Here is a 115,343-nt window from a genome sequence, read left to right on the forward strand (position 1 = left end):
CGCCGGGGCTGGGGGAAGGCACCCGTCTCGAGGTACTCCCGGGCCCACCAGCGGCCCTCGGCACTCGCCTTGCGGCGGATGGCGGCGATGGTGCCGTAGAGCCACGCTGGAAACTCGAGCACAGGGGAGTGTTCCGTATTCATGGCCTCGCGCCCTACCACAGCGGTCAGATGCGCCTCAAGCGCCAGGCACCCGCTCAGCGGCAGTCCGCGGGCACATGGCCAACATGCTCCTCCCCCCTCCTCAATCCCTCGGCGCCCCTCCCCTGCGCGAGAGGTCCGTCTGGATCGCCTCGAACTGCTCCAGGGCCGCGCGCAGGTCGTCCACGATCTCCCCGGCAATGACATCCGGTGCTGGCAGGTTCGCGGAGTCCTCCAATGACTCGTCCTTGAGCCAGAAGATGTCCAGGCTCACCTTGTCCCGCTGGAGCAACTCCTCGTACCCGTACGAGCGCCAGCGCCCCTCCGGCGCCTTCTTCTCGGACCACGTCGCCTTGCGCTGGTGCCGGTTCTCCGGCAGGTAGCAGGCAACGAACTCGTCGAGATCCGCCCGCTTCAGCGGGTTCGTCTTCAGCGTGAAGTGCTTGTTCGTGCGCAGGTCGTAGACCCAGAGCTTCTCGGTCCACGGCTTCTCCCGGCCCGGCTTCTTCTCGAAGAACAGCACGTTCGCCTTCACGCCCTGCGCGTAGAAGATGCCCGTCGGCAACCGCAGCAGCGTGTGCACCTCGCACTCGTGGAGCAGCTTGCGGCGAATCGTCTCCCCCGCTCCGCCCTCGAAGAGCACGTTGTCGGGCACCACCACCGCCGCCCGCCCGTTCACCTCCAGCAGGGTCTTGATGTGCTGCACGAAGTTGAGCTGCTTGTTGCTCGTGGAGGCCCAGAAGTCGTCGCGCACGACGGTGAGGGCCTCTTTCTCCTGCTCGCCCTCCTCGTTGATGACGGTGACGGAGGACTTGCGGCCAAAGGGCGGATTGGAGAGCGCGATCTTGAACCGCTTGCCCGGGTCGCCGCGAATGGCGTCATCCACCACGACGATGGGAGTCTCATCCCCGCCAACGCCGTGGAGCAGCAGGTTCATCGTGCACAGGCGGGCGGGCGTATCGGCGATCTCCCACCCCCGCAGCGCCTCCAGCTTGAGGTGTTTCTTCTGGTCCTTGTCGAGCCTGTGGTTCCGGGCAATGTAGTCGTGGGCCGCGAGCAGGAAGCCGCCGGTCCCCACGGCCGGGTCCACGAGGGTCTCCCCCGGCTTGGGCTGCATCACGTCCACGATGGCGCGGATCAACGCTCTCGGGGTGAAGTACTGCCCGGCCCCGGACTGGCTGGCCGTCTTCTCCAGCAGGCCCTCGTAGGCGTCGCCCTTCACGTCGGCGTCGAGGCTCGACCACTGCTCGCGGTCCAGCAGGTCCACGATGAGGCGGCGCAGTTTCGCCGGGTCTTGAATCTTGTTCTGGGCCTTGCGGAAGACGAGGCCCAGCGTCCCCTTCGACTTGCCCAGCGTCTCCAGCAGGTGGCGGTAGTGGGTTTCGAGCGCGTCGCCCTCCTTGCTCATCAGGCTGGGCCAGTCGAAGCCCTTGGGAAGGAGCGATGGACGGTTCCACGGAGCCTGGGTCTGCTCGTGGGCCATCTTGAGGAAGAGCAGGAACGTGAGTTGCTCGATGTAGTCGCCGTAGGAGAGGCCATCGTCCCGGAGGACATCGCAGTAGTTCCAGAGCTTCTGGACGATTTGGGCCGAGTGGTTGCTCATCGCGTTGCCTTCTTCATCTTGGGGACAGCGGTGGCCTGCTTCGCTCGGCCCTGTTTGGGTAGAGGCTTGTTCTCCACAGAGACAGAGATGCGCTCAAGGAGCTTGGAGGCAGGTTCGTCTTTCGGGCTCTGCGGCACTAGCGCGCCCTCGAAGGCAAGACGAAGGATCGCTTGTCTCAGATGCGCGGCACGAACAAGTCCTGCCTGCACAGAAGCTTCGGAGGCATCAATAATCGAGAATTGGTCTTCGACTTCCTCGATGATGCGGAGTTGCTCCTGTTGCGGAGGAAGCGGGATGGCAATGCTTCGGATTTCGCCGAGATTCAGCCGAGGTCTGCCAACACCATGCACCTTGTCGCTCAGAAGAGCGCGAGTTGTCTCGCTGTTGAGCGTGGCAAGCAAGTACCTGCTCTGAGCGAGGGCCGCATCAGGTTTGAAGCGGACGCAGTCCGCCTTGACAATGGCGTCACCGAGCGACTCCGGGATCGAACACGCCCGAGGTGGTCGTTCACTCAGAGCGGCTATCACGAGATCTCCGGGATAAACGCGGTGCTTTTTTAGGCGGTCAAAGTGGTCGCGAGAAATGTGAGCGTGTTCGTCGAGGAATCGCCCCTCACCGATATTCTGAAGGCGAACGACTCGGGGGCCTGCTTCAACGTAGTGTTCAGACTTTAGGTTCGACCCAAACGGACCATCTGTGATCGAGTTCGGCTCGTCTGCGGCGAGTTGCTCAAGGGTCGCCCAAACCCAGCCGCTGGGCAGTGGTGGCAGGGCAGCGGTATCTGGGACGGCGGGCTCGATGTATTTCGCCTTCCACTTGTCGTCCTTGGGTAGCTTGCCGGCCGCCTTCATCTTGGCGAACTGGTCGGCCTCCCAGCGGGCGCGACGCTCCTTGATGATGCGGGCGAGCAGCCTTTCGGCGGGCTCGTAGTCGCGCTTCTCGCGGCGGGCGAGTTCGGCCTCGGTCGGAACCAGACGCCCCTCGCACGCGGCCTTCAGGACCGAGGCCCGGTAGCGCTTGAGCTGGGCCTGTACGCGCTTGAGTGCGGCGACTCCGGCATCGAGACGAGTGAACTGCCGCTCAGCCTCTGAAACGATGCGTTCTTGCTCTGCACGAGGCGGCAATGGAAGAGCAAGTGCGAGCATCTTCTCCAAGGGAAGGTGCGCAATCGTCGTTTGTGACGTTGAAGCTTGTCCTGCACCGTGTTGGAAAAAGAGCTGAAGGAACTTCGTGTTCACCACGTCGCAGCGCGGGCGCACTCGGTGGAGCGCCTTCTGGTACATGTACTGGCCTGACTTCCCACTGAAGACTGCGGCACGACCCGGTTCGCCTCCCTCGCAGACCAGTAGGTCCCCGTCATTGACTTGATAGCGAGCGAGCTCGTCGGACTTGAAACCCATCAGCTTCACGTCGGTAAAGTCGATATGTCCCCAACGAACATTCTCGTTTCGTAGGTAAGGAAGCTGGGCGAGGCCCTTTTCGTAAGCCTTTGGGGAGAGCATCTTTCCGAGACGCACCTCGGCGACGGTCCCAAGAGTTGTCCACGCCCACTGGGGCGGCAGCGGCTGCTGACGATCATTCACGCGACCAACACCTCATTCAGCTCTTCGAGCAGCTCATCGAGCTTGCCCGCGAACACCTGATGGACCCGTCCGAGCCCGCCCTTCTGGTTGAAGGGCACGTCCTCGAAGTCGTCCCTCTCGATCCTGAAGCTCGCGGCGACGTGGTCCTTGATGAGCGCCAACCACTGGCGCTGCTCCTCTGAGAACTTCCGTCCCCGGTTCTCCTGCTGGGCCAGCCAGTTCTGGAACCGCTCCTCCACCTGATCCGTGAAGGGCACCAGCTGCCGGTCCTTGTGGAGCGCGAAGCGCACCAGCGACACGATGTCCGTGAGCAACCGCTGGCCTCCAGCCCCTCGCACCTTCGACTTGTCGAGCGTCTCGTACGCCCGCCAGAGCGCCTCGGGCGTCCACGTCCGGGGCGGGGCCTTGATGTCCTCGGCCAGCGCCTTGATGTCCTTGAACGTGAGCCGCTTCGCGTACGGCTGCGAGTACAGCACCTGGATGGCGGTGAGCTCGTCCTTGTGCTCCTCGATGTACTGCTCGAAGGACTGCACCAGCCCGCGCGCCTTCTCGGTGGCGGCGGCGTCGAAGCCCGCTCCCAGCACCGTGTCCACGCTGACCGTGTCGAGCGTCTGCTCGAAGCTGCGCTTGATGAAGGCGAGCTCGTTGCGCAAGTCCGGGTTCGCCGCCAGCGGAGCCACCGCCGCCCGGATCGCCGCCTCCGCAGCCTTGGAGACCTGCGCCGCCGTGGGCTCTTCTCCAGTAAGTAGCTTGTTGGCCACCCGCGCCGCCTCGACGTGCCTGTCCGGATCCAGCGCCTCCACCAGCCCGCCCACCAGCTCTTCCAGCGACTTGCCGTGGGCCAACCGGGCGAGCCGCTCCTTCTCGGGCTTGCCCAGCCGTTGATTCATCCGGGCCAGACGGCTGGCCAGCGAGGAGATGACCTCGCGGTCCGTGCCGCCGGCGGCCACCACGTGGAGCAGCTTGTCGAAGGCCACGGCGGGCTGCTTCTCCAGCGGGCGGGTATCGACGAAGTCGCTCTCACACATGCCCACGCAGTCCACGAGGATGAAGTGCGTCTTGGCGGGGGCGTCGGGCGTCACCGACTGGAGGTCGCTCGGGCTGATGACGCGGACCCCGCGCCCCTTCATCTGCTCGAAGAAGTTGCGGCTCTTCACCGTGCGCATGAACATCACGATTTCCAGCGGCTTGATGTCGGTGCCGGTGGCGACCATGTCCACCGTCACGGCGATGCGCGGGTTGTAGGAGTTGCGGAACGAGGAGAGCAGATCCTCGGGCTTGATGCCGGTGGCCTTGTAGGTGACCTCCTCGACTTCCTTGCCGCCGGGCCCCTTCTTCTTCGTGACGAGGCGAGCGGTGCCGGTGCGGTAGGTGATCTTCTCGCAGAACGCGTTGCCCTTGCCGAACTCCTCGCGGACGACGCGGACGATGTCGTCGGCGTGGGAGTCGTCCTTGGCGAAGATGAGCGTCTTGGGGACTTCCTTGCGGCCGGGGAAGATCTCGGTGAAGAGCCGGTCCTTGAAGGTGCGGATGACGGTGCGCAGCTGATCCTCCGCCACCACGTCCCGGTCGAGCTGGTTGGCGGAGTAGGTCAGGTCCTCATCGAGCTTCTGCCACCGGACGGCCCGGGACTCGCGGTCGCGCTTGTCCACGAAGAGGCCCGCCTCCACCTTCGAGCCGCCCTCGGTGATGCGGGTGCGGATGCGGTACACGTCGAAGGGCACGTTCACGCTGTCGCCGACGGCGGCCTCGTGGCCGTACTCCATGACGAGGTTCTGGTGGAAGAAGCCGAGGGTCTGCTTGGAAGGCGTCGCGGTGAGGCCGATGAGGAACGAGTCGAAGTACTCCAGCACCTGGCGCCACAGGTTGTAGATGGAGCGGTGGGCCTCGTCGGTCCACAGGAAGTCGAAGAACTCGACGGGGATGCTGGGGTTGTAGGGGACCGGGAGCGGCTGGGTGCTCAAGTCGGTGAGCGTGGTGAAGGCGGAGATTTCCTCGTCGTCTTCCTTCAGCTCCTGGCCCGAGAGCATGGAGTAGACGCGCTGGATGGTGGCGATGCAGACCTTGGCCACCGGGTCGAGCTTGTTCGAGGTGAGGTGCTGGACGTTGTACAGCTCGTGGAACTTCCGGCCGTCGTCTGGAGTGACGTACTGCTGGAACTCCTTGAGCGTCTGGCGGCCGAGGTTGGCGCGGTCCACGAGGAACAGGACCCTCTTGGCTCCCCCGGACTTGATGAGCCGGTAGATGGAGCTGACCGCGGTGAAGGTCTTCCCGGAGCCGGTGGCCATCTGGATGAGGGCGCGCGGCTTGCCGGCGTACAGAGAGGCCTCGAGGTTGCGCACGGCCTTGAGCTGGGCGGGCCAGAGGCCCTTGGGCTCGACGTCCGGCATCTGGCGGAGGCGCAGCCGCAGGGTGGAGGGCAGGAGACTGCGCGGCGCGGGCTTGCCGTTCTCGAGGGGGAGCAGCGGGGGTGGGTTCTGCTCCGGGTCGAGCCACTCGGCCAGTGTCTCGGGCGTGTGGAAGTGGAAGAGGCGGCGGCTGCGGGGTTCCGGATCCAGGCGGTTGGTGAACTGCGTCTCCACGCCCGTGCTCTCGTAGAGGAACGGCAGCGGGACGACATGGGCGGGGATGAGGGGGGGCACGCCACGCGCGTACTTCTCCGACTGCACCTCGATGCCGGTGAGGAGGGTGCCCTCTTTCTTGGCTTCGACGACACCGGCCAGCTTCCCGGCGACGTAGAGGGCGTAGTCGGCCTTGCCGTGGCCGCGTGCCAGGGGGAACTCGCGGACGGCCACCCCCAGCCCAGCGGCGAGGTTGAGCTCGGCGAAGTCCTGGACGTGCCAACCAGCGCTCTGGAGCGCAGCGTCAATGTTCTCGCGGGCAGCAGCTTCGGGCGTCGGCATCAGGGCGCCGATTTTCGCTGAAAGCCCCGCTCACGGCGATCTCAAAGTACGCTTCCGGCTGGGGCCCTCCTTTGCTGGGCGTGAATCGAACCCGTCAGCGGACTCCTGGAGCGCGCTCACTTCTCCAGATGGTCAATCATGGACTGGAGCGGCGGCTCGGGGTTCCGGTCCCACAGCCTGGTGGCCCAGCTGCGCTGATCCAGCAGCCCCGCGTTGATGTTGTTCGTCAGGGTATCGACCTTGGCCGGGGTCTCGAGTCTGGCCGCACTCGGGTTCCTGGCCGCCATCCTCCGCCACGTCTCGGATGGAGGGGCAGGGCCTGCCAGGCGGAGGGCAGCAGGCAGGTGAGCACGGGTTGCGGCACCACGCGCCTGGAGCCAGCTTCCGCCTGAGGAGGCGAGCACATGAAACATCTGGGTCGGACGCTGCCCTTCCAGGGGCCCGAGGGCCAGTTCGTTCCGGACAGCATCGCGGAGGTCAAGTACCTCCGTCTCGGCGGGATCGAGCAGTGGGTGATGATCCGTGGCGAGAGCGTCGCCAATCCCCCGCTGATCCTCCTCTACGGCGGGCCAGGCCTCACCGAGATGGGGTTCTTCCGTCACTTCAATGCGCCGCTCGAGAAGAGCTTCACCGTCGTCTACTGGGACCAGCGCGGCAGCGGCAAATCGTTCGACCGCAAGCTCCCCAGCTCCTCGATGACCGTCGAGCAGTTCCTCTCGGATCTCGAAGAGCTGGTCGATCAGGTCTGCAAACGCCTCGGGAAGAAAGAGGTGGTGCTCTACGGGCACTCCTGGGGCTCCGCGCTCGGCGTCCTCTATACGGCGCGGCACCCGGAGAAGGTCGCGGCCTACGTCGGAAGCGGACAGGTCGGTGATTGGGCGGCGGGCGAGTCGTCATCGTATGACTACGTGCTCGCTGAAGCGCAGCGCCTCAACCACCGCAAGGCCTTGAAGAAGCTGCGCGCCATCGGCCCCCCGCCCCATGATGCCAGGCGCTTGCTGATCGAGCGCACCTGGGCGCAGCGGCTCGGGGGCGAGCTGAGCGCGAGGACCTTCTGGACATGGGGACGAGTTCTTCTCGGCGGGCCGGAAGCATCGGTCTTCGATCTGCCCAACCTGCTGCGTGGCTTCCGGTTCTCTCTCGACACCATGTGGGCCGAGGTTTCGAAGCTGAATCTCCTGAAGGCCGCACCCGTCCTGCAGGTGCCCGTGTTCTTCTTCCTCGGACGCCGCGATCACTGGGTTCCGAACGAAGCCAGTCTGGCCTATTTCGAAGCACTGACCGCGCCGTCGAAGAGACTCGTCTGGTTCGACGAGTCCGGACACGAGCCGTTCGTCGATGAACCGGCCAGGTTCAATACCTTGATGGCCGAGCTGGTGCGGCCGGTCGCGGTCTCTCCTCGGAAGCAGAGAGCGCCCGATTTACTGCCCGTCTGATTCGAACGCCGGTGCTGGAGCGTGGAGCTCACGCGAAGCGAGCCATTGCGAAGCGTGACAGCTCCCAGGGAATGGGGTGGTCCGTGGCCATCCACGCGGCGAGGCGGCCGAGCAGGACGGTGAACTTGAACCCGTGCCCGCTCAAGCCGCCCACCACCGTCACCCGAGGCTCTCCCGGCAGCCGGTCCACCACGAAGTCCTCGTCCGGCGTCATCGTGTACAGACACACCTTCTCCAACACCACGCGCGGCGACAAGCCAGGCAGGTGTTCCGCGCACGCCTGACGCAGCGGCTCTCTATCCGACTCGTGCACCTCCCGGTCCACCCGGTGGGGATCCGTGGGCAGGCCCGACTGATGCAACGCCACCTTCACGCCGGGCTGCTGCCCATCGTACGGAAAGCCATAGGAGTTCGCGCCGAAGTCGATCCACACCGGAAAGCGCTCCGCGCTGAACTCCGCCAGTGGCGCCGAGGGCTCGAAATGACAGTACACCTGCCGCGTCACCGTGAACGGCAGGGACACGTGCCCCGCCAGCAGCCGGGCCGTCCAGGGCCCCGCGCACACCACCACCCGGTCGAACTCGAGCACCTCGCCTCCCGCGAGTACCAGGGCGATGCCTCGCGCCCGCGGCTCGAGTGCCTCCACCCGCGCTCCCGCACGCACCTGGGCACCGTGCGCCGACGCAAGCCGGAGCTGGGCACGCACACACGCGGAGGCCCGGAGGAAACCCGCCTCGGGCTCGAACACCCCCGACTCCCCTGCCCGCAGCCGGAACCCGGGGAACCTCCGGGCGCAGGCGGTGGCATCCAGCTCCTCGAAGGGCACCCGGTGCGCTCCGAGCGCCCGGCGGATGGCCGCCAGCTCCGGATGCTCGCTGGGAGCGAAGAACAGGCCTCCCGTGCGCACGAAGAGCGACTCCCCCGCCTCGCGCTCCAGCGCGTCCCAGAGCGGGTAGGCCTCGCCCATCAGCGACGTGTAGAGCCCATCCGTGTACGTCTTGCGGATGATTCGCGACGAGCCATACGAGCTGCCCTGATCATGGTCAGGCGAGAACTGCTCCACGACGGTGACGGAGTGTCCCTCGTGAGCGAGGAACCGGGCCGTCGCGCTGCCCACTCCTCCCGCTCCCAGAATCGCGATGCGTGCCATTCCGCCATCTAACCGCAGTCCACCGTGCACTTGCAGCTCTTCGGGCAGAGGGCTCAGGGGCGCGGCAGAAGGACCACGGCCGCCAGCGCGGCCGCGAGCCCGATGCACAGCGGCATGTAGAGCCGGTCGTCCATCTGGGCGAAGCGGCGCCGAGCCACGCTCCTGACCTCGGCCTTCCATCCTTCCTATACTCCTCCGGACAGGCGGCGGATATCGGCCCCCGCTCGCGTGCCCGGCCATGGAAACCCTTCCTTCTCCCCCGCCCCCCGCCTCGCGCTCCTGGCTCCTGGAGCGGCTGGACTCCCTGCTCTCGGAGTCCCTGCGTCACGGGTCGCCCACGGACCTCGTCCGCTACCGGCTCGTGGTGGGCACCGCTTGCTTCTTCATCGTCTTCAACCTGCTCTACACGGTGGCGGCCGTCTTGTCGGGCCTGCCCCCCTACCCCAGCCTCGCCGCCTGTCTGATCTACGCCAGCGTCCTGCTGCTCACGCGCCACTCGGCCACCATCGGGCCGCCCACGGCCCTGCTGTTGACGGCCTTGTCGCTCGTGCTCATCGCCGCCGCCTGGGAGGGCCATTCCCCCTTCATCAGCACCCACGCCCTCTGCACCCTGATCCCCGTCATCGCCGTGTACCTGTCCGGCGCTCGCGTGGGGCTGTTCATCACCCTGTTCCTGCTCGTGACCCTCAGTCTGGGCTACCCGCTCTACGTCACCCTCGTCCAACCCGTCATTCCGCCTCCCACGCCGTACCTGATGTGGATCGGGCACATCTTCGCCGGCCTGGCGCTGGTGGGAGCCTGGGGCGTGGGCTCGCTGCACAACGCCGCGCGGGACTCCGCCCAGGGCTCGCTCGAGCGGACGCTGAAGGCGCTCCAGCTCAGTGAGAACAAGCTCAGCACCCTCGTGGAGAGCACGGAGGATCCGGTGCTCTCGCTGGACAAGAAGGGCCGCCTGCTGACCGCCAACTCCGCGGCGAGGCGGCTGCACCTCCAGCGTTTCGGCCATGAGCCCGGGGTGGGCCAGCCCTTCTGGATGGAGCCGGAGCGCCGCCAGCGCTGGGCCCCGCACGTGGCCCGGGTGCACGCCGGCCAGCGCGAGCGGTTCGAGGAAGAGTTCGAGGTCCAGGGCTCCCGCCGCCTCATGGACATCAGCCTCAGCCCCCTGCGGGATGGGGACGGCCAGGTGGTGGGGCTGACGCTCTTCGCGCGGGACATCACCCCCCGCCGGCAGGCCGAGGCCCGGCTGGAAGAGATGCACCGGACGCTGCTGGATGTGTCCCGGCAGGCGGGCATGGCGGAGATCGCCACGGGCGTGCTCCACAACGTGGGCAACACCCTCAACAGCGTGAACGTCTCCACCAGTCTCGTCATGGACCGGCTGCGCCTGTCACGTGTCTCCAGCCTGACCCGTGCCGCCCGGCTCCTGAGCGAGCACACCGTGGAGCTGCCCACCTTCCTCACCCGGGATCCGCGGGGCCAGCAGTTCCCGGCCTTCCTCCTGGCCCTGTCCGAGCAGCTGGAGGAGGAGCGCGACGCCCTGCTCCAGGAGATGCGCTCCCTGAGCGAGGGGGTGGAGCACATCAAGTCCATCGTCAGCATGCAGCAGCGGCATGCGAGCTCCGCGGGCGTGAGGGAGCAGGTGGCCATGCCCGTCCTCATCGACGAGGCGCTGCGCCTGCACGCCGCGTCCTTCGAGCAGCTGGGCATCCGCGTCGAGCGCGACTACGCCCCGGTGCCGCCGCTCTCCGTGGATCGGCACAAGCTGCTGCAGATCCTCGTCAACCTGCTGAGCAACGCGCGGCATGCGTTGATGGACAGCCCGCGGAAGGACAAGCGGCTGAGCATCGGCATCCAGCGGGCGCCTGACGGAGAGCGGGTGCGCATCGAGGTGAAGGACAACGGCGTGGGCATCGCCCCGGAGAACCTGCAGCGCCTGTTCACGCAGGGCTTCACCACCAAGAAGACAGGCCATGGCTTCGGCCTGCACATCAGCGCCCTGTCCGCCAAGGAGTTGCACGGGCGGCTCACCTGCGACAGTCCTGGCCCCGGCCAGGGTGCCACCTTCACCCTGGAGCTGCCATTGGAGGAGGAGCCCGGGCCAGGGCTGGTGAAATGAGCCCCCCGCGCCGGCTCCTGGAGCCGGTGCCCCGGTCTGAGCGGGGACGCCCGCATCAGCGCGCGCGTCCCGCGGGAGTTGCTCGAGAACGACACTATTCGACGGTGACGATTTCCGAGAGGGTCTCCACCCCCGTGATGGGGATGGGGAGGCGGAGGAACACCTGGCGGAGCAGATCGTTGCCCGGGGTGGTGTTCACGTCGAAGGTGAAGACATACGACTTGCCCGATGACAGCAGGCCGGGCGGCAGCCGCAACCGGGTGTCATCCGTCAGCAGGGTGCCCACGAGCCTGCTCACCGTCGCGGAGCCCTGTGCCGAGAGCTCCTGGACGAAGACGATGTAGTGCATGTCCGGCAGGGAGACGGGGGCCGTCCAGCTCAACTCGGGGGTGGTGGTGTTGAGGGTGACGGGTTGCCGGGCGTCCTGGCCGCCGATGCGCGGCTGCAGCACCGGACCATACGGAAACGCAATCGTCTTGGAGAGGAGGCTGGGAAGCGTGTCCGTGATGGAGGCGCCACCAAAGAGAACCACCGGGCTCGTGGTCCCGGGAAGCTGGTAGGGCACCGCATAGCGGACGGCCGCGACGCCCACGGCGTTCCAGCTCGCGGGATAGGGATTGGCATAGGTGAAGGTGGCGTGCATCTGAGCCACGCTGGGCCCCTGGGCGAGCTCGAAGAGCCGGGGGAGGAGGCTCCGGTAGCTGTAGGAGAGCGGCGCGGGCAGCACGTCGAAGACCATGGCCTCCGAGACCACGGTGGCGCGCGGGTGCACGGCGCTGGCCAGGTTCCTGTACGAGGCGAGGTCCCAGTGGATGGAGGCCGTGAGCGCGGGGGGCTCGGTCAGGGTGCCGGAGAGGGTCTGCCTCTCGCCTGGCCGCGCCTGGAACTCCGGTGCCTCGAGGAAGCGGCTGACGGAGCGGTAGGGCAAGGTCTCGCTGGTGCCCTCGGGCGTGGCGGTGCGGCTGGTGAGCTGGGTGAGCAGGCCGCGATCTCCCCGGGCCGGGTCCACGAGCGGCTGGCCGGCGCGCACCGTATAGGTGAAGCTGCCCGAGGTGGCCGCGGTGGCGATGGAGGGCGTGAGCCGGAAGCGCGCCACATTGGCGTTGAGCGAGAAGAGGGTGATGCCGTCCGTGGCCTGATACGGGTGGAGGTTGTCGAGCTCGAAGACGACTTCGGCGGCGCCGGCATCCGCGGGCTGGGTCACGGCATCCGGCCGGCCGAGGAGCTCCGTGGAGAGCTCCAACCGCCGTGAGTCCGTCACCACGAAGAAGTTGGGCTCGGCGCGCAGGTAGTACGTGCCAGCGGGGACGTTGGGGATGGTGAAGGTGCCATCCGCCCTGCCCTCCCCCGGGTAGGTGACGAAGGTATCCCCCTCCAGGACGAGCGCCTGCGGGGGCGCGGCCGAGAGATCCACCGGGATGCGGACCTCTCCGGTGCTCGTCATGGAGAGCACGGCCCGTTGTCCCGAGACGTCGGGCAACACTCCAGCATCCGGAGTGGGGCTGTCAGGCGGCGGGCAGGCGCTCAGGACAAGTGCCAGAGAGGACAGCAGGGAGGCCAGGATTCGATTCGGAAGCATCGTCACTCGCTCGGTGCACGGGTCCCCTGGAGTGGAGACCGGCGCGGCCTTCTAGCAACGCGAGCGGCTTGAGGCGGTGGGAATCATCGCGGCTCGTCGCCGGTGCTGGAGCATGGGGCTCACGCGAATCAGGTGTCCAATTGAAGACAGCAACCCGATCATGCCAGACAGCCTGGCATGGGCTGTATAGGGTAACGAGGAGCCACGGTTCTGGTGGTGAACTCCAAGGCGGCACGTGGCGTGGGCGGCAGGAGTGCACTCGAGGATGATGGGCCGCAGGGGGGCCGGGGCTTCATCCACTCGGAGAATGGCCCATGACACCTCGCCGCTGGCGTTCGCGTATTCCCCTGTTCCTTCTCGCCTGGCTCGCGCTCCCCGCCCAGGCGGCTCCACCGCTCCCCACGCCCACGTTGCTCCGCGACATCCGCCCGGAGGCGGCCGAGGCGCTCGGCCACGTCGGTAGCGAGATGGGCTCCGCGGGGGGCCTCGTGTACTTCGAGCATGCACCCGCCTTCGATACCTCCCACTTCGACATGGTCGACAACGAGGTCTGGAGAAGCGATGGAACCCCCGAGGGCACCTTCCGGCTGGCGGACATCTACCCGGGACGTACCGGCTCGTCCCCCCAACACTTCGTCACCCTCGGCTCCCAGATGCTCTTCCTGGCCCGGGACGACTGGGGCGAGGGACTCTGGAAGTCGGACGGCACTCCGGCGGGCACGGTCCTCGTCCGGCACGGTCCTCCCCGGCAGTTCATCGATCCCTCCGGGAACTTCCCCTCGGCGGAGCTGAGCGGAACCCTCTACTTCAACGCGCGCCTGGACGAGGCAGGCGCGGAGCTCTGGAGAAGTGACGGTACCCCCGAGGGCACCCGTCGCGTGAAGGACCTGACCCCGGGACCCGCCGACACCAGCCTTTTCATGCTGACTCCCGCGGGGAGCACGCTCTTCTTCATCACCGGGGAGCGAGAGGGCCCCCACACGCTGTGGAAGAGCGACGGGACGGAGGCGGGCACCCTCGAGGTGTGGGAGGGCGCGCCAGAGGGTCCACCGGTTGAAATCCGTCAGTTGGTCGCGGCGGGCTCCACCCTTTTCATGGTGACCCGGTCCAATGGGAAGGAGCAACTCTGGCGGAGTGATGGCACGGCCGCGGGGACCCTCCAGCTCCTGGAGTCCTCCTGGATGATGAGCGCTGGCATCGCCTTCGGCGAGCGGTTGATCATCCACGCCGAGGGCGGCCTGTGGCGCAGTGATGGCACGAGCGCGGGCACGGTGCTCATCTCCTCGACGGTGTACGGTGTCCGGGAGATGCGCGCCATGGGGGGCGCGGTGCTCGTCCTCTCGGACTCCGGGCTCCACAGGACCGATGGCACGCCCGAGGGGACCTCGCGGTTGGCGTCCAACACCTGTTTTCCCGATCGCCTGGCGGAGGTGAACGGGCGGCTCTTCTTCACCGGCAGGAACAGCGGCGGCTCGCGCGAGCAGGAGCTGTGGACGAGCGATGGCACGGCTTCGGGCACCGTCCGGCTCGCGGTGCTGGGGGTTCGCTCCTTGCGGGCTCCCGAGCGTTCGCCACTGGTGGGCCTGGGTGGTCAGCTCTTCTTCCTCTACGAGCGCGGCGACGGGGGGCTCGAGTTGTGGGGGAGCGATGGAACGCTCGCGGGAACCCGGCGGGTGTACACGCTGAGCGAGCCCGGCAGCACCCTCCGTCACGGCAGCCTGTTCTCTGTCCGCGACAGGCTCTTCTTCGATGTCCGGCCCTCCGACGCTTCGAGCTCCCGGCCCCAGCTCTGGGTGAGCGATGGCACCGCCGAGGGGACCGCGCCACTCCGGCGCCGTGCGGCGCCGCTCGGCTCCGGCGCCGCGCCGATGGAGCAGGTGGGGAACACCCTGCTGTTCTCCGTGGAGGATGCGCGAGGACTCGAGCTGTGGAGGAGCGAGGGCACCGAGGCCAGCACCACACGTGCCAGGGTCATCCGGTCCACGGCTCCGACCGAGAGTGCTCGAGGGTTCGTCGCCGCGCCCCATGCCCGCCTGGGGGAGCAGGTCTTCTTCTTCGCGGATGACGGGGTGCACGGCCACGAGCTGTGGAAGAGCGACGGCACCGAGGCGGGCACCCAGCTCGTCAAGGACATCCGCTCCGGCCCGGAGTCAGGCTTCCAAGAGTATGTCTGGCTCGCGGAGACGGACAGAGCGCTCTTCTTCGTCGTGGATGACGGGGTGCACGGCTTCGAGCTGTGGAAGAGCGACGGCACCGAGGCGGGCACCCAGCTCGTCAAGGACATCCTCTCCGGCCCGGAGTCGGGCTCGGGTTTCGAGTACCAGGCCGCGACCGTGGGCGGGACGGTCTTCTTCTTCGCGGATGACGGCACTCATGGTCTGGAATTGTGGAAGAGCGATGGAACCGGGTCCGGCACCGTGCTCGTCAAGGACATCCGCGCCGGTGCGCAGCCAGGTATCGGGCTGCCCTTGATCACGGCCGTGGGTGGGGAGGTCTTCTTGTTCGCGGACGATGGCGTTCACGGCGTGGAGTTGTGGAAGAGCGACGGCACCGAGGCGGGCACCGTCCTCGTCGCGGATCTCACGCCCGGAGCGCCAGACTCGAGCGTCGATTACCTGCCCGCCGCGGCCAATGGCGCCTTCTACTTCACGACGCGGGAGGCCACCGGCGGCACCGTGGTGTGGAAGAGCGATGGAACGGGAGCGGGTACCCGCGCCCTGAGGACCCTCCAGGCCGGCGCCTCCGATGCGGAGTCCCTCAACACCTTCTTCACGGCCCTGGGGAGCCAGGTGTTCTTCGTGGGCTATGAGGCCGAGCACGGCTACGAGCTGTGGAAGACGGACGGTACTCCCGAGGGCACGGTGCGCGTCAGGGAGCTACGCCCCGGGCCCGCGAGCGGGGTGCTCGGTCCATTGCTCGCGCTGGAGGACGTGGGCCTGCTGCTCTTCTTCGGGACGGATGGGGTGCACGGTCTCGAGCCGTGGGTCACGGATGGCACGGCCGGTGGCACCTCGCTCCTCGCCGATCTGGCTCCCGGCCCGGACTCCTCCGTGTTCGGCTTCTTGCGGCGCTTCGGGGATCGCGTCGTCCTCCTGGCCGATGACGGGGTGCACGGACTGGAGCCCTGGAGCTTCGTGGTCCCGGATGCCCTCGCGCCCACTCTCACCTGCCCGCAGGATGTCCGTGCGCAGGCCACGGAGGACTCGGGCGTCGAGGTGACGTACCCGCCCGCCCAGGCGAGCGATGACCGGGGAGAGGTCTCGCTCACCTATAGCCAGGCCTCCGGCACCCGCTTCCCCGTGGGCACCACGGCCGTGTCCGTCACCGCCACGGATGCGGCCGGCAACAGCAGGCAGTGCGCTTTCGAGGTGCATGTCCAAGCACCCGCCGTGCAGCCGCCCACAGCGCAAGGGTGCGCCTGCCGGACGGCGGGCTCTTCCGGTACGCTGGCCTCATGGGGCCTGGTGCTGATGCTGGCCCTGCTGAGACCGCGCCGCCGCATCCCGCGCTGAGCGCATGACCGGCGGAAGCCATCGGGTTGCCGCCGCATGGACTTGCGCACCTGGCGCGCGGAGCGGCTTGGGGCGGTGGGAATCCAGGCCCGCTGAACATGCATTGACAGGCATATGCCCCCATCAGCATATAAGGGGCATGCCGAGCGCGTTCGAAGTCGTGGCGGAGCCGAACCGCCGCCGGATCCTGGACCTGCTGCGCGAGGGGCGCCGTCCCGTCGGGGAGCTGGTGGATCGGCTCGGGCTGACGCAGCCCACCGTGTCCAAGCACCTGCGCGTGCTCAAGGACGCTCGACTGGTGGACGTGGAGCAGGACGCGCAACGGCGGCTGTACCGCCTGCGTCCGGAGCCCTTGCTGGAGCTGGACTCGTGGCTCGCGCCGTACCGCGAGCTGTGGTCCCGGCGGCTCGACGCGCTGGAGCGGCACCTGGACACCCTGGCGGACGAACCCCCCGCCCCCACCCGCCGGAGCCCGGCCCCGAGGAGGAAGTCATGAAGCACGGCACCCTGACGACGAAAGGCAACAAGGTCGAGCTCCGGTTCGAGCGGCGGCTCGCCCACCCGCCCGAGAAGGCCTCTGTCACGCGAAGAGCGACGCGGACACCGGCGAGCAGTGGCGGGACTTCGACGAGTACCTCGTGGTGCTGGAAGGCCGCTACGTGCTGCGCATCAATGACCTGGACATGGAGCTCGGCGCCGGACGGGAGTTCGTCATCCCCCGCGGCGCGCGCATCTCGGGACGGTTCACCGCCGGGACGCGGACGATTCACGCCTTCGGGGGCAGGAAGTTCGAGCGGGCGAACGCATCGGGAGCGCGGACCCACGCGTGAGCGGTAGGATGGGCGCATGGGACCCTCGGACAAGTCGGATGGCGCGGCGAAGGCGGAAGCGCTCCTGAAGGCACTCGAGCCGTGGCTGAACAAGCACCGGCGCACCGCCTGGCTGCCCCAGGTGAAGAACGGGCCCGGGCCCGCCCACGGTTCACGCTTCGGCGGACTGCCGTGGCTCGCGAGCGGTGAGAGCCACCCGGCGTGTGGGAACTGCAAGCAGCCGCTCCGGCTCCTGCTCCAGCTCAACCTGCTGTCGCTTCCCGAGGAAGTGCGCCAGCGGCTCGGGGCGGGGCTGCTGCAGGCGTTCTACTGCGAGCGCGAGGACTGCGAGCAGGAGTGCGAGGGATGGTCTCCCTTCAGCGAGGCGCATCGGATCCGCATCATCGAGGTGACCCGGGGGAACATGGCCGCCCCGGCGGGGAAGCCGTTTCCGCCCAAGGAGATTACCGGCTGGAAGCAGGCCGAGGACCTGCCCTCACCCGCCGAGCACGAGGAGCTGGGGCTCGACTTCGACTACGACTTCGAGGCGAACACGGTGCGGATCCGTTGTCCGGAGATCGGGCTCGACGCCCCGCCCATCGGAATGGACGAATTGCAGGCGGAGACCGTGGCCAACGCATCGATGGGGGACAAGCTCCTGGGCTGGCCGCACTGGATCCAGGGCGTGGAGTATCCGGAGTGCCCCCAGTGCAAGACGCGAATGGAGTACGTGTTCCAGATTGATTCCGAGCACAACCTCCCGCTCATGTGGGGCGACATGGGCACGGCCCACATCACGCGCTGCCCCACCCACCCGGACGTCCTCGCGCTCGGGTGGGCGTGCGGCTGATCACAGTCCATGCCGGGCGCACCAAACGAAAGGCCGCCCCCCGGTACGAGGTGGCGGCCTTCGTGCTTCCCGTGCCCGGGGCACGGACTAGCCCTGCAGCTTGATGTTCTTGAGCACCGCCAACCGCGGGTCCACGAACGTCGTGTCACAGCCGCACTGCTTCTCGTTGAGGTTCTGGCCGCACTTCATGCACAGCCCCTTGCACTCCTCGCGGCACACCGTGTTCATCGGCAGCGCCAGCAGCACCTGCTCGCGGACGATCGGCTCCAGGTCGATCACCTTCCCGTCGAACACCTCCTCGTCCGCGTCATCCAACCCGAACGAGCCGCCGCTCTCCCCCGTGCCCTTGTCGTCCTTCTCCTCGTCCTCGTCCACCAGGCCCTCGCCCCGGGCGAGCGACTCGGGAACCAGGTTGATGGTGAAGGACACCGGCAGCTCCAGCTTCGACTCCGTGAGGCAGCGCTTGCACTCGGCCACCACGCGCGAGGTGAACTTGCCCTCGAGCAGCACGCCCCCGCTCAGCTTGCGCAGGCTCGCCGAGACCGCCAGGGGCTCGAGCGGCCGGAAGCCGGACCCCTCGAGCGCGGCTCCGAGCGCTTCCAGGCTCATCTCCTTCTTCACCTGGAGCCCTGTGTCGCGAATTTCTTCAATCTTTACGAGCATCTACCCAAGTTCCTATCAAAAAGGGGCGCGCATCATGGTGAGGGTCCCCCCCGCAGTCAACGCGCCCGAGCCTCCATAGATGTCACAGGCCGTTCACCGTTGCGGGAGTGTCCTCGCGCTAGAGGGCTGTCTGGCCGTTTGCTAGGGTAGGTGCCAATGTCCGTCCGGCGGAATCGCGTGGTAGCCAGCATCGTGGTGGCGAGCCTGCTGTCCCCCGGCGCCTCGCTCGCCCGGCCTCTCTTCCCTGCCCCCCTGCTCTTCCAGGTGGCACCGGCGCGGCCGGAGATCGCCCGGGCCCAGGCGCAGATCAGCGACGGCGACTTCGAGGAGGCCGTGAAGACGTTGGAGGCCGGCCTCGACGCCCCCGACGTCACCGATGATCAACTCGTGGAGCTCTACCGGCTGCTCGGGCTCACCTCGCTGTACCTCGGGGACGAGGCGCGGGCGCGCGAGGCCTACGAGATGCTCCTCCAGGCCCGGCCGGACTACGAGCTGCCCCGCACCGCGCCTCCGAAGATCCGCACGCTCTACGCGCGCATCAAGGAGGACATCAAGAACCGCCGCGTCCGGCCCGTCACCCTCCAGGTGGACCCCATCCCGGATGCCGGGGGCGGCACGCCGGTGACGGCCGAGGCCACCATCCAGGACATGGCGCTCGGGGCGCGGGCGCGGCTCTTCTACCGGCGCGCGGGGGCCCAGGCGTACAGCTCGGTGGACTTCACGCGCGACCGGGCCAACAAGGAGCGCTTCACCGCCACCCTCCCCGCCTACGAGCTGCCGGCCACGGCCTCGGCCTACGAGGTGGAGTACTACTTCGAGGTGGCGGACGCGGCGCAGCGGCGGCTGGCGGGCCGGGGCGATGCCTTCAACCCGCTCGTCTTCCAGGTGGCGCCCGAGCCCGGCACGGTGGCCACGCCCGGCGAGCGCCCCTGGTACAAGAGTCCGTGGCTCTGGGTGGCGGTGGGCGCGGTGGCCGTGGCGGGCACCGCCGGCGCCGTCGTGTACGCAACCTCCGAGGAGCGCGGCCGCGTCCCCATCACCATCCGGGTCAACCCATGAGCCCGCGTCCCTCCCTCCTCCTCCTGCTGGGCACCACCCTCACCGCTGGCTGCGGGGCGCCGCCCGAGTCCGGAAACGGCTTCCCCCTGGAGCTGACCCTCTCGCGCGCCGTCGCCGACGAGCTGGGCGCCTTCCAGGTGGTGGTGCTGCCCGAGGGCAAGTCCCGCCGCTGTGGAGACCTCCAACGCACCTGCCTCAACCAGCAGGTGAAGCAGGATGAGGCGCTCGTCCTCCAGGGGCCGGACGGCAACAAGGCGCGCGCCCTGCGCTTCCCCGCGGGGCTGCAGAGCGGGGCCCAGGAGCTGCTCGTGGACATCCCCGTGGGCCGCGACTACGTCGTCGTCATCGAGGCGCTCTCGCGCTCCAATCCGCCGCGCTTCCTGGGCAGCTCCTGCAACTACCTGGAGTCCGTGAGCGCCGCCCGCAACGAGCCGCTCATCGCCGCCGCCATCACCCCGGCGGCCGTGGAGTGCGATCCCTCCTTCGCTCCCTGAGCGCGGGCGGACGGGCGGACGAGCCCTGTCACAGAGGCGTCACGTGCTCGTCATTCAACCGCCACCCCCAATCTGGTAGGCCACGGGTGTTCAAACCGGGGGGCTGGAGGGACGATGGCGCGCATCCTGATCATCGAAGACGAGCAGGACCTGTCCGGACTGGTGGAGTACAACCTGCGGGCGGCGGGGTTCGAGGCGGAGGTGGCGGGCACGGGAGCGACGGGCCTGGCCCGGGCGCGCGCCAACGTGCCGGACCTGGTGCTGTTGGACCTGATGCTGCCGGACCTGGCGGGCAGCGAGGTGCTGCGCATGCTCAAGAGCGACACCGAGCTGCGCAAGGTGCCCGTCATCATCGTCAGCGCCAAGGGCCAGGAGTCCGACCGCGTGCAGGGCCTGGAGCTGGGCGCGGATGACTACGTGGTGAAGCCCTTCTCGGTGCGCGAGCTGCTGCTGCGCGTGAGGGCGGTGCTGCGGCGCGCGGACGTGGACGAGGGCCCGGCCGCCCAGCTGACCGCCGGGGAGATCCAACTGGACACCTCGCGCCACCAGGTGCGCGTGAAGGGCCAGGAGGTGGTCCTCACCGCGCTGGAGTTCCGCCTGCTGCGCACCCTGCTGGAGCGCGCCGATCGCGTGCAGACGCGCGAGGTGCTCCTCTCCGACGTGTGGGGCATCCAGGCGGAGATCCACACCCGCACGGTGGACACGCACATCAAACGCCTGCGCGAGAAGCTCGGCCCCGCGGGCGACATCATCGAGACGGTGCGCGGCGTGGGCTACAAGCTCAGCCCTCCGCCGCGCGGCTAGAAGCCCATGCCCCTGCGCCTCTTCCTGCTTCCCCTGCTCGCCCCCGCGCTCGCGGCGCTCGTCCTCTTCCTGCTGCTGGGCTGGAGGTTGGACGCGCTCTTCGTGTCGCTCGCCACGCTCACCGGCTCGCTGCTGACGCTGGTGGCGGCCCGGGACGCGCTCAAGCGGCAGCTCCTCTCGCTCGCCCGCCAGGTCCGCATCCGCGCCGAGGGCTCCCCCTCCACCGGCAGCCGCGAGGACGAGCAGGACCGGCTCGAAGAGGTGGCCAACCTCCAGGGCGCCATCGACTCGCTCCACCAGCAACTGTCCGCGCGCAACGCCGGCCTCAACCAGGAGTCGCGCACCCTCACCGCCGTGCTGGACGGCATGGCCGAGGGCATCTGGGTGACGGACGCCGAGGGCACGGTGGTGCGCCACAACGACGCCCTGCGCGACATGCTGCAGACGACGGGGGACATCATCGGCCAGCGCCCCCTGGCGCTCCTGCGCAACGACGCGCTCAACGAGGCCGTCATCCGCGCCTGCCGCGAAGGTGCCTCCACCCGCCTCGAGCTGCCGCTGGAGGGCCTGTTCCCCCGCACGCTCGCCATCCGGGTGACCCCCCTGGGCAGGGATCTGCCCGGCAGCGCCGCCGTCTTCCACGACGTCACCGAGCTGCGCCGGCTGGAGAAGGTGCGCAAGGACTTCGTCGCCAACGTCTCCCACGAGCTGCGCACCCCCATCACCGCCATCCGCGGCTACGCCGAGACGCTCCAGGGCGGTGCCCTCCAGGACGCCGTCATGGCCCCCAAGATGGTGGACATCATCCACCGCCAGTCCGAGCGCCTCTCGGAGCTGGTGGAGGATCTGCTCGAACTGTCCCGGTTGGAGTCACGGGAAGTGAAGTTGCAGGTGACGGACGTGCCCCTGGCGGTGGCCGCCTCCCGGGCCGCCGAGGTGGTGCGGCACAAGGCCCAGGGAAAGAAGATTACGGTCGAGCTGAACGTCCCCCCGGGGCTGATCGGCCGGGGAGACGAGCGGGGGCTGGAGCAGGTGCTGCTCAACCTGCTGGACAACGCGGTGAAGTACACGCCCGAGGGAGGGCGGGTGGTGGTGACGGGCGCTCTGGAGGAGGGGCGGTGCGTGGTGCACGTCCGGGACACGGGCGTGGGGATAGAGCCCAAGCACCTGGCGCGGATTTTCGAGCGCTTCTACCGGGTGGACAAGGGGCGGAGCCGGGACATGGGGGGCACGGGCCTGGGCCTGTCCATCGTCAAGCACCTGATGAGCGCCATGGGGGGCGAGGTCCGGGTCGAGAGCCAACCAAACGAGGGCTCCACCTTCACGATTTTCCTTCCGGCGGCGGTGCCCACGGCGTCGGCGACGGGTTAGGATGGGGCGGCCATGCGGGTCGCCATCCTCGCCGACATTCACGGGAACCTCCCCGCCTGCGAGGCCGTCCTCGAGGACATCGCCCGCGTGGCGCCCGACTACATCGTGGCCGCCGGGGACCTGGCCCTGCGGGGCGCCCACCCGCGCGAGACGGTGGAGCTGCTCTTCGATCGCTGTGATGCGATCCTCATGGGCAACACCGACTGCTACCTCGCCGGCCACTACCTGGGCGGGGCCTACCGCGAGCGCGACCACTGGAAGACGGAGCTGCTCCAGTGGACGCGGGATCAGCTCGGCGAGCCCTGGCTCAAGAAGCTGGGCGCCCTGCCCTTCTCCCAGCGCTACTCGCCGCGCAAGGGGCAGGACCTCTTCGTCTGCCACGCCAATCCGCGCAACCTCGAGGACTCGTTGGACCCGACGTTGGACGAGGCCACCGTCCGGCGCTACTTCCAGAACCTGGACGCGGCGGCGTGTGCCTTCGGCCACCTGCACTTCCCCTACCGGCGCCGCGTGGGCCGGCTGCTGATCGCCGACGTGGCCAGCGCCGGCATCCCGCGGGATGGCGACCTGCGGCCCGCCTACGGCGTCTTCACCTTCACGCCCAAGGGTTGGCGCGTGCAGATCCGCCGCGTGCGCTACCCGGTGCGCAAGGCCACGCAGGCCCTCACGGCGCGCCGCGTGCCGGGCGGTCCGCTGCTCATCCACAAGCTCGTCGAGGCGCGCTACCGCCACCACAAGGCGCTGATGGAGGCCGCGCGCCGCCACTCGGGACTGCCTCCGCCGGGCCCGGTGCTGCGCCCGCCTCCGGGGGCCAACATCCCCCACACGCCCACGCCGCTCGAGCTGCCGGTGGTGGCCCCGCCCATGCTGCTCAAGCAGGCCGTGGGCGACGAGGAGCGCCACCACGCCACCCCCGTCGACGAGGAGCCGACGCAGATCTCCGGCGTGCTGGATCTGGACGGCTGACGCGGGACGGCTGACGCGGGAACGTTGCTTGCCTCGCTGTCCCCGGCGGCCTGGGGACGCGGCCCCTCCCTCACCCGCGCGGGTGCGCTCGCGCTGGACCTGGACGAGCTGCCTGGAAAATTGCGCAAGGGCACCGCGCTCGCGCTCCACCCCGAGGGGAAGCACTTCTCCGCCGCGTGGCTTGCCGCACCGGGCCGGACGCTTGTGCGTTACAACGATTCTCAATCTCGGTAGCAAATGTTACAGAGTTGTCGCAAGCACGTCACCCCGGTGCGAACGCCGGGGCCCAGAGTGCGCCGCCGCCATGCCACACGTCCTCATCGTCGATGACGAACGCGATCTCGCCGAGCTCATTGATTTCAATCTCCGCGCCGCCGGGTTCTCCACCCGCGTGGCTCCCACGGGCGAGTCGGCGCTGTCCGCCGCCCGGGAGCAGCCCGCGGACGTCATCCTCCTGGATGTGATGTTGCCGGACATCTCCGGCGTGGAGGTCTGCCGCCAGCTGCGCGCCGCCGCCAACACGCGTGACGTGCTCATCGTCATGCTCACCGCCAAGGGCGAGGAGGCCGATCGCGTCCTCGGCTTCGAGGTGGGCGCCGACGACTACGTCACCAAGCCCTTCAGCGTCCGGGAGCTCGTCCTGCGGCTCAAGGCCATCCTCCGCCGCAGCGCTCCGGCCCGGGACGAGTCCGCGCCCGTGAAGCTCGGTCCCCTCACGCTCGACACCTCCGCCCACCGCTTCTACGTGGACGGCAAGGAGGTGTCGCTCACCGCGCTCGAGTTCCGACTGCTCGAGTACCTGATGACGCGCGTGGGCCGAGTGCAGTCGCGCGAGCAGCTGCTCGAGGAGGTGTGGGGCCTGTCCAGCAACCTGGAGACGCGCACCATCGACACGCACGTCATGCGCCTGCGCGACAAGCTCGGCCCCGCCCGTGCCTACCTGGAGACGGTGCGCGGCGTGGGCTACCGCATCGTCGAGCCGGGCATGGCCTGAGCGTCGTTGCGCATTTGTCACGCCCCGTCCGTCAAACAGCCACGGACGGCGCATACAGGGTGCCTACCGTTGTTCCACACCGCGTGGAACGAATCGGGAGACATCCACATGAAGACGTTCATCGCTTCGATTGCCGCCGTGCTGCTGCTGGTCCTCCCCGGCGCGGCGCGCGCGGGCACCGTCACCGTCAAGGGCTCGGACACCATGGTCATCCTCGGCCAGCGCTGGGCCGAGGAGTTCATGAAGAAGAACGCCTCCACCCGGCTGCAGGTGACGGGTGGCGGCTCGGGCACCGGCCTGGCGTCCCTCATCAACGGCACCACGGACATCGCCATGTCCAGCCGCCCCATGAAGAAGGAGGAGGCGGACAAGCTGAAGGGCGCCAAGGCGGCCCCCACGCAGATCGCCGTGGCCAGGGACGGCGTCACCTTCTACGTCAACGAGTCCAACCCGGTGAGCGCCCTCACCCAGGAGCAGCTCCAGGGCATCTACCTGGGCGACATCACCAACTGGAAGGAAGTGGGCGGCAAGGACGCCCCCATCGTCCTCTACTCGCGGGAGAACTCCTCGGGCACCTACGTGTTCGTGAAGGACCACGTGCTCGGCGGCGAGGACTACGCCGCCACCGCCCAGACGCTGCCCGGCACCGCCGCGGTGGTGAACGCCGTGGCCAAGGAGAAGAACGGCATCGGCTACGGCGGCTCCGCCTACGCCAAGGGCATCAAGGAGCTGAAGGTCAAGAAGGGCAACGAGGAGATCGAGCCCAGCGAGGCCAACATCAAGAGCGGCAAGTACCCGCTCTCGCGCGACCTCTACTTCTACCTGCGCAACGCGCCGGCCGGCGAGGTGAAGGCCTTCATCGACTTCGCCCTGTCCGCCGAGGGCCAGGCCATCGTCACCAGGGTTGGCTACTTCCCGGTGAAGTAGTCCTCCAGGCCGAGGCCCCCCGCGCGTCACGCGATTGTCACACGAGGCTCGAGAACATGATGGATAGACAGGTGGCCATGCAGAGTCAGGGTCTCGTGGAAACAGTGCCCGTGGCGCCGCGGCTCTCCTCGGCCGCCCGGCGCCGGCAGATCCGCGAGAAGGTCATCGCCGGCATCATCACGGCGGCGGCCTTCACGGGAATCGCCGCGCTGGTGCTCATCCTCGTCTTCATCGCGAAGGAGGCCCTGGCGCTCTTCCTGGACGCCCACGCCCGCGAGGAGGCGAGCCTGTCCAAGATGTTCCTGCCGCAGGTGGTGCGGGCCAACCGCCCACCGGCCTTCGTGTGGCAGCCGGTGTCCAACGTGCCCAAGGTGAGCATGATTCCGCTCTTCATCGGCACGCTGAAGACGACGCTGGTGTCCATGGTGGTGGCGGTGCCGGTGGGGGTGGCGGGCGCGCTGTACGCGGCCGAGTTCGCCCCCCGGCGGCTGCGCGAGGTGCTCAAGCCGGTCATCGAGCTGCTGGCGGGCATTCCCTCGGTGGTGCTGGGCTTCTTCGCGCTGATGGTGCTGGCCACCTTCCTGCAGGACACCTTCGGACTGCCCACGCGGCTCAACGCGGTGGTGGCGGGCCTGGGCCTGGCGCTGGCCATCGTCCCCGTCATCTTCACGGTGTCCGAGGACGCGCTCACCGCGGTGCCGCGCAGCTACCGCGAGGCCTCGCTCGCGCTGGGCGCCACGCCCTGGGAGACGGCCTGGAAGGTGGTGCTCCCGGCGGCGGCCCCCGGCATCCTCGCCGCGTGCGTGCTGGGCTTCGGCCGCGCCATCGGCGAGACGATGATCGTCCTGATGGCCTCGGGCAACGCGGCCATCGTGTCGTGGAACTTCACGGACTCGGTGCGCTCCATGTCCGCCACCATCGCCGCGGAGATGGGCGAGGTGGTGGTGGGCAGCCCGCACTACTCGCTCCTGTTCTTCATCGGCGTGGAGCTCTTCCTCTTCACCTTCGTCCTCAACATGGTCGCCTCCACCTGGACCCGGCGGGTCCTCAAGCGGCTGACGGGAGCGGGCGCGTGAAGCAGCACACCTTCCGCCGGCTCGTGGGCGGCGCGCTCACGTCCCTCACCGGTTTCGCCGCGCTGCTCATCGTGGCCATGCTGGCCATCATCCTCTTCGACGTGGTCCGCGGCGGCATCGGCCACGTCTCCTGGTCGTTCCTCACCGAGCCCCCCTCCGACGGCATGATGGCGGGCGGCATCTTCCCCGCGCTCTACGGCACGGCGGCGCTCACGCTGCTGATGACGCTGGCGGTGATGCCGGTGGGCGTGCTGACGGCGGTGTACCTGCACGAGTACGCGCCCCCGGGCTCCCGGCTGGCCGCCGCGGTGCGCATCGCCGTGGTCAACCTCGCGGGCGTGCCCTCCATCGTCTTCGGCCTCTTCGGCCTGGGCTTCTTCATCCACTTCGTCGGCGGGAGCCTGGACAAGCTGCTCGGCTACCAGGAGCTGAACTGGGGCCAGCCGGGCATCCTCTGGGCCTCGCTCACCCTGGCGGTGCTCACACTGCCCGTGGTCATCGTCTCCACCGAGGAGGCGCTGCGCGCGGTGCCCATGGACCACCGCACGGCGAGCCTCGCGCTGGGCGCCACCAAGTCCCAGACGCTGGCCCGGGTGGTGCTGCCGGGCGCGCTGCCGGGCATCCTCACCGGCGCCGTGCTGGCCGTGTCCCGTGGCGCGGGCGAGGTGGCTCCCATCCTCTTCACCGGCGCCGCCTACTTCCTGCCGGACCTGCCCGACAAGCTGAACTCCCAGTTCATGCACCTGGGCTACCACACGTACGTGCTGGCCACGCAGTCCCCGGACGTGGAGGCCACCCGGCCCCTGCTGTACGCCACGGTGCTCGTCCTGCTCGCGCTCACCTTCGTCCTCAACCTCGTCGCGGTGCTCATCCGCGCCCGCACCCGCCGGCGCGCCTCCGGCGCCCACTGACACCGAGCCATGTCCCTCTCCCCCGCCGTCCCCGCGCGCATCAAGATGGAGGCGCGCCAGCTCTCCCTCCTCTACGGCTCCAAGGTGGCCGTGAAGTCGGTGAGCCTCGCCCTGCCCGAGCACCAGGTCACCGCCCTCATCGGCCCCTCCGGCTGCGGCAAGTCCACCTTCCTGCGCTCGCTCAACCGGATGAACGATCTCATCCCGGGCGCCAGCCACCAGGGCACCGTGCTGCTGGACGGCACCAGCATCCATGACCGCCACGTGGACGTGGTGGACCTGCGCCGCCGCGTGGGCATGGTCTTCCAGAAGTCCAACCCCTTCCCGAAAACGATTTTCGAGAACGTGGCCTACGGCCTGCGCGTGGGCGGGATGAAGGACAAGACGGAGATCGCCACGCGCGTGGAGAAGTCCCTCAAGGGCGGTGCGCTCTGGGACGAGGTGAAGGATCGCCTCAACGACAGCGCCCTGAGCCTGTCCGGCGGCCAGCAGCAGCGCCTGTGCATCGCGCGCGCCCTGGCCGTGGAGCCCGAGGTGCTCCTCATGGACGAGCCCGCCAGCGCCCTGGATCCCATCGCCACGGCGAAGATCGAGGAGCTCATCCACGAGCTGAAGGAGCGCTACACCATCGCCATCGTCACCCACAACATGCAGCAGGCGGCGCGGGTGAGCGATCGCACCGCTTTCTTCTACATGGGTGAGCTGGTGGAATGCGGACCCACCGAGCAGATCTTCACCAACCCGCGCGAGAAGCGCACCGAGGACTACGTCACCGGGAAGTTCGGGTAGGAGCGAGGGAGAGCGGGCACATGCCGTCGACACATACGGACAAGGCATTCGAGGCGGACCTCAGGGACTTGCGCGAGAAGCTGCTGGCCATGGGCGCCAAGGTGGAGGCGCTCATCGCGGACAGCATGCGCGCGCTCACGGAGCGCGACACGCCCCTGGCCGAGCGCGTCATCCAGGCGGACAAGGAGGTCAACCGCCTGGAGGTGGAGATCGACGAGACCTGCCGCCGCATCCTCGCGCTGCGCCAGCCGGCCGCCAGTGACTTGCGCCTCATCACCACCGCGCTGAAGATCGTCACCGACCTGGAGCGCATTGGCGACCTGGCGGTGAACATCGCCGAGCGCTCCAAGGATCTCAACGAGGCCCCTCCCCTCAAGCCCTACGTGGACACGCCCCGGCTGGCCGAGCTGGCCCAGCAGCAGGTGAAGAAGGCGCTGGATGCCTTCGTCTCCTCGGACGTGGCCAAGGCCGAGGCCGTCCTCAAGGAGGACGAGCACCTGGACGTCCTCTACCTGAAGATCTTCAACGAGCTGCTCAGCTACATGATGGAGGACTCGAAGAACATCCGCCGCGCCACCGCGCTGATGTTCATCGCCAAGCACCTCGAGCGCATTGGCGACCACGCCACCAACGTGGCGGAGATGGTCGTCTACATGGTGCGCGGCACCGACATCCGCCACCCGCGCAGCCGCAACCTGACGACCGCCACCTGACCCTCGCGGTCTGACGCAACAGGTCAGGTCCCAACGCTGTCACTGGAATTTCTCCCAGGAGACAGGCAAGCGTCACACCGGGACTTTGGGCTTCGGGAACGCAGCGGGTAGGATGCGCGGCCGCAAGCGCCCCCCGCTTCAGGAGACAGCCCGCGCCCATGAACCATGCGCTCAGCCTCACCCTCCTCACCTTCGCTGGCATCGGAGCCTTCGCCCTCGCCGCCCAGCTCTTCTTCGTGCTGCGACGGCACTGGAGCCTGTCCCGGGCTCCCGCTCCGGCTTCCAGCGCCGGGACGCCGGCGGGCATCTCCATCCTCAAGCCCCTGTGCGGCGTGGATGATGACCTGGAGGCCAACCTGGCGTGCTTCGCCACGCTCGGCTACCCGGTCTACGAGGTGATCCTCGGCGTGAAGGACACCCGGGATCCGGCCTACCAGGTAGCCCAGGCGGCCGTGGCCCGTTGGCCCCACGTGATGCGCCTGGAGCTGCAGCACGGCGAACCCGGCCTCAACCCCAAGGTGAACCAGCTCATCACCCTGGCCGGGGTGGCCCAGTACGACATCCTGCTCATCAGCGACTCCAACACGCGCGTGGAGCCGGACTACCTGCATGAGATCTCCCGCACCTTCGAGGATCCGGAGGTGGGCTGCATCTCCCACCCGGTGAGCGGCATTGGCGAGCAGTCGCTGGGCTCGCTGATGGACAACCTGTACCAGTGCACCACCACGGGCGCGGGGCAGATCGCCGCCAAGCAGGCCGCCAACCAGGACATCGTCGTGGGCAAGTCCATGGCGCTGCGCCGCGAGGTGCTGGATGCGCTGGGCGGCTTCTACTCGGTGCGCAACGTACTGGCCGAGGACTTCGTGATCGGCCGGTGGGTGACGCGCGGGCTGGGCAAGCGCGCCGTGGTGGCGCGGGCCCCCGTGTACAACGTGTCGCAGAAGAAGAGCGTCTCGGCCTTCTTCAAGCGCTACATCCGCTGGTGCATCATCCACCACTCCTGCATCCCCACGCCGGTGTACCTGTCGCAGTCGCTGCTCAACCCCATGCCCTGGGCCCTGCTGGGCGCCGTGTTCGAGCCCTCGCTCCGGGCGCTCGCGGTGGTGACCGGGGTGACGGCGGCCAAGCTCATCCACGACGTGACCGTCTTCCGGGTGCTGCGGCCCGGGCAGCCCATGCCCGCCATGACGGTGCCGGCGGTGCTGCTCAAGGACGCGCTGCTCTTCGTGGCCTGGGTGAACGGGCTGTTCGCCCGCTCGGTGGACTGGCGCGGCAACAAGCTGCGCGTGATGGCCGGCTCCAAGCTGATTCCGCCCGCGGGCACCCCGGTGCAGCCGCTGCCCACCCCCGAGGAGGTCTCCGGCGCCAAGTCCGAGGCCGACGCCGACGAGGCCGACTCCAAGGAGCTGCTCGCGGGCTGACGGGTTCACCGCGAAGTCACCGGGCCCCCCCAGAAGGTTCACCGGGGGGCCATTCCGGTGTTTCAGCGCATGGGTACTTGAAGCACACCCATGCTCATCCGGACCCTGGCGCATCTGTCGGACCTGCATCTGGACCTCACCCGCGAGAGCGACGCGACGGCCACCGCGCTCGTGGAGAGCCTCCTCGCCGAGCGCGTGGACCACGTGGTGGTGACGGGAGATCTCACCCACCAGGGCAGCCGGAGCGAGTACCGGCGCTTCCGGGAGCTCTTCGCTCCGCTGCTCGACGCCGGCCGGCTCACCTTCATCCCCGGCAACCACGACCGCACCGGCGAGGACGCGGGCGGCCAGTGGATGAATGGCCAGAAGGTGCGGGTGGAGGAGCACGAGGGCCTCTTCCTGGTGTGCGTGGACTCCACGGGCCCGCACAACCGCAACTACTTCGCCTGCCATGGCGAGCTGACCCGGGCGGTGTTGGACGAGGTGGACGCCGCCCTCAGTGCCGCTCCCACGGGCGCGCTCACCGCCGTGCTGCTGCACCACCACGTGCTGCCCCTGCCCGAGGAGAGCCTCCCCGAGCGCTTCGCCACGCGCATGGGCTGGCCGCATGCCTCGGAGTTGGCGCTGGGCGCCGAGCTCGTCCGCCGCGTCCAGGGCCGGTGCGATCTGATCCTCCACGGGCACCGGCACGTGCCCCGCGAGTTCGACCTGGGCCCCTCCCAGGGCCGCGGGCTGCGCATCTACAACTCGGGCAGCTCCATCGAGCTCGGCCGCTTCCGCCTCTTCCAGCACGCGGCCGGCCGGCTGGTGGGCGATCCCGTCTGGCAGGGCACGGCGCTGCCCCCGGTGCGCAAGCGCTCGGCCCCCAACGTCATGCCCGCCCTGCAATACCTCGCCAGCCAGCTGACGGTGTCCCTCCTCTGAACTACCTTTGGAGCACCTTTGAAGCACCTTCGAGGCACCCTGGTGGGCCGCCTCCTCCCCTGCTCTCCGGCCAGCCTTGTTCCCGTGGTGAATGCCGCGTCGTCGTCGGCGCGTTGTCCCCACGTACCAGGAGGCGACTTGGGGCGAAGGGCATCCGAGGAAGACGGACGCAAGGTGCTGGTCGTTGACGACGACGCCGACTGGCGGGAGTTCCTCAAGCTGTGTCTCGAGGATCTCGGCTACGAGGCCATCGAGGCCGCCAACGGCCAGGAGGCCCTCGACTCGCTGGCGCGGCAGCGCTACGGCGTGATGCTCCTGGACCTCAACATGCCTGGCATGAACGGCTTCGAGGTGCTGGAGCGGATGCCTCGCAACGGCACCCCGCCCCGGGTGGTGTTCCTCACCGCCGCCGCGGCGCAGGACGTCGGCGGGGCCCTGCGCACCGGGCCGCACTACTACCTCCCCAAGGGCGCCAGCCGGGATCAGCTCTCCTTGCTGCTCCAATCCCTGGACGCCTGAAGTCCCCGTGCTGCTATAGGTCGGCGCCCGGAGGTTGAACGGCCATCGCGCTCGAATTCGCCATCATCCTGGTGCTGATCCTCGCCAACGGCATCTTCGCCGGGGCGGAGCTGGCGTTGCTGTCGGTGCGCAAGACGCGCCTGAGCGAGCTGCTCGACGAGGGCAACCGCGCCGCCCAGGCCGTGCAGGCGCTGCGGGACAACCCCGAGCGCTTCCTGGCCACGGTGCAGATCGGCATCACCGTGGTGGGGGCCTCCGCGGCGGCCTTCGGCGGAGCCTCCATCGCCCAACGGCTGGTGGGGCCGCTCAAGCAGCTGGGGTTGGAGGCGGAGACGGCCGAGAGCCTGGCCTTCGCGAGCGTGGTGGGGCTGGTGTCCTATCTGTCGCTCGTCCTGGGCGAGCTGGTGCCCAAGTCGCTGGCCCTGCGCTTCTCCGAGGGCTACGCGCTGTTCATCGCCCGCCCGCTCCGGGGCATCTCCTGGGTGGTGCAGCCGCTGGTGTGGTTCCTCACCGCCAGCTCCAACCTCATCCTGCGCTTCTTCGGAGACAAGACGAACTTCACCGAGTCGCGCCTGTCCCCGGACGAGCTGCAACAGCTGGTGGAGGAGGCGGCGAAGTCGGGCTCGTTGGATCCCCGGGCCGGGGAGATCGCCTCACGCGCCTTTGATCTCGGCACCATCCCCCTGTCGGCGGTGATGGTGCCGCGCAGCCGCATGGTGGCGCTGCGCCGGCACTCGAGCGCGGAGGAGATCAAACAGGTGCTGCTGGAGCACGGGCACTCGCGGATGCCGGTGTACGAGGGCTCGCTCGACAACATCGTGGGCTACGTCATCGCGAAGGATCTGCTGGGCGTGGCGTGGGAGGGCTCGCTCATCGTGCTGGAGGACGTGATGAGGCCGGCCTGGTTCGCCTTCGAGTCGATGCGGGCCATCGACGCGATGAAGGAGCTGCAACAGCGGCGGATGCAGCTGGCCATCGTGGTGGACGAGCGCGGAGGCGTGGCGGGGCTGGTGACGGTGGAGGATCTGGTCGAGGAGCTGGTGGGGGAGATCGCCAGCGAGTTCGAGAAGCCCGAGGAGCTCTTCAAGCGCGAGGGTCCCACCACGGTGGTGGTGCAGGGCACGGCGGCCATCCGGGACGTCAACCGGGCACTGGGGCTGGAGCTGGAGGAGGGCCAGGGCTGGTCCACGGTGGGCGGCCTGTGCTCGGCGCAGGCTGGGACCATCCCCGAGAAGGGCACGAAGCTGACGCTGGAGGACGGGACGGTGCTGGAGGTGCTGGATGCGAGCCCCCGCCGGGTGCGCTCGGTGCGCATCCACCTGCCACCCGAGGAAGCATCCAAGGGCTGAAGAAGGGCGAGGGCCGGAGCCGGGGCCATGGCACCCGCCGGGACACCTCGCCTATCGTTGGCCCCCGCCATGCTGATCCAAGACGCCCTGCACTCCTCGCTGACGGATCCGATCCTGGACGTCATGAACTTCCTGAACGAGATCGCGCTCCGCTTCCCGGAGGCGATCTCCTTCGCGCCCGGCAGGCCGCACGAGAAGTTCTATGACCCCCAGCAGCTCACGACGTACCTCGACGCGTACATCCGTCATCTGAGCCAGGAGCGGGGTTTCACCGAGGCGCAGATCCGCACCAACCTGTTCCAATACGGCCGGACCAACGGGCACATCCATGGCCTGATCGCGCGGATGCTGGAGAAGGACGAGGGCATCAAGGCCGCCCCCGAGTCCATCGTCGTCACGGCCGGCTGCCAGGAGGCGATGTTCATCTCCCTGCGCGCGCTGTTCTCGAAGGACACCGATGTCCTGCTGGTGGGCATGCCCTGCTACATCGGCATCACCGGCGCGGCGAAGCTCCTGGACATCGAGGTCGTTCCGGTGGCCGAGCGCGAGGATGGTCTGGATCTGCACGAGCTCGAGCGGACGTTGGAAGCGCTCCAGGCCCAGGGCAAGCGGCCCCGGGCGCTCTACCTCGTCGCGGACTTCGCCAACCCGTCCGGGCGGAGTCTCCCGGAGCCCGCGCGCAAGCGCCTGCTGGACATCGCCGCGCGCGCCGACATGCTCATCCTCGAGGACAACCCCTATGGGTTCTTCTACCGGGAGGGCCCGCGCAAGCCCACCCTCAAGTCGATGGATGAGCAGGGACGCGTCATCTACCTGGGCTCGTTCTCCAAGTCCGCCTTCCCGGGCCTGCGCGTGGGCTACGCCGTGGCGGACCAGCGCGTCGTTGGCCCCGCGGGCGAGCATCACCTGCTGGCGGAGGAGTTCTCGAAGATCAAGAGCCTGCTGACCGTGAACACGTCCGCCATCTGCCAGGCCATCATCGGCGGCATGTTGGTGATGAACGACTGCAGTCTCCTGCAGGCGAACCACGAGCCGATCCGCTTCTACAAGGAGAACATGGACGCGACGCTCCAGGCCCTGGAGCGCCACTTCCCGAGGAGCGAGGCCTGGTCACGCGACGTGACGTGGAACGTCCCGGACGGTGGCTTCTTCCTCGTGGTGAAGCTGCCCATCGAGGCGGATGAGGCCCTGCTCGAGCAGTCCGCGCGGCACCACCAGGTCATCTGGACACCGATGCGCTACTTCTACCTCGGCACCGGTGGCGAGCATGAGCTCCGGCTCTCCGTCAGCTACCTCACGCCGGAGCGGATCGAAGAGGGCATCTCCCGCCTGGCCCGGCTGATCAGGTCCGCGATGGAGCAGCGCGGCGCACGCGCCCTCCAGGCGGGTTGAGCGGACCGGCGGACGGCGGACGCTACCCGGCGTTCGCCATCCGCTCCTTGCGCATCATCTCCTGCTCCACGGACTGGTAGAGCGCGCGGATGTTGGCCGCGCCGAACCCCCGCGCCTCCTTGCGCTGGATGATCTCGAAGAAGAGCGTGCGCCGGGAGTGGACCGAGCGGGTGAAGACCTGCAGCAGGTACCCCTGGTTGCCCTCGCGATCCACCAACACATGGTTCTCGCGCAGCTGCTCCAGATCCTCGGCCAGCGTGCCCACCCGCGCCGGGAGCGCATCGTGGTAGCCGGGAGGACTGTCCAGCAGGGGCATCTGCCGCTCGCGCAGCACGCGGACGGACTCGAGGATGTCCTCCGTGAGGAAGGCGATGTGCTGCACACCCGCCCCGCGGTGGTTGCTCAGGAAGTGGTCGATCTGCCCCGGGCGCTTGCCGGACATCGGCTCCATCAGCGCGAAGCACACCCCGCCACCGGAGGGCTGCTGCACCACCTTGGAGTTCATCCCCCCGTAGCGCGTCTCCACGTTCTCCTCGTGGCTCTGCTCCAGGCCGAACAGCCGCTGGTAGGCGTCCACCGTTTCATGGAGCGTGCCCGGGATCAGACACAGGGCCAGGTGATCCACCGCCACCAGGAGATCACGCTCCGAGGCGGGAGCCACCACCGGCTGGAAACGGCCCGGCCAGAAATCCCCCTCGGGCGCATCGCGCTCGATGAAGGAGTGCACCATGTCTCCCACCGGGGAGGCCACCGTCGCCCGCACCAGACGTCCGTGAGGACCCTCGTACACCCGCGGCTCGTTCACCGGGGTCGCGCCCCGCCGCACCGCCTCGTGGAAGGCCGCCGTCGCGTCCTGCGTGCGGAACGCCACGTCCTTGACTCCGTCCCCATGCACCGCGACGTAGCCCGCGGCCTCATCCGTGGCCACCAGCGCCTGGGTGAGGATCAACCGGCTGCGGCCCAGCTTGAGCAGGAGGCTGCTGCGGCCCTGCTGCCCCGTCTCCGGCCCGGCACGGCCCGTCACCCGGAAACCGAAGCCGGCGCAGAACACCTCCGCCGCCTCCTCCAGCTTGCCCACGTACAGCTCGAGATGATCAATCCCAGAGAAGTTCAAGCGCAGCTCTCTTCCTCAAAGACCGCCGAGACGGGGCCGACCCCTCGACACGAACGCACTGCGAGAGTAATCGGGCCGCACATTTCCACGTCCAGGAACAAAAGGGAATCCACCCTCCGCATGAGCACTCGAAACCCGTTGTTGGCGGCGGCCCTGCTGCTGGCCACCGCCGCGCCAGCCGCTCCCCGCCACGAGCTGTCGGCGGGGGTGGCCACCCTGCTGCAACTGGGCACGTTCCGCACCTCGCCGGACATCCTGATGGTGGAGCTGAAGGGCCTGCGGACCGCGGCCGAGGAGGGCCCCTGGAGCGCCGTGCAATTCGGTGGCGGTCTGCGGGTGGGCTGGCCCGCGGCCCGGGGACACCCGCCGCTGGAGGCCTTCCTCCAGGCGCAGCTCGGCGCGAAGCTGGGCCCCTGGCGGCCCGCCGCTGGATTCGAGCTGGGGCTGACGGGCCTCAACCAGCGCTTCTACAGCCTCGTGTATCCCGACAACCGGCTCGAGGGGTACGAGGACGCGACCCTCGGCCCGGCCTACGGCGCCTTCACGCTCAGCCCCGTGCGCTTCCAGCTGGGCCGCGTCCAGTTGAGCGCGCTCCAGCTGAACCTCGGCACCGGCCTCGGCCCTCGGGACTCCAGCGTCCGCGTCCAGGTCGGAGTGCTGAGCCTCGGAGGCTGGCTATGAGGAAGACACTCGCCGCCGCGGGCCTGCTGCTGGCCTGCGCGTGTGCCCCCACCTCCTCGAGGTTCTCGGAGGAGCAGCTCGCCCGGCTCTCCACGCTCGCCGGACAGGTGGAGACCGGGCAGCTGATGGGCCACGTCCGGGCGCTGACCCGGAGCCACCAGGAGGACACTCCCCTGAGCTGCACGCCGGTGCAGCGCGAGCAGTACGCCCCCGCCTGTTTCATGACGAGGGATCGAGCGCGCGACCTGATGAAGTCCCGGCTCGAGGCGGTGGGACTGCAGGTGCGCACCCAGGAGGGCCAGCGCGGAGCGCTCACCTTCACCAACCTGATCGCGGATCTTCCGGGCACCACCCGGCCCGAGGAGATCGTCCTGGTGGGTGCCCACTTCGATGCGCACTACATGGGCGCGGACGACAACTCGACGGGCGTGGCGGGAGTGCTGGAGCTGGCCCGCGTCCTTTCGCAGTACCGCTTCGAGCGGACGCTCCGCTTCGTGGGCTTCGATCTCGAGGAACCGGGCATGCTCGGGAGCGGCCACTACGTGGACGCGCTCGGCCAGGAGAAGCTGGCGGGCGTCATCATCTTCGACTGCATCGGCTACTACGACACGAGACCCGGCTCGCAGAAATCCCTGCCCGGCCTGCCCGCGCCCGACACCGGTGACTTCCTCGCCATCATGGGCAACGACCACTCGCTCGGCCTGGCCACGGATCTCCACCAGCTCAACGACACGCTGCAACTCATGAAGCTGGTGTCCATCATCGCCCCGGGAGATGGCACCTCCACCGTGTCCGTCAGCGAGAGCCTGATGCGCAGCGACCACGCGGCCTTCTGGTACGGAGGGCACAAGGCGCTCTTCCTCACCGACACGGCCGACTTCCGCAACCCCCACTACCACCAGGCCACGGACGTCATCGACACGCTCGATCCCGAGTCCTTCCGCCGGGCCGTGCAGATCTCCGCCGTGGGCCTGGCCACCTGGGCGGGAGGGCCGCGATGAGAACGCCTCGCTGGGGGTTCATGGCCGCACTGCTGACCGGACTGCTGCTCGGGCCGGCGGCGGGCGCCCGGGAGCCCACCGTCCACCGCATCACCGTCTATGTCCACTCGGGGATGAGCCTGTACCTCTCCGAGGCGCGCACCCTGGGCGGCGTCGGCGGTGGGCTCGGCGTGAGGGACACGCTGGACGAGCGGTTCATCCTCCAGGCGGATGCCAGCTACCTGATGGCGCTCGGCAAGGTGGTGGAGGTGCGCGCGGGAGCGGGCCTCCAGCGGAGCGGGACGTGGACTCCGGCGGCGCTGGTGATGCTCTCGTGCATGGCGGGCCAGGGCATGCGCTTCCTGACCCCCACCCGCTCCACGCCCGTGGAAGGCCCCGCGCTCACCGTGGGACTGCAGCTCGCCCCCCTGCGCTTCACCCACTCCGGCACGCAGCTCTCGCTGTTCGAGCTCGGCGTCGGCGTGGGCTCGGACTGGCCGGGCCGTGGCCTCACCTGGCACCTCACGCTCCTGCAGGCGGGCACCACCTTCTGAAGCGAGCAGGAGGACGGGGGCCCGGCCGGAAAAAGCGAAGGGCCTGGAACCTTTCGGGGAGTTCCCCGAGGATTCCAGGCCCTTCAGAGTGCGCGCGATGCAGGATTCGAACCTGCGGCCTTTGGCTCCGGAGGCCAACGCTCTATCCAGCTGAGCTAATCGCGCACTTCGGTTACGGCGACGGCGGGTGGGTAACTAACTGACTTCCCCCGCCGACGCAAGCACGCTTTCTTGGAACAGCGCCGGGCGGGAACATCCTCCCCGGAGAGCGAGACTCCACTGTTGGATACCCACCTGACTGCCTGCTGGGGGAGCGGGAAGCCCCCGCCGGTGACGAGGGGCGGGCCTGGAGGGGCCCGGGCGGGATATGCACCACCCGGAGCCTGGCGAGCGGAGAGCCAGCCCAGACGAAGAGCGAGCGATGCACGAGAACGAGGAGCTTCGAGGTTGGGGGGAGTCCACGGTGAGCCGCGGCCTGGTGCACCGGGTGGAGGGCCCGGCGCAGCTGGCCGAGCTGATGGTGACGGCGGGCGGCCGCGGCGAGACGGTGGCCTTTCGCGGCGGGGGACGGAGCTACGGGGACGCGGCCCTGAACACCGGGGGCGCCGTCGTCGAGCTGGGCCGGCTCGATCGCATCCTGGAGTTCGACAGCACGGAGGGCATCGCGCGGGTGGAGCCCGGCGTGACCATCGCGGCGCTGTGGCGCATGAGCATCGCCCACGGCTTCTGGCCGTATGTGGTGCCCGGCACCATGCACGTCACCATCGGTGGCGCGCTGTCCATGAACATCCATGGGAAGAACCAGTACAAGGTCGGCTCGTTCGGCGAGTACGTCCGCTCCTTCCGCCTGCTGACGCCCTCGGGTGAGGAGCTGCGCTGCAGCCGCACCGAGAACGCGGACCTGTTCCACGCGGCCATTGGAGGCATGGGGCTGCTCGGGTGCATCCTCGAGGTCGAGCTCCAGCTCAAGCGCGTGTCCTCCGGGCGGCTGCTCGTGCACGCGCGCAGCACCCGGGACCTCGGCGAGGCGATGCAGGCGCTCGACACCTCCCAGGCCGACTCCGATTACATGGTGGGGTGGATCGACTGCTTCGCGCGCGGCTCCCGGCTCGGGCGCGGGCTGCTGCACCTGGCGCGGCATGTGCCGGCCCAGGAGAACCCGGATCCGTTCCTCTCCCCTGCCCGGCAGGATGTGCCTGGACGGGCGTTCGGCGTGGTGCCACTGGCCTGGCTGTGGCCGGGGCTGTGGCTGACGGTGCACGGCCGGGCGATGCGCTGGGTGAACATGGCGAAGTTCTACGCCGGCATCCGCGAGGCGAGCCGCCCGGCGTACCTGCAGACGCATGGCGCGTTCCACTTCCTGCTCGACTACGTGCCGGGCTGGAAGAAGGCCCTGCTGCCGGGGGGACTGCTGCAGTTCCAGCCGTTCGTGCCCAGGGAGCAGGCCCACGCCGTCTACACGCACATCCTGGAGCGCTGCCAGCGCGAGGGGCTCGTTCCGTACCTCGGGGTGCTCAAGCGGCACCGGCCGGCCCCGTTCCTGATGAGCTACTACGTGGATGGGTACTCGCTGGCGCTCGACTTCTCCGTGACGGGCTCCAACCGCGAGCGCCTGTGGAAGCTCTGCCGCGAGTTGGCGGACCACGTGCTCGCCCATGGGGGGCGCTTCTATTACGCGAAGGACTCCGTGCTCACGCCGGAGCAGTTCCGCGCCAACCACGAGCCGGGGGCCATCGAGCAGTTCCTGGCGCTCAAGGCGAGGGTGGACCCGAAGAACGTCCTCCAGACGGACCAGTGGCGGCGGCTGACGAGCCCCGGGCAGGGCTCGCCCCTGCTCGCGCGGGCGGGTTGAAAAGCGAGGCGTTACCGTTCATCCAGTCGCATGAGCGCAGGGCGCACACAAACTGCGGAAGAGCATCGGAATAGGGGCAGGCTCAATCCTGGTAGTGGTGAGGCCCGAACCCGAAGCTGCTGACGGGGGGACCCTCCAGGTGCCAAAGTCAGCGCTCCAATGGCCTCCTCGACGCTGGTGGATACGAGCGGACGTGAACCCGTCCTCGTCTCATGGATCGCGGTCAACAATGATCCGTTCGAACGGAACCGAGATCGTTCCTATCGGCTCGTCGACGGGAAACACGTCAACGGCCCCACGCTCTCCCTGCTCGCGGATCCGGGCTCGGAGTACGCCGGCCGGATCACCGATGCCGTATTCCTCCGCCAGGGAGGTGAAGAAGCGGAATTTCATACGCGCGTGTACGAGGATCTCGTGGCCGCCCTGGCGGAGCGCTGCCCCACGTTACGCCTGCACCCGATCGTATGGAATGGCGCGGATCCCACGGATCATTCTGCGCTCTTCGAGTTCCTTCGCGAACGCCTTCCGCAAGTGCGCCGCAAGTTCTCGGGACGCGAGTTGGTCGTCCACGTCTCTCCTGGAACCCCCTCCATGCACACCGTCTGGGTGTTGATGGCCGAGACGGGGTTCATCGATGCGCCCTTCCGGCTCGTGAAGTCGTTCCGGCAGGAAGATCGTCACCAGGGCAGATCCCTGGTGAGCCCAGTGCATGTCGGAATCGACACGTTCTACAAGCGCTATCAAGAAACGCGGCCGCGCACGGCTTCGACGCAGGACGAGGTCATCCGGTGGGACCCGGCCCACTTCCGCTCCGAGGCACTGATTCGGGTCTTCCGTGAAGCGCAGCGTGTCGCCGCCTTGAAGGTCCCGGTCCTGATCCTGGGCGAGCGTGGCACCGGCAAGACCACGCTCGCGGCGTGGATCCGCGCGGCCAGCCCCTACCGCAAGGCAGCCCTGGACGAGGCTTGGCCCGCCATCGCATGCGGCCAGTATACGAGCGAAACCATGCGCACCGAGCTCTTCGGGTACCGCAAGGGCGCCTTCACGGGCGCGGACCGAGATCGCGAAGGACTGCTGCACACCGCGGATGGAGACACGCTCTTCCTGGATGAGTTGGGCGACATCTCCCACGATCTCCAGCGCCTGCTCATCAAGGCCGTCGAGGAAGGCAGGTTCCAGCGACTGGGCTCCACCGAGTTCGAGAAAACGAACTTCCGCTTGATTACCGCGACGAACCTCCCGGCCCTCGAACTGGCCCGGCGCATCGATCCAGACTTCCTCGATCGCGTCCGCGCCTTCGAGCTGCGCCTGCCCCCGCTCCGCGACATTCCCGAGGAACTCGACTGGATGTGGGACGCGGTGCTGATGGGGGCGGCACGGCGCGCCCAGGTGAATCGCCGGTATGCCTCCCTGCCGGAGAAGGAGCGCACCCGGCTGCTCGCGGTACTCCGGACGCACCCGCTGCCCGGCAACATCCGCGATCTCTTCCGGGTGGCTTGGCGGTTCCTCGCGGCCCGGGCGGATGACCGCTGGCCTCTGCCTCCGACCGAGGCCGTCAGCTACGCGCTCGAGGCACTGGAGGCCCCGGCGGCACCCTCGGAAGAATCCTCCCGGATGATGGCCCGGGCCTTCGCCGAGGGCCGCCCGCTCCCAGAACCTCTTCTCGAGCGGGGTCCCATCCAGACCGAGGAGTTGTTCGCTGACCTCCGCAAGTACCTCGCCACGGAGCTCCGGCGGGTATCGAAGGAGCGCCAACTACCCATCGACCGGGTGGCGGACGTAGGAGAGAGGACCCTCCGCACCTGGGCCCGGAAGGACCCTTCCGGAACACCGGAAGGTTGATTCCGCCCGCGAAGGCCCTGGGCACCGAGGAAGGGCCGCGTCGACCTCCAACCTCCTGGAATCCTTGAGCCTGACCTCGTCCACCTCGCGTGGCACGCGGCTCGCTCTGCACCTCCTTGTGCCGGTCACGACCGGACGAGGAGGTGTCCGCCATGGATGTGACGGAGGTCATGACCTACCACGCGCTGCAGCGGAGCCGGACCCGGTGCATTCCCACGACCGCCATCGAGGCGGCCCTGACCTACGGACGAAGCCGCCGGACCCGGGGCGCGGAGATCTTCACCCTCGGTTGGCGCGAGCGCCGCTACTGGGCCGAGCGGGGAGTGGACCTCTCTGGTTTCGAGGGCGTTCAGGTAGTCTGCACACCCGCGGGTCGCGTGCTGACGGTGTATCGAAACCGCAAGCCGGCGGCATGGCGGGACCGCGTACAGCGGCGGCCGGCCTGAGCACGGGGAGGGACATGGCATGGGGTTCGCCAAGTATTACGAGGACATCATCAGCCGGTACGTCGCGGACAACTACCGGCCGCGTTCCCGCTCCCCACCCGCCGCCTCCCCACCCACCGACGCAGCCCCCCGCCAGCCCAGACGCGCCCCGGCGCCACGTCCGCCGTCCCCGAGCGCCGCGCCCCGCCCTTCCACACCTCCTCCCCGAAGTCCGGAGTCTCCCATGAGCAAGCTCAAGGAGCTGACCGTCCCCAACGCGAGACCACTTCCCGTGATCGTGCTGGCCGACGTGAGTGGCAGCATGAACACAGACGGCAAGATCCAATCCCTGAACCAGTCCCTGAGGGAAATGCTGGAGTCCTTCAAGGACGAGGACGATCTCCGCGCCGAAATCCACGTCGCGGTGATGACGTTCGGCAAGGGCACGGTCCGCCAGCATGTCCCTCTGGCCACGGCGGCGAACGCGGTCTGGACGGATCATCCCGCCGCGGGAGACACGCCCATGGGCGCCGCGTTCCGGGCCGCGAAGCAGCTGGTGGAGGATCGGAACGCCATCCCTGGCAGGTCCTACCGGCCGACCCTGGTCCTCCTCTCGGATGGGCAGCCGACAGATGACTGGAAGGCGCCGCTGGATGAGCTACTGGCCAGCGAGCGCGGAGGCAAGGCGTTCCGCATGGCGCTGGGAATCGGCGCGGATGCGGACATGGAGGTGCTCTCCGCCTTCCTGCACGATCCCCAGGCCCGGGTCTTCCGAGCGGACGAAGCGCGCCAGATCCGTCAATTCTTCCGGCTGGTCACCATGAGCGTCACCAGCCGCTCCCGCAGCGCCAACCCGAACGTCGCGCCCAACGTGGACGCCGCGGAGGAATGGGACCTTTGAGCCTCCGGATGGTGGGAGCCTCCGTCCGCGGTCCCGCGCACGCACGGGCCGGAGAGCCCAATCAGGACGCATGGTACGCACGTATCCGGGACAGGAGCGCCCTCGCGGTGGTGGCTGATGGAATGGGCAGCCGCTCCGCGGCCCGGGAGGGCGCGCGTGCGGCGGTCGCCGCCTGCCGGAGCGCCTGGCGCCACTGGGCCGCCGCCCCCCAAGGGAGCGCCGAGGATCTGGTGCGGCTCATTGAGGTCTTCTGGCGCCTCCGGCTCGGGCTGATTCCTCCAGAGGACGCGGCCACCACGTGCCTAGTCTGCGCGCTCAGACCGGACGGAACGGGCGTGGCGCTTCAACTCGGCGACGGGCTCATCGGCGTCCGCGAGGGCCCGGGCTCCTTCCGGGCACTCACACCCGAGCGCTCTACCTTCGGCTCGATGACGCGAGCGCTCGGAACTCCCCATGGGCTTCGTGACTGGCTCATGGAGCCGGTGGGACCGCTGAACGACGGAATGGCGCTCCTCCTGGCTTCCGATGGGGTCTCGGACGATCTGCTCCCGGAGAAGCGGTCCGGTTTCGTGGATTGGCTCCTGGAGGATATCGCCCCCGGACAGCAGCCGGGCCGGGGGTTGGCACGGGCGCTTCGTGACTGGCCCGTGCCCAAACACCTCGACGACAAGACGGTCGTCCTCCTGTGGGGGGAAGCACGATGAGCGAACGTGTGGTCACCGACGAGAACGGAACCCTCCACGGGCTGGACCAGCGCCTGGGAGAGGGGGCCCAGGGGGCCGTGTGGCTCACCCGGAACGGACGGCAGATCGTGAAGCTCTTCTCGCGCACGAGGGATCGCGAGGGGCTCCGACGGCAGATCGCCTTCGTGAAGCGGCTGGACGTGCGCGACCTGCACGTCGCGCGCCCGCTCAGCCTGCTCCGCCCGCCCGACGTGGGCTACGTGGCGGAGTTCCTCTCGGACATGGTCCCCATCCGGCAGCTGATCGCGCCCCCGCGAGGTTCGCCGGTGGAGCGCTGGTACCTGGACACCGGCGGGCTCCAGCGCCGCTTGCGGCTGCTCGCCCATGCCGGAGAAGCCCTGGCCGGCCTGCATGCGCGCGGGCTCATCTACGGCGACATCTCGCACAACAACGTCTTCGTCTCCGGCCCCGCCGAAGCGACCGAGGCTTGGCTCATCGACCTGGACAACCTCCGGTACGACAGTGATCTCGCGGGCGCCATCTACACCCCCGGGTACGGCGCGCCCGAGCTCGTCTCGGGTACGCGGGGCCCGAGCTCGTTGTCCGATGCTTGGTCCTTCGCGGTGCTCGCGTTCCACACGCTCACGCTCATCCATCCATTCTGCGGTGACTTCGTGATGGAGGGAGAGCCGGAACTGGAGGAGGACGCCTTCGCCGCACGTGTCCCCTGGGTGGATCACTCCACCGACGAGCGCAATCGGTCCAGTCACGGCATCGCACGCGACCAAGCGCTCGGCACCCAACTCCACGCGCTGGCACGCGAGACCTTCGAGGACAGCGTGCAGGACATCCTGAAGCGGCCGGGGGTGGCCAGGTGGGTGGAGCGTCTCCACCTCGCGGCCGACCAGACGGTCCGCTGCACCTCCTGCCAGCAGTCATTCTTCGTGACCGCCCAAACATGCCCCTGGTGCAACACCGCGCGTCCCCCTCTGGTGTCCGTGCGGCTCCACCGTTGGGAGCCCCAACGCGGCATCGTCGAGGCAATGGGGACCGTGGCTCGGCTGCCCATGGCTGGGGAGCCGGTGCCATTGACCCGGCGGCACACGCGGGGTGAGTCCGGGATCCGTGCGCGCGCCGTGGAGCTCACCCTCGAGCGCCGGGAGCGCGGCGTGCTGGTGCGCTCACATGCCGCCCCCATCTGGGTGACGCCACCGGGCAAGGCGGAGGTGGCGGACGCCATGCCCATCTCCGGCCGGGGCCGCATCCTTCCCCTGGAGCCTCCGGAACGGAGCTGGGTGGTGCATTTCGACGCCGTGGACACTCCGCACCGGGTGGCGGTGATCTCTGGAGGTGCCCGATGAGGGTGGACGAGCTTCGGGGCGGGCTCATCAGCTCGGTCGAGGTGAAACCCGTCACTGGACGATTCGACCCCGTGTTGGCGCGGCGCGGGGAGGTCGAGCTGCAGCAGACGGTCGACGAGGTGGTGCTCCGCTGGCGCGAGTACCTGTGGCCTGTGACCGGCGTGGATTCACGCAGGCACGAGGCCCTGCTGACGCACCTCAGCGGCAACCTCCCGATGGTCGCCTGGGCCGCCCACACCAGCCCGGAGCAGGTGACCGTGCAGCTCCACGCATTCACCCGCGAGCTCCGCTTCGGCACGCCCATCACCATCGGCATCGATGACGCCGCGCTGGAGGAACTCCGGGTCCGGTTCCGCGTGGGCGGCGGCGTGCCCGAGGTGGCACAGTGGCTGGAGCAGCGGCTCCTACTGGATACGGGTGGCCTTTCCTACCGGCGGGCGGTGATTTCCGGGGGTCCCCAAGGCGCGGATGATGCGTTTCGCATCTTCGGGAACAACATCAGCGTCGACGTGCGGCGGCAGGATGACCGGCTCCGCGTGCAGCGCGTGATCAAAGGTGGCCGGATGGACGCGGCAGTGCTCCAACTGCTGTGTGCGCCCTTGTCCTTCACGGACCTGTCCTCGACGGCGGAACTCGCCTCGGGAGCTCGCCACGCGCTGGAGGAGGCGGTCCGCGCGGACGACAGCTACCTGCGCATCTGGACCACGTACAACGAGTTGGAGCGGGAGGCGATCCTGCGCCGGGCCCGCGCAGTGGGCGCCATTCCCTACGATCGTTGCGAGCAGCGCCGTGATGGGGGCTGGCGCTTCGTCCTCGCGAACGTGGATGAATTGGAGAGTCGGTTGGCCACCCTCCTTGATTCGGACCGCTTCGAGTTGGAGGCGGGGGAGAGGCCGCCGACCTGGGACAACCTGGAGAGCTCCGTGGGAAAGGAGCGGGGACAGCGCCGCCTCTCCGCACCCCTCTCCTGGCTGGACACGACGCAGCGACGTCTGGACCTCCGGGCTCCCGAGGACGATGAGGATCAGCCCCTCCCACCTCCTCGCGGCTTCCTCTACCTGTCGCTCGCTGGCGACCGCACACGCCTGAAGCGACGCGAGACGGCCGAACAGAAGCTACGGACGGGCACCAGCCCCATGCCCCGGCTCGGTCTCCTGTTGGAGGGGCGCCCCGCGACACAGCCCTACTTCAGGCGCCGCTCCGCAGAGAGCCCCGCCGTGCTGCAGGCCTTTGGCGGGAAACCCACCGGACGGCAGAGGGAGGCGCTCAACGTGGCGCTGAACACGCCGGACATCGCGGTGATCCAGGGCCCCCCTGGAACGGGGAAGACGAAGGTCATCGCCGCGCTCCAGCGCCGGCTGGCGGAGCTGGCGGAAAAGGGGGAGGAGGTGTCGCACCGGATCCTCGTCAGCAGTACCCAACACGACGCAGTGGAGAACGTGGTCCAGCGGAGCGAGGTCTTCGGCCTGCCCCCGGTGAAGGTCGGCTCCCGGCGGGGGGACGACGGCGCCGTCATCGATGCCGTCGAGAAGTTCCGGGTGGATCGCATCGAGCGGCTCCGCGCCAAGCTGCGTGAAGCCCCCGAATCCGAGCGCAACCTGCGTGCCCGCCGGATCGCGGTGGCCTGTCTGCGCGCGCCCGTTGCCCCCGAGGAGATGGCCAGGCACCTGCGGGAGCTGGAGGACGTGCTCGGAGAGCTCCTTCCGCCAAAGCTTCACGATCGCCTCCAGACGCGAATCGCCGAGCTGACCCGCCCGGTCACCCAGGGCGATCTCGAAGAACACGAGCTGCGCCTGGCGGCGGCGAAAGGCATCCGGGTGGACGCGGTGACTTTCGAGGACGATGGCCCCGCGAAGGCCCGCAAGGCCCTGCTCCGGCTGGAGTCCGTGCTCTCTCCGGCGGAGGCCGATTTCCTCCGCCGCTGCGCCGAGTGGACCGAGCCCTCTGCTCCCTCTTGGTTGGAGGAGGGCCAGACCCTGAAGGAGGCCCTGGAGGATCGCCTGCTCACCCCTCCCGCCCCAACGGTCCCGACGCTCGACGAGCAGACGCAGGCGCTGCTCATCGACGTCATCAACACCGTGGAGCGCCAACGGCAGCAGTCCGCTTCAGGAGAGGACTCGGCACTGGCCGCGTACCTGGAGGATCTCGAGAACGATCCTCTGGCCGTCCAGCAGGCCCTGGAGCACTACACGGTGGTACTGGCAGCCACCTGCCAGCAGGCCGCCGGCCGCCCCATGCAGCTCGCCCGTGGCATCGACGTGGGCTCGGTCACCTTCGAATCGGTCATCGTGGACGAGGCGGCACGGGCCAACCCGCTCGACCTGTTCATCCCCATGAGCATGGCCAGACGGCGTGTGGTTCTCGTGGGTGACCACCGGCAGCTGCCTCACATGCTTGAGCCCGATGTAGAACGTGAACTGGCCTCCGCCGTGGAGAAAGGAGACATCGCCCGGGAAGCCCAGGATGCGCTCAAGCACAGCCTTTTCGAGCGGCTGTGGCTCCTCCTGAAACAGCTCGAGGACCAAGACGGCATTCCGAGGACCGTCACCCTCGACATGCAGTTCCGCATGCACCCGGTGCTCGGAGATTTCGTGAGCCGGATGTTCTACGAGCGCTGGGGAGATGGATGTGTCTCTTCGGGCGGAAAGCCGGAGGACTTCGCCCACACGCTGCCCGGGTACATGAAAGGAAAGCAGCCTTGTGTGGCGGCCTGGCTCGATGTCCCGGGCGGACCCGGCCGGTGGGAGCGACGCGGACAGAGCAAATCACGCCCGTCCGAGGCCCGGCGCATTGCGAGAGAGCTCCGTCGGCTGATCGAAGTGGATCCACGGCTCACCTTCGGGATCATCACCTTCTACTCCGCCCAGGTGGACGAGATCGGCGAGGCGCTGGTGCACGAGGGTCTGGCCGAGCCCACGAACAGTGGAGGATGGCGCATCGCGGATGCGTGGCGCCGCACGGAGAATCACCACGGCGAGTTCGTCGAGCGGCTGCGAGTGGGGACTGTGGATGCATTCCAGGGCAAGGAGTTCGACGTCGTCTTCCTCTCCGTCACCCGAAGCAATGAGTTCCCCGCGGAGACGGACGAGCAGCTCCGGCGGAAATACGGACACTTGCTCCTGGACAACCGGTTGTGCGTGGGAATGAGCCGGCAGCACCGGCTCCTGGTCGTCGCTGGCGACCGGGATTTCATTCGCGATGCGGAGCCGCTGCTTCCGCTGCGCGAGTTCTTGACCATGTGCGAGGGCCCCCATGGCGTCGTTCTCCCTTGAAACGGTCTCGGTGCTCCGCTTCCCCCTCCCCTTCGTGGAGTACAGTGGGAAGCCTCGCTGGCTTCTCTGGCCGGTCTGGGCCTGGCGTGTCGTCGCGCCCCAAGCCCGTGAGCGCAAGCTGAACCTGTTCCAGAGGGCCGTCCTGAACCTCTGCCGCGCGGGCAAGACGCGGGCCGAGGACATCGGCGCGGCGCTGCACATCGGCACGGAGCTCGCCGCCCGCGTCCTGTTGGAACTCGACGGAAACGGTTGGTTGGACCATCGGGGCCACCTCACGCCCCAAGGGGTGCACGCCCTGGAAGACGAGGAGAGTGAACCGCTTGGAGAGCAGGTCGTGGGGTGGACCTTCACGGACCCATTCACGGGTGAGGTGTGGCCCCGATTCCACACGGGTGAGCTCCCGCATGCGGATGTCGAATCCAATGCGGCGGGCTACCCCGTGCTCCTGTCCGGCAGCGTGGGAAACCCGCACCGGGACGATGCCTACGCCGTGCTCCCCCGCGGCAATGAGGCCCTGCACATACACCGCCCCAGGGCGGAGGACATCATCAAGGCCGTCCGGCTCCATCGAAAGCAATACGCCTGGGAGGAGAACGAGCCCGAGGCCTCCGACGCACCGCACGTGCGGCGGGTCTCGTTGGTGTCGGAGTCCCCTACGCCCTACCTGCTCGCGGTGCGGGCTTGGCGCGACGCGCGCGGGGACTGGCACATGGACGACCCCTTTGGAATCGGCGACAGCCCACGGCTGCGGCGCTGGGTCGAGGGACGCTTCGATGTGCAGTCCGGCCTCCGCCCGTGGATCGCGGCCATCGCGGGAGGAGACCCGGCGTCGGAGGACTTCCGGGCTCTGACCGAAAAAGCGACGTGGGATGTGGAGGAGCGGCTCACCCTCGCCATCCGGACGCGGGACATGCTCTTCGACCGATTGGTCGCCATGCAGCGCACGTTGCTCGAGGCCGGACTGGACGGGTCCCCGCATGACAAGTGGGATGATGTCGCGGTGAAGGCCCAACGCGCCGCGGAGCGGCTGTTCCAGGAGCTCTGTCTGGCCCATCCGCGCCGGACCCGCCTGTCCAACGCCATCGCGATGAACGAGCTCCTCATCCAGCAGCTCGCCGCCGATACGGGATTCCAGACGCCACTCCCCCCCTCGCTGGCCCGGGTCCGTGCCGGCAAGGTGGAGCATGCGGACCGGTCCGGCAGCGGCAGTTTGAGGCCGCTCCTCGTCCTCGCACTGCTCGGGACGCCCGGCGTCGCGAAACACCCGTTGGCTCGCGCGGCGAATCAGGTGCCCGATCTCCTGCACCGGCTAGATGCCCTCGCGGCCATCCGGGACAAGGCCGCGCATGAGGGAACGGAGAGGCAGCGCCCCACCCTCACATCGCGGGAGTGGCCTGAACAGATCCGAGAGTGCGTCGAAACCGTCTACCTGGCAGTGCGGCACCTGCTTCCGAATTGAGGAAACCTTCCGATGGCGAAACACAACGACAAGAAGCAAGAGCCGGCTTCCGCACCCACGCCACTCCCTCCGCCTCCCGCGGCCCCGGACGCCCAGCCCGTCGAGGCACGGCCCACGCCCCCCGAACTGGAAGATCTCGAACTGCTGACGATGGAGGCAGCGGACCTGGGGACGGACGAGCCCCCCAGCAACATCGAGCCCCCTCCCGAGGGGATGACGCTGCAGAAAGCGATCAGCCGGGCCTGGAGCGCGCACGGCGTGTTCCAGCAAGCGGAACAGAAGGCCAAGGAGGCGAAGAAGAAGGCCGAGGAGAGCGACCGCGCATTCCGCGATCAGAAAACCCGGCTCGAGCAACAAGAGAACCACTACAAGCGCAAGCTGAATGAAGTGGCGGAGAAGGAGCGCCAATTGCTGGACAAGGAAGTCCTGCTCACCGAGCGCGAACGCAACGCGGAGCAGGGCTTCCTCGCCGAGCGCCGACGGATCGTCGAGGGGCTGAATGCCCAGGTTGCCGAACTCCGCAAGGAGCTGGACGAGCTCCAGAGCACACTGGACGCTCGCCGGTCCGCGGACGAGGCGGACTGGCGCAAGCGGATGGCCGAGCGCGACGAGCGCGCGCGCCGTGAAGCGGAGGCACGGGCGGCGGAGTTCCTGGCGGAGCGGCAACGCTTCGAGAAGGAGTTCGCCGTGCGAAGGCAACAGGCCCAGGAGGAGCTTCGGTTGGAGCTCGTGCAAGAGCGCAAGGTGGCTCAGGCGCAACTGGCGGCGGAGGGGGAAGGACAACGGGCGCACAACGAGGCGGAGCGCAAGGAACTGCAAGCGCTCCAGGAGCATCTGCGGACGAAGGAGCGGATCCTGCGCTCGGAGCAGTCCGAACTCCACGTGAAGACGGAGTTGCTCAACGAGGATCGCCGTGCGTTCGATGCGAAGGTCGCCCGCTTCGCCGCGGGAAAGGTGGCCGAGCTGGAATCGGATCTCACTGCACTCCGCGAGCGGCTGAAGGTCTCCGAGACCGCCCGCGACCGTTACTGGAAGGACCTGGAGTCTCGCCGGCAGGTGGATCAGCGGCTCGGCAAGGATCCTCAGCAGCTCATCGACCGCCTGCAACAACTGGAGCGAGAGAACTCCGAGCTCCATTCCCAGCTTCGCGAGAGTCTGGGCGAGCAATCGGCGCGGCGGCTCTCCGAGTTGGAGAAGGAGCGGTCGGCGTGGCTTGAGGAGCGGAGCGTGCTGCGGTCGCAGTTGGCCGAGGCGGAGGCACGCATCGGCCGCCAGCGGATCGGCGCCGTTGAGTTGGAGACCGTCCGCTCGCAGAAGGAGGCGCTGGAGACCAACAAGAAGCTCCTGGAAGCCGCCATCGCCGAGCTGGACGCCCAGGTGAAGAAGTACACCCAGGCGGATGACAAGCGGAACCCGATGGAGGCACTGGTCGCCATCGACCGGAACACTGACTGGCAGAGCCCCCTGCGCACCTGGCGTCCGCTCGGCCAGTCCACTCCAACGTTGAAGGAGTTCGCGGCGGATCTGCGAGATCGCATCGCCGTCGCCCTCCGGACGAAGGAATACCCGGACAAGACGCTCTACTACAGCGAGCGGGACATCCGGTGCTTCCTCGGCGGACTGGCGATGAGCCGGCTGCTGCTACTCCAGGGCATCAGCGGAACCGGCAAGACCAGCCTGCCTCTCGCCTTTTCCCAGGCGGTGGGGGCCGACAAGCATGGCCATGAGGTCGTGGAGGTCCAGGCCGGCTGGCGCGATCGGCAGGATCTGCTCGGCTACTTCAACGCGTTCCACCGGCACTACTACGCGACGAACTTCCTCCAGGCGCTCTACCGCGCGGGGACACCGACCTTCGCGGATCGCCCCTTCTTGATCATCCTGGATGAAATCAACCTGTCGCGCGTGGAGCAGTACTTCGCGGACTTCCTCTCAGCGCTTGAGCAGCCCGAGGACAAGCGCCGGCTCACACTGCTCAATGATCCGGCCACCGAGCCGCCCCGCTTGATGGTGGAGGGACGGCACCTCCCCATCCCGCCGAACGTCTGGTTCGTGGGCACCGCGAATCATGACGAGACAACGACCGAGTTCGCCGACAAGACATACGACCGCGCCCACATCATGGAGATGCCGCGCCGGGATCCCAAGCGGGACTCGTTCACCGTCAAGGAGCGACCGCCGCGCGAGCCGCTGTCTTATCAGGGGCTGGTGCAGGCATTCGACGCGGCCCGTCGGGACAAAGCAGCGGAAGTGGAGAAGGTCCGCACGTGGCTCCAGGCCCGGGACGGCGTCGCGGGCTTCCTGGACAAGCGATTCCGGCTTGGCTGGGGCAACCGGCTTGAACGTGACGCGGAGCGCTTCGTCCCCGTCGTGATGGCCGCGGGTGGAACCATGGGCGAGGCGATGGACCACCTGCTGTACACCAAGGTGCTGCGCAAGCTCCGGGACCGGCACGACGTGCGTCCCAAAGCGCTCCAGGAGCTCCAAGTGGAACTGGAGAAGAGTTGGAAGGGCTTCGATGGCCAACCCGAGCGCTCGTTGAGCCTCATCGATCGGGAACTCCGGGCCAAGCAGGACGAGGAGCTCGGTTGATGCGATTCCGCTCGCGAATCTCCGGGCACGACCTGGCGGCTCCGCCGGCTCCCGTGGTGCCAGACCTTTTCGATGTCCAGGAGCGACCCGATGCCCAGGTGACGCGGCTGGTACCGGGAGGCGTGGAGGGACTGGAGGAACTGCCATTCCTCGGTCATTGGCCCGAAGCCATCGATCTCCATGCGCTCGAACGGCTCACCGCACCGCTGCTGGACGGCGCACCGTGGATGACGTGGGTGGAGACCCTGCCGCTTGTCCCCCAGCTCGATGAGAAGGCCCAACTCCACCCGTTGGAGAAGGAGGCCATCCAGCAGTTGGCGCACCTGCAGCACGTCTGTCACCGGCCACGACTCCACCTCCGCGTCGAGGAGGAGCGGCTGCCGGTGAGCCGGGCGCGCCGTACCCCGGCCCGTGCGGCCGCCGCCCTGGTCTCGCACCCCGAGGACTGGGAGCACCGGACTCTCCGGGGAATCCGTCCCTCGCGAATCCTCGCTACCCAGGTCGAGGACGAGTGGAACCTCTACGAGAACCGCGTGGCGGTCCGACTCGTGGACAACCTCCTCGGCTGGGTGGGCAAGCGGCGGGACGAGCTGAGCCGGTTCAAGAGCATGGCCGAGGAGGGCAACGACTTCCGTGAAGAGGCTCGGGGCTCCCGATGGCGGAGCCGCCGTCTCTACGCGCGCTGGGGGAGGTACTTCTCGGACGACGTGATGATGCGCGAGCTGGAGCGGACGCTCCGACTCGTCGAGCGGCTCGAACGCGATCTCCAGGCCCTGCTCGACTCCCCGCTGTACCAGAGGATCCCACGCAATCAGTCCGTGCCCGGCGCCCTCCAGCCGACGAACATCCTCGTGAGCGACCCACATTACCGGAAGGTCGCCGCGCTCTGGCGAGCCTGGGGTCGGCACGGCTCTGAGCCCCACCCCACACGTGAGGAGATCCGCCGTCGGAGACAAGCAGCGAGCCATCACTTCGGAACGTTCGGGCAGCTCGTGGTGGTCAGGGCCCTGCACGAGCTCGGTTACCGGGCCCCACCTGACACCGTCCTCACCCGTTGCACCGTCGTCGAACTCTCGAGCCCATGGGGTGACGCCCGCCTGAGATGCTCCGAGGGCGCCATGACCCTGGAGCTGAGGAACGCCACGCTCCGGCTCGTCCCTCTGCTCGCACCACTGACTCCGGACTGGGCCCGTGCCCTGTGGAGCCAACTCCGAGAACATGCTGGAAATGCCGTGGACACAGTGGTGCTCGCGCTCGGCCGTCCGCAGGATCTGGACGGTGTGGAGGAGGAAACGACCAGGGCCTTCGCGGGGTGGGCCTGGCCTCGCGCGCAGCCCATTTCGCCGTGGAGCCTGGATGCCGTCGAGCGCGTCGCCCGGATGCTCCGGGGTTGGGAGGCCCCGCACAGGCTCACCGGCTACCCGCTGCGGGCCGTCGTACGCCCCGACCCTGGCGTGACACTTCCCCAGTGGATACAGCGCCACGGAGAGACCATCGCCATCATCTCGCCCCCGGAGGCAGCGGAGCAGCAGCGGTTCTCGAAGGAGTGCACGCGCAGGCGTGACGAGTTGGAACGCGAGAAGCAGCAGGCCAACAAGGCACGCCGGGCATTTGACCTGGGAAGACTCCGCGCACTCGATGATCTCGAGGAGCTGCGCCTCCAGGCGGAACGGCTGGAGCCGTGGACTCGATGTCCCGTCTGCGAAACAGGCCGGGGTGTCTTCGAGCCCAGGCCGGCGAGCGGTGAGAGCTGGGACCAGTGGTCCTGGTGGTGCCGCTGCACGCAGTGCTCGTCGGAATGGGGACTCCGCGTTTGTGGCTCAAGCGAGTGTCGCTCAGCGTACCCGGTCCTGGAACCCGCCGGATGCCGACGGCCCCCTGACGAAGATGTGCTGCCTCCCAGATGGGTGGACCGGCACTACGGACGAGATCTCTGGGCCGAGCCCTGCTGGGGCCCTGAATCGACCCACGTATTCCGATGCACCTGGTGCAGTCGCTGTCCGCAAAGCGGGTGCTCCCACTGCCGCGGGTAGCATCTCCCTGAGTCTCGTCGAGGGTATCCGGGGCTGGTACTTTGGAATGCACGAGCCGGGGATCGAACCCGGACGGCCCCTTCGGGCCAGCGGATTTTAAGTCCGCTGCGTCTGCCAGTTTCGCCACTCGTGCGTCCGCTACCTCACCAGCCTACCGGCCCGCGCCCCACATTGCACTCCCGCCGCGCCCGTGCGGCCCTCGGGGTACCCACTTTCGTACCCCTCCGAAGTTCCCGCTCCCATCCCCTCGTCTAATGGGGCGCTACCCTCCGTAGCAGATACCGCCGCAGACGGCCTCGGCCTTTCCTCCGGGCATCAGGAATCGGTCCACCTGCTCACGGCTCTCGGCGTCTCGCCGCACGCCATCGTGCACCGCGTTGTTCTGCGGTGGCAGGTCCGCCACCGTGCCCGGCAAGGGCTCCGGCAGCTTGAAGTCGAACTGCACCAACGCCGAGCCGTCCACCTCCCCCTCCCGCCCCAGGAGCCCCGGCACCGGCTTCGTGGCGGGCAGTTGCTGCACCAGTCCCAGCGCTCGGGCATGCACCTCGGTGGCCACGTTGGGCACCGAGGGATCTCCCAGCCCGTACTGCATCAGCACCCGGCGCGACGCGGGCCCTCCCGCGTACGTGTCCGCCAACACGTGCGGTGCGTAGGTGATGGGATCGATCCGATCGAACCCCGTCTGCGTCAGCGCCGCGAACTTCTGCTGGTCCAGCGCGTCCGGCAGCACCTGCCCGATGGTGGAGAGGAACGGGCTGAACGGCCTCGCCCGGAACATCATCAGCGAGAAGTCCACCCCTCCCACGCTCAGCACGCCCCGCTCCACGTGCGGCGAGAGCGCCAGGTACGTCCCCCCGAGGATGTGGCCCTGGCTGATGCCGTAGAAGTACGTCCGCTCCGGGTCGTACACGCGCACGCCGTTGTCCTTCAGCGCCTCCAGTTCCCCCAGCGTGGTGCGCGCCGCGTAGGTCACGGCGATCTGGTTGGCCATCGCCTGGTGCACGCGATCCGTGAAGCCCAGCGTCCGGCCCGGGTCGTTCGCGATGGTATTCAGCACCACCGGCGCGTCCGCCGACGACATGCCCCACCAGTCCACCGTGAGCACCACCAGCTTCGCCCCGTCGATGAAGGGCCTCACGAAGAAGGTGGAGTCAGCCTCGGCCCGGCTCCCGAAGAAGCCGTGCCCGTACTGGAGCAGCCGCACCGGCGCCACCCCCTGCCCCCACACACTCCGCGGAATCTGCAGCGTGAAGGGCACCTCCGCCTCCCCATTGCGCCTCACCCGGCCCCGCTCGTCCCTCGCCAGCAGCGCTCCCGGTTGCGCACCCTCCAGGAAGAGCGGCACGCGCAGCGTCCCCGTGATGCGCCGCGCGATGTTCCCGTCCACCTCGTCCTTCACCTCCGTCACCGTGACGGCCGGTGGCGTGCTCTCCAGCGCCTCCATCGTCAGCCGTCGCACGTCCAGCATGTCCCGGGTCACGTTCTCCTCCGACCCCGTGGTGAAGTCCCACGCCAGCTGGAGCTCCCCCCTCGGAATCCCCGCGGCCTCGAGCACCGGGAAGATCCGCTCCTCGTAGTGCCGCGCGAGGGGCTCCAGGAGCGGCTCGCCCTCCGTCCTGCCGTCGCGGATGCGCCGGAAGCCCTCGGGGACAGGCACCGGGCTCCCGTTCTTCGCCTTCAGCCCTCGCAGGGCCACGATGTAGCGCGTCTGGTCGCGCAGCCGCACCAGGGGACGCACGAGGAGCGCCCGGCGCTCGTCACTCGGAGCACGCGGGTCCAGTTCGGCGAAGTGGAGCACGCCCTCGCCCCGCTCGGCGTCCAGCAGCACCGTGGCCCCGCTGGCCTCCGCCGTGGGACTCTGGAGCGACGGGAGGTTGGAGACGTCCACGCCCCCAGGGAAGAGGGCGAGGATCTGCGTCCCGTGCGACCAGCCGTCCGCCGGGTGCAGGTCCGTGAAGTCGAACCCCGTCCCCTCCTTCGTCTTCAGCTTCGCGGCCTCCGAGAGCCGCACGCGATGGCCCGAGGGCAGCGTCCCGTCCTCCGCGAGGAAGTAGTCCGAGGGGAACGGCAGGAGGCAGTCGTGCTCCGACGCCAGCGGATTGCAACCCTCGGGCACCTCCAGCGGCCGCTCGGGCTCCGGGCAGGCGGCCAGCAGCGCCACCGCCCACAGCAAGGCCGTCGTCCCGTGTCTCCGCATCCGCTCCCTCATGCTCGCGCTCCTGGCCGGCCCCGGCATGAGGCCAGGACGCGGGTTCAAGCATACGCGGCGGAAGCGGGAAAGCCCGGGTAGTCAGACGTCCGTGCTTGTGTCGCGCGAAAGTGACATATCCTGAAGGCTCCCCCCTGGCGCGGCAGCCTCCCGGCTCCATTCCCACACCCTCGACCATGCCCCAGCCACGTTCCCTCATCGAACTCCTCGAAGAGCGAAGTGCCACCCGTTCGGAGCAGCGCCTCTACACCTTCCTGGAGGAAGGGGACGCGGAGGGGGTTCCGCTGACGCGAGGGGAGCTGTCCACGCGCGCTCGGCGCATCGGCGCCGTCCTCCAGGAGCTGGCGCCCGCGGGCGAGCGCGCCGTGCTCCTCTATCCCCCGGGCGCCGAGTACCTCACCGGCTTCTTCGGGTGTCTCTTCTCCGGCCTGGTGGCGGTCCCGGCCTACCCGCCGGATCCCTCGCGCCTGGAGCGCACCCTGCCCCGGCTGAGGGCCATCATCCAGGACTCGCGCGCCACGGTGGTGCTCACCACCTCCTTCGTCCTCTCCATGGCGGAGCTCCTCTTCGAGGCCGCCCCGGACCTCAGGGCCCTGCGCTGGGTGGCCACCGATGAGCTCGCCCCGGGGGCGGAGGCGGGCTGGAAGCGGCCGGACGTGACGAGCGACTCGCTCGCCTTCCTCCAGTACACCTCGGGCTCCACCGGCACCCCCAAGGGCGTGATGCTCAGTCACGCCCACCTGCTGCACAACCTGGAGCTGATCCGCGGCGCCTTCCAGACGCGCGAGGACAGCACCGGCGTCATCTGGCTGCCGCCCTACCACGACATGGGGCTCATCGGCGGCATCCTCGTGCCGCTGTCCCAGGGCTTCCACACCGCGTTGATGTCGCCGCTGTCCTTCCTCAAGCGCCCTCGCGCCTGGCTGGAGGCCCTCACCCGCTTCGGCGGCACCATCAGCGGCGGGCCCAACTTCGCCTTCGAGCTGTGCGTCCGCCGCATCGCTCCCGAGGAGCGCGAGGGGCTCGACCTGAGCCGCTGGGAGGTCGCGTTCTGCGGCGCCGAGCCCATCCGCGCCAGCACGCTGGACCGGTTCACCGAGGCCTTCGCCCCCCACGGGTTCCGCCGCGAGGCGTTCTACTCCTGCTACGGCCTGGCCGAGGCCACCCTCATCGTCTCGGGCGGCGCGAAGTCCGAGCCGCCCCGCGTGCGTGAGGTGGAGGCCCTCGCGCTCGAGCGGGGTCTCGCGGTGGAGCCTCGCACGCGGAGCGAGGTCCGCACGCTGGTGGGCTGCGGCGCAGCGCTGGGAGCGCAACGCGTCGCCGTGGTGGATCCCGAGTCCCTCCGGCAGCTCCCGCCCGGTGAGGTCGGGGAGATCTGGGTGAGTGGTCCCAGCGTGGCCCGGGGCTACTGGCAGCAGCCGGAGGAGTCGGTGGCCACGTTCCGCGCGCACACCGCCAGCGGCGAGGGGCCGTTCCTCCGCACCGGAGACCTGGGCTTCCTCGACGGGGGCGAGCTGTACGTGACCGGGCGGCGCAAGGATCTCCTCATCCTGCGCGGCCGCAACCTCTATCCCCAGGACCTGGAGCTCACGGTGGAGCAGAGCCACCCGGCGCTCCGGCCCGGGTGTGGTGCCGCCTTTGGCGTCGAGCTCGACGGCGAGGAGCGGCTCGTGGTGGTGCAGGAGGTGGACCCGCGCAAGCTGGACGGCACCGCGGAGGACCTCCTGGGCGCCATCCGGCAGCGGCTCGCCGAGGGGCACGAGGTGCGGCCCCATGCGCTGGTGCTCATCGAGCCGGGCAGTCTGCCAAAAACATCCAGCGGCAAGGTGCAGCGCCGGGCCTGCCGCACCGCCTTCCTCGCGGGCGAGCTCCGCGTGGTCCAGGCCTGGCACGCCTCGGAGTCCACCCCGCCGGCACCGTCCGCGCCCTCCCCCGCTCCTCGCGCCGCCTCCAGTGAGCTGGAGGCCCTGGTGCTGGCACGGATCGCCGAGCGGCTGGGTGCTCCCGCGGAGTCGTTGGATCCGGACATGCCGCTCACCCGGCTGGGTCTGGACTCGCTCGCCGCGGTGGAGCTGGCGCACGGGCTGGAGAAGGCCCTGGGTGTGCCGCTTCCCATGGAGACGCTGTTGAGCGGCGTGAGCGCCTCGGCGCTGGCCCGCGAGCTCTCCGCCCGGAAGGCGGCGGCCGGTGCGCGTCCGGCGATTCCGCGCGCTCCCCGCACCGCGTCCCCCCCGCTCTCCTTCGCGCAGCAGCGGTTGTGGTTCCTCGACCGGCTCGAGCCGGGCAGTGCCTTCTACAACCTCCCCGTGGTCTCCCGGTTGAGCGGAGCCCTGGATGTGCCCGCGCTGGAGCGGAGCCTCCAGGCACTGGTACAGCGGCACGAGTCCCTCCGCACGGTGTTCCTCGAGAAGGACGGCGAGCCGTACCAGCACATCCTGGACGAGCAGGCACTGCCGCTCGCCTTCGTGGACCTGAGCGGGCTGCCAGAGGGCACGCGCGAGCAGGAGGCACAGCGCCTCTCGCGCGAGGAGGCACAACGCCCCTTCGAGCTGTCCCGAGGGCCCCTGCTCCGGGCCACCCTGCTGCGCCTCGGTGCCGAGCGGCACGTGCTGCTGCTCACGCTGCACCACATCATCGCGGATGGCTGGTCCATGCGCGTCCTGGTGCGCGAGCTGGAGGAGCTCCACCGGGCCTTCTCCGCCGGGCACACGCCCGCGCTCGACGCACTGCCCATCCAGTTCGCGGATTACGCGCTCTGGCAGCGGGAATGGCTGCGGGGCGAGCGGCTCGAGGACCTCATGGGCTGGTGGAAGGCGCACCTCGCCGGGGCTCCCGCCGTCCTGGAGCTGCCCGGTGACCGTGCCCGGCCCCGGGCCCAGTCCTACCAGGGCGCGCAGGTGGTCCGGCGGCTCGCTCCGGCGGCCTGGGAGCGCGTGAAGGCACTCGCACGCCGCGAGGGCACCACCCCCTTCGTCACCCTGCTCGCCGGCTTCCAGCTCCTGCTGCACCGCTACACCGGCCAGGAGGACCTCGTCGTCGGCGTGGACACCGCCCAGCGCGCCCGCCCCGAGACCGCCGGGCTCATCGGCCTGTTCGTCAACCAGCTCCCCGTGCGCGGCAACCTCGCCGGCTCGCCCACCTTCCGCGAGCTGCTCGCCCGGCTCCACCAGGAGACCCTGGACGTCTGGGCCCACCAGGACCTGCCCTTCGACGAGCTGGTGCGTGGCCTCAACCCGGAGCGCAGCCTCGCCCATGCGCCCGTCTTCCAGGTGAAGCTGGTGCTCCAGGATGCCGCGCCCACGTCCCTGGGCCGATCGGGCCTGTCCCTGGAGAGCACCCTGGGCGACACCGGCGCCACCAAGCTCGACCTCACCCTCTCCGCCACCGACACCGCCCACGGCCTCGAGCTGCTCTGCGAGTACGCCACCGACCTCTTCGACGTGAGCACCGTCTCCCGCATGCTGGGACACCTGTGCCTGCTACTCGAGAGCGCCGCCGCGGCCCCCGAGCGCCGCGTCTCCGAGCTGCCCCTGCTCTCCCAGGAGGAGCGGCACCTCGCGCTCGTGGAATGGAGCCGCACCGCACCCGCCACCCGGGAGGAGTGTGCGCACCGCCTCTTCGAGGAGCAGGCGCGGCTCACCCCCGACGCCACCGCCGTCTCCCTGGGAGAGTCGTCCCTCACCTACCGGGAGCTGGAGGCGCGTGCGAACCAGCTCGCCTGGCACCTGCGCTCCCTCGGCGTCGGGCCCGACGTGCTCGTGGGCATCCACCTGGAGCGCACGCCGGAGCTCGTGGTGGCGATGCTCGGCGTGCTCAAGGCCGGTGGCGCCTTCCTGCCGCTCGACACCCGCTACCCGTCCGCCCGTCTGGAGCTGATGCTCCGCGAGGCCCGCGTGCCCGTGCTCGTCAGCCGGGAGGCGCTCGCGGATTCCCTGGGCTCCCAGGGCGAGCTGCTGGTGCTCCTGGACACCGAGCGCGCCTCGCTGGCGCTCCAGCCGGAGACGGCGCTCTCGCCCGCGCCGGCCGTCACGCCCTCGAACCTCGCCTACGTCATCTTCACCTCCGGCTCCACCGGTACGCCCAAGGGCACCCTGCTGGAGCACCGCGGCCTGTGCAACACCGCCCGCGCCACCTACGAGGCCCTCGGCCTGCGCCCGGGCAGCCGATTCCTCCAGATGGCGGCCATCGGCTTCGATGCCTCCGTCAGTGAGATCTTCTCCACGCTGCTCCGCGGCGCGGAGCTGGTGCTCGCCCCGCCCGAGTCGCTGCTGCCCGGCCCTCCGCTGCAGCAGGTGCTCGCGGAGAAGGCCATCACCGTCATCACCGCCACGCCCACCTCGCTCGCTCCGCTGGAGCCCGAGACCCTGCCCGCCCTGGCCGTGGTGGCCTCCGTTGGCGAGGCGTGCACGCCGGAGCTGGCCCGGCGCTGGAAGAACGGCCGCCGCTTCCTCAACTTCTACGGCCCCACCGAAGCGACCGTCTGCGCGACCATGGAGCTGGACGTGGATCCCCGCCAGCCGTCCATCGGCCGCGCCATTCCGGGCGCCCAGACGTACGTGCTGGACTCTCGGATGGAGCCCGTCCCCGTGGGCATCCCCGGCGAGCTGTACGTGGGCGGCGTGGGCGTGGCTCGTGGCTACCTGAACCGTCCCGCGCTCACCGCCGAGCGCTTCGTGCCCAACCCCTTCGCCACCCTCGCGGGCGAGCGGCTGTACCGCACGGGGGACCTGGTGCGCCTGCTGCCGGATGGACGCCTGGAGTTCCTCGGGCGGCGCGATGCGCAGGTGAAGGTGCGTGGCGTGCGGGTGGAGCTCGGCGAGGTGGAGGCCGCGCTGGGCCTGTACCCCGGCGTGCGCCAGGTGGTCGTCGTCCCACGCGAGGGCGCCGGTGAGTCGAGGCTGGTGGCGTACGTCGTGGCCGGTGAGGAGCTGGAGGCGGCGGCCCTGCGGCGCTTCCTCAAGGAGCAGCTCCCCGAGGTGATGGTGCCCTCCTCCTTCGTGCGGCTGGAGGCGCTCCCCATCACCCCGGGCGGCAAGGTGGATCGCCAGGCGCTGCCCTCGCCCGAGGCGGTGAGCCCAGCGCCGGACGCGCCCTTCGCCGAGCCTCGCTCCGAGCTGGAGCGGCGCATCGCCGCGGTCTGGGCCCGCGTGCTCGAGGTGCCTCGGGTGGGGCTGCACGACCACTTCTTCGAGGACCTGGGCGGCAGCTCGCTGCTGGTGGTGAAGGCGAGCACGCAGTTGCGCGACGAGCTGGGCCAGACCCTCCCGGTCACCCACCTCTTCGAGCACCCCACCGTGAGCAAGCTGGCCGCTCGGCTGGAGCGGGAGCTCCCGGCCCGCGCCCCCGAGCCCGCGCCGCGCCCCGCCTCTTCCGGGGATGACGGCTCCCACGACATCGCGCTCATCGGCATGGCCGGACGCTTCCCCGGTGCGAACGATGTCCACGCCTTCTGGGAGAACCTGCGCCAGGGCGTGGAGTCCATCTCGCGCTTCGCTCCCGAGGAGCTGGAGCCCTCGCCGCTGTTCCCCGACTCGCTGCGCGATCATCCGGACTTCGTCCCCGCGGGCGGAGTGCTCGAGGGCGCGGACGGGTTCGATGCCCGCTTCTTCGAGCTGTCTCCGCGAGAGGCGCAGTGGATGGATCCGCAGCAGCGGCTCTTCCTCCAGTGCGCGTGGCATGCGCTGGAAGACGCCGGCTACGACCCGGAGCGCTTCCAGGGGCCCATCTCGCTCCATGCCGGAGCGGGAACCTCGAGCGTGCACCTGCTCTCCCTGCTCGGCCAGACGCGCAAGGACCCGGCCTCGTTGTTCGAGGCGCTCGGCACCACCAGTGGCGAGAACGTGGCCACCAAGACGGCCTACAAGCTCGGGCTCTCGGGGGAGTGCCTCAACGTCTATACCGCCTGCTCCACCGGCCTGGTCGCCGTCCACCTGGCCTGCCAGAGCCTGCGCACCCGCCAGTCGGACCTGGCGCTCGCTGGCGCGGTGAAGGTCTCGCTGCCGCAGCGCACCGGCTACCTCTTCCAGGAGGGGATGATCCTCTCTCCCGATGGCCACTGCCGCGCGTTCGACGCGAGCGCCCGTGGCACCGTGCTCGGCAACGGCCTGGGTGTGGTGGTGCTCAAGCGGCTCTCGGACGCCCTCCGTGATGGGGACCACGTCTACGCCGTCATCAAGGGCTCGGCCCTCAACAACGACGCGTCCGCCAAGGTCAGCTACACCGCGCCCAGCGTCCAGGGACAGAGCGAGGTCATCGCCCGCACCCTGGCCTCGGCGGGCGTGGATGCCTCCAGCATCGGCTACCTGGAGGCCCACGGCACCGGCACCTCGCTGGGAGATCCGATCGAGATCGCCGCGCTCACCCGCGCCTTCCGCGCCCAGACGGACCGCACGGGCTACTGCGCCATCGGCTCGGTGAAGACCAACATCGGGCACCTGGACACCGCCGCGGGCATCGCCGGCCTCATCAAGGCCGCCCTCGCGCTGCACCATGGCGAGCTGCCCCCGAGCCTCCACTTCGAGCGGCCCAACCCGGAGATCGACTTCGAGCACAGCCCCTTCTTCGTGAACACCGCCCCGCGCACCTGGGAGCGCGGAGAGGGCCCGAGGAGGGCCGGTGTCAGCTCGTTCGGCATCGGCGGCACCAACGCCCACGTGGTGCTGGAGGAAGCCCCCCGCCACGGCGGCGGCGGACAGGGCAGCCACCGCACCCGGCAGCTCATCACGCTGTCCGCCCGGAGCGCCTCCGCGCTGGAGGCCATGACGCACGCGCTGGCCGGCTTCGTCGCGACCCACCCGGAGGTGGAGCTGGCGGACCTGGCCTTCACGCGCAACGTGGGCCGCAAGGCCTTCGAGTTCCGCCGTGCGCTGGTCGCGGAGGACGCCGCGGGCCTGCTGCGTGCGCTGCGCCATCCGGGCACTCCGTCCGAGGTGCGTGACCTGGAGGCCGCTCGCTCCCGCCGGGTGGCCTTCCTCTTCCCTGGCCAGGGCGCGCAGTCCGTCCGGATGGCCCAGGAGCTGTACGCGACCGAGCCTCTCTTCCGGCGTGAGCTGGACGCCTGCCTGGCGCTGCTGCCCAGAGCGGGCCTGTCCGAGGACCTGCGCCCGGTGCTCATCCCCGAGCCCGGCACCGAGGCCCGGGCGGAGGCGCGTCTCGCCGAGCCCCGCTTCGCGCTGCCCGCGATCCTGTCGGTGGAGTACGCGCTCGCGCGGCTGTGGATGGGCTTCGGCTTCAAGCCCTCCGCGCTGCTCGGCCACAGCTTCGGTGAGTACACGGCGGCGTGTCTGTCCGGGGTGCTCTCCCTGGAGGACGCGCTCCGGCTGGCCGTCGTTCGCGGCGAGCTCATGTCCCGGCTCCCGCCCGGCGGCATGCTCGGGGTGGGGCTCTCCGCCTCGGAGGTGGCGCCGCTGCTCTCCAGTGAGCTGGAGCTCGCCGCCCTCAACGGCCCGGATCGCTGCACCGTGTCCGGCCCCACCGAGGCACTGGAGTCCCTGGAGCGCCAGCTGTCCGCGCGCCGCGTGGGCGTGATGCGGCTCGCCGCGGCGCACGCGTTCCACTCGCGCGCGGTGGAGCCCGTCATGGCCGAGCTGGAGCGGGCCGTGGCCGGACTCACGTTGAACGCGCCCGCCATTCCCTTCGTGTCCAGCCTCACCGGCACGTGGATCCGCCCCGAGGAGGCCACCTCCCCGCGCTACTGGGCCCGGCAGATGCGCGAGCCCGTGCGCTTCGCCTCCGGACTGGACGCACTGGTGGACGCCGGCTGCGGCTGGTTCATCGAGGCCGGCCCGGATCAGGCCCTCACCGCGCTCGTCAAACCGCGCCTGCGGAACGTGCGTGAGGCGCTGGTGGTGCCCTCGCTCCGCCGGAGTGGCACCTCCACGTCCGATGCCCAGACCCTGCTCGAGTCCCTCGGAGCGCTCTGGCGCGCGGGCGCGGCCGTGGACTGGAAGGGCTTCCACGCCCACGAGCACCGCCGCCGCATCCCGCTGCCCGGTTATCCCTTCGAGGAGAAGCGGATCACCCTGGAGGAGCGGCCCGTCCTTCCCCTGCCGCTCCCGGCCGCCGCGCCCGTTCCCGCGCCCGCTGCCGTGGCCACCGTGCCGGCGCCCGTGACTCCCGTGACGCCCGAAGCGCGTGCGCCCCAGGGTGACATCCAGCAGCGCCTGACGGAGCTGTGGCGCGAGCGGCTGGGCGTGGAGGACATCGGTCCGGACGACAGCTTCCTCGACCTCGGTGGCAACTCGCTGATGGCGGCGCAGCTCCTCACGCGGCTGCGCGAGACGTTCCGGGTGCAGATCCCCCTGAGCGATCTCTTCGAGGCGCCCACCATCGCGGGCCTGGCCGCGCGCATCGAGGCCCGGCTCCAGGTGGAGCTGCCGTCCGGCGAGGCCCCCGCGGCGGCGATGCTCCCCGTCCCGCGTACCGGGGAGAGCCCCCTGTCCTACGTGCAGGAGCGCGTCTGGGAGATGGAGCTGCGCGAGCCGGGTAGCTCCATCTTCAACGAGCCGCTCGCGATCCGGATCTCCGGCGCGCTGCGGCCCGACCTCCTGGAGCGCGGCCTCAACGAGGTCATCCGCCGGCACGAGTCGCTGCGCACCGTCTTCACCCAGGTGGACGGCCGGGCCGTGCCTCGCATCCTCTCCGAGGTGCGCATCTCCCTGCCCGTGGTGGATCTGCGCGGCTTCGCCGGGGACCGCGAGGCCGAGGCGATGCGGCTGGCCCGTCTCGCGCCCGCCGAGCCCTTCCCGCTCGACCGGGGTCCGCTGGTCCGCGTGCAGCTGCTCCGGATGGCCGAGGCCGAGTCCATCCTGCTCGTCACCATCCACCACATCGTGGCGGACACGCTGTCCCTGGTGAACTTCATCCGGGAGGCGGTGGCCTTCTACACCGGCTTCGTCCACGGGCGGCCCGTGCCCCTGCCCGAGCTGCCCATCCAGTACATCGACTTCACCGTCTGGCAGCGCCGCGCCCTCTCCGACGGCACGCTCTCGGCGCAACAGGCGTACTGGCGCAAGCAGCTCGCGCGGCGACCGGGTCCCCTGCCCCTCCCGCTGGATCGTCCCCGCGCCGAGGGTGCGCGCCGCCGCGGTGCCCGGCACTCGTTCGCATTCCCCCAGGCGCTCGGCACCGCGCTCCAGGCCTTCAGCCAGCGCGAGGGCCTCACGCCGTACATGACGCTGCTCGCCGGCTTCAAGGCGCTCCTGGCCCGCTGCTCGGGTCAGGAGGACATCCTCGTGGGCACCTCCATCGGCAACCGGACCCGCCCCGAGCTGGAGCCGCAGATCGGCTACGTGGCGCACGCCCTGGCCCTGAGCACCTCCCTGGAGGGAGACCCGAGCTTCCGCTCGCTGGCGCTCCGCGTCCGCGACACCACGCTCACCGCCTTCGCCCACCCGGACGTGCCCTACGAGCAGCTCCTGGGCGAGCTCGAGCCCGGTGAGGAGACTCGGCTGTCGCGCCTGTTCGACGCCATCTTCCTGCTGCACACGCAGGACGTGTCCGCGCCCATCCTGGAGTTCCCGGGTCTGCGGTTGAGCTACTTCGACGTCACCGGACTGCCCGCGCAGTACGGCACGTCACTCGCGGACCTCACGCTGCTGATGCGCGAGGACGCGAGCGGCTTCTCCGGCACGCTGGAGTACGCCGTCGATCTGTTCGACGCCGCCACCATCGTCCGGCTGCTCGCGCAGTTGGAGGCGTTGCTCACGGATGCGGTGGCCTCGCCCAACAAGCCCCTGTCCCAGCTGTCCCTGGAGGCAGCGCCGGAGCGGACGGGAGCCCCGCTGGCCGGAGCCTCCGAGACCCTCTCTCTCCCCGCCCTGCTGTCCACCCAGGCCGAGCGCACGCCGGATGCGGTGGCGCTCCGCCGTGGAGAGCAGCGCCTGACGTGGCGGGCCCTGCGTGCCCATGCGTACGCGCTCGCGTCCGGACTGCGTGCCCGCGGCGTGGGCCCGGGTGTCCCCGTGGCCGTGTACCTGGAGCCTTCTCCCGAGCGCGCGGTGGCCCTGTGGGGCGTGCTGGCCTCCGGTGGTGCCCATGCGCTCGTCTCGCGGGAGCACGCCGAAGAGCTGTCCTCGCTCGGGCTGGACGGCACCCCGCCCCTGCTCATCACCAGCGCTTCGCTGCCGCTGCCTCCGGGCGTGGACGAGGGCCGGGTCATCCGTCTCTCGCTCTCCGGTGAGCCGCCGGCCGGATCCACCCCGCCGTCCGTGGCCGCTGACAGCCTGGCCTGCCTCGTGCGGGAGACGGAGGACGGTGGACGTCCGCGCCTGATGTGGAGCCACCGCAACCTGCTCCACCGCTTCGCCGCGCTGGATGCACGCGTGGACACGCGCCCGGGTGAGACGTGGCTGAGCGCCTCGGACGCCTCCGTGGATCCGGCGGGCGTGGAGCTGCTCTGGGCACTCGCTCGCGGGCTCCAGGTGGTGTTCCCGGTGCAGCCCACGGCGCGGCTCGTGGCGCTCCGCCCGGAGCGGACCACGGCCCGGCCGCTGGACTTCAGCCTCTTCTACTTCGCCAACGACGCGGAGGCCTCGGGCCGGAAGAAGTACCAGCTGCTCATCGACGGAGCGAAGTTCGCCGACACGCACGGCTTCAGCGCGGTGTGGACGCCCGAGCGGCACTTCCATGCCTTCGGCGGCCCCTACCCCAGCCCCACCGCCACGAGCGCGGCGCTGGCCATGGTCACCGAGCGCGTCTCCCTGCGCGCGGGCAGCGTGGTGCTCCCGCTGCATGATCCCATCCGCGTGGCCGAGGAGTGGTCCGTCATCGACAACCTCTCCGATGGCCGTGCGGGCGTGTCCTTCGCGACGGGCTGGAACGCGAACGACTTCGTCTTCGCGCCCCAGAACTTCCATCAGCGCCCCGAGGCCATCCGGCGCGGGGTGGAGGAGGTGCGCACCCTGTGGCGCGGCGGCTCCGTGCGCCGCGAGAACGGCGCCGGGAACGAGGTGGAGATCTCCATCCGACCCCGGCCGGTGCAGGAGGAGCTGCCCATCTGGATCACCGCCGCCTTCAACCCGGAGACCTTCCGGCTGGCGGGCGAGCTGGGCACGGGCCTGCTCACCAACGTGCTGGGGCTGGGACAGGACTTCGAGGAGCTGGCGAAGAAGATCGCCCTCTACCGCGAGGCGCGGCGCAAGGCGGGGCACGGCCGGGGCCACGTGGTGCTGATGCTCCACACCTTCGTGGCGGGCAGCCAGGAGGACGTGAAGCGCCAGGCGCGCGAGCCGCTCACCCGCTACTTCCGCAGCTCGGTGGAGCTGTTCAACGGGCTGGTGGCGAATCAGGGCCTGGGCTTCGACGTGCGCGACCTCACGCCCCAGGACATGGAGGTCCTGCTGCAGCAGGGCGTCTCCCGGTACCTGGAGGCGGGCGGCATGTTCGGAACGCCCGAGACGCTCGCGGCCCGCGTGGAGCAGCTGCGCCAGGCGGACGTGGACGAGGTGGCGTGCCTCATCGACTTCGGCCTGGGCCATGAGGCCGCCATGGAGGGCCTGCGGCACCTGGACGTGCTGCGCCGCCGGAGCCAGGAGGGACAGGCCCCCGCGCCCACCGCTCCGGTGCTCGTGGAGGCGGATGGCCTCCAGGTGTTGACGGAGACGCTGCGCGCCAGCCCTCCGGCCCACCTGCGCTGCACCGCCGCGCTCGCGCGGTCGCTCGCGAGGATGCCGGATGCGGCCCAGGTGCTCGGCCCGGTGCGCACGCTGGTGCTCGATGAAGCCGATGGGCTCCCGGCGGACGTGGCCGATTCGCTGAAGCGGGTGGCCTCCGCGCGCGTGGTGGCCCCCGTGTCCCTGTTGCCCGATACGAGGGACACAGCGCCCCGGACCTCGCGGTTCGTGCTGGACGCCACGGGACGCCGCGCCCCGGTGGGCGTGGTGGGCGAGCTGTTCCTCGGGGGAGACGCGGCGCCCCTGGGCTTCTGGAAGTCGCCCGAGCTGACCCGGACCCGGCTCCGTGCCTCGCCCGATGGCACGGAGGCCCGCCTGTATGGCACCGGCACGCCCGCCCGCTACCGCGCGGACGGCGAGGTGGAGGTTCTCACGCCCACGGCCCGGCGCCGTCCGGCCCCGGTGGAGCCCACCCAGAACACCTCCGTCCCGGTCCGCCCCCAGGAGCCCACGGTCCGGGAAGGCGCCATCACCCGCGTACCCCGGAGCGAGCTGCTGCCCCTGTCGTACGCGCAGCAGCGGCTGTGGTTTCTGGACCAGTACCAGCCGGGCAGCGCGCTCTACAACATGCCGGCCGCGATGCGGCTGAAGGGCACGCTCGACGTGGCGGCCCTGGGGCGGGCCTTCGCCGATGTGATGCGCCGCCATGAGGCCCTGCACACGACCTTCCGGGCCCATGAAGGCGAGCCGGTGCAGGTCATCTCGCCCGACATGCCCTGGGCGCTGGAGGTGGAGGCCCTGGGGCATCTGCCGGAGCCGGAGCGGGAAGCGGAGGCGATTCGCCTGGCGCGCGAGGAGGCCGCCCGGCCCTTCGACCTGGGCCACGGACCGCTGCTGCGCGCGAGGCTGCTGCGGCTGACGGCGGAGGAGCACCTGCTGCTGGTGACGATGCACCACATCGTCTCGGACTCCTGGTCCGTCGGCGTGCTGATCCGCGAGGTCGTCACGCTCTACGCGGCGTTCGCTTCGGGAAGGCCCTCGCCGCTGCCCGAGCTGCCCATCCAGTACGCGGACTACGCGGTGTGGCAGCGCGAGTGGATGCGGGGACAGGTCCTCACGCGGCAGTTGGAGTACTGGAGGAAGCAGCTCGAGGGAGTCCCTCCCGCGCTGGAGCTGTCCACGGACTGGCCGCGCACCGCGAACACGAGCAATCCCGGCGCCTCGCTGCGGGTGGAGCTGCCGCTGGAGCTGACACAGGGCCTGAGGGCGCTGTGCCGCCGTGAGAAGGGCACGCTGTTCATGGGCCTGCTGGCGGGCCTGCAGGTGCTGCTGGCGCGCTACACGGCCCAGGAGGACATCTGCGTGGGCGCGCCCATCGCCGGGCGCAACCAGCCCCAGACGGAGGCGCTCATCGGCTTCTTCGTCAACACGCTGGTGCTGCGGGGCCAGCTGCACGGGGACCCGACCTTCCTCGAGCTGTTGAGGCAGGCGAGGGAGGTGACGCTCGGGGCGTACGCGAACCAGGACGTGCCCTTCGAGAAGCTCGTGGAGGTGTTGCAGCCTCCGCGGCTGCCGGAGCACACGCCCTTCTTCCAGGTGGCGCTGGTGCTGCTCAACACGCCCTCGGCGGAGCTGACGGGGCCCGGGCTCACCTTCCGGCCGCTGGAGGTGGACTCGGGCACCGCCAAGTTCGACTTCACGCTGGTCATCACCGAGACGCCGCGGGGCCTGAGCACCACGCTGGAGTACCGGAGCGACCTGTTCGAGGCCTCCACGGCGGCGCGGATGATGGAGCACCTGCGCCTGCTGCTGGAGGACGCGGTGGCCCACCCCGAGCGGCGCATCTCCCAGCTCTCGCTCCTGTCCGAGGCGGAGCGGCGCCAGCTGATGGTGGAGTGGAACACCACCACGCCGGAGCCCGTCCGCCCCTTCTGCATGCAGGAGCTGTTCGAGGCCCAGGTCCCGCGCACCCCGGACGCGGTGGCGGTCATCTTCGAGGACAGCCAGCTCACCTACGCCCAGTTGGAGCAGCGCGCCAACCAGCTCGCCCATGTCCTGCACGAGCGGGGCGTTCGCCCGGGTGTCTGGGTGGCCATCTGCCTGGAACGCTCGCTCGAGATGATCGTGGCGGTGCTCGCCGTCCTCAAGGCGGGCGCCTCCTACGTGCCGATGGATCCCGCCTACCCCGCGGAGCGGCTGACCTTCATGTTCGAGGACACCGGCGCGACCGTGCTCCTCACCCAGGAGCACCTGCGCGCCACGCTGCCCCCCTTCTCGGGCCACGTGCTGGAGCTCGACGCCTCCTGGCGGGCCTTCGCCCAGGTGTCTTCCGAGCCCCTGGACTCCGGCGTCACTCCGGGGCACCCCGCCTACATCATCTACACCTCGGGGAGCACGGGCACGCCCAAGGGCATCGTCATGCCGCACCGGGCGTTGAGCAACATGCTGGTGTGGCAGCTGCGCCAGTCCAACCTCCCAGGCACCACCACCCTCCAGTTCTCCTCGCTCAGCTTCGACGTCTCCATCCAGGAGTTCTTCACCACCTGGGCCACCGGCGGCACGCTCGTCGTCCCCACCGCCGCGGTTCGCCGGGACATGCCCGCGCTGCTCGCGTTGCTGGTGCGCCATGGCGTGCAGCGGCTCTTCGTGCCCTTCGTCGTGCTGCAGGCCCTCGCCGACGCCGTGGCCCACGGTGCGCCCCTCCCCACGAGCCTGCGCGAGCTGGTGACGGCCGGTGAGCAGCTCCAGGTGACGCCCGCCCTCATCTCCCTCTTCGAGCGGCTGCCCGGGTGCGCGCTGGAGAACCAGTACGGCCCCTCGGAAGCCCACGTGGTGACGGCCCACCGGCTGCGCGGCCCTCCCACCTCGTGGCCGCGTCTGCCGCCGGTGGGCTCGCCCCTGCCCAACACGCCGCTCTACGTGCTGGATGCGCACGGCCAGCTCTGTCCCATCGGCGTGCGCGGAGACGTGTTCGTGGGCGGCCCGCAGCTGGCGCTCGGCTACCACGATCGCCCCCACGTCACCGCCGACCGGTTCGTCCCCAACCCGTTCTCCAGCGAGCCCGGAGCGCGCCTCTACCGCACCGGCGATCACGTCCGCTGGAGGGCCGACGGCACCCTGGAGTACCTGGGCCGGCTGGATGGCCAGGTGAAGGTGCGGGGCTTCCGCATCGAGATGGGTGAAGTGGAAGCCGCCCTGCGCGAGGCCCCGGGCGTCCGCGACGCCACGGCCCAGGTGCGCGAGGACGCTCCGGGTGACAAGCGGCTGGTGGGCTACGTGGTGCTCCACGCGGGCATCGCCTGGGAGCCCGAGGCCCTGCGCCAGGCCCTGGCCAACCGGCTGCCCGAGTACATGGTGCCCTCGGCTCTGGTGCGGCTGGACGCCCTGCCGCTCAACCCCAGTGGCAAGCTGAACCGCGCCCAGCTCCCCGCTCCCGACGCGGACAGCCTGCGCGGTGCCGCGCCCTTCGTCGCGCCTCGCACTCCGGTGGAGCAGACGCTCGCGGACACCTTCGCCAGCGTCCTGGGCCTGCCGCGCCTGAGCGTCACCGACAACTTCTTCAGCATGGGTGGCCACTCGCTGCTGGCCACGCAGATCGTCTCCCGTCTGCGCTCGTCCCTGGGCGTGGAGTTGCCGCTGCGCGCGCTGTTCGAGGCCCCCACCGTGGAGGCCCTCGCCCGCCGCGTCGAGGCCCAGACCCAGACTGGCGGGAACGAGGCGCGCGCGGCGGTGGTGGTGCCACGCACGGGGCTGAGCGAAGGGGAGCTGTCCTTCGCGCAGCAGCGGCTGTGGTTCCTGGACCAGTACCAGCCGGGCACCGCGCTCTACAACATGCCGGCCGCCCTGCGGCTGGAGGGCGTGCTCGACGTGGGCGCCCTGGAGCGCGCATTCAGTGAGCTGGTCCGCCGCCACGAGGTGCTCCGCACCACCTTCCAGGTTCGCGAGGGCAAGCCGGTCCAGGTCATCGCCCCCGCCTCGCACCGGACGCTGGACGTGACGGACCTGGGGCACCTGCCACGACCGGAGCGGGAACCCGAGGCCATGCGCCTGGCGCAAGAGGACGCGCGCCAGCCGTTCGACCTCGCGCGGGGCCCCCTGCTGCGCACGAGGCTGATGCGCCTGGCGGAGCGGGAGCACCTGTTGACCCTCGTGCTGCACCACACCATCTCGGATGGCTGGTCCATCGCCGTGCTGATCCGCGACATGGTGGCGCTGTACGAGGCCTCCGTCACCGGAAGGCCCGCGCCCCTGCCCGAGCTGTCCATCCAGTACGTGGATTACGCCCTGTGGCAGCGCGAGTGGCTCCAGGGTGAGGTGCTGGAGCAGCAGCTCGGCTACTGGAGGAAGCAGCTCGAGGGGGCGCCGCCCTCGCTGGAGCTGCCCACCGACAGGCCTCGCACCACGGACACGAGCAATCCCGGCGCCTCGCTGAAGGTGGAGCTGCCGCCGGAGCTGATCCAGAAGCTCGGCGCGCTGTGCCAGCACGAGGGAGCCACGCTGTTCATGGGCCTGCTCGCGGGCCTGCAGACGGTGCTGTCCCGCTACTCGGGACAGGACGACATCTGCGTGGGCGCGCCCATCGCCGGGCGCACGCAGACCCAGACGGAGGAGCTCGTCGGCTTCTTCGTCAACACGCTGGTGATGCGCACCCGCCTCGAGGGGAACCCCACGTTCCGCGAGCTGCTCGGCCGGGTGAAGGACGTGACGCTCGGGGCGTACGCGCACCAGGACGTCCCCTTCGAGAAGCTCGTCGAGGTGTTGCAGCCTCCGCGGCAACCGGAGCACACGCCCTTCTTCCAGGTGGCGCTGGTGCTGCTCAACACGCCCTCGGCGGAGCTGAGCGTGCCCGGGCTCGACCTCCGGCTGCTGGATCTGGACACGCGCACCGCCAAGTTCGACTTCACGCTGACGCTGCGCCAGTCGGAGCAGGGCGTGGAGGGTGCACTGGAGTACCGGAGCGACCTGTTCGAGGCCTCCACGGCGGCGCGGATGATGGAGCACCTGCGCCTGCTGCTGGAGGACGCGGTCGCCCATCCCGAGCGGCGCCTGTCCGAGCTGTCGCTCATGTCCGAGGCCGAGCGGCGTCAGGTCCTGGTGGAGTGGAACACCCCCATGGCGGCACCTTCACGCCCCGCCTGCGTGCACGAGTTGTTCGAGGCCCAGGCCGCGCGCACGCCGGACGCCGTGGCGGTGGTGTTCGAGAGCAGTCAGCTCACCTACGCGCAGTTGGAGCGCCGCGCCAACCAGCTCGCCCATGCCATGCACGCGAGAGGCGTACGCCCTGGAGACAGGGTGGCGCTGTGCGTGGAGCGCTCGCTGGAGATGGTGGTGGCCGTGCTCGCCGTCCTCAAGGCCGGCGCCGCCTATGTGCCGCTCGACCCAGGCTACCCCTCCGAGCGTCTGGCCTTCATGCTCGAGGACGCGGGTGTCTCCCTGGTGCTCACACAGTCCTCGCTGGCCTCCTCGCTCTCCACGGGCGCACAGGCCGGATGGATGTGCGTGGACACGGAAGCCGAGGCGCTCTCCCGCCAACCGGCGCATGCTCCGGCCCACCCGCTGTCGCCCGAGTCCTCCTGCTACGTCATCTACACCTCGGGCAGCACCGGCAAGCCCAAGGGCGTGGCCCTGCCGCACCGCGCGTTGAGCAACCTGCTGGAGTGGCAGCTGCGCCAGTCCGTCCACCCGGCGGCCACCACCCTCCAGTTCGCCTCGCTGAGCTTCGACGTCTCCTTCCAGGAGCTCTTCTCCACCTGGTGTGCCGGCGGCACGCTCGTCGTCCCCACCGCCCCGGTTCGCCAGGACATGCCCGCGCTGCTCGCGTACCTGGTGCGCCATGGCGTGCAGCGGCTCTTCCTGCCCTTCGTCGCGCTGCAAGCCCTCGCCGACGCCGTGGCCCATGGCGCGCCCCTGCCCGCCAGTCTGCGCGAGGTGGTGACGGCCGGTGAGCAACTCCAGGTGACGCCCGCCCTCGTGGCCCTCTTCGAGCGGCTGCCCGGGTGCGTGCTGGAGAACCAGTACGGTCCCTCGGAAACCCACGTGGTGAGCGCCCACCGGTTGCTCGGCCCTCCCGCCTCGTGGCCTCGCCTGCCGCCCATCGGCTCGCCGCTGCCTCACACCCCGCTCTACGTGCTGGATGCACAGGGACAGCCCTGTCCCGTGGGGGTGCGCGGGGAGCTCTTCATCGGCGGCGTGCAACTGGCGCTCGGCTACCACGCCCGTCCCCAGCTCACGGCCGACAAATTCGTCCCCAATCCGTTCTCCAGCGAGCCGGGAGCCCGCCTCTACCGCACGGGAGACCGTGCGCGCTGGAGGGCCGACGGCACCGTGGAGTACCTGGGCCGTCTGGATGGCCAGGTGAAGGTGCGTGGCTTCCGCATCGAGCAGGGCGAGGTGGAAGCCGCCCTGCGTGAGGTGGCTGGCGTCCGTGACGCGGCGGCCCTGGTGCGCGAGGACACTCCGGGTGACAAGCGGCTGGTGGGCTACGTGGTGCTCCACGCGGGCACCGCCTGGGAGCCCGAGGCCCTGCGCCAGACCCTGGCCCGCAAGCTGCCCGAGTACATGGTGCCCTCGGCCCTGGTGCGACTGGAGGCCCTGCCTCTGACGCCCAGTGGCAAGCTGGCCCGCCGCCTGCTGCCCGCCCCCGACGCGGACAGCCTGCGCGGTGCAGCGCCCTTCGTCGCGCCTCGGACCGCGGTGGAGCAGACGCTCGCGGACACCTTCGCCAGTGTCCTGGGCCTGCCGCGCCTGAGCGTCACCGACAACTTCTTCAGCCTCGGCGGCCACTCGCTGCTGGCCACGCAGATCGTCTCCCGTCTGCGCTCGGCGCTCGGCGTGGAGTTGCCGCTGCGCGCGCTGTTCGAGGCTCCCACCGTGGAGGCACTCGCCCGTCGCGTCGAGGCCCAGGCCTCGGCCAATACCCGCCGGGTGTCCGCCCCGATGATCGTCCCGCGCGCGGTCGAGGCGGAGCTGTCGTTCGCCCAGCAGCGGCTGTGGTTCCTGGACCAGTACCAGCCGGGGAGCGCGGTCTACAACATGCCGGCCGCGCTGCGGCTGGAGGGCGAGCTCAACGCCGCCGCGCTGGAGCGTGCCTTCACCGAGCTGATCCGCCGGCACCAGTCGCTCCGCACCACCTTCCGGGTCCGCGAGGACAGGCCCTTCCAGGTCATCGCGCCCGCCGCGGCCTGGGCCCTGGAGGTGACGGACCTGGGGCACCTGCCGCCCGCGGAGCGCGAGGCGGAGGCCCTGCGCCGGGCGCACGAGGACGCGCGCCAGCCGTTCGACCTCGCCCGGGGTCCCCTGCTGCGCACGAAGCTGCTGCGGCTCACGGCTGGGGAGCACCTTCTGCTGGTGACGATGCACCACATCGTCTCGGACGGCTGGTCCCTCGCCGTGCTGATCCGCGAGGTCGTCACCCTCTACGCGGCGTTCTCCGCGGGAAGGTCCTCACCGCTGCCCGAGCTGCCCATCCAGTACGTGGATTACGCGGCGTGGCAGCGCGACTGGCTCCAGGGTGAGGTGCTGGAGCAGCAGCTCGGCTACTGGAAGAAGCAGCTCGAGGGGGCGCCGCCCTCGCTGGAGCTGCCCACCGACAGGCCGCGCACCGCGGACGCGCGCAACCCCGGCGCCTCGCTGAAGGTGGAGCTGCCCCCGAGCTTGATGCACGGCCTGAAGGCGCTGTGCCAGCGCGAGGGCGCCACGCTGTTCATGGGCCTGCTCGCGGGCCTGCAGACGGTGCTGTCCCGCTACTCGGGACAGGACGACATCTGCGTGGGCGCGCCCATCGCCGGACGCACCCAGGCCCAGACGGAGGAGCTCATCGGCTTCTTCGTCAACACGCTGGTGCTGCGGACCCGCCTGGAGGGGAATCCCTCCTTCCGCGAGCTGCTCGGCCGGGTGAAGGACGTGACGCTCGGGGCGTACGCGCACCAGGACGTGCCCTTCGAGAAGCTCGTCGAGGTGTTGCAGCCTCCGCGGCAGCAGCTCGGACGCACGCCGTTCTTCCAGGTGGCACTGGGTCTGCTCAACACGCCCACGGCGGAGCTGAGCGTGCCCGGCATGCGCGTCCACCCGCTGCCGCTGGACAGTGGCACCGCCCGGTTCGACCTCTCGCTCTCCTTCACCGAATCGCCCCAGGGGCTGAGCGGCGAGCTCGAGTACCGGAGTGATCTGTTCGAGGCCTCCACGGCGGCGCGGATGATGGAGCACCTGCGCCTGCTGCTGGAGGACGCGGTGGCGCATCCCGAGCGGCGGCTGTCCGAGCTGTCGCTCATGTCCGAGGCGGAGCGGCGCCAGGTGCTGGTGGAGTGGAACGCCACCGACGCGGACTTCCCCCGTGAAGCCCGAGTGCACGAGCTGTTCGAGGCCCAGGCCGCGCGCACGCCAGATGCGGTGGCGGTGGTGTTCGAGGACCAGCAGCTCACCTACGCGGAGCTGGAGCGCCGGGCGCGCCAGCTCTCGCACCACTTGCGAGCCCTCGGCGTGAAGCCGGGAGACCGGGTGGCGCTGTGCATGGAGCGCTCGCTGGAGCTGATGGTGGGCCTGCTGGGCATCCTGGAAGCGGGAGCGGCCTACGTCCCGTTGGACCCCTCCGCGCCGCGCGAGCGCCTGGCCTTCATGCTGGAAGACACGGCCGCGCCCGTGCTCCTCACCCGGGAGCACCTGCGCGCCACCGTGCCGTCCTTCGCGGGCCACCTCGTGGTCCTCGACACGGGCTGGGAGACCATCTCCCAGGCGCCTCCGCTGCCGGCCTCCAGCGTCACCGCCGGGTACCCCGCCTACGTCCTCTACACCTCGGGGAGCACGGGCCAGCCCAAGGGAGCGCTCATCTCCCACGGGGCGCTGGCCAACCACATGGCGTGGCTGCTCTCCACGTTCGGGCTGGGCGCCGGAGAGCGGGTGCTCCAGAAGACACCGCTGAGCTTCGACGCCTCCGTCTGGGAGTGCTGGGCGCCGCTGCTGGTGGGCGCGCCGCTGGTACTCGCCCCGCCCGAGGCCCACCGTGACCCGGCGGCCCTGGTGGAGTGCGTGGTGCGCCAGCGCATCCACGTCCTCCAGGTGGTGCCCTCGCTGCTGCGCTTCATGCTGGACGAGCCCGCGCTGACCCAGGCCAGGGACCTGCGCTGGCTCTTCTGCGGCGGTGAAGCGCTGCCCTCGGAGCTGGCCGAGCGCCTGCGCGCGGTGCTGCCCGAGGTCCGTCTGGTGAACCTCTACGGTCCCACCGAGACCACCATCGACGCCACGTGGGCGGCCATCTCGGGCGAGGAGCCCGGCGGCACGCTGCCCATCGGCAAGCCGGTGGCCAACACCCGGGTGTACGTGCTGGACGCCGCGCTGAGGCCGGTGCCCATCGGAGTGCCGGGAGATCTGTACATCGGAGGCGTGCAACTGGCGCTCGGCTACCTGGGCCGGCCCGCGCTCACCGCCGAGCGCTTCGTGCCGAACCCGTTCAGCACCGAGCCGGGTGCGCGCCTGTATCGCACCGGAGACAAGGTCCGCTGGTCGAGGGACGGCCAGTTGCAGTTCCTCGGACGCATCGACTTCCAGGTGAAGGTGCGCGGCCTGCGCATCGAGCCCGGAGAGGTGGAGAGCGTGCTCGCCCGTCACCCGGCGGTGCGCGAGGCGGTGGTGGTGGCGCGCGAGGACCTCGCGGGCGGCGCGGGGCTGGTGGCATACGTCACCGCGCGCCCGGGAGAGTCCGTGGAGACGGCGGCCCTGCGCACGTTCCTCCGCGACAGCCTGCCCGAGTACATGGTGCCCGCGGCGTTCGTCGTCCTGGACACCCTGCCCCTCACGCGCAACGGCAAGGTGGATCGCCGGGCACTGCCGGCCCCCGAGGCACCTCGCGCGGACGAGTCCCTCATCGCCCCGCGCACGGACACGGAGAGCAAGCTCGCGGGCCTCTGGCGTGAGCTGCTCGGCCTGGAGCAGGTGGGCGTGCGGGACGACTTCTTCGCGCTGGGAGGCCACTCGCTGCTGGCCACGCGGCTGCTGTCGCGCATCCGAGGCGCCTTCCAGGTGGAGCTGCCCCTGCAGGCGCTCTTCGAGGCCCGGACGCTGGAGGACCAGGCCCGGCGAGTGGACGAGGCCGCGGGTGTGGGCCAGAAACTCCAGGCCCCGCCCCTGCGCCCGGTGACCCGGCAGGAGCACATGCCGCTGTCGTTCGCGCAGCAGCGGCTGTGGTTCCTGGAGCAGCTCGAGCCCGGGCTCGCCACGTTCAACATCCCCATCTTCCTGCGGTTCGAGGGCAACCTGGACATGCGGGCGATGGAGCACGCCTTCCAGGAGCTGGTGCGCCGGCACGAGTCGCTCCGGACGGTCATCGAGGAGGGGCCACAGGGTCCCGCGCAGAGGGTCATCCCCGCGGTGGAGATGACGCTGGCCCGGGTGGACCTGCGGGAGCTGCCGCCCGGGACGCGCGAGCAGGAGACGCGGCGGCTGAAGGAAGTGGAGGCACAGCGGCCCTTCGACTTGTCCAAGGGTCCGCTGATGCGCGCCACGCTGCTGTGGCTCGAGGACGAGGTGCACCTGCTGCTGCTGACGATGCACCACATCGTCTCGGATGGCTGGTCGCTGGGAGTGCTGGTGCGCGAGGTGGTGGAGCAGTACACGGCGCACCAGGAGAAGCGGACCGCGAGACTCCCGGACCTGCCGGTGCAGTACGCGGACTACGCGGCGTGGCAGAGGCAGTGGCTCCAGGGCGAGGCGCTGGAGGCCCAGCTGAGCTACTGGCGGAAGCAGCTGGAGGGGGCACCGGCGGTGCTGGAGCTCCCGGCGGACCGGCCGAGGCCCGCGGTGCGCACGTACCGGGGCGGCACGCTGCTGTCGACGCTGGACGCGGAGCTGACGCGGAAGCTGGAGGCGCTGGCGCTGCGCGAGCGGTCCACGCTCTTCATGGTGTTGATGGCGGGCTTCCAGTCGATGCTGCACCGCTACAGCGGGCAGACGGACGTGGTGGTGGGCACGGACGTGGCCAACCGCAACCACGTGGAGACGGAGCCGCTGATCGGCTTCTTCATCAACCAGCTGGTGTTGAGGCTGAAGATGGAGGGCAACCCCACGTTCCGCGAGCTGCTGGCGCAGGCGAAGCGGGTGTCGATGGAGGCGAACTCGCACCAGGACGTGCCCTTCGAGGAAGTGGTGCGCGCGCTCAATCCGGAGCGCAGCACGGTGCACGCGCCGCTCTTCCAGGTGAAGCTGGTGCTGCAGAACATGCCGCTGTCGGCGCCCGAGCTGCCGGGGTTGAAGCTGAGCCACGAGGATCAGGTGCCGGTGGCGTCCAAGCTGGACCTGACGGTGCTGGTGAATCCGACGGCGGAGGGGCTGGTGTGCTCGTGGATGTACAGCACGGACCTCTTCGAGGCCTCCACGGTGGAGCGCATGGCGAGGCACTTCCAGCGGCTGCTGGAGGGCGTGGTCGCCCATGAGGGACGGCAGCAGCTGTCCGAGCTGCCCCTGCTGACGGAGGACGAGCGGCGGCGGGTGTTGGTGGAGTGGAACGACACCGCGGCGCCGTACGAGCGGCGGTGCATCCACGAGCTCATCTCCGAGCAGGCGGCGAGGACGCCCGAGGCGGTGGCGGTGGTGGCCGCGGACGGACAGCTGACCTACGCGGAGCTGGAGCGGCGGGCGAACCAGCTGGCGCACTGGCTGAAGGCGCTGGGAGTGGCGCCGGAGACGCGGGTGGGCCTGTTCGTGGAGCGGAAGGCGCACGCGCTGGTGGGCCTGCTGGGCATCCTGAAGGCGGGCGGGGCGTACGTGCCGGTGGATCCGTCCTCGGCGCGCTTCCCGGAGCGGGTGCTGCACGTGCTCAAGGACGCGCGGGTGCAGGTGATCGTCACGGAGGAGCCGCTGGCGGAGGAGCTGCCCTCGCAGGGTGGTTTCGTGGTGAGCCTGGACGCGGAGGACGGGCTGCTGGAGTCGCAGCCGGAGGAGGCGCCGGAGAGCGGTGCATCACCGGGCAACGCGGCGTACGTCATCTACACGTCGGGGAGCACGGGGAGGCCGAAGGGGGTGTGCATCGAGCACGGGCAGCTGGCCTGCTACGTGGCGGGAGTCAGCAACCGGCTGGAGTTGCCGAGGGGAATGAGCTTCGCGTCGGTGTCGACGCTGGCGGCGGACCTGGGGCACACGGCGCTCTTCCCCACGCTATGCGCGGGAGGCACGGTGCACCTGGTGGAGAAGGAGACGGCCTCGGATGCGGGGCGGATGGCGGAGTACGGACGGAAGCACGGGGTGGAGGGACTGAAGGTGGTCCCGACGCACCTGGAGGCGCTGCTGGCGGGAGAGGACGCGCAGGCGCTGCTGCCGAGCCGGAGGCTGGTGCTGGGCGGAGACAAGTCGGAGTGGGCACTGGTGGAGAAGGTGCACGCGCTCGCGCCGGAGTGCGAGGTGTACAACCACTACGGCCCGACGGAGACGACGGTGGGGGTGCTCGCGCAGAGGGTGGAGCGAGGGGCGCGGGTGCCGGGGGCGCAGTCGGTGCCCCTGGGCCGGCCGTTGGGGAACGTGCGGGTGTACGTGCTGGACGGGTACGAGCAGCCGGTGGCGCCGGGAGTCCCGGGAGAGCTGTACATCGGCGGCGAGAGCGTGGGCCGGGGCTACCTGGGCCGGCCGGACCTGACGGCGGAGCGCTTCGTACCGGACCGCTTCAGTGGGGTACCGGGGGCGAGGCTGTACCGGACGGGAGACCGGGTGCGGTGGGTGGAAGGAGGCCGCATCGAGTTCCTGGGCCGGGTGGATCACCAGTTGAAGATCCGTGGCTACCGGGTGGAGCTGGGCGAGGTGGAAGCGGCGCTGGGGCAGCATCCCGGCGTGAGCGAGTGCGTGGTGGTGGCGCGCGAGGAGGCGGGAGGCCACAAGCAGCTGGTGGCGTACGCGGTGGGGAGACCGGGGAGCACGCTGGAGGAGCGAGGGCTGCGGCAGTACCTGGAGGAGCGGCTGCCGGACTACATGGTGCCCGCGGCCTTCGTGGTGCTGGAGGCGCTGCCGCTGACGTCGAACGGAAAGGTGGATCGGAAGGCGCTGCCGGCGCCGTCGAAGAGCAAGGCGCAGGAGAAGTACGTGGCGCCGCGCACCGGAACGGAGCAGCGGCTGGCGGAGCTGTGGAGGGAGCTGCTCGGAGTGCCACGAGTGGGCGTGCACGACGACTTCTTCGAGCTGGGCGGCCACTCGCTGCTGGCGACGCAGGTGGTGGCGCGAGTGGGAACACTGTTCGGGGCCCAGCTGGCGGTCATCGATCTGTTCGAGGCGCCCACGCTGGAGAAGCTGGCGGCGCGCATCGAGGCGGGGAGCACATCGGACTCGCCGCTGGTGACGCTGAGGAAGGGGGGGAGCGGGAGACCCTTCTTCTGCGTGCACCCGGTGGGAGGCAGCGTGCTGGGGTACCTGGAGCTGGCGAGGAGGCTGGACGCGGAGCAACCCTTCTACGGGCTGCAGGTGCCCGCGAGCGGGTCGGGAGAGACGGTGGAAAAGATGGCCGCGCGCTACCTGGAAGCGGTGCGCGAGGTGCAGCCCGAGGGCCCGTACCTGTTGGGAGGCTGGTCCATGGGTGGTCGCGTGGCGTACGAGATGGCGAGACAACTGGAAGCGCGAGGCGAGCGAGTGGCGCTGCTGGCCGTCATCGACGCGAGGGGCAGTGAAGAAGCAACCGGGCCGGAGACGGACACGGAGACACAGGTGGAGCAGACGGTGTTCGAGTTCGCCGATCACCTGTCTCGGCTGTTGGGGCTGCACCCGAGGGCGGCGGAAGTGCTCGAGCAGGTGGACGCGGAGGAGCTGAAGTCGGTGTTGGAGGGGAGAGCCCATCCGGGGGTGGAGGAGGCGGCGGCCGAGGAGGTGCGAGCGTTGTGGAGGATGTACGCGCGCAACCGGAGCGCCTCGCGCACGTACGAACCGAAGCCATACGGAGGCTCACTGGTGCTGCTGAGGGCGGCCGAGGGGCCCGAGGGCCAGGAGAAGGACCTGGGCTGGGGTGCACTGGCGCGGGGAGGCGTGGAGGTGCACGAGGTACCGGGCGATCACTTCAGCCTCATCGCGATGCCGCACGTGGAGCACCTGGCCGCGAGGCTGAGAGATCTGCTGAAGCGGGCCGTCACCGGAGGAACCCTCCAGCAAGCAAGCTGATCCCTTCAGGAGAAGTGAGCACATATCCCCTCTCCCCTCGGGAGAGGGGAAATAGTCACGGGTCAATCCAAGAGCATCAAGCAGCCACGAACTGGCGCTCCACGAGCTGACGGAGGAAGAGTCCCGGGACATGCGGTGGGGCGCGCGTTGGCCGTCAGCGGAGGAAGAGCTCGGCCTGGCCGTAGGGCATGTCCGCGGTGATGCCGTGCTGGCGGCAGTACTCGAGCAGCTTGCGGGACTCGACGAGCTGCGGCGAGTTCTCGTGGTAGCCCATCACCATGACATGGCCGAGCCAGGGCTCGCGGCCCATGGCGTAGATGAAGACCTGGCCGGGCTTGAGCCGCTGGACGATCTCGATGGCGCGCACGGCATTGGAGCCATTGAGCCGCCGCGACTGATCCATCTTGCGAGGCAGGGGCGAGGGCAGCAGGGGGCCGTACATCCAGCTCAGGGGACCGCCCTCGGACTCCATGCCCAGCCACATCATGTCGATGTTCCCCACCTCGCGATGGACGTGCTCGTACAGGCGCGGCTCGAGCGCGTTGGAGTCGGCGGCCATCAACAGGTTCTTGCCCTCGAGCCGGACGAGGTGGGCGATCTTGGCCTGGATGTCGAGGTCGCCGTGCTCGCCGATGAAGGGCAGGCCGATGAGCTCGCCACCGGGGAGAGGCAGGGACTCCAGGTCCGAGAGCGCCACCACGTTGTGGAAGCCGGCGTGCTTGAGCATCAGCTTGAGCGAGGGGTCCGCGATCCGTCCGCCGTTGTTGGCGGGCACCACGATGGTGCCGATGCGATGGCGCAGTTGGAGCAGCGGCTCGAACATCAAGTGGTCCGCGTGGCCGTGGGTGATGAGGACGTAGTCGATCTTCTCCGGCAGGTCCGCGAAGGTGTAGCGGGGCATGTCGGTGGGGAAGTCGTAGCTGACGACGGGATCCGTGAGGAGGCTGACGTGGCGTGACTCGATGAGCACGCACGCGTGGCCGAAATAGCGAACCCGGACGCCATCGCCGTCATAGCGCGGGGCCGGACGCGGCGGCTGTTCCGTGAAGAAGGAGGAGAAGAGCTCGGCGTCGCGGGGCTCGATGCCCAGCGCCTCGCGAACGGGCTCCACGGGCCCGGGGGTGCGCCGCATGGCGTAGAGCTGGTCGAGGGCCGCGTGCCGGTAGGGCACCTTCACCTGGAGGCTGCCGTCCTGGGTGTCCAGCCGAGGCGTGCTGAAGACGTAGGGCCGGGCGTCGCCGTGGATGAGCCGCATGCAGAGGCTCTGCGAGGACTCGCGGTGGAAGGGGCTGCGGTAGAGGAGCGACTCGAAGAAGCGGGGCGAGGCCCGGTTCTTCATGTCATAGGTGAGCTCCACATAGCCGCGGAGCAGGTCTGGCACGCGCGGGTACAGCTCCTCCAGGGAGAAGCCCTCGGCCGAGTCCAGCAGCTTCTCGAGCTCCAGGACGGCCTCGGCGTATCGCAGGGACAGGGCCTCTTCCTTGAGGGTGCGCTCGAGCAGCGCCTTGACGGCATCCACCTGCTGCACGCCGTAGTTGATGTAGGGCCCGCCGCGCAGCACGGGGCTCTTGAGCGCGGCCACGTGGATGGCGGGGTTGTCCACGAAGGACTCCATGATCTTCACATGGAGGTTGGCCACGAAGAGGGGCGCCGTCATGGGCGAGGCCAGGAACCACCACGCGTACCACTGGTTGTAGAGCGGCTCGGTGACGACGTTCTGCTTCAGGTACAGCGCGGGCGAGGACATCCACACCTCGGAGGAAGGATCGAAGACTCAGGCCGCTGGAGGGGTCCGGCTGACGGCGTAGCGCTCGATGAGGCGAAGCGACTCCCGGGCGGCCTCGCGCAGCTCGGGCTCGGGAGCCTCCTGGAGCCGCGTCAGGGCGGCGGGCACCTCGGGGCCGGGGTAGAGGATCTCCCCCAGGCGCCGGGCGGCCTGCACGCGGTCGCGCACCTCTCCGCGCTGGAGCTCGGCGAGCAGGTAGTCCTTGTAGAGGCCCAGGAAGTGGTTCTCGGCGTCCAGGATGCGGGCACAGAGGGAGCGCAGATGCGCCTGGTCCTCGGGGGCGTCCGGCACCCGGTAGCCCCAGCGCTTGCGGCTCTCGTGGATCTGCTCGAACAGGGGAGTCCGCTCGTTGTTCACGTGCAGGCGGTGCGCCTCGATGGCGTCACGCTTGGAGAACACGTGCTTTCCGGCCAGAGCGACCTCGGCGGCCGCGAGCCGGCTGGCCAGGGTGACCAGCTCCTTGAAGCCCCGGTGCGGCAGGCCCTGGGCATCCAGCACGGCGGAGTGGTCATAGCCATAGAGCTCGCCCCGCGGGTCCGGGTAGGCGAGCGGGTAGCGCAGGGGCTCGCCCTCGGCGCGAGCGCGGGCGCGCTCCATGAACATGTAGGGCCGGTGCATGCAGAAGCGCAGCCACTGCTCGAGGGGCATCAAGGGGACGCGCTCCCGGATGTCCTCGCCGGCCAGCAACAGGGAGGCCCGCTTGAGGTTGACGGCGCCTTCGGCCACCAGCCGGACCTCGTCCACGGCGCTCACGTCCAGGGGGTAACGGGCCATCATGCCCACGGAGCGGCGGAAGTGCTCATGGCGCTCCACCTCCCCTTCCTGGAACCGCTCCTTGAAGACGAGCAGCAGGTCGAGGTCGCTATCGGCGACCCCATCCCCGGTGGCGTGGCTGCCGAGAAGGAAGCAGGCCCGGAGGCGCCGCGGAAAGGCCATCTGGCACAGGCCGATGAAGCCGAAGAGGACGGAGTTGATCCCCATGTCCTCCGTCATGCCGACGAGCGAGAACTCTTCCTCCATCCGTGACTCCCTCAGAGCGGCCAAAGGCGAGGCCGGCATCCTAGTGTGAATTCCCCGGATCCGCAGCAAGCCTGCACGGAGAGCGAGCGGACGCCGCGGGCGCTCCTCACGGGCCGACGGACCTGATGCGCGTGTCGGCGTCCCTGGGCGTATCGGCCTGGGCGTAGCCCGGACCGGAGGCGGGCCAGGTGGCGGCGAGGTAGTCCGCGAAGGCCTTCTGCTCGCGGCCCACGTCGTTGAAGCCCTGGTTGTTGGGAGTGGTGTCCAGCGCGACGAGGTTGTAGCGCGCCGCGTTCTGGGATTCGAAGAGGGGGAACGGGTAGTAGTCGCCTCCGAGGGCGACGACGAAGTCGAGCGTCACCATGCGGAAGGTGCGGTCGGGCTCTCCGACGAGGGCACCGTTGGACACCAGGGTATCCACCACGTTGCCGGAGCCATCGACGATGGCGGCCTGGCGGATGCGCTGGCCCTCGGTGACGAGGTTGCCATCGAGGTCGAACACCTGGGCGGGCTTGCTGGCGTCGTACTCGAAGCGGAGGCCGCTCACCTGGGGAAACTGGCCCGGGGAGACGTCGGGGGCGGTGGCCGCCACGCCGTGCTCGAGCACCTGTTCGAGCTGTGCGGCGGTGACGGTGACGAGCACCAGTGCGTTGTTGAAGGGCAGGCTCTTCTCGATGTCGAGCTGGCTGATCTCCCCGGCGTCGATGGACTCACGGATGCCGCCACTGTTGCGGAGGGAGAGGACGGTGGAGGGATCGGTCTTGCGAGCGAACCAGAGGTAGGCGTCGGCGGTGAGGTCGCCGAGGTTGGTCTCCTCGGTGCGCACGGAGTCCTTCGAGCCGTTGAGGAGCACCTGCGTCTTGCCGAAGGGGGTGCCGTCCGGAGGAGTCCCCGAGGTATCGCAGCCGGCGAAGAGGGCCAGCGCCGCGAGGGAGCCAGCCAGCGGAACGAGTCGTTTCTTCGAGGAGAGCATGGGGCCAGAGGGTACCCCAGGGCCCCTCCCCTGCCCTCGTCCGAGTCCCGGGAGCCGATGCGCGAGCCCCCCCTTGCTCCCGGCTTCCGGGTCTTTCATCATCCCGCCACCCCTCATCACATCGGGCGCCTGGGGGCCCGAGGAGCGCCGAGTGTCCCAGCCCGCGCTGTACCTGAAGCAGAACGTCGCCGTCGAGCCGCTGTACAACCAGTGGTACGCGTGGTGGTACCTCATCGCGCCGGCGACCGCGCCGCTGTACGTGGCCAACCACCATGTGAAGATCATGGAGTCGTTCGTGGCCAACCCGGCCATCCACGTGGCGGCGCTGAAGAACCCGGCGTTGGCGGGAGGCCCCTATCTCAACTACGGCGTCGAGCGGGCGGGCGAGGTCAAGGAGTTGCTGGAGCGGACGCGCAAGGAGCAGGCGGCGACGCTGCGGTTCGCCCAGGCGGTGGCGGAGCTGGACAAGCTGCTGGCCCCGTCCAACGGAAGCTCGCTGGAGGAGCTGTACAAGAAGGTGCCGGACATCCTCCAGGGGTACGTGGAGCTGATGTACGACCTGAACAACCGGGCGTCGGCGCGTTTCTTCGAGCCGCTGCTCTACCGCAGCCCGCACTACAAGGAGTCCTCGCAGAGCCTGTCGTTCCGCCTGTTGAAGGGGGACGCGCGGCCGTACGTCTTCAGCACGCCGCGGTTGGACTCGGACAAGGACACGCTCCACGTGCACCTGCCCTTCCGTCACGAGGCCATCAACCAGCTCTACGCCATGCGGCGCACGCCGGGTTCGGTGGACGCCATCCGCGAGGCCCTGGGTATTGGCGCCAGGGACGCCGAGCTCTTCTCCACCTTCTTCACGGACCAGGCTCCGCGCCCGGCCCCGCGGTACGACGGTGACGGCGTGCGCGTGCGCTACATCGGCCACGCCTGCGTGCTCATCGAGTCGCGCGACGTGAGCATCCTGACGGATCCGGTCATCTCCTACGACTTCCCCACGGACCTGCCGCGCTACACGCACGCGGATCTGCCGGAGAAGATCGACTACGTGCTCATCACCCACGGGCACGCGGACCACCTGATGTTCGAGCCGTTGCTGCAACTGCGCCAGCGGATCGGCACCGTCGTGGTTCCGGCCAGCAATGGTGGCGGCCTGGCGGACCCCTCGCTCAAGCTGATGCTGAAGGCGGTGGGCTTCAAGAACGTGGTGACCCTGTCCGAGCTGGAGTCCCTCGAGGTGCCGGGCGGCTCCATCACGGGGGTGCCCTTCATTGGCGAGCACGCGGACCTCGACATCCAGGCGAAGCTGGCGCACCTGGTGCAGCTGAAGGGCCGCTCGTTGCTGATGGCGGCGGACTCCAACGCGCTCGAGCCGCGCCTGTACGATCACGTGCACGCGGCCGTGGGGGACATCGACGTGCTGTTCCTCGGCATGGAGTCCGAGGGAGGGCCGCTGAGCTGGATGTACGGGCCGCTGATGCCCGCGCCGCTGCCGCGCAAGATGGATCAGTCGCGGCGGCTCAACGGCTCCAACGCCGAGCGGGCCATCGAGATCGCCCGGCGGATCAACCCCAAGCAGGTCCACATCTACGCCATGGGCCGCGAGCCCTGGATGGGCCACGTGATGGCGATGGGCTACCACGAGAACTCGCCGCAGCTCGTCGAGGCGCGCAAGATGCTCGCGTGGTGCCAGGAGAAGGGAATCACCGCCTCGCTGCCCTACATCCAGGCGGAGCTCTTCTTCTGACGTCCGGTTTTCCCCTCTTCACCTGTAGGAGCACGCAACCATGAGCGAGACCGAGGATACGACCGTCTACAAGGTCGTGATGAACCACGAGGAGCAGTACTCCATCTGGCCGGCGGACCGGGAGAACGCGCCGGGCTGGAAGGACGCGGGCAAGCAGGGCCCCAAGGCCGAGTGCCTGGAGTACATCAAGCAGGTGTGGACGGACATGCGTCCGCTGAGCCTGCGCAAGAAGATGGAAGCGCAGTCGCGCCCCAACTGAGGGGGTAGGTAGGACCTGCCGTCCGGCCCGGGCGGCAGGCTCCCCCAGGGGCCTGGGAGCCGGGTGGCCTGGGGTGAAGGGCCCCCATCTCTCGACTGGTGGACGACCGGACGCACTTGGGCATCCCGTCCTGGCCTGCGCTGTTATATAGCGACCGCCATGCTTGAGACCGTCGCCAAGGGCTTCCGAGCCGCCAAGAACCGCCTTGCGGGCAAGAGAGAGATCACCCCGGAGATGGTGGACGAGTCGCTTCGCGACATCCGCGTCTCCCTGCTCGAGGCAGACGTCGCCTTCGATGTGGTGAAGAAGTTCGTCGCGCGGGTGCGCGAGAAGGCCGTTGGGGAGGTCGTGCAGACGACCGTGACCGACAAGGCCGGCCAGAAGCACCGCGTCTCGGCGGGCGACCATTTCGTCAAGATCTGCCACGACGAGCTGGAGGCCCTGATGGGTCCGGTGGACACGAGCATCCAGCTCAAGCCCAAGGACCAGGTCAGCGGCATCATGATGGTGGGCCTGCAGGGGTCGGGCAAGACGACGACCACGGGCAAGCTCGCCAGCAAGCTGCTCAAGGAGGGGCGCAAGCCGCTGCTGGTGGCGGCGGACATCTACCGTCCTGCGGCCGTGGATCAGCTCAAGGTGCTGGGCGAGCGGCTGAAGGTGCCGGTGTATTTCGAGCCGAACGTGCCGCCGCCGGAGCTGGCGAAGCGCGGGTACGCCGCGGCGCGCGAGCAGAAGTGCGACGTGGTGCTGATCGACACCGCGGGCCGCCTGGCCATCGACGAGGCGTTGATGACCGAGCTGGAGGCCATCAAGGCGAACGTGCGGCCGGACAACATCCTGCTGGTGTGCGACGCGATGATTGGCCAGGACGCGGTGCGCACGGCGGCCGAGTTCGACCGGCGGTTGAGCCTGGACGGCTTCATCCTCACGAAGCTGGACGGTGATGCACGCGGTGGCGCGGCGTTGTCCATCAAGGAAGTGACGGGCAAGCCCATCAAGTTCCTGGGCATGGGCGAGTCGATGGACAAGCTCGAGGAGTTCCGCCCGGACGGACTGGCGAGCCGGATTCTGGGCTTCGGCGACATCGTGGGCCTGATGAAGGACTTCGAGGGCGTCGTCGACGAGAAGAAGGCGGCGGAGGACGCGCAGAAGCTGCTGTCGGGCAACTTCTCGATGAAGGACTTCGTCGAGCAGATCCGCATGGTGCGGAAGATGGGTCCGCTGAAGGATCTGCTGGAGAAGTTCCCGCTGTTCGGGGAGATGACGGAGCACCTGAACCCGGACGAGAAGGAGCTGACGAAGATCGAGGCGATGTACGACTCGATGACGGAGCAGGAGCGGCTGCGTCCGAACCTGATCAACGACAGCCGGGTGAAGCGCATCGCGAAGGGCAGCGGCCGCAAGACGGAAGAGGTGCGGGAGTTGCTGCAGAAGTTCGGGATGATGCAGCAGGTGATGGGGACGATTGGGCAGAACCCGGGCCTGTTGGGGCGCATCCCTGGCTTCAAGCAGATGGGCCAGCTGGCGCAGATGAAGAACATGGACATGTCGAGCATCTTCGGGAAAGACCCGAAGATGATGGAGAAGGCGATGGCGGGGATGGGGATGGGGGGCATGCCGATGCAGATGCCGCAGATCGCCCCGGGCTACACGGCGCCGATGGGACAGGCGGCGATGGCCAAGGCGCGGATGATGGGTTACGCGCCGCCCTCGGCCGCGGGCAAGCCCGAGAACAAGGACGCCATCAAGGAGCGCCGCAAGCGCGAGAAGGAAAACAAGAAGAAGAACCGGAAGAAGAAGTAGCCGCAGTCGCGGCTCCGGTGTCACCCACGCGCCGCTCGGGAAGCCCCCAGGAGGGCCTCCTGGAGCGGCGCGGGTGTTTCGAGGGACCAGGGCAGTCCAGTGCTGCGGACGGTGCATCCTGGGAGCGAGACGGAGCCCGTGGGTGGATTCACGGCCCGAGTGGAGTGAGGCATTCTCCGCGAGTCGTTTCGGGGGCTTACGAGCGTAAGAGCCCGAGACTCAGCCCCAGGCACCTGGAATGGAGCCTGCACTGCGGAGTGGCATGCCAACCCTCAAACGTTACATCCCCCTGGTCCTCGCCGGATTGATGTCCGCCTGCCTGCAGCTGCCGGAGATCGATCACAGCCCCCATACGCCGGACGCGGGAGTTGACCCGGCCGACTCAGGAACACCCTCCACGGAGTTGTCCGTCACGATCACCACCCCGACGGGCACGTTCTACACGAGCGGGAGCGTTGAGTTCTCCGTCGACGTGCGTGGAGGAACACCTGACCTGGTGCGGCTCTACAAGAATGAGGCGGAGTTCGCGATCATTGACTCGCCCTATCGCTACACCTGGAACACCACGGCCGAGCCCGAGGGCAGTTACACGGTGACAGCGCGTGCCCTCAAGGCGGGCCGGACCTTCTCGAGCGCGCCCGTCACCGTCATCGTCGACCGTACCAACCTGCAGGTCGCTTCGCGTTCACCGGCCCCTGGCTCGACCAATGTGGCGTACAGCACGCCCATCCAGGTGCTCTTCTCGAAGCCGGTGAAGGCCACGACAATCAACGACACCACGGTGAGCTTCACCGTCTCTGGAGTGCTGGCGGAGAAGACGCTCTCGCTTTCGAGCGACGGCAGAACGCTGACGCTCGCCCCCAAGGTGAAGCCCCCCCTGCCCGCCACCATCTCGATCGGCCTGAGCAACGGCATCACTGATTCAGCCGGCAACGCCCTCGTCGTTCCGGGCACGTCATGGAGCTTTCAGCTTCCGCACTGGTACTCGTTCGGAGGACCACTGCATGCAGTGGGCGGCAATACGCTCCTGAAAGACACCGCCATGGCCCTTGATGGCCAGGACAACCCGGTGGTGGCATGGAGCGAAGAGGTCACTGCGGGAGGCAGGGCATCCATCTTCGTTTATCGCTGGGACGGTAACGCGTTCACTCCGGTCGGCAGTGCGCTGAACGGGACGTCGAGCGGCTCCGCCTACAAACCTGCCCTGGTGCTCGATGGCAGCGGGAACCCCATCGTGGCATGGCAGGAATCGGACGGGTTCAACGAGAACATCTACATCAGACGTTGGACGGGAACCGCCTGGCAGTCCGTGGGAGCAGGAGTCCTATCCGCCGAGAATGACACGCGTTCCAGCCCGGTTGCGACGCCCGCCCGCAACCCCTCGCTCGCGATACGCGGAAACGACATCTACGTTGCCTGGGATGAGATGAACATCGATGAATTCTCATCTATTTACGTCTGGAAGTCCGTCAATGGAGCAGCATTCACTAGCGTGGGCTCTTATGGGGGCCTAGTCAGTGCCGTATTCAAGTTTACCAGCGCCACCAAACCCTCGCTCGTATTGGACAACAATGGATACCCCATCGTGGCCTTCCAAGAACAGACGCTAGAGGAATACTTCCCTACGAACATCTACGTCATGCGCATGCAGTCAGACGGATCTTGGGCCTTTGCGGTTCCACCCTTCTACGGCGACGACACCAACGGCTACGTCTCTGGTGGTCTCAGCGTATCCACAGGAGCAACACCAGCCAGCGACTGCTCGCTGACTATTGATGCTCAGAACAACTTGTATCTAGCCTGGGCAGAAGAGTCCTACTTTGATGGACCTAGAGACATCCAAATTTTCCGCTCCACTGGTCCACAATCTTGGGATCGGGTTGGAAGCCCCTTGAGTGCATATAGTGGTTACACCTATGCAGCACAGACGCGGCTCCGAGCCACACCCTCTGGCAAACTTTTCGTTACTTGGACAGAGTTCGATGGAATAGCCGAGACAGGTTACATGCATCTGTTTACAAGCTACTGGGACAGCAAATCTTGGAATAGCCTAACTGGCAAAGATGGCATGAACCAGAGTCAGAAAAGCAGCGCACAACCAGCACTTATACTCGACTCAACCGGGAGACCTGTACTCGTTTGGCCCGAGGGCCGCAATGCGGCAGGGAGCGGCGGCTTGGGGGAATATGCTTACGTGCAGCGCTACAATGAATAGCTCCCTCAGTTCCTGAACAATTACCACAAACCTCTCTCACAGAAAATGTTCGGAGTTCGGTGAAAGCGGCAGGATAAAATTCAGTCTTGCCGCTTAGGAACAACAAGCCCACGGGACAGGCGGCGCAAGACACGCCGCTTCTGTCTACGCTTGTAGAGTTTATGGGCGTTCTCGCCCTCCTCATTCTGACGGGCAGTCTCTTCGTCCATGATCTGGAACTCCACGAGCGTGAAGACTGTCCGGTTCTTGCGCTCGCGCGTGTCTTCTTCTGGTTGTGGCAGATACGTATCCATCCGAACAGGAACATCCACGACGAAGTTCAATGCCCGGTAGGTGTTCCCAGAGAACAGGTTACGAGTACGCTCCTCGCGGTCTTCGTAATCGAGGTCCAGATGGAGATGCTGGGCGAACTGTTGGAGGTGAGGATTCTCCTCAAGGACTGATTTGAACGAGACGAGCGTGTTTTCGGTCTGGCCAGGGACGACGAAGTTAAAGGGAAAGAGGTGCTGTGTCAGGAAGTATAGGACCGGGACGATGTCCGCCGGCTTCTGGGTGATGATGCGGAAGCGCGTCCGATCATAGATCTGGGCCGCAACCGTTTCCTTCTTGGCCAGCAGCTTCGTAATGAGGGACTCGCGCGACTTGATGGAATGCGCGAACTCGACAACTGGCAACCCCTTGTCCTGGAGCAGCTGCGCTACACCCAACACCTTGGCGGTCACCAGTTCGGAGAGCTCTGCCTCTGAGACCGCTAGGCGATGCATCAGGTCCCGGCCCTCGATGTGCTGGAGCACGTGCATCACCTTGAGCACGATACAAGCGATGCGGCGATGTCTCGGGAGCCCCTTCACGCCGGAGGCATAGAGGAAGAGATCATGGATCTCCTCCGGGTCCGCCACGGCGTCCGCGACCCGGTAGTCAAAGGTCTGACGGAGATACTCGACGGCATCGGCGAGGACCGTACGAGCCCAGGCCTCGTCCTCTGGCCGAGAGGTGTCGATCTGACAGAGCCGGAGGAAACGGTCGACCTCGTCCCGGCTTTGGAAGTGCATCCGCCGCCAGTCGATGACCGAGCCACCTCGAAGGATGAGCCGGATGCGCTCAAGCTCGCGGAGGCCCATGTCCGCCACGGTGCAAACGGGGATATCGGACAACTGTGGGATAATGGGCGGGAACTTCACGACTCGGCTTCTAGCCGAGCCCGCTCATCGAGGGAAGCGCTTCCGGAAAAGCAGAAGGCCCTCCGCCTGCTTGGAGAGGGCCTTCCGGAAGTTACCGCGAGGCAGCCGCTCTACTTCTCGGCGACCTGCTGATCATCACGGTACTGGGCTTGGCGAACGAGCTTGCCGTCCTCGGAGAACTCCTGGGAAAGACCGTTGCGCTTGCCGTTCGCGAACTCCTCGACCAAGCGCTGCTTTCCGTTGGGGAAGTACTCCACGTGCTTGCCGTGGTAGTTGCCCCCCTGGAACTCCGTCTTGCCCCTGACCTGACCGTCCTCGCTGTAGAAGGTCCACAGGCCGGCGCGGAACCCATCGACGTACTGCCCCTCGGCGCTCTTCTTGCCATTGGGGAAGAAAGACGCATACGGCCCATGCGCGTCATTCCTACCGGCCTTCGCATCGATCTTCCGGCAGTAGAGGCCATCATTCACATTGCCGGTTTGCTTCGTCCCGGCCGGGCACGCCAGCTTGGGGGTGCTGGCCGCAGTTCCCTCAGCAAACGCCACGGAGGTGGCAAGCGTCAGTCCAACAACGAGCGTGCGAGTCAGCTTCGAATGCAGCATGTGCTCTCCTTGATGAGTACGCCGGAGTCCCGTGTGCTCACTCCTCATGACGTTCCCACCCGGCACAAATTCATACCGAATTTCCATGCGGAACCCCTCCGGCGCTGAGCTACAAACCTACCACGTCCAAAAAACAGAACCCCACCCAGCAACACACTGGGTGGGGTTCCAAGAAAACCGCAGCGGCTGCCAAGCAATCCGCAACCGCTCATGCGTGGGGCGTCAGTAGTTGGCCTGGTAGCAGAAGAAGTTGCCGCCAGTGAAGTAGACACCCAGGGACAGCGTATTGCTGGCCTCCGCAACGCAGAAGTTCATGATGAAGTCCGCGCGCTCACGGTTGGTCCCAGTCACTGTGTAATTGCCCGCCGAGCTGCTGATGGTGTCAGAACCATCCACCTTGGTGCCGGCAACCCGAACATAGAACAGGCCGTTCAGCTCATCCTTGGTCTGCGGGAAGGGAGTGCTGGCATAGGCAGACACGGTGACCTTCACGCGCTTGGGGGTCGACGCAGAGGTGCACCAGTTCGTGTCCACCGCAGCGCTCGTCGTCACGGCCTTGAAGATGATGGGGCCCGTGGTGCCCAGTTCGTTCTTCGCGGTGAAGTTCTGGTAGTTCTCGCACGTGGGGGCGGGGACCGCCGCGCACGTGTTGCTGCTGCAGAACTGACCGTAGGCGCAGGTGGCCTTGCCCTCACCCGAGCAGGTGGTGGGCGCAGCGCTGCACGTCCCCGTGGTCGTGTTGCAGACCTGGCCCGAGCCACAGTCCGTGTCCTTGGTGCAGGCCGGCGTCGTGCCACCGCCCGTGCAGACCTTGTAGACGGTCGAGCACTTCAGACCCGAAGCATCGCTGATGCGCTCGTCACGCTGGCAGAGCGCGTCCGTGCTGCACTGGCACACCTTCGTGCTGTTCGTGGAGCTGACCACGTCGCAGGTCTTCGAGGACTCGGGGCAGTCAGCGCCCGAGGTACAGGTCTGCACGCACACCTTGGCGGTCGGGTGACAGATCTCATCCGCGATGCAGTCCGTGTCCGCCGTACAATCGAGGCTCTCACGGCCACCGTCCGGGCAACCCGTCAGCACCATGCTCATCGCGCCCAGCGTGGCGAGCATCAACGTCATCTTGCGAAGCTGCATTCTCGACTTCCTCCTGAATGGATACGTCGCGAGGCGGGCCGCCGGCCACTCACTCAGGCCCCCCTCCGTCCTGCAGCGCGCGGCTTTAGTCCCGGCGCTCCAGACGTGTCAACGAATGTCGACACGGCCTTCGACGCATTCCCCAGAAGGGAATTCAACACCCACTGAAGCGGACAGTCGTACGATTGTAGTGACACAAACGTGACTGTCCGCCTCTCGGATGTTTAGAACGTGAACGGAAAGTCGATCGGATCGCCCTGCACCTTGTGCTTCGGGAAGCTCCAGCCCTTGATGAGCCCGGAGATGCAGGTGGCCATGTAGGTGGTGCGGAACTCCGACGTCTGGCAGGACACGTTCTTCGTCTTGCCGTTGGTCTGGATCGTCCAGCGCATCACCAGCTTGCCGCTCAGGCCCGGATCCTTCTTCTTCTGCTCGTTCACGCACTTGATGATGGCCGGCTTGTTGGCCAGCACCACCTGCATGATGTCCGACTGCCCCAGCTTCTCCTGCGCCGCACCACCCCCGCCAGGCTCCGGCGGGATGTAGGCCGTACGGCCGTTCGCCGACACCGTGTCGCTCTTGGCGCTGGAGCTGGGCTTCTTCGTGCCGAAGAGCTCATCGAACTCGTCATCCGCGCTCCCGCCGCTCTTGGCGGGCTGCGGCTTGCTCCGCACGGGCTCCTCGTCGTCGTTGCTCGCGGTACGCGTCGGCGCGGGACGGCTGGCCGAAGTGGCCGGCGTCCGCTTGCTCGGCACCTCGGCACGGGCCACCTGCTGCGGCTCCGTCTTCGCCGGCTCGGTCGCGGGCGGAGGCGTCGTCGTGGCCGCCGCGGGCGTGGTTCCAGGCGTCCCCGCCGCGGCGACCGCGGGTGCAGTCGTGGGCGCGGTCGCGGGCGCCGTGGCCGGCTGGGTCGCCGCCGCCGCCGGCTGGGCCGTGCCCGCCGCGGGCGTCGCGGTGTTCTGCGCCACCGCCGTCGGAGGAGGCGGCGTGGGCGGCACTTCCACCGGCTTGGACGGCGCCTGGGCCATCGGCTGCGTCGCCGCGGGCGGCGTCACGGGGGGCGGCTGCTCGGAGGAACGGGTCGCGAAGAAGGCGCCCCCTCCAACCAGCAGCAACACGGCCGCCGCCGCGCCGATGATCATCCCCATCTTCCCGCCCTGCTTCGGCGCGGGCGCGGCCTGCGGATAGCCAGGGTACCCCGGAGGCGGCGCGTACGGCTGGGCCGGAGGCGCGTACTGCTGGGGCGGATACGGCTGGGCCATCGGCTGCGCGTACGCCTGCGGAGGCGGCTGCGCGTAGGCCGGCGCCGGAGCGGGCTGCATGTACGGCGCGGGCGCGGGAGGCTCGGCCATCAGCGGGCTCTGCGCCGCCACCGGAGCAGCCTCCGGCGGAGGCACATCCAGCAGCCCCGAGGCCGCCGGCTTCCCCTTCTTCTCCTCCACCGGCGCCGCCTTGGACGCGGGCTTCGACAGCGCCTCGTTCTCCTCCTTCACCAGCGAGGCGAGCACGCTCGCGGCCGAGGGCTTCCAACCCGTCTCCTGCGCGGTCGGAACGGGCGCGGGCGTGTCGGACTTCGCCGGCTTCGCCAGGCCACTGGCGAAAGCGGACTCGACCGGACCGGACGCCACCGGCGCGGACGACGCCACCGGCGCGGGCTCCACGATGACCGGCTTCGTCGGACGCGGCGCCAGCACCGACGCCAGCTCCGTGGCCTCGGACAGCGGAATCCAGTCGCTGAAGCCCGCGCGCCAGCACAGGCTGTCAGGACCGACCTCGCCCCGATCCCAGTAGTCCTTCACCTTGTCCATCGACAGCGGGCCGACCTGCTTCTCGTCGATGGCGACGAACCACTCGTGCGAGGCCGCGGACTTCGCGTTCCCCTCGGCCTCCGCGAGCTTGCGCACCGTCTCGCCCGCGTCCGACAGGGCCGACGAGTCCAGCTGCGCCGGACCCGACGCCTCACCCGCCGGAATCCGGTGCGACCCGGAGTTGAGCACCTGGTCGAACACGGCTCCGAGCTCGTCATCCTCGACACCACTGAAGATGCCGCCCTCGGGAGGCGTGCCCAGCGTCGGGGGCAACCCGAAGCCGTCGTTGGCCGGCTGGTTCTGGGACGCGGCCGCACCGCCAGCGGCCTCACCACTCGTCCCCTCCTCCTTGACCGGCTCGGAGCCGGATGGGCGGACCACGATGTTGTAGCCGCACTTCTTGCAACGGACCTTGACGCCCTTGGCGCCAACCTTGTCGTCGCTAATCATGTACTGCGCGCGGCAGCTATCGCAGACGAAACGCATCGTTCCCCGCAACTCTCAGAAAATACGGCAGAAAATCCGCCGGAATCGTAGAGGTGGCACCCGGGGGGGTCAAGGATGCCGCTTTGGCCCGCCCGGTTGCTTCTTCAACGCGTGACACCCCTCTTCGGGTCTCACGCACTCTCGAGCCGCTCTTCTACTTCCTTACCTGCACCTCCACGTCCGTACCTACCGCGACACGCAGCTCGCGGAGCTCGTCGGACGTGGCGAACAGCAGCAGCTCCTTCAACTTCGCCTTCGGGGAGACCCGGAAGGCCGAACCCGTCTCCCCCATCACCATGCGCTTGACGGGCTCGCACTCGCCCGCCGCGAAGAGGCCGGCGCGCGCGGCCGTCAGCTCCGCGCCCTCGAGGTACTGGCGCACATCCGCCGGCGTGGCCGTGGGCAGGTAGACACGCGCCACCTTGGCCAGGGCCGCGCGGGCCGGCTCGCTGAAGGCCTTCTCCAGCACCCGGCGCTCGGCGTCCACCATCCGCGGGTCCACCGTGAAGCGCAGGTTGGGCACCACCAGGCTCAGCGCGGCCTGCACCACGGCCTCGAGCCGCTCCGGGACCAGCCGCTGGCTCATGGCCAGCTCCGGACGCACCAGGGCGAGCGTCCGCCCCAGCAGGTAGTACGCCTCGCGCTGCCCCTGCTCCGCGAAGAAGCGCCCACCCGCGCGCACGCAGGCCGGGTGCGTCTGCAGCACCTCCACGTTGACGAGCGGATCCGGCGCCGGCTCGTTGGAGCGCTTCGCCATGTTCTCGCGGCGGACCACCAGGTGCGGCGAGTACAGCTCCACCGCGTCCAGGCCGAACAGGCGCGCCACGTACCGGTAGTGCTGCACGTGGTACTCCTGCGCGCTCGCCAGGTCGATCCGGTGCTTCTTCGGGACGATCTGGTAGTTCTGGTGGGGCACCGCGTACAGGTGGCCCACCTGCACGAAGAGCAGCCCCATCAGCTCGGTGAGCGGACCCCGCGCCTTCGGGTGCAGCAGGTGCGTCAGCCACATCTGGTCGGACAGCGGCCGCTGGGCCGCCTCCTTGCGCTTCGCGTAGGGCCCGAGCTTGGTGAGGATCTCCTTCTCGTCATCCCCCGCCTCGCCGAGCAGCCCCGCCGCCGCCTGCGCGGCCATCCAGGCACCGTCGTAGTCCTTGCGCACCGCGGACAGGCGCACCAGCTGCGCGACGACCTTGCGCGGATCGTTCGTGTTGGGCAGGGCGCGGCGGAGCGCGGCGACGGCCTCGTCCTCCTTGCCCGGAGAGGCCGCGGCCAGCTCGGCGTAGACCTCCTGCACCTGCGCGTCGTCCGGCAGGCCCTTGGCGACGACGCCGTAGGCCGCCACCGCGCCCTCCTGGTTCCTCAGCACCTGGCGGTAGAGGTCACCCAGCGCCCGCCACAGCCCCATGCGCGCGCCGTGCGTATCGGGCGTCTTCGGCATGCGCCCGAGCATCTTCGCGTAGTTCTCCTCCAGGGCCTTCCACTTGCCCGCGCCGCCCAGCATCGCCTCGAGGGCGCTGAAGGCCTCGATGAAGCGGTGGTCCAGATCCAGCGCCGTGTTGAAGGCCACGGCCGCGCCGTCCACGTCGCGCAGCTCGTCCCGGCGCAGCTCGCCGAGCGCGAACCACACCCGCTTGGCCTTGTTGGGCTCGGCGGTGAGCGCGGGCAGCCGGAGCATCCGGTCCAGCATGTCCGCGGCCTTCTGGCCCTGGCGCGTCTCACGCAGCAGCACGTAGAGCGCGTCCAGCACCTCGAGCGACTCCGGCATGATCTTGAGCGCGCCGGTGTACGCGTCGATGGCCTGGTACGGATCCTTCAGCTTCTCGCGCGCGAGCTGGCCCAGCTCCAGGAGGACCCGGACCTTCGCCTCCCCTTCCAGCACCTGGGCGAGCTGCTGGCGGAGCTCGGCGGCCCGCTCCCAGCGGCCGCCCTGGTCCATCAGGGCCACCAGCGCACGCAGGGACGCCTCGTGGCTGGGGTCGACGGCCAGCGCCTTCTCGAAGTGGTTCTGCGCGCGATCCGCCTGGTTCAGCCTGGCGTGGATATCGCCGAGCTGCCAGTAGACCTCCACCACCTCCATGTCGGTGAGCTCTTCCCGGTGGTGGATGAGGATGGTCTGGAAGATGCGCAGCGCGTCGTCGTAGCGCTTCGCATGCTGCACGAGCATGTGGCCGTAGCCCTCGAGCACCGGCAGGTAGGTGGCGTCGAGGTCGTACGCCTTCTTGTACGAGGCGAGTGCCTTGTCGCGGTTGCCCAGCTTGTCCGCCACGTAGCCCAGCCGGTACAGCTGCCGGCACAGCTCCGCGGCGACCGCGGGGTCCTTCTCCGCGATGGCCTTCTCCGCCATCTTGCGCACGACGATGTCGAGCATGCGCTCGGCGGACACCCAGTCCTCACGGGCGCTGTAGACATCCACGAGGGGACGCGCCGCCTCCAGGCTGTCCGGGGCGTACTTGAGGGTCTCCTCGTAGTAGGCCGTGGCCGTCTCCGGATCGCCCTTCGTCTCGGCGTTGTAGCGCGCCACCTCGAGCAGCGAGCGCGCCTTGGCCTCCGCGTCCTCGGTCTGCTGCGCCTCCTGGAGCAGCGTCTGCTCGTAGCCGCCCCAGTCCTTCTCCTGCTCCTGGATGCCCTTGAGGGCGCGGATGCTGGGCAGGTGGCCCGGGTCGATGGAGAGTGCATTCTGATAGGCCGTCCGGGCGCTGCCCGTGTCCATCAGCATGTCCTCGTTCATCTTGCCCATGCGGTAGTACAGCTCCACCGCGTCGGGCGCGGCGCCCGCCAGCTGCGCCTCCTGCTGCAGCACCTCCAGGGCGTAGGGCCAGTTGCCGCTGCGCTCGTACAGCTTGCCGAGCGCGTGCAGCGCGGGCCGGCACCCGGGGTCCACCTCCAGCGCGTGGTGGTACGTGTTCACCGCCCGGTCCACCTGCTTGAGCTGCTGGTGGTAGACGTTGCCGATCTCCACGTACAGCTCGGCCTGCTCCTGCGTGGACGTGGCCAGCTGCAGCTGCCGCTCGTAGGCGACGACCAGATCCTCCCACCGCGCCTGCACGCGCCGCAGGCGGATGAGCGTCTTGATGGCCTGCAGGTTCTGCGGATCGATTGCCAGCACGCCCTCGATGAAGGCGTCCGCGTTGGCCGGGTTCTGGTACTTGTCCTCCCAGATGCTCGCGCAGCGGAACATCACCCGCACGCGCTCGCGGTAGTCGCTGACCACCTCGAGCATGCGCTCGTAGATGCCGAGCAGCTCCGCCGGCTGATCCAGCTTCGTGTACAGGCGCTCCATCGACTCCAGCGCCTGGAGGTTGTACGGCTCGAACTCGAGCGCCTGACGGAAGGCGGCCACCGCCGCCTCCTCGTCACCGATGTCGCGCTCGTAGACGTCCGCCACCTCGATCTGGATGCGGGCCCGCTCCTCCACGGTCGCCGCCAGGTCCCGCGCCCGGAGCAGCGTGGAGGCCACCTCCCGCCACGCCTTCTGGCGGCGGTACAGCTCGGTGAGCACGCCCAGCGTCTCGGCGTCCGGCTCCAGGTCCAGCGAGCGCAGCAACGCACTCGCGGCCTCGTCGGGCTCTCCCTGCTCCTCGAAGACGCGGGCGATCTCCCGGAGGATGCCCTTGCGCGCCTCGATGGAGCCGGCGGCCTCGAGCTTCTGCTCCAGCGCGACCACGTACTCGCGCTCACGGCCCCGCCGCTGGAACATCCCCGCGAGCCCATCGAGCGCCGTGGCGTTCGTCGGGTCGAACTCGAGGATCTTCCGCAGCGCCGCCTCGGCCGCCTGCGCATCGTTCAGCTTCAGGTCATGGACGCGCGACAGCGTGGCGTACATGCGCTCGGCCAGCGGGCCACGAGGCAGCGCATCCGCCACCTCCTCGTAGACGGCGGCGAGCTCCTCGTGCGAGCCCGTCTCGTCGGCGAGCCGCTCCACCTCCTCGCGCAGCGTGTCGTCCGACGCGTCGATCTGCAGCGCGCGGCAGAGCGCCAGGAAGGCCACGTCCTTCTGGCCGAGCCGCTGCTCCTGCACCCTCGCCAGCTCCTTGAGGGTGGCCAGCTTCTCCTCTTCGGTGACGAGGTGCGGCAGGTAGCGATCCACCACCTGCGCGTAGGCACGCCAGTCATTCAGCGTCCGGTACAGCTCGCACACGCGCGCGTACGCCGTGGGGTTGGCGGGGTCGAGCTCCAGCACCTTCTCCAGCGCGCCGCCGGCCAGCTCGGGCTTGTTGCCCGCGCCCGTCCACAGGTCCGCCACCGCGAACCACGCGGCCACCGCCTGCTCACGCTCCTCGGCCTGCTGGTGCACCTGCACCTTCAGCTCGAGTGCGCGCACCGCGTCGTTGTACGCACGCAGCGAGACGAAGAGCGCATGCACGCGCTCCAGGTCCGCCACCGCGTGAGGCTCCACTTCCAGCGCGCGGCGGGCCGCGTCCAGGGCCTCCTCGCGGCGGCCCATGCCCGAGAGCACCTCGGCCAGCCGCAGGCGCAGCGCCTTCACGCCCTCGGCCGACTCCTGCAGCGGAACGAGCCGCCGCAGGATGCCCACCAGCTCCTCCGCCTGCCCCGTCTCCTCGTACAGCTCGCGCAGCGTGTCCAGCACGCCCCGGTGCCGCGCGTCGCGGTCCAGTGCGGCCTTGAGGTAGCTCACCGCCGCCTCGGGCTGCTTCAACAGCCGGTACAGCACCCGGCCCAGCCGCTCGTTGAGCCGCACCACCTCGCGCGGATCCAACGTCTGCGACAGGCGGTCCGCCAGGAGCGTGCGCAGCTCCTCGTGCCGGCCGGACTTCTCGAGCAGGGCCTCCAGCGCGGTGAACGCCTGCTCGTTGCGGGGGTTCTTCGCCAGCAGCTCGCGGTACAGCTCGATGGAGCGGTCCAGGTCCTCCAGGCCCTCGGCGGACACCTGCGCCATGCGCGTGAGGACCCGCTCACGCTCCGGACCGGTGACGCGCTCGGACTGCAGCTCGAGGATGTTGTACAGCTTGTCGTGCGCGCCGGCCGAGTCGTAGATGGTCTCCAGCAGCCGCGCCGAGGCCAGGTGTCCCGGCTCCAGCGCCAGCACCTGCTCGAACGCGGAGGCCGCGCGATCCATGCCGTCCAGCTTCTCCTGGATCAGCTGGCCCAGGCGGAAGAGGAAGCCAACCTTGTCCGCCTTCTCCTCCGCGGACGAGGCCAGCGCCTCCAGCACGTTGGCCAGCTCCGGCCAGGCCTCCAGCGCCACGTACAGCCGATCCAGCGCGGCCAGCGCCTTCTGCTGGGCCGCCGGGTTCAGCGTGCGCGCACGCTCGTAGTAGACGACGGCGCGCTCGGGCTCCTGCAGGCGCGCCTCGAACAGGTGGCCCAGCTTGAGGCACATGTCCGAGGCGTCCTTCGCCTCGGCCACGCGCGGCAACGCTTCCTCGTAGGCCACCACCAGCTCGTCGTACGAGCCGGCCGCGTCCGTGGCGCTCTCCAGCCGGGTCCGCAGCTCGCCGTCGTTCGGGTCCTCCTTGAAGGCGCGGAAGAGCGCCAGGAAGGTGAGCTCCGGCTCGCCCTGGCTCTCACGCAGCGTGGCCAGCTCGCTCAACAGCGACTTGCGCTCGAACGCGTCCGGCGACACGCCCACCCGCGTCTCAATGACGGACGCGAGCCGCGCCACGTCCCCGCTCGCCCGGAAGGCGCGCAGCAACGTCTCCACCGCGAGCAGGTTCTGCGGCTCGCGGTTCACCAGCGCCTCCAGCCGCCCCACCGCTCCGGCATGGTTGGGCTGCAGCGAGAGCACCTCGCCGTAGAGCGCCAGCGCGCCCGCCTTGTCCAGCAGCTTCGTCTCGCGCAGCACCGCCAGGCGGAAGCGCAGCTCCAGCCCCTCCTCGGGCGTCACGAGCGCGATGCGGCGTGACAGCACGTCCGCCATCTCCGGCCAGCGCTCCAGCTTCTGGCACAGCGCGTCCATCCGCGTGAGCGCGGCGGCGTCGTCCTGCTTCACGTCCAGCAGGCGCCGCAGGGTGGCCAGTGCGCCCAGCCCGTCCTGTAGCTTCTCCTCCTGGAGCACGGCGATCTGCAACAGCACCGACGCCCGGCGGGCCGGCTCCTCGGCGCTCGCGAGCTGGCGGCGCAGCACCTCCAGCAGCTCCTGCGGCGTGCCCGTGTCGGCCACGAGCCGCGCCACGCTGTCGAGCGCGTCGGTGTCCGTGGGCCGCAGCGTCAGCACCTTGCGCCACGAGGCCAGCGCCTCGTCGTCCTCGCCCAGGCGCGCCTGCAGCCGGGCCAGCGCCCGGTACAGCTCGGCACGGGCCGCGTCACCCGCCCTCGGGGCGATCTCCGAGAGGACGGCCGCGAACTCCTCGGCCGCTCCCGCCTTGTCCACCAGCGAGAGGCACAGCTCCAGCGTGCGCGCATCGTCCGCCGCGTCCCGCAGCGCACGCGTGGCGGACAGGAAGGCCATCTCCGCGTTGTCCAGCGGGCCCGCGTACGTCTCCGCGATGCGGCGCAGCAGCGCCGCGCGCTCCTGGGGCACCGGCTCGGCGGAGACGCGCGACTCCAGCATCTGCACCTGCTTGAGGTGGTCGCCCACCGACGCGAACACCGGCTCCAGTGCCAGCGCCGCCTGGCCACGCAGCGGGCTCTCCGAGCGCGCCATCTCCTCCAACGCGCCCACCGCGCCCGGGTGTCCCTCGCGGCGGCGGAGCACGTCCTGGTACAGCTCCAGCGCCCCGCGCGGATCATCCAGGCGGCTGAACTTCAGGCGGCCCAGGCGCACGCGCAGCTCGCTGCCCTCTTCCTGGGCCTTGCGCGCGTCGGCGAGCTGGATCTCCCGCTCGATGTGCTGCGCCAGCTCCGGCCAGCGCTCCATCTGCGTCAGCACGCGGCCCAGCAGCTTGAGCGCGTTGGCGTCCTCGGGCCGGCGCTCGAGGATGTCCCGGTACGTCTGCGCCGCGAGCGCCTTGTCGGACAGCGTCTCCTCGGCGAGGTGCGCCAGCTCGAAGAGCAGGTTCACCTGCGCGGGCACGGACGGCTCGGCCCCCACCTGCCGGCGCATGGCCAGGGCCAGCTCGCGGTTGGCACCGGTGCGACGGTGCACGCGGGCGATGGACTCCAGCACCTGCTTGTTCTGCGGGTCGCGCCGGCTGACCTCCTCCAGCGCGCGCACCGCCAGGTCGTAACGCTTCAGGCGGCCATCGTAGATGCCCGCGAGCCGCCGCCACAGGTCGCCCGCCAGGGGCTCGGTGGCCCCGCGCTCGAGCTGATCCTCGTACGCCGCCGCGACCTCCTCGAAGGAGCCGGAGTCGGCCGCGAGCCGCTCCAGGTCATCGCGCACGCCGTCCCCCTGCGGGGCCTCGTTGAAGGCGCGCAGGCGCGCGGCGAAGGCGAGCGACGTCTGGCCCAGCGCCTCGCGCAGGGTGGCGATCTCCTGGATGCGCTCCAGCTTCCGCGCGGGCGACGTGACGGGCAGGAGGGTCTCCAACACCTCCACCAGCTTCCGGGTGTCGTTGAGCCCGCGGTAGACGGGCTCCAACAGCCGCGCCGCCTCCACGCGCTGCGCATCGACCTGGAGCATGCGCTCCAGACCCGCGACGGACTGCGGATCTCCCGGGGTCAGCGCCAGCAGATCGCGGTACGCGGTCAGCGCCTCGGCGTGGTTGCCCTCCTTCTCCAGCAACTGCGCCCGGCGCAGGATGAAGCCCCGGCGGGACTCGGCGTCCGTGGCCATCTCGGCGAGCAGATCCAACACGTCCGCCTGCTCCGCGAACCGCCGCGTCTTGGCGAACAGCTTGTCCAGGGCGAGCAACCCATCGGCCGCCCTGCGGATGGCCAGCGCCGAGCGCCACGCCTCGATGGCCTTGGCGTCATCACCCGCGGCCGCGTAGGCCTCGCCGGACTTCACCAGCAGGGCGCGCCGGGCCTCGGGGTCCGTCACCAGCGCCGACTGGGCGGCGTAGACCTCGGAGAGGCTCTTGGCGTTCTGCCCCCGCTCGTACAGACGCGACAGGGCCTCGAGCGCCTGCCGATCCTGCGGCGCGTCCTGGAGGATCTTCTTCCAGACGCTGGCGGCCTCCTCCGTCTGGCCGAGTTGCTCGCGCAGCTCCGCGGACCGGCGCAGCAGGCCGAGTGCCGAGGGATCCCCCGTGGGGAGGTCCAGACCGGCCTCTTCGTACAGCTCGGCGAGCATCTCGAAGGAGCCCGTCTCGCGCGCGAGCCGCTCCAGCTCCGGCCGCTGGCCCTCGCGATCCACGCCCTGGGAGAAGGCCTTCACCGCCGCCATGAAGGCGAGCGACGGCTGCTGCATGTCCTGCTCGTAGATGCGGCGGATGTCCGCGGCGAGCTGCACCTTCTCCGCGCTGAGGGCGGAGGCCATGCGCGCCTCGCGCAGGGCCACGCGGCGCTGGTGATCGCCCAGCCGCGCGAGCACCGGGTCCAACACCTCCAGCGCCCCCGCGCTCATCGGCACGGCGGCCTTCACCCACTCCTCGAGCGCCGCGCGGGCACCCGGGTGGCCCGGGTCCTCGGAGAGGATGCCCTGGTAGAGCTGGAGCGCGCCGTTGGGGTCATCCAGCCGGGTGCGCTTCAGCTCGGCGAGGCGGAAGGAGACCTCGCGGCCCTGGGGGCTCTGTCCCTCCTGCGTCTTGCGCAGGCCGAGCGCCCACGCCAGATCCTTCTCATGGCCTGGCTCCGCGTAGAGCCGGTCCAGGGCGACGGCGGCCTCGCGCTGGAGCGGATCCCGCTCGGCGATGGCGCGCCACGCGGCGGCGGCGCTCTCCTTGTCGCTCAGCTTCGACTCGTGCAGCAGGGCGGCCTCGCGCAGGTACGCGAGCTGCTCGGCCACCTCGGGCGCGGCGGCGGCGAGCTTCTCCAGCACCTCGGCGAGCGCGGCCCACTCCTCACCCGCGCGGTGCAGGCGCTGCAGCGAGCGCAGGCAGTCGAGGTTGCCCGGCTCCAGCGCCAGCAGCGCACGGAGCGACTTCAGCGCGGCGTCACGGTCGTCGAGCTTCTTCTCCTGGACCTCGGCCAGCTCGCGCAGCAGCCCCGCCCGGGCGGGACCGACGCTCCCCTCCTCCGTCAGCTCGATGATGATTTCCGCGTAGGCGTCCAGCGAGTCCGCGTCCTCGGCGGCCTGACGAGCGGCGGCGCGCAGCGGCATGTCCCCCGGCGCCAGGCGCAGGGCCCGGGCGAGCGAGGCGAAGGCCAGCTCCGGCTGGCGCAGCTGCGTCAGGTGCACCTGCGCGGCCTGACGGAGCACCAGCACGCGCGAGGCGTCATCGCGCGCCACCTCGGCGAGCACGTCCAGCGCGGCCACCAGCTTGCGGTGGTCCTTGGTGGCCTCGTAGGCGGGAATGAGGGCGCGCGCGGCCTCCTCGCGGGCGTTGCCGGAGCCGAGCATTCCCTCGAGCGCGGCACGGGCGTCCACGTCGGAGGGACGCTGGCGGAGGATGTCCGCGAAGCTGCGCACCACGTCGGTGCGGTCGCCCGACGAGTCCTGCAGCACCTGCGAGCGCTTGAGCGTCAGGCGCGCCACACGGTCCAGGTCACCCGCGTCCTCCGCGAGCGCGATCTGCCGCGCGAGCACCTCGCCCAGCTCCCGGTTGCGGCCGGCCTTCTCGTACAGCTCGGCCAGACGCGGCAGGTGACGCACCTCGTCCGCACCGGAGTGGATGGCGGCCTGGAGGGCCTCGGCGGCCTGGAGCGGCCGGCCCAGCCCGGCGTTGAGCTCCACGAGCTGCATCTGCAGCTCCACCTTCTCCGCCTTCGTGGCCGTGGAGATCCGCTTGCGCAGCAGGGCATCCGCGTCCGCCGCGCGCCCCGCCTTGCCGTACAGGTTGATCAACCGGCCGAGCACCTCGGGCGACTCGGGCTGCCGCTGCAGCGCCGTCTCCAGCGAGCCGATGGCCTCCGGGAGCGCCCCGGACTGCTCGGCCAGCGTCGCCGCCTCGGACAGCAGCTGCACCGTGAGCGCGGGCGCCTCCGCCTCGGTGGCCAGCGCCCTCAGCACGCGCACCAGCTCGGCGTGGGAGGACAGGTCATGCGCCAGACGCGCCGCCTCGGCGCGGTTCACCTCGTCCGCGGGCGCCTCGCGCAGGGCCTTCACGCGCAGGTCGAAGGCCGCCCGGCCATCGACCAGCTGCTTCTCCTGGATGGTGGCGATCTGCCCGGACAGCCGCTGCCGCAGCGCCACGTCCTTCGTGGCCTCGAGCTGCTGCAGCATCGCGGACACCTGGCGCTGGTGGTCGCCCGTGCGGCCGTAATGGCCCGCCAGCGCCTCGGAGATCTCCGCCGTGCGTACGCCGGCCGCCGAGAGCCGCTCGAGCCCGCCCAGCACCACGCCCGTGGCCACGTTCTCCGCGAGCAGCTGGAGGAAGATGCCCACCGCGTCCTGCGGCCGGTTCAGGCGCTCGGCGTACAGCCGGGCCTGGCGCGCCGCCCAGTCGCTGCGCTCCACCTGCGTCTCGGCCAGCTTCGCCAGCTTGCCGGCCAGCGCCGCGGCCTCCTCGAACTTCGACAGCGCCACGCACACCGCCTGCAGGCGCCGCACGGGGCCCGGATCGTCCGGAGAGAGCTTCACCAGCTCGCGCACCATCGGCTCCAGCTCGACCGGGGCCACACCGGTGGCCTCGCGCCGGGAGATCTCCGCCTCCAGGCGCGCCTTCGGGTCATCCGCGAGCGCGGCGGCGGCCCGGAGCGACTTCACCGCTTCCTGCGCGGCGCTGTCACCCGGCGCACGCGCGAGCACCTCCCGCCAGGCCGCCTCGGCGCCCGCGGGATCCGCCAGCGTGCCCTGCAGCAGCTGCGCGAGGTGCCGCCAGAGCACGAGGGCCGACTCGGGAGGCGCGACCACGGCCGCCCGGCGCAGCGCCACCGCCAGGGCGGGCTCCGCGTGGGCCTTGCCCGCGTGCTCCATCACGGAGTCCAGCAACATGGGACGGCCGGGCTCCAGCGCCAGGGCCCGGGCGAGCACCTCGAAGGCACCGCGCGCGTTGTCCGCCTCCTCGTAGAGGAGCGCGAGTCCCTCGCAGAAGGCCACGCGCTCGGCGCGCGGGCGCGGGGCGAGCAGCGCCAGGTCCAGCAGCGGCTCCATCGCCTCGAAGTTCTCGTCCTCCGCCAGCAGGCGGGCCAGCTGGAAGGCCGCGAGCGCGTTGGCCGGATCCAGCTTGAGCGCGGCCTCGAGGTGCGCGCGCGCCGCGTCCCCGTTCTTCTGGTGCAGGCAGAGGTCCGCCAGCCGCAGCCGCAGGGCCACCTGCGTCACGCGCTCCTTCACCGTGCCGAGGTAGCGCTCCAGCATGGCGAGGGCCTCCGCCGCGCGGCCCTGCTCCAGCAGCAGCTCGGCACCGAGGCTCGCCACGTCCGCGCGCGCCGGATCCACGCTGGTGGCCTTCTCGAAGGCGGCGAGCGCACCGGCCGCGTCGTTGAGCCGGGTGAGGCGCAGCGTGCCCAGCCGCAGCCACAGGTCCACCTGGGCGTTGCGCTCGCGCGCCTCGCCCGCCATCGCCTCGAACCAGCTCTGCGCTGGCCCGAAGTCACCGTTGCGCTCGGCCACGCGCTCGATGAGGTTGAGGGCCTCGGGCATGCCGGGCCACAGCAGGAAGCAGCGATCCAGCGCCTCCTTCACCTTGTCCGTGGCGGCCGGCTCGTACCAGGCGTGCAGCTTGGCCACCAGCAGGGACAGCCGCGCCGCGCTCTTGCGGTCGCGCTCCTCCAGGGACATGCCGCGCAGCATGCGCGCGCGCTCGCGCCACGCCTGCTCGAAGCGCTGCAGCGTCTGCGTGGCCTTCTCCGCCCGGGCGTTCTGCGGCTCCAGCTCCCGCACGACGGCCAGCGCCTGCTGGGCGAGCACGTGCTCGGTGGGATCCTCCACCAGCCGCTCGGCGAAGGCGGCGTACTCCTCCACCATGCCCTCGCCACCCAGCGCGGCCCGCTCCCGCTCCAGCGACTCGAAGACGGGCTGGAAGCGCTCCTCGGACATCAGGAGCTGACGGGCACGCTTGAAGGTGGCGCGCTCCGGCTTCGCGCGCGCCGCCCGCTGCAGGCACAGCACCGCGCGATCCCTCCGGAACAGCTTCTGCTCGTGGAGGTTGGCCGCCTTCATGAACAGGGACGCGGCCTCGTCGCCCTGGCTCAGGCCACCGAGCCGCTCCAGCACGTCCACGAGCCCGGCCATGTCCTGGCGCGCCTCGTAGACGATCTTCAGCCCGCGCAGCACGGGCCGCGGATCCTCGGCGATCAGCAGCGCGCGCCGCAGCAGCTCCTCGGAACGGCCGGGGTTGCGCAGCCGCTCGTAGGCAAGCTGTCCCGCGCGCACGAGCACCCGAACCGCTTCCGCGTTCGGCGTCTCACGCGCGCGTCCCTCGTAGAGACGGATGAGGTCCTCGACGCGGCCAGCCTTCTCGAGTGAAGCCTCGACCTCGGCGAAAGGCCGGTCGGAAGCGACACGCTCAGCGGGTCGACGGAGGTTCGACTGATCCATGAAGGGCGGGCCTCGCGAAAGAAAGGGGCGGGAGCGGACTCTACAGCCCGCTCACCGCCCCCAGCAATCACGTAAATCCCGCCAACTGTCGAGATTTATTGGCTTTCTTGCTCGTTTGCAGCCGGAGCGGACGAGCTCGCCTCGGAGTCCTTCGCGCCCTCGGCCCCAGTCTCTTCAGCCTCTTCGGCGGCCGCGGCGGCATCCGCGGGCCGCTTGGGCGGCGGAGTGGCGGGCAGGGCCTGGGCACGCTGCACGCCCGCGTCGTCACCCAGCTTGGTGAACAGTTCGGTGGCCTTGTCCCGCAGCTGGAGCTCCTCGGCCAGGGCGGCGGCCTTGGGCAGGTGGCCGATCTGCTCGTAGAGCACCATGGCCTTCTCCTTGCGGCCGATCTCCTCGTAGAGCGCCGCCGCGGTGGCGGACTCCCCGAGCAGCTCCAGCCACCGGGCACGGCCGGCCGGCTTGTTCTCCGCCTCGGCGCGGGCGAGCTCCTTCTGCGCCAGGGCCTTGGCCTCGTCCGTCAGCTTCAGGCGGTTGAGGAAGTGGAAGGCCTTGGGAGGCGGCAGCGTCCCGAGCACCTCCACGGCCTCCTTGCCGCGGCCGGCGTTCACCAGCAGGGTGGCCGCACCGAGCCGATCCCCGCGCTCGACCAGGGCCTTCACCTCCAGGTCCCGGACGCGGTTGGCCGCCGCGAAGTCGCGGGTGCGCTCGTACGCCTTGCGCGCCAGCGCCAGCTTCCCGGCACGCTCGTAGGCGAGCGCCGCCTGATCGAACTGACGGGCCCGCTCGTACAGCCGGGCGACGTTCTCGAAGTCACCCTTGCCGATGTAGATCTCCATCAGCAGCTCGTAGGCGCCGGCCTTCTCGAGCACCTGGGGGAGCTGCTCGGCGGGGACCGTCGCCATGAGGCGGCGGGCGGTGTCGTTGTCCTTGCCCGCCAGCGCGACGCGCAGCGCGCTCTTGATGTCCCCACCGGCCTCGAAGAGCCGGACGGCATCGGCGAAGGAGTTGTTGCGCTCGTGCATGCGCGCCGCGTCGCGGGTACGGCCCATGCCCTCGAGCTGCTTCGCCTGCTCCGACCAGTCACCCGTCAGCTCGGGCAGCGGCTGCCGGCGCTCACGATCGCCACGATCCCGGCGCTCGCCCTCGGGACGCTCGCCGCGCTCCCGGCGCTCGCCGCGCTCAGGACGCTCCCGGCGCTCACCCTCACGGCCTTCCCGGCGCTCGCCGCGCTCACGACCCTCGCGGCGATCACCCCGCTCACGACGATCACCGCGCTCACCCTCCCGGCGCTCCCCCGCGGGAGGACGGGCGGCGGCGGGCTCCTCGCGCTCGGGCTGCGGCTCGCGGCCGCTCAGCGCGAAGGCCGACGAGGCCCGCTCCGCATCGCCCGCGGCGCGCCAGGCACGGCCCACCAGGTACATGACGTCCACGTAGGCCTGGAACTTCTCCTTCGCCGGATCCGCCGCGGGAGCGGCCGCACCCTCCGCGGGAGCAGCGGCCTCGGCACCCTCCGCCGCAGCAGCGGCCTCACCACCCGTGGCCTCCGCGGGAGCCGGAGTGGCCTCGGCGGCGGCCTCTGGAGCGGCACCGGACTCACCGGCCGCCGAAGCCTCGGGCTGGGGCGGCCGCGTCTGGCGCTGCACGCGCAGCAGCGTGGTGATGAGCCGGCCACGCACGTTGAGATCCAGCTCCTCGAGCGACTTCACCCGCATGGTGCGCAGCGAGCGGACGATCGACTCGAGCGGCGACTTCTGGGCGGCGAAATCGCTCTTGCCCAGCGCCTTCTCCAGGGTGCTCAAATCAGCGATGACGCGCTGGCCCGGACCGATGGGGCCTTCCGCGCGATCGCGCCCACGGCCCCGGGGACCATCGCCCCGGCCGCCGCGGCCGCCGTCACGACCACCGAAACCGCCGTCACGACCACCGAAACCACCACCCGGACCCTCACGGCGCGGACCCTGACCGGGACCTGCGCCCGGGCCCCGCCCACCGCGCGGTCCACCGCTTCCATTCTCCTGAGGCACGTGATTCTCCCGCTAAAACGCGTAGCGAAGGTTCGGCGTCACCGCGAACCCGAATGACTGAGACTTGACGAAGAAGCTGCCCGTCACCTCGATACCTACCGAGAAGTGGCGAAGGCGTGTGTAGTACTCCAGTCCCGGTCCGGCGAATACCAGAATGTCGGGGTCCGGCAGGAGTTGCTGCGGCCTGAACAGGGCGTACCCGGCACCGCCGCGGACGTAGATCCACGTGCGCTGGACGTCCTGGGCATCGGCCAGGCCCACCAGGTGGAAGCGAGCCACCGCGCCGGGCACCAGCATGGAGAAGTCGCCCGAGGCCGCGCCTCCCGAGTTGCCCACGTACTCGGAGCCCGCCCGGTTGGAGGCACCCATCACGAAGACGCCCAGCGACAGGCGCTCGCCGATGTCCACGCCCAGCTCCACCTGGGCCATCTGCCCGGGAGAGAAGGGCCGCGGGCCCGAGGTGGACGGCGGGTTGACGACGAAGAACGGGCCACCGAGCACCGACAAGTAGATGCCGCGCTCGATCTCCTCGAAGGACTCGGCCGGCCTGTCACCGGCGGCCTGCGCATGCGCGAGCGCGGGGAGGGCCAGAGCGGCGCAAACGACGAAGGGGCGGAAGGCTTTCATGCGGGGGCGGACGTTAGCCCAGCAGCGCCGGGACGCCAGTGCCAAAAAGCAGGATGGGCGGCCCCGCCTCGGCGGAACCGCCCACCTGAACCTTTTCACTGCTCGGCGGAAGCTACTCGCCGGCCGCCTTGAAGATGAACGGATAGGTGACCGTCACCGAGCCCCCGCCCTTGGGCTTGGGGAAGGCCCAGGTGCGGACGCGGCCGGCCACGCACTGCTCCAGCTCGGGGTTGCCCGCGGTGGACTGGGCCACGGAGGAGCTGATGACGTTGCCCTCGGCGGCGATGATGAAGCGCACGGACACCTTGCCGCCCAGCTTCGGGAAGCGGTTGAGCAGGCTCTCGTAGCAGTACTTGATCTGCGACTTGTTGCGCTGGATGACCTGGCGGATGAGCTCCTTGTCGAGCGAGCCGCTCACCGTGGCGTCCTCGGCCGCGATGCCCACGTCCACGCTCTGCTTGCCACCCAGGCCGCCCACGCCGGAGCCGTAGCCGCCCATGCCACCACCACGGCCCTTGGTGCCGACCGCGCCGATGCCGATGACGTCACCGCCACCACCGCCACCACCGCCGCCGCCCTTCAGGCCGAGGCCACCGAGGCCGCCCACCATGCTGCCCTTGCCGACCAGGCCGCCCATGGCGCTCTTCAGATCACCACCGAGACCGCCACCGCCGAAGAGGCTGGAGGCGCCGCCCTTGCCACCGAAGATCTTGGCCGCCATGTTCTTGGCCGCCGCCTTCTTGTCGGGCTTGGCGTTGGACGCGGGCTGGTTCTGCTTCACGACCTCCTTCTTCCCGCTGTCCTCCTTCTTCGCCGCCTTGGCCTTCTCGGCCTGCTTCTCCGCCTTCTGCTGGTTGAGCTTCTCGAGGAACTTGTTCTTCTGCGTCTCGGGCGGCTTGACGATGAGCTTGGCCAGACGCGAGTTGTTGCCCGCCAGCTCGTCCGCGAACTCGTCACCGGCCGCGGCGTGGTTGGCCGCCGCGATGACGAACATGGAGGCGAGGAAGAACATCACCAGGAAGATGTTGATGACGGCGAAGTCCATCGACTCGCCCAGCGCGGCGATGGCGCGCTTGGGCACGGGCTCGAAGACGGCCTCCAGCGTCACGCCACCCAGGTCCACCCAGAGGAAGTCATCCTCCTTGAGGGTGAGCGCGTAGGCCTCGCCCTCGTGGGTGGCCTTGCCGGACTCGATGACGGCCTTGAGGTCCGAGGTGTCGCCCTTGCGGGTGAGCTCGCCCTTCATCTTGCCGGTGAAGAGCACGGTGAAGCCCTGGCCGTCGGTGCGCACCACCTCGAAGCGCTCACCGCCCAGCTTGGCGTCACCCATGATGAAGTCGACGCCCTTGGCGGAGCCGACGCTGAAGGAGCGCTTCTGGCCCGGGGCGAGGAAGAAGTCGCCCACGCGCTGGTCGCCCCACATGAAGTGCAGGCCCAGGCCGAGCGGACCGTTGCCCTTGCGGGCGATCCGGCGCACGCGCGGAGCGGGCTCGGCGGGAGCGTGCTCCACGGGAGCGGCCACCGGCTGCGCGGCGGCCTTCGGCGCGGGAGCGGCGGCCACCGGCTGCTGCACCACCACCGGCACGGGGGCGGGCGTCACGGCGGCCGCGGCGGCCGGGGACACCGCCGCCTGGGACAGGCCCACGGCCAGCGGCGTCTCGGGCACGGGGGCCACGGGAGCCGGGGTCGGCGCGGTGCTCGCCGCGGCGGTCGCCAGGTTCACCGCGGCCACGGCGGCGGGATTCTCCAGGCGGATGGTGGTGCCACCGACCTTGATCTCATCGCCGAAGGACAGCTGTCCCTTGTTGACGCGCTTGCCGTTGACGTAGGTGCCCTCGACGCTGCCCATGTCGATGATCGACAGGCTGCCGTCTGCGGCCACCTCGATGACGGAGTGGATGCGGCTGACCTTCTCGTCCTCCAGGCACAGGTGTGCGGAGGCGAGACGGCCGATCTTGATGATGTCGCGCTCGAAGTCCTTGGCGGTGACGAGGGTGTCACCCTTGAAGACCTTGAGTGTCAGAGGGACGGGCATGGAAATTCCCCAGTTGGCTTTCGGCGATCTCTAGGACAACGCGTGCGGTGGCGGGTTCCCGGCTTTTTTCTACAGCTCACCCACCGACTGCATCACCTTGTCCTCGAAGTCCTCGCGGATGCGGATCAGGTTGGAGTGCTGGACCTTCTTGCGAGCCTCGACGTACTCGCCATCCGGCTTGGTGAGGTCACCCTCGATGGTGTCGTCCTCGAAGTCGATGGACTGGGAGCCGCCCTTCTGGGCCTTGCCCCCACCCCCACCGGCCTCCCGGCGAGGAGCACTCTCCCCCTCGTCCTGGGCAACGGCCGGGCTCACCGCGAGTACCACGCACAGCATCAGGAGCTTCCGCATGACTTTCTCCGAGCGGTTCCCCCTCCGGGGTTCCGCAGTACGTCCGCCAGCGCCGGAATCCGGCGCCAGCGGACGAAGGTTCGCATCAATCCCCCCACCCTCGCCACACACTCCTAGAAGATGTCGTCAGACGGTTCGGTCGGTTCCGTCTTGGCTGGATTCTTCTGCGCAGGTGCGGCGGCGGGCTGCTGGCCGGCGGCGGGCGGGGCGTCGGCGGCGGGAGGCGGGGTGCCACCGGCCGGGGTGGTCTGAGGCGGGGCGTCGGTGCCCGAGGCGGGGGTGACGGTGCCACCCTGCCTGGCCTCCTCGGCCTTCATCGCCTCCTGCTGCTGCTTCTGGAGGGCCTCGAGCTGCTTCTGCTGCTCCTCGGCGGCCACGGCCTCGCGCTGGGCCTGGACGATGGTCTCGGCCTCGCGCAGCAGCCCGAAGATGGGGTGCTCGGCGTTGAGGGCCACCTCACCGCCGGACATGGCGATGTACTTGCGGTACAGCTCGATGGCGCGCTCCGGAGCACCCTTGTGGCGGTGCAGCAGGACGGCGCGGTTGAAGTGGACGGCGGCCATCTTCGGGTCGAGCTTCTCCGCCTCGTCATACTCCTGCATGGCCTTGTCCAGCTGGCCCTGGCCCTTGTAGGCGATGCCGAGGTTGAGGTGGGCGGCGGCGTTCTTGCTGTCGGCCTGGAGGATGCGGCGCAGGTGCTCCTCGGCGCCGGGGTAGTCCTCCGAGTCCAGCTCCATCTGCGCCAGCTGCACGCGCGAGGGCACGTAGTCGGCGCGGACCTCGATGGCGCGCTTGAAGGACAGGCGCGCGGCGTCCTTCTTGTCCTCCTGCAGGAGGACGAGGCCGATGGTGTGGTGCAGCTCGGGATCGTTCTGGTCGATCTTCATGGCGCGCAGGGCCACCAGCTTGGCCATGGCCAGCTGCTTGCGCTCCAGGTAGCTGCGCATCATCACCTTGTAGGCGGTGACGGACTGGGGCTCGCGCATGAGGGCGGCGCGCGCCAGCTCCATCGCCTTCTCCTGGTCACCGGTCTGCCGGTAGATCTCCGCCAGACGGGCGCGGGCGTTGCCGTCGTCCGGGTAGATCTTGAGGATGCCCTGGTAGATGGACACCGCGCCGGAGATGTCGCCCGCGTT

At 69.4% G+C, this 115,343-nt stretch carries 63 protein-coding genes and 2 tRNA genes (1 of these 65 running past the window's edge); 40 read left to right on the top strand and 25 right to left on the bottom strand.

Going from position 1 to position 115,343, the window contains the following annotated elements; genetic code table 11:
- Nucleotides 1-243: 243 nt before the first annotated feature.
- From AC16DP_RS42715 to AC16DP_RS42730, 4 genes are all read right to left on the bottom strand, one after another.
- Nucleotides 244-1,743, bottom strand: a complete 1,500-nt coding sequence (locus AC16DP_RS42715) for a class I SAM-dependent DNA methyltransferase (protein WP_329730456.1) — start codon at nucleotides 1,741-1,743, stop codon at nucleotides 244-246.
- Nucleotides 1,740-3,326, bottom strand: coding sequence for a restriction endonuclease subunit S (locus AC16DP_RS42720; protein ID WP_329730455.1), 1,587 nt, complete (start codon nucleotides 3,324-3,326; stop codon nucleotides 1,740-1,742). The genes AC16DP_RS42715 and AC16DP_RS42720 overlap by 4 nt, the downstream gene beginning before the upstream one ends.
- The gene (locus AC16DP_RS42725; RefSeq protein WP_329730454.1) at nucleotides 3,323-6,229 is read right to left on the bottom strand and encodes a type I restriction endonuclease subunit R; all 2,907 of its coding nucleotides are present in this window, start codon (nucleotides 6,227-6,229) and stop codon (nucleotides 3,323-3,325) included. Before AC16DP_RS42725 ends, AC16DP_RS42720 begins: the two co-directional genes overlap by 4 nt.
- A 116-nt stretch (nucleotides 6,230-6,345) precedes the next feature.
- Entirely contained in the window at nucleotides 6,346-6,516 is a 171-nt protein-coding gene (locus AC16DP_RS42730; RefSeq protein ID WP_329730453.1) for a hypothetical protein, read from the bottom strand.
- A gap of 117 nt (nucleotides 6,517-6,633) precedes the next feature.
- Here AC16DP_RS42730 and AC16DP_RS42735 point away from each other — a divergent pair, with 117 nt between their 5' ends.
- Complete coding sequence (locus tag AC16DP_RS42735; protein WP_329730452.1) at nucleotides 6,634-7,665, top strand: alpha/beta fold hydrolase; 1,032 nt, start codon at nucleotides 6,634-6,636, stop codon at nucleotides 7,663-7,665.
- Nucleotides 7,666-7,693: 28 nt separating this feature from the next.
- Here the strand turns inward: AC16DP_RS42735 and solA are convergent, their stop codons facing one another.
- On the bottom strand, nucleotides 7,694-8,815 hold the full coding sequence (gene solA / locus AC16DP_RS42740) for an N-methyl-L-tryptophan oxidase (protein ID WP_329730451.1): 1,122 nt from the start codon (nucleotides 8,813-8,815) through the stop codon (nucleotides 7,694-7,696).
- 238 nt (nucleotides 8,816-9,053) lie between these two features.
- On the opposite strand from solA, the gene AC16DP_RS42745 reads away from it, so the two are divergent.
- Nucleotides 9,054-10,931, top strand: a complete 1,878-nt coding sequence (locus AC16DP_RS42745; protein WP_329730450.1) for a two-component system sensor histidine kinase NtrB — start codon at nucleotides 9,054-9,056, stop codon at nucleotides 10,929-10,931.
- A 94-nt stretch (nucleotides 10,932-11,025) separates the two neighbouring features.
- Here the strand turns inward: AC16DP_RS42745 and AC16DP_RS42750 are convergent, their stop codons facing one another.
- Complete coding sequence (locus AC16DP_RS42750) at nucleotides 11,026-12,510, bottom strand: peptidase associated/transthyretin-like domain-containing protein (RefSeq protein WP_329730449.1); 1,485 nt, start codon at nucleotides 12,508-12,510, stop codon at nucleotides 11,026-11,028.
- A 314-nt stretch (nucleotides 12,511-12,824) separates the two neighbouring features.
- Between AC16DP_RS42750 and AC16DP_RS42755 the strand changes: the two genes are divergently transcribed.
- From AC16DP_RS42755 to AC16DP_RS42770, 4 genes are all read left to right on the top strand, one after another.
- The gene (locus AC16DP_RS42755) at nucleotides 12,825-16,022 is read left to right on the top strand and encodes an ELWxxDGT repeat protein (protein ID WP_329730448.1); all 3,198 of its coding nucleotides are present in this window, start codon (nucleotides 12,825-12,827) and stop codon (nucleotides 16,020-16,022) included.
- Nucleotides 16,023-16,161: 139 nt separating this feature from the next.
- Nucleotides 16,162-16,518: an ArsR/SmtB family transcription factor gene (locus AC16DP_RS42760; RefSeq protein WP_329730447.1), complete on the top strand. Its 357-nt coding sequence runs from the start codon at nucleotides 16,162-16,164 to the stop codon at nucleotides 16,516-16,518.
- A 142-nt stretch (nucleotides 16,519-16,660) separates the two neighbouring features.
- On the top strand, nucleotides 16,661-16,852 hold the full coding sequence (locus AC16DP_RS42765; protein ID WP_329730446.1) for a cupin domain-containing protein: 192 nt from the start codon (nucleotides 16,661-16,663) through the stop codon (nucleotides 16,850-16,852).
- A 16-nt stretch (nucleotides 16,853-16,868) separates the two neighbouring features.
- On the top strand, nucleotides 16,869-17,681 hold the full coding sequence (locus tag AC16DP_RS42770) for a DUF1963 domain-containing protein (protein WP_329730445.1): 813 nt from the start codon (nucleotides 16,869-16,871) through the stop codon (nucleotides 17,679-17,681).
- Nucleotides 17,682-17,768: 87 nt separating this feature from the next.
- Here AC16DP_RS42770 and AC16DP_RS42775 read toward each other — a convergent pair whose 3' ends face one another.
- Nucleotides 17,769-18,344: a YceD family protein gene (locus AC16DP_RS42775; protein ID WP_329730444.1), complete on the bottom strand. Its 576-nt coding sequence runs from the start codon at nucleotides 18,342-18,344 to the stop codon at nucleotides 17,769-17,771.
- A 177-nt stretch (nucleotides 18,345-18,521) separates the two neighbouring features.
- Between AC16DP_RS42775 and AC16DP_RS42780 the strand changes: the two genes are divergently transcribed.
- The 16 genes from AC16DP_RS42780 to AC16DP_RS42855 all read left to right on the top strand — a co-directional run bounded on the left by AC16DP_RS42780 (nucleotide 18,522) and on the right by AC16DP_RS42855 (nucleotide 34,053).
- On the top strand, nucleotides 18,522-19,403 hold the full coding sequence (locus AC16DP_RS42780; protein ID WP_329730443.1) for a tetratricopeptide repeat protein: 882 nt from the start codon (nucleotides 18,522-18,524) through the stop codon (nucleotides 19,401-19,403).
- The gene (locus AC16DP_RS42785) at nucleotides 19,400-19,897 is read left to right on the top strand and encodes a hypothetical protein (protein ID WP_329730442.1); all 498 of its coding nucleotides are present in this window, start codon (nucleotides 19,400-19,402) and stop codon (nucleotides 19,895-19,897) included. Before AC16DP_RS42780 ends, AC16DP_RS42785 begins: the two co-directional genes overlap by 4 nt.
- Nucleotides 19,898-20,011: 114 nt before the next feature.
- Nucleotides 20,012-20,701, top strand: coding sequence for a response regulator transcription factor (locus AC16DP_RS42790; protein ID WP_329730441.1), 690 nt, complete (start codon nucleotides 20,012-20,014; stop codon nucleotides 20,699-20,701).
- A gap of 6 nt (nucleotides 20,702-20,707) precedes the next feature.
- On the top strand, nucleotides 20,708-22,072 hold the full coding sequence (locus AC16DP_RS42795; protein ID WP_329730440.1) for a sensor histidine kinase: 1,365 nt from the start codon (nucleotides 20,708-20,710) through the stop codon (nucleotides 22,070-22,072).
- 12 nt (nucleotides 22,073-22,084) lie between these two features.
- The gene (locus tag AC16DP_RS42800; RefSeq protein ID WP_329730439.1) at nucleotides 22,085-23,038 is read left to right on the top strand and encodes a metallophosphoesterase family protein; all 954 of its coding nucleotides are present in this window, start codon (nucleotides 22,085-22,087) and stop codon (nucleotides 23,036-23,038) included.
- Nucleotides 23,039-23,342: 304 nt separating this feature from the next.
- Nucleotides 23,343-24,032 carry a response regulator transcription factor gene (locus tag AC16DP_RS42805; protein ID WP_329730438.1) on the top strand — a complete coding sequence of 230 codons (690 nt, stop codon included), beginning with the start codon at nucleotides 23,343-23,345 and terminating at the stop codon, nucleotides 24,030-24,032.
- 108 nt (nucleotides 24,033-24,140) lie between these two features.
- Nucleotides 24,141-24,959 (top strand): phosphate ABC transporter substrate-binding protein, encoded by an 819-nt coding sequence (locus AC16DP_RS42810; protein ID WP_329730437.1) that lies wholly within the window; start codon nucleotides 24,141-24,143, stop codon nucleotides 24,957-24,959.
- Nucleotides 24,960-25,018: 59 nt separating this feature from the next.
- On the top strand, nucleotides 25,019-26,035 hold the full coding sequence (pstC, locus tag AC16DP_RS42815; RefSeq protein ID WP_329730461.1) for a phosphate ABC transporter permease subunit PstC: 1,017 nt from the start codon (nucleotides 25,019-25,021) through the stop codon (nucleotides 26,033-26,035).
- Nucleotides 26,032-26,946, top strand: a complete 915-nt coding sequence (gene pstA / locus AC16DP_RS42820) for a phosphate ABC transporter permease PstA (RefSeq protein WP_329730436.1) — start codon at nucleotides 26,032-26,034, stop codon at nucleotides 26,944-26,946. Before pstC ends, pstA begins: the two co-directional genes overlap by 4 nt.
- A 45-nt stretch (nucleotides 26,947-26,991) precedes the next feature.
- Nucleotides 26,992-27,735, top strand: a complete 744-nt coding sequence (gene pstB, locus AC16DP_RS42825) for a phosphate ABC transporter ATP-binding protein PstB (protein ID WP_329730460.1) — start codon at nucleotides 26,992-26,994, stop codon at nucleotides 27,733-27,735.
- Between the two features lie 20 nt (nucleotides 27,736-27,755).
- Entirely contained in the window at nucleotides 27,756-28,448 is a 693-nt protein-coding gene (phoU, locus tag AC16DP_RS42830) for a phosphate signaling complex protein PhoU (RefSeq protein WP_329730435.1), read from the top strand.
- 158 nt (nucleotides 28,449-28,606) lie between these two features.
- On the top strand, nucleotides 28,607-29,869 hold the full coding sequence (locus tag AC16DP_RS42835; protein ID WP_329730434.1) for a ceramide glucosyltransferase: 1,263 nt from the start codon (nucleotides 28,607-28,609) through the stop codon (nucleotides 29,867-29,869).
- A gap of 90 nt (nucleotides 29,870-29,959) precedes the next feature.
- A complete protein-coding gene (locus tag AC16DP_RS42840) occupies nucleotides 29,960-30,793 on the top strand; it encodes a metallophosphoesterase family protein (RefSeq protein ID WP_329730433.1) in 834 nt (277 codons plus the stop codon).
- Between the two features lie 138 nt (nucleotides 30,794-30,931).
- Nucleotides 30,932-31,312, top strand: a complete 381-nt coding sequence (locus AC16DP_RS42845) for a response regulator (protein WP_329730432.1) — start codon at nucleotides 30,932-30,934, stop codon at nucleotides 31,310-31,312.
- A gap of 71 nt (nucleotides 31,313-31,383) precedes the next feature.
- A complete protein-coding gene (locus AC16DP_RS42850; RefSeq protein ID WP_329730431.1) occupies nucleotides 31,384-32,661 on the top strand; it encodes a hemolysin family protein in 1,278 nt (425 codons plus the stop codon).
- A gap of 69 nt (nucleotides 32,662-32,730) precedes the next feature.
- Entirely contained in the window at nucleotides 32,731-34,053 is a 1,323-nt protein-coding gene (locus AC16DP_RS42855; RefSeq protein WP_329730430.1) for an aminotransferase-like domain-containing protein, read from the top strand.
- Nucleotides 34,054-34,075: 22 nt separating this feature from the next.
- On the opposite strand, the gene hppD is transcribed toward AC16DP_RS42855, so the two are convergent.
- Complete coding sequence (gene hppD, locus AC16DP_RS42860; protein WP_329730429.1) at nucleotides 34,076-35,167, bottom strand: 4-hydroxyphenylpyruvate dioxygenase; 1,092 nt, start codon at nucleotides 35,165-35,167, stop codon at nucleotides 34,076-34,078.
- A 120-nt stretch (nucleotides 35,168-35,287) separates the two neighbouring features.
- Here hppD and AC16DP_RS42865 point away from each other — a divergent pair, with 120 nt between their 5' ends.
- From AC16DP_RS42865 to AC16DP_RS42875, 3 genes are read left to right on the top strand one after another with little or no spacing between them, the layout of a single operon-like run.
- The gene (locus AC16DP_RS42865; RefSeq protein ID WP_329730428.1) at nucleotides 35,288-35,848 is read left to right on the top strand and encodes a hypothetical protein; all 561 of its coding nucleotides are present in this window, start codon (nucleotides 35,288-35,290) and stop codon (nucleotides 35,846-35,848) included.
- The gene (locus AC16DP_RS42870; RefSeq protein WP_329730427.1) at nucleotides 35,845-36,849 is read left to right on the top strand and encodes a M28 family peptidase; all 1,005 of its coding nucleotides are present in this window, start codon (nucleotides 35,845-35,847) and stop codon (nucleotides 36,847-36,849) included. Before AC16DP_RS42865 ends, AC16DP_RS42870 begins: the two co-directional genes overlap by 4 nt.
- Nucleotides 36,846-37,382 (top strand): hypothetical protein, encoded by a 537-nt coding sequence (locus AC16DP_RS42875; RefSeq protein WP_329730426.1) that lies wholly within the window; start codon nucleotides 36,846-36,848, stop codon nucleotides 37,380-37,382. Before AC16DP_RS42870 ends, AC16DP_RS42875 begins: the two co-directional genes overlap by 4 nt.
- A 91-nt stretch (nucleotides 37,383-37,473) precedes the next feature.
- On the opposite strand, the gene AC16DP_RS42880 is transcribed toward AC16DP_RS42875, so the two are convergent.
- Nucleotides 37,474-37,547, bottom strand: a tRNA-Arg gene (locus AC16DP_RS42880).
- Nucleotides 37,548-37,803: 256 nt separating this feature from the next.
- Between AC16DP_RS42880 and AC16DP_RS42885 the strand changes: the two genes are divergently transcribed.
- Nucleotides 37,804-39,234, top strand: a complete 1,431-nt coding sequence (locus AC16DP_RS42885) for an FAD-binding oxidoreductase (RefSeq protein WP_329730425.1) — start codon at nucleotides 37,804-37,806, stop codon at nucleotides 39,232-39,234.
- A 210-nt stretch (nucleotides 39,235-39,444) separates the two neighbouring features.
- Here the strand turns inward: AC16DP_RS42885 and AC16DP_RS42890 are convergent, their stop codons facing one another.
- Nucleotides 39,445-39,627 carry a hypothetical protein gene (locus AC16DP_RS42890; protein WP_329730424.1) on the bottom strand — a complete coding sequence of 61 codons (183 nt, stop codon included), beginning with the start codon at nucleotides 39,625-39,627 and terminating at the stop codon, nucleotides 39,445-39,447.
- 198 nt (nucleotides 39,628-39,825) lie between these two features.
- Here AC16DP_RS42890 and AC16DP_RS42895 point away from each other — a divergent pair, with 198 nt between their 5' ends.
- From AC16DP_RS42895 to AC16DP_RS42935, 9 genes are all read left to right on the top strand, one after another.
- On the top strand, nucleotides 39,826-41,076 hold the full coding sequence (locus tag AC16DP_RS42895) for a sigma-54-dependent transcriptional regulator (RefSeq protein ID WP_329730423.1): 1,251 nt from the start codon (nucleotides 39,826-39,828) through the stop codon (nucleotides 41,074-41,076).
- 152 nt (nucleotides 41,077-41,228) lie between these two features.
- Nucleotides 41,229-41,522, top strand: coding sequence for a DUF4258 domain-containing protein (locus AC16DP_RS42900; protein ID WP_329730459.1), 294 nt, complete (start codon nucleotides 41,229-41,231; stop codon nucleotides 41,520-41,522).
- A gap of 223 nt (nucleotides 41,523-41,745) precedes the next feature.
- Complete coding sequence (locus AC16DP_RS42905) at nucleotides 41,746-42,402, top strand: vWA domain-containing protein (protein WP_329730422.1); 657 nt, start codon at nucleotides 41,746-41,748, stop codon at nucleotides 42,400-42,402.
- A gap of 8 nt (nucleotides 42,403-42,410) precedes the next feature.
- Nucleotides 42,411-43,106, top strand: coding sequence for a PP2C family serine/threonine-protein phosphatase (locus AC16DP_RS42910; RefSeq protein WP_483957057.1), 696 nt, complete (start codon nucleotides 42,411-42,413; stop codon nucleotides 43,104-43,106).
- Nucleotides 43,103-44,446: a protein kinase domain-containing protein gene (locus AC16DP_RS42915; RefSeq protein ID WP_329730420.1), complete on the top strand. Its 1,344-nt coding sequence runs from the start codon at nucleotides 43,103-43,105 to the stop codon at nucleotides 44,444-44,446. The genes AC16DP_RS42910 and AC16DP_RS42915 overlap by 4 nt, the downstream gene beginning before the upstream one ends.
- Nucleotides 44,443-47,718: a DEAD/DEAH box helicase gene (locus AC16DP_RS42920; protein ID WP_329730419.1), complete on the top strand. Its 3,276-nt coding sequence runs from the start codon at nucleotides 44,443-44,445 to the stop codon at nucleotides 47,716-47,718. The genes AC16DP_RS42915 and AC16DP_RS42920 overlap by 4 nt, the downstream gene beginning before the upstream one ends.
- Entirely contained in the window at nucleotides 47,699-49,177 is a 1,479-nt protein-coding gene (locus tag AC16DP_RS42925) for a hypothetical protein (protein WP_329730418.1), read from the top strand. The genes AC16DP_RS42920 and AC16DP_RS42925 overlap by 20 nt, the downstream gene beginning before the upstream one ends.
- Before the next feature lie 12 nt (nucleotides 49,178-49,189).
- Entirely contained in the window at nucleotides 49,190-51,766 is a 2,577-nt protein-coding gene (locus AC16DP_RS42930) for a hypothetical protein (protein ID WP_329730417.1), read from the top strand.
- Complete coding sequence (locus AC16DP_RS42935; RefSeq protein WP_329730416.1) at nucleotides 51,766-53,799, top strand: hypothetical protein; 2,034 nt, start codon at nucleotides 51,766-51,768, stop codon at nucleotides 53,797-53,799. Before AC16DP_RS42930 ends, AC16DP_RS42935 begins: the two co-directional genes overlap by 1 nt.
- Before the next feature lie 47 nt (nucleotides 53,800-53,846).
- Here the strand turns inward: AC16DP_RS42935 and AC16DP_RS42940 are convergent.
- Nucleotides 53,847-53,932: transfer RNA gene (locus AC16DP_RS42940), tRNA-Leu, on the bottom strand.
- 129 nt (nucleotides 53,933-54,061) lie between these two features.
- Nucleotides 54,062-56,008, bottom strand: a complete 1,947-nt coding sequence (locus AC16DP_RS42945) for a hypothetical protein (RefSeq protein WP_329730415.1) — start codon at nucleotides 56,006-56,008, stop codon at nucleotides 54,062-54,064.
- Between the two features lie 176 nt (nucleotides 56,009-56,184).
- Here AC16DP_RS42945 and AC16DP_RS42950 point away from each other — a divergent pair, with 176 nt between their 5' ends.
- On the top strand, nucleotides 56,185-81,741 hold the full coding sequence (locus tag AC16DP_RS42950) for a non-ribosomal peptide synthase/polyketide synthase (RefSeq protein ID WP_329730414.1): 25,557 nt from the start codon (nucleotides 56,185-56,187) through the stop codon (nucleotides 81,739-81,741).
- Nucleotides 81,742-81,895: 154 nt separating this feature from the next.
- Here AC16DP_RS42950 and AC16DP_RS42955 read toward each other — a convergent pair whose 3' ends face one another.
- The 3 genes from AC16DP_RS42955 to AC16DP_RS42965 all read right to left on the bottom strand — a co-directional run bounded on the left by AC16DP_RS42955 (nucleotide 81,896) and on the right by AC16DP_RS42965 (nucleotide 85,520).
- Nucleotides 81,896-83,488, bottom strand: a complete 1,593-nt coding sequence (locus AC16DP_RS42955) for an MBL fold metallo-hydrolase (RefSeq protein WP_329730413.1) — start codon at nucleotides 83,486-83,488, stop codon at nucleotides 81,896-81,898.
- Between the two features lie 27 nt (nucleotides 83,489-83,515).
- On the bottom strand, nucleotides 83,516-84,547 hold the full coding sequence (locus tag AC16DP_RS42960) for a nucleotidyltransferase domain-containing protein (protein ID WP_329730412.1): 1,032 nt from the start codon (nucleotides 84,545-84,547) through the stop codon (nucleotides 83,516-83,518).
- A gap of 106 nt (nucleotides 84,548-84,653) precedes the next feature.
- The gene (locus tag AC16DP_RS42965) at nucleotides 84,654-85,520 is read right to left on the bottom strand and encodes a 5'-nucleotidase (protein WP_329730411.1); all 867 of its coding nucleotides are present in this window, start codon (nucleotides 85,518-85,520) and stop codon (nucleotides 84,654-84,656) included.
- Between the two features lie 151 nt (nucleotides 85,521-85,671).
- Between AC16DP_RS42965 and AC16DP_RS42970 the strand changes: the two genes are divergently transcribed.
- From AC16DP_RS42970 to AC16DP_RS42985, 4 genes are all read left to right on the top strand, one after another.
- Entirely contained in the window at nucleotides 85,672-87,261 is a 1,590-nt protein-coding gene (locus tag AC16DP_RS42970) for an MBL fold metallo-hydrolase (protein WP_329730410.1), read from the top strand.
- Nucleotides 87,262-87,301: 40 nt separating this feature from the next.
- On the top strand, nucleotides 87,302-87,520 hold the full coding sequence (locus AC16DP_RS42975) for an MbtH family protein (RefSeq protein WP_329730409.1): 219 nt from the start codon (nucleotides 87,302-87,304) through the stop codon (nucleotides 87,518-87,520).
- A gap of 159 nt (nucleotides 87,521-87,679) precedes the next feature.
- The gene (gene ffh, locus AC16DP_RS42980) at nucleotides 87,680-89,323 is read left to right on the top strand and encodes a signal recognition particle protein (RefSeq protein WP_329730408.1); all 1,644 of its coding nucleotides are present in this window, start codon (nucleotides 87,680-87,682) and stop codon (nucleotides 89,321-89,323) included.
- Nucleotides 89,324-89,585: 262 nt separating this feature from the next.
- A complete protein-coding gene (locus tag AC16DP_RS42985) occupies nucleotides 89,586-91,538 on the top strand; it encodes an Ig-like domain-containing protein (RefSeq protein WP_329730407.1) in 1,953 nt (650 codons plus the stop codon).
- An 80-nt stretch (nucleotides 91,539-91,618) separates the two neighbouring features.
- Here AC16DP_RS42985 and AC16DP_RS42990 read toward each other — a convergent pair whose 3' ends face one another.
- The 10 genes from AC16DP_RS42990 to gltE form a co-directional block, all read right to left on the bottom strand.
- A complete protein-coding gene (locus AC16DP_RS42990) occupies nucleotides 91,619-92,659 on the bottom strand; it encodes a TIGR04552 family protein (protein ID WP_414640747.1) in 1,041 nt (346 codons plus the stop codon).
- A 170-nt stretch (nucleotides 92,660-92,829) separates the two neighbouring features.
- Nucleotides 92,830-93,321, bottom strand: a complete 492-nt coding sequence (locus tag AC16DP_RS42995) for a toxin-antitoxin system YwqK family antitoxin (RefSeq protein WP_329730405.1) — start codon at nucleotides 93,319-93,321, stop codon at nucleotides 92,830-92,832.
- Nucleotides 93,322-93,543: 222 nt separating this feature from the next.
- Complete coding sequence (locus AC16DP_RS43000; RefSeq protein WP_329730404.1) at nucleotides 93,544-94,455, bottom strand: hypothetical protein; 912 nt, start codon at nucleotides 94,453-94,455, stop codon at nucleotides 93,544-93,546.
- A gap of 224 nt (nucleotides 94,456-94,679) precedes the next feature.
- Entirely contained in the window at nucleotides 94,680-96,749 is a 2,070-nt protein-coding gene (gltJ, locus tag AC16DP_RS43005; protein WP_329730403.1) for an adventurous gliding motility protein GltJ, read from the bottom strand.
- Between the two features lie 154 nt (nucleotides 96,750-96,903).
- Nucleotides 96,904-109,170: a tetratricopeptide repeat protein gene (locus AC16DP_RS43010; protein WP_329730402.1), complete on the bottom strand. Its 12,267-nt coding sequence runs from the start codon at nucleotides 109,168-109,170 to the stop codon at nucleotides 96,904-96,906.
- A 95-nt stretch (nucleotides 109,171-109,265) separates the two neighbouring features.
- Complete coding sequence (locus tag AC16DP_RS43015; protein ID WP_329730401.1) at nucleotides 109,266-111,194, bottom strand: tetratricopeptide repeat protein; 1,929 nt, start codon at nucleotides 111,192-111,194, stop codon at nucleotides 109,266-109,268.
- A gap of 12 nt (nucleotides 111,195-111,206) precedes the next feature.
- Complete coding sequence (gene cglE, locus AC16DP_RS43020) at nucleotides 111,207-111,821, bottom strand: adventurous gliding motility protein CglE (protein ID WP_329730400.1); 615 nt, start codon at nucleotides 111,819-111,821, stop codon at nucleotides 111,207-111,209.
- Nucleotides 111,822-111,933: 112 nt separating this feature from the next.
- Entirely contained in the window at nucleotides 111,934-113,856 is a 1,923-nt protein-coding gene (gltG, locus tag AC16DP_RS43025; RefSeq protein WP_329730399.1) for an adventurous gliding motility protein GltG, read from the bottom strand.
- Nucleotides 113,857-113,925: 69 nt separating this feature from the next.
- A complete protein-coding gene (gene cglF / locus AC16DP_RS43030) occupies nucleotides 113,926-114,207 on the bottom strand; it encodes an adventurous gliding motility protein CglF (protein WP_329730398.1) in 282 nt (93 codons plus the stop codon).
- Nucleotides 114,208-114,320: 113 nt separating this feature from the next.
- On the bottom strand, nucleotides 114,321-115,343 hold the 3' portion of the coding sequence (gene gltE / locus AC16DP_RS43035) for an adventurous gliding motility TPR repeat lipoprotein GltE (RefSeq protein WP_414640745.1). Its footprint extends 417 nt past the window's final position; the window shows 1,023 of its 1,440 coding nt (coding positions 418-1,440); its start codon lies beyond the right edge, outside the window — the gene reads right to left on this strand; it ends in the stop codon at nucleotides 114,321-114,323.

Source organism: Archangium sp., assembly GCF_057119385.1.

Excerpts from the sequence above, each read along its gene's own strand:
- AC16DP_RS42715 (WP_329730456.1), bottom strand. The coding sequence starts at position 1,743 with ATGAGCAACCACTCGGCCCAAATCGTCCAGAAGCTCTGGAACTACTGC.
- AC16DP_RS42725 (WP_329730454.1), bottom strand. The coding sequence starts at position 6,229 with ATGCCGACGCCCGAAGCTGCTGCCCGCGAGAACATTGACGCTGCGCTC.
- AC16DP_RS42730 (WP_329730453.1), bottom strand. The coding sequence starts at position 6,516 with ATGGCGGCCAGGAACCCGAGTGCGGCCAGACTCGAGACCCCGGCCAAG.
- AC16DP_RS42735 (WP_329730452.1), top strand. The coding sequence starts at position 6,634 with ATGAAACATCTGGGTCGGACGCTGCCCTTCCAGGGGCCCGAGGGCCAG.
- solA (WP_329730451.1), bottom strand. The coding sequence starts at position 8,815 with ATGGCACGCATCGCGATTCTGGGAGCGGGAGGAGTGGGCAGCGCGACG.
- AC16DP_RS42745 (WP_329730450.1), top strand. The coding sequence starts at position 9,054 with ATGGAAACCCTTCCTTCTCCCCCGCCCCCCGCCTCGCGCTCCTGGCTC.
- AC16DP_RS42750 (WP_329730449.1), bottom strand. The coding sequence starts at position 12,510 with ATGCTTCCGAATCGAATCCTGGCCTCCCTGCTGTCCTCTCTGGCACTT.
- AC16DP_RS42755 (WP_329730448.1), top strand. The coding sequence starts at position 12,825 with ATGACACCTCGCCGCTGGCGTTCGCGTATTCCCCTGTTCCTTCTCGCC.
- AC16DP_RS42760 (WP_329730447.1), top strand. The coding sequence starts at position 16,162 with ATGCCGAGCGCGTTCGAAGTCGTGGCGGAGCCGAACCGCCGCCGGATC.
- AC16DP_RS42770 (WP_329730445.1), top strand. The coding sequence starts at position 16,869 with ATGGGACCCTCGGACAAGTCGGATGGCGCGGCGAAGGCGGAAGCGCTC.
- AC16DP_RS42775 (WP_329730444.1), bottom strand. The coding sequence starts at position 18,344 with ATGCTCGTAAAGATTGAAGAAATTCGCGACACAGGGCTCCAGGTGAAG.
- AC16DP_RS42785 (WP_329730442.1), top strand. The coding sequence starts at position 19,400 with ATGAGCCCGCGTCCCTCCCTCCTCCTCCTGCTGGGCACCACCCTCACC.
- AC16DP_RS42790 (WP_329730441.1), top strand. The coding sequence starts at position 20,012 with ATGGCGCGCATCCTGATCATCGAAGACGAGCAGGACCTGTCCGGACTG.
- AC16DP_RS42795 (WP_329730440.1), top strand. The coding sequence starts at position 20,708 with ATGCCCCTGCGCCTCTTCCTGCTTCCCCTGCTCGCCCCCGCGCTCGCG.
- AC16DP_RS42800 (WP_329730439.1), top strand. The coding sequence starts at position 22,085 with ATGCGGGTCGCCATCCTCGCCGACATTCACGGGAACCTCCCCGCCTGC.
- AC16DP_RS42805 (WP_329730438.1), top strand. The coding sequence starts at position 23,343 with ATGCCACACGTCCTCATCGTCGATGACGAACGCGATCTCGCCGAGCTC.
- AC16DP_RS42810 (WP_329730437.1), top strand. The coding sequence starts at position 24,141 with ATGAAGACGTTCATCGCTTCGATTGCCGCCGTGCTGCTGCTGGTCCTC.
- pstC (WP_329730461.1), top strand. The coding sequence starts at position 25,019 with ATGGATAGACAGGTGGCCATGCAGAGTCAGGGTCTCGTGGAAACAGTG.
- pstB (WP_329730460.1), top strand. The coding sequence starts at position 26,992 with ATGGAGGCGCGCCAGCTCTCCCTCCTCTACGGCTCCAAGGTGGCCGTG.
- phoU (WP_329730435.1), top strand. The coding sequence starts at position 27,756 with ATGCCGTCGACACATACGGACAAGGCATTCGAGGCGGACCTCAGGGAC.
- AC16DP_RS42835 (WP_329730434.1), top strand. The coding sequence starts at position 28,607 with ATGAACCATGCGCTCAGCCTCACCCTCCTCACCTTCGCTGGCATCGGA.
- AC16DP_RS42840 (WP_329730433.1), top strand. The coding sequence starts at position 29,960 with ATGCTCATCCGGACCCTGGCGCATCTGTCGGACCTGCATCTGGACCTC.
- AC16DP_RS42855 (WP_329730430.1), top strand. The coding sequence starts at position 32,731 with ATGCTGATCCAAGACGCCCTGCACTCCTCGCTGACGGATCCGATCCTG.
- AC16DP_RS42865 (WP_329730428.1), top strand. The coding sequence starts at position 35,288 with ATGAGCACTCGAAACCCGTTGTTGGCGGCGGCCCTGCTGCTGGCCACC.
- AC16DP_RS42870 (WP_329730427.1), top strand. The coding sequence starts at position 35,845 with ATGAGGAAGACACTCGCCGCCGCGGGCCTGCTGCTGGCCTGCGCGTGT.
- AC16DP_RS42875 (WP_329730426.1), top strand. The coding sequence starts at position 36,846 with ATGAGAACGCCTCGCTGGGGGTTCATGGCCGCACTGCTGACCGGACTG.
- AC16DP_RS42885 (WP_329730425.1), top strand. The coding sequence starts at position 37,804 with ATGCACGAGAACGAGGAGCTTCGAGGTTGGGGGGAGTCCACGGTGAGC.
- AC16DP_RS42890 (WP_329730424.1), bottom strand. The coding sequence starts at position 39,627 with ATGAAATTCCGCTTCTTCACCTCCCTGGCGGAGGAATACGGCATCGGT.
- AC16DP_RS42895 (WP_329730423.1), top strand. The coding sequence starts at position 39,826 with ATGCACACCGTCTGGGTGTTGATGGCCGAGACGGGGTTCATCGATGCG.
- AC16DP_RS42900 (WP_329730459.1), top strand. The coding sequence starts at position 41,229 with ATGGATGTGACGGAGGTCATGACCTACCACGCGCTGCAGCGGAGCCGG.
- AC16DP_RS42905 (WP_329730422.1), top strand. The coding sequence starts at position 41,746 with ATGAGCAAGCTCAAGGAGCTGACCGTCCCCAACGCGAGACCACTTCCC.
- AC16DP_RS42910 (WP_483957057.1), top strand. The coding sequence starts at position 42,411 with ATGGTGGGAGCCTCCGTCCGCGGTCCCGCGCACGCACGGGCCGGAGAG.
- AC16DP_RS42915 (WP_329730420.1), top strand. The coding sequence starts at position 43,103 with ATGAGCGAACGTGTGGTCACCGACGAGAACGGAACCCTCCACGGGCTG.
- AC16DP_RS42920 (WP_329730419.1), top strand. The coding sequence starts at position 44,443 with ATGAGGGTGGACGAGCTTCGGGGCGGGCTCATCAGCTCGGTCGAGGTG.
- AC16DP_RS42925 (WP_329730418.1), top strand. The coding sequence starts at position 47,699 with ATGGCGTCGTTCTCCCTTGAAACGGTCTCGGTGCTCCGCTTCCCCCTC.
- AC16DP_RS42930 (WP_329730417.1), top strand. The coding sequence starts at position 49,190 with ATGGCGAAACACAACGACAAGAAGCAAGAGCCGGCTTCCGCACCCACG.
- AC16DP_RS42935 (WP_329730416.1), top strand. The coding sequence starts at position 51,766 with ATGCGATTCCGCTCGCGAATCTCCGGGCACGACCTGGCGGCTCCGCCG.
- AC16DP_RS42945 (WP_329730415.1), bottom strand. The coding sequence starts at position 56,008 with ATGAGGGAGCGGATGCGGAGACACGGGACGACGGCCTTGCTGTGGGCG.
- AC16DP_RS42950 (WP_329730414.1), top strand. The coding sequence starts at position 56,185 with ATGCCCCAGCCACGTTCCCTCATCGAACTCCTCGAAGAGCGAAGTGCC.
- AC16DP_RS42955 (WP_329730413.1), bottom strand. The coding sequence starts at position 83,488 with ATGTCCTCGCCCGCGCTGTACCTGAAGCAGAACGTCGTCACCGAGCCG.
- AC16DP_RS42960 (WP_329730412.1), bottom strand. The coding sequence starts at position 84,547 with ATGGAGGAAGAGTTCTCGCTCGTCGGCATGACGGAGGACATGGGGATC.
- AC16DP_RS42965 (WP_329730411.1), bottom strand. The coding sequence starts at position 85,520 with ATGCTCTCCTCGAAGAAACGACTCGTTCCGCTGGCTGGCTCCCTCGCG.
- AC16DP_RS42975 (WP_329730409.1), top strand. The coding sequence starts at position 87,302 with ATGAGCGAGACCGAGGATACGACCGTCTACAAGGTCGTGATGAACCAC.
- ffh (WP_329730408.1), top strand. The coding sequence starts at position 87,680 with ATGCTTGAGACCGTCGCCAAGGGCTTCCGAGCCGCCAAGAACCGCCTT.
- AC16DP_RS42985 (WP_329730407.1), top strand. The coding sequence starts at position 89,586 with ATGCCAACCCTCAAACGTTACATCCCCCTGGTCCTCGCCGGATTGATG.
- AC16DP_RS42990 (WP_414640747.1), bottom strand. The coding sequence starts at position 92,659 with ATGGGCCTCCGCGAGCTTGAGCGCATCCGGCTCATCCTTCGAGGTGGC.
- AC16DP_RS42995 (WP_329730405.1), bottom strand. The coding sequence starts at position 93,321 with ATGCTGCATTCGAAGCTGACTCGCACGCTCGTTGTTGGACTGACGCTT.
- AC16DP_RS43000 (WP_329730404.1), bottom strand. The coding sequence starts at position 94,455 with ATGCAGCTTCGCAAGATGACGTTGATGCTCGCCACGCTGGGCGCGATG.
- gltJ (WP_329730403.1), bottom strand. The coding sequence starts at position 96,749 with ATGCGTTTCGTCTGCGATAGCTGCCGCGCGCAGTACATGATTAGCGAC.
- AC16DP_RS43010 (WP_329730402.1), bottom strand. The coding sequence starts at position 109,170 with ATGGATCAGTCGAACCTCCGTCGACCCGCTGAGCGTGTCGCTTCCGAC.
- cglE (WP_329730400.1), bottom strand. The coding sequence starts at position 111,821 with ATGAAAGCCTTCCGCCCCTTCGTCGTTTGCGCCGCTCTGGCCCTCCCC.
- gltG (WP_329730399.1), bottom strand. The coding sequence starts at position 113,856 with ATGCCCGTCCCTCTGACACTCAAGGTCTTCAAGGGTGACACCCTCGTC.
- cglF (WP_329730398.1), bottom strand. The coding sequence starts at position 114,207 with ATGCGGAAGCTCCTGATGCTGTGCGTGGTACTCGCGGTGAGCCCGGCC.